Raw genomic sequence first — 115,343 nt, 5'->3', positions numbered from 1 at the left:
TTACGAGCGGGTTGGCGTGAAGGAAGCGAGCATAGAAGCGTTACGGTAAGGGCAGCGAGTATAAATGCGACGGATCCCAGGACGGAGTTCGATAGGGCATGTGCAAGTTGCAACGTTGATGGTTGATCCGAGCCGACGCCCGCATCGAATACGGTAACGAGAGCAGCTAGACCGAACGAGGAGCCGCTTTGATGCGCGACATTAATCAGACCCGAAGCTGCGCCGGCATCGCGAGCCTCCACATCGGCGAGCCCAAGCGCGGTAAGCGGCTGGAAGACCATGCCGGAACCAACCCCCATAATCGAGAGCAGGATGAACATATGCGGGAAGAATGCTTCTTGGGCGAGTATGATTTTGCTCAGCCAAAGCGTGCCGAGAGAGGCCAGCAGCAAACCGGCGGTCATCACTTTGATCATACCGAATCGGTGCACCAAGCCTTGAATCAGGTACATCATCCCGAATTGGGCGCCCGTGAATGGCAGGAAAGCCAAGCCTGCTTCGAAGGAGCTGTAACCGAGGACGTTCTGCAAGTATTGCGGGACGAAGAAGAAGAGCGAGAAATTCCCGCATACGATGAGGAATCTGCCGAGATAAGCCCCGGAACGCTGACGGCTCTTGAATAATCGAAGCGGGACGATCGGCTCGGCCGCTCGAGCTTCAATGAGAACGAAAAGCCCTAACAACAGCAGGCCGGATGCAAGCGGAATCCATGACGCAGGATTCGCCCAGCCACTATCCGCTGCTTGGACTAAGCCGTAGACCAGCGAAGTCATGCCCGTTACGGATGTTATCGCACCCATTAGATCAAACCGTCCCGTCCTTGTATCCGTCCTCTCTATATGTCTCTGAACCAAGTACAGCAGCACCATGCCAATGGGGACATTGATGAACATTCCGGCGCGCCATGTAATAAAATCGGTGAAAAATCCGCCAAGGATGAGACCGATACTTCCGCCCGCAGCCGAAACCGCGCTGTACATCGCAATCGCTCTCGTACGCTCCTTGGCTTCAACGAAGTTCGCCGATAACAGTGCCAACGCAGCAGGCGTTGCCATTGCCGCCGCCAATCCTTGGCATGCACGGGACACAAGCAGGAATTCGGCCGTCGGTGCCAATCCGGCCAGCAGCGAGGTGAGCGAGAACAAGCCAATGCCCGCGCTCAGTATTCTTTTTCGCCCCCACAGATCGCCTGCCCGGGCACCGAGCAGCAAGAAACCGCCAAATGCCAAAATATAGCTGTTATGGACCCAGGTTAAGCTGGTAGTCGACATATGAAGGGTACGGCCGATTTCAGGCACAGCCGTTACCATAATCGACGCGTCGAGTACGACGATCAACTGACAGGCGATGATAATGGTGAGCAAAATCCACTTTGATTGATGCATAGTCACATTCCTTCCTTGGTAACCAAGATTCTGTTCCTTAAGACGTATTATGAATGGAATCCATGGGAGGAAGTAGACCGTTCCTGCATGAATATTGCCTAAAACTGCAAGGATGTTCAAATTTGTCTTATCCGGTACTTTGCAATCCGATCCAAAGTTAATATAATTTCGTTAAGGATTGGAATGGTGAGATGAATGAGGATCAAGGGAGCGGTGACTGCGCAATGACTGGAGCCAATACGCCTCATCACAGGATAGATCTGGAGAAACTCGTAGCCATGACGGAACGGATTCCCCTGACGGATGGACGGACATCGACCAGAGTTCCGTTTCTTTCCGTTATTCGGCACCGTCGAGATACGGTGCGAAGCCCCGGCGTGCTGACTCCGTCTTTTTGTCTGATTCTTCAAGGGACGAAGAGACTCTACCTGGGCCAAGAGATATTTGACTATGGTGCGGGGGATTATTTGGCCTCGCTGATCGATATGCCGGCTTCCGCCCAAGTCACCGGAGCTATGGAGCAATCGCCTTATCTGGGGCTGCGCATCGATTTTACGACGGAAGAAATCGCGTCTGTGGTTATGGAGGCAGGCATCAATCCGGCTTCGAGAGAGAAAGGTCTGAGTGCCGGTGCGTTCATCGGCAAATCGGATGGCGAACTACTGGATATCTTTGTTCGATTATTAAAGCTCATCGATAAGCCTGAGGATGTGCGATTTTTATCCGAGTTGATGAAGAAGGAAATGATTTTCAACTTGCTGTCGGGCGAATTCGGGCACTTGTTTTTCCAAAAGGCGCTATTCGATCAACAATCGGACGGAATCGGCAAGGCGATCCAATGGATCAAAGAAAACTACGCGCGTGCGTTCACCGTCGAAGAGCTCGCTAAGTCCTGCAACATGAGCACCTCCGGACTGCATCACAAATTCAAGGCGATCACGACGATGGGGCCTTTGCAGTATCAGAAACAGCTTCGTCTTCAGGAAGCGCGGCGCCTGCTGTTGAGCGGCCCGATGGGCGTAACGACCGCGGCACTAGCTGTCGGCTATGAAAGTCCATCGCAATTCAATCGGGAATACCGAAGGCTCTTCGGTCTGCCTCCGCTGCAAGATATGAAGACGATGCGAAGAACTGCGGGCACTTGGGGATTCGAGGATAGTTAATGGAATCTAGCTGAATGAGGGGGACTAAGATCTTGCAGAGCGATGGGGAAAATGTGACCGGGCCTATGCCCCATGCTGGGAGCGGTAAAATCATTGCTGTCTACAGAGGCGGAACCGTAACAGAGGAGGAGTTCTCCAAATATATCGGTTTTATGAGTCTGATGAACCAGGAATACATGAATGTCGAACAATATTCCCCCTACCAAAAGACGGTTCTCAAGCCATACATCGGCCACAAGGTGTTAGCTTCCCGCTTAGGCGAGATGTCGGATGAGGCGAAGAAGATATTGGATACGCAAGTGGACACGTTCTATGCGTATGTGAAGCAGGCGGCTGAGGTGGACACCGCGCTGAATAAGCGGATGGAGGAAGCGGGGCTATCCGATTCGGATATTAAGTACTTCTTCCGTCTAATTACCGCGGTTGGCGATGCTGAAGTCAACAAAATTACGGATGATGCGGTAATGGCGATTTTCGAAGAGACCAGGATGGATTACTACATCGTCACGCTGCGCCATATCCTTGTCGGTACAACGGACATGTCGGCAGGAGAAGTGCTTCGTACCGAGGAAGCAGCACTTCATCGTATTCAGGAAGTGAAGACGAAGCTGGAGGCAGGCGGCGATTGGCATGTGCTTGCGAAAGCCTATTCCGACGATCCCGGTTCCAGTGACAATGGAGGTCTCTATGAATGGCAAACTGCGGGCGGCTTCATAACGGAGTTCAAGCATGCCGTCAACGAGCAGGCGGTCGGTGAGATCGGCGTTCCAGTGAAGACGCCATATGGCTACCATGTCATCCAGGTCGAGCAGCGCGAAGAGATTTCGTTCGAGAAGTTGACTGAAGATCACAAGGCAGCAATCAGGCAGATGCTCGCTTCCGAAGCGATGGAGAGGTTCATGTCAAATGAGTTGGAAGATCTCATTACGGAGATCGATCTATCGGCCTCTAACGAAGAAGGTTAGCTGAAAATACAAACAAAAGCGAGGCTGCCGACAATATCGGTCGCCTCGTTCAATTATCGGACAAGCTAATTACGAATCTTTATCGTCCGATTGTTTGGACTGATGCTCGGTAAATACGGCCAAATAGCGAACTTCTTCCGAGATCGGGATAACGGTATGTTCCTGGAGCGAATTAAAATACAAGCTATCTCCTGCGTTAAGCTCGTATTCTTTTCCGCCTACTCGATATTGCATCTTACCGGATAACACATATATGAATTCTTCGCCTTCATGGGAGAAAGTGTGTTCATTGACTTCTCCTTGTCGTGCCACAAACATATACGGCTGCATGATCTTGTTATGCCGATTGGAAGCAAAAGCAAAGAACGAATACCCTTTGTTCGTTTTAATCCATTTCTCAACGTCCTCGTATTGCCCCGCTGTAACCATGACCGTGTCGTTGCTGGATTGCTCTTCAAGCAAGTCGGAGACCTTGACCCCAAGAGCATTGGCGATTTTCATCAAGGTCGACACGGCCGGCATGGCACCGCCGCTCTCGATCTTAGACAGCATGCTTTTGGTGAAGCCGCATGCTTCGGCAATTTCCTCCTGAGTCCTCTTCTGCTCTCTGCGTATAAGACGGATGCGTCTTCCTAGGTCCATGGTTACCTCTTTCTAATCTAAGATTTGTATTTATGTATAATATACTTCAACCTAGTTGAATTATCAACGCTTCTGCTCATTAAGTTACCAATAATTTATGCGAAAAATGGCGGATATTCACGAAAATAGTCTATCTTCAAAAGATAAAAAAAGATAAAAGAAAGCGCTTGCGGATAGGGGTTTCATGTTGTATGATGATCTCAATTCAACTAGGTTGAAGAAATGTTAATCGAGTAAACCGGAATTACATCGAGTTGATCGCATTTGAAGGAGGGCATTGCAAAGGAGGGGTTGCGTGAAGCGAATCATCGGCATGATCGGCGCAATGGATACCAAGGGAACTGAATTTGCCTTTCTGAAGAACGAGATTGAGCGCCGGGGGTTCGGAGTGTATGTGTTCGATACGGGTGTTATCGGTGAACCGGGCTTGCATCCAGATATTCCACGTGAACGAATCGCTGCTGAGGGAGGAATATCGCTAGAGGAATTAGTCGCTCTCAACGATCGAGGGAAGGCAATGGGGATCATGGCTGCAGGCGCTGCCAAAGTCGTCGCGCAGGCTGCTTCGTCTGGCGCCATCCATGGCCTAATCGGCATGGGCGGAACCGCAGGGACCGCGGTAGCGAGCAGCGCTATGCGGGCGCTCCCGATTGGGTTCCCGAAGCTGATCGTCTCCACGGTTGCAGCCGGCAATACGAGGGACTATGTAGGGACGAAGGATATCGTCATGCTGCCCGCCGTGGTTGATGTGTCCGGCATTAACCGAATCAGCAGAGCCATCTTTACGCGGGCATCCGGTGCGATTTGCGGCATGACGGAATCCGAAATCATGTCCGGAAGCGATCGGAAGCTGATTGCCGCAAGCATGTTCGGCAATACGACTACTTGCGTCGAACGGGCCAAGGCGCAACTGGAGGCCGAGAATCTGGAAGTGTTGGTCTTTCACTGCACGGGCATCGGCGGGCAGACGATGGAAAGTCTGGCTGATGCCGGCTTACTCGGCGGCATCCTAGACATAACGACGACGGAGTGGGCCGATGAAATCGCGGGCGGTGTGTTTGCGGCAGGTAGCGATAGGGGAGATGCAGCGGCTAAGCGAGGCATTCCCCAGGTCATCGCTCCTGGTTGCGTGGATATGGTGAATTTCCATGCCAGGGCCACTGTACCTGCCAAGTACGCGGGTCGGAATCTGGTTGAGTGGAATCCGAATATTACGCTCATGCGAACGACGCCGGAAGAGAATGCGCAGATCGGACGAATTCTCGCCGAGAAAGCCAACGCCAGTTCAGGTCCGGTTGCCTTCCTGCTTCCAATGAGGGGCGTATCGATCCTCGACAGCCCCGGACAGCCATTCTGGGATCCGGCCGCTGACCAAGCCTGCTTCGATGCGATCCGGCAACATGTGAAGGACAATATTCCCGTTTATGAAATGGATGTCAATATCAATGATCCAGCGTTTGCGGACCGAGCAGCTGACCTGCTGAAGGAAATGCTCGCCGATCGTCCGCAAGCGGAGCAACAGGCCTAATAACGCTCATTCATTTAAAGGAGGAGAACGGTAAATGAAAACGTATAAAGTGGGTCTTGTCGGTGCGGGCGGCGTTACGGAGCTTCATCTGGAGGGCTATAAAAACCAGAAGGACCGGATCGAGGTCGTTGCCATATGCGACCCGAATGTTGAGATTCTTACCCGCAAAGCGGAGCAATACGGCATTCCGCATCAATTTACCGCTCTGGATGACTTTATACAGAACAGCGGCATCGACGTTGCGATCGTCTGTACCCCGACCTCGATCCGCAAGCAGGTCGTGTTCCCTTTGCTGGAGGCAGGCCTCCCGCTCTTCGTCGAGAAGCCATTCTCCGATACGTTGATCGATGCTATAGAGGTTACGAACAAAGCCGCGATGCTTGGGGTGCCAATCTCGGTCAATCAGAACTTCCGCCGGCATTTCACCTTCGACGTCGTGAAGGATATTGTGTCCCAGGATACCATCGGCAAGGTAACGTCGATCGTGTTCAACAATATGTTCTTCCGCCAAGACACCGGCTGGCGTCTCCAGTGCGAGCGCCATGCCTTGTCCGTTATGGGCATCCATTGGTTTGACGGTTTCCGTCAGATTCTGGGTTCGGAGGCCGTTTCCGTCAGCAGTTTGATGCGCTCCTCCTCGGCGATCGAATGCGCGGGCGAGACGGACGCAACGGTTCAGGTTGCCTTCGAGAACGGCGCGATCGCTACATATGTTCAAAGTTTCTCGTCTCCATTCCCGAGAACGGAGATGATCGTCATCGGCGAGACGGGCACCCTGTATTGCACGCATAACAGCGTGGAGCTGTACCGGAATGGCTCCAGGACGCCAATCCAAACATGGGATAACGATGTCTCCCGCGAAACGGCTACGTTCGAAGGCTTGAATCAACTGTTGTCATCGCTAGAAACCGGAGGCGAAGCTCCGAATAGCGCCCAAGATAATCTGAAGACAGTGGCAATGCTGGATGCAGCCTACCGTTCCGCTATTGAGCAGCGTCCCATTCTACTGAATCAAGGAGTACTGGTATGAACGTCAAATTTGCATTCTCTCGGCCGACGCAATCGGATGAGGAACGGGACCTTCTATTCAGAGGGTACCGTTCCGCCGGATATGCGGGCCTTCAACTAAAGCATGGCCAGTACGCCTCCTATATCGATGAGCCGGCACGCTTCCTGGAGGAATGGGGGGCGTTGCCCGGTGCGGCTTCGGCCTTGATTGCAGGCGGAGCCGTTGATGATGAGGTTCGCTCGCGCCTGGCCCCGCTGCTTGATTTCGGCGCAAGCGTCGGCATCGAACGCATCGTATTCTGTCACGGTCTCTCCCGAAAGCAGGTAACGGCCGACGATATCCGCCGATTCGCCCGTCAGTTGTCAGAGCTCGGCAAGGAGACGCAACAGCGAGGGATTCAGCTATCGCTGCACCACCATTACGACCAACCGGTAATGTACCGCGAGGACTTCGATGTCTTTTTCGATCAAATTCAGGAAGGGACTGTTGGCCTAACGGTCGACACGGCGCATTTGGTGAAATCGGGGATCACGGACGTGGCTGAGATCATTACCAGCTTCGCACCGTTCATCGACAACTTCCATATGAAGGATTTTGCGGATGGCGACTGGCGGGTGTTGGGAGAAGGAGACATCGACTTCAAGCCGATTTTCCGCGCGATCCACGCGATCCGATATGAGGGCTGGGTGTCGGCTGACGAAGAAAGCGGCGGAGGCATCCAAGAGGGAATGCGTCAATGTCTCGAATATATGCGGCAAGGCATCCAAGAGGCGCAGGATAAAGCCAGCCGGAGGTGATCGTCCGTGAACTCCAATATCGCTAAGCTCGGCAGGAAGTCCCGCACGCAAGAAAAAGCCCGAAGCCGCGGGCTCTGGCCGGATATAAGGCGCGACCGATACCTCTATTTGCTGGCTTTGCCGGGTATCCTGTACTTCCTTGTGTTCAAGTATGTGCCGATGTGGGGAGTGGTGATCGCCTTCCAGGATTATTCCCCCTATCTAGGCATCCTTCACAGCAAATGGGTGGGCTTCGAGCACTTTATCCGCTTTTTTTCGAATCCCGACTTTATCATTTTGTTCCGTAACACGATGATGATTAGCTTCTTGAATTTACTCTTCTTCTTTCCGTTGCCGATCCTACTATCCTTGCTGCTCAACGAAGTGACTCATCATGCCTTCAAGCGGACGATTCAATCGATTGTTTATCTGCCCCACTTCCTGTCCTGGGTCATCATTGTGGGCATCTCGTTCCTGCTCCTATCGCAGTCGTCCGGCATCATCAACATGATGCTGCAGTGGGCGGGCTTTGCCAGCTACGATTTTCTGACCAACAAGGACACCTTCTGGGCGCTGCTGACCATCCAGAACATCTGGAAGGAGACGGGATGGGGAACGATCATCATTCTGGCGGCCATTACATCAGTCGATACGCAGCTGTACGAGGCGGCCAAGATCGACGGCGCGAGCCGGCTTCGTCAAACCTGGCATATTACGCTTCCGGCGATCCGCAATGTCATCATCGTGCTCCTGATCTTGCGCCTGGGGCACATCATGGATGTCGGCTTCGAGCAAATTTTCCTCATGATGAACGGGGCCGTGACCGATGTAGCGGACGTGTTCGAAACGTATGTCTACCGTAACGGCATCCAGAACGGGCAATTCGGCTACAGTACGGCGGTCGGCCTGTTCAAATCCATCGTCGGGCTGATTCTGGTCATCATCGCCAATAAGCTGGCCAAGAAGTTCGGCGAGGAAGGGGTCTATTAAAACCAGCCGTACCGGAAAGGAGGGGCTCGTATGAAACTAAGCATAGGAAGCCGTCTGTTCAATGCAGCCAACTATGCGGTGCTTTCACTGATTGGCATCGTCACGCTGTTCCCGCTTTATTATGTACTCGTCGTATCTTTCACCGATTCGCACGAGTTCGCGGAGAAAAACGGATTTATTCTCTTCCCGACGAATTGGTCGCTTGCGGCCTATGAATATCTGTTCTCCACCTCGGCTTTTATCAATGCGGCGGCTGTGAGCACCTTTCTGGCGACGGTTGGCACGGCCCTCAGCCTCATCGTCACTGCAGCCATGGCTTTCAGCTTGTCCCGCAAGCGGCTGCGCGGCAGACAGTTCATGCTCGTCGCAATCGTCATCACGCTGTTATTCAATCCCGGTATTATCCCGCCCTATCTCGTCGTCAAAGAGCTCGGCTTGATCAATAGCGTCTGGTCGCTGATCATTCCGGTGCTAACCAGCGGCTGGTACGTCATCTTAATGAAGAGCTTCTTCGACAGCATCCCGGTGGAGCTCGAGGAAGCGGCCATGATCGACGGCAGTACCGACCTGGGCACGTTTTTCCGAATTGTCCTGCCGCTATCGGCGCCGGCTCTTGCGGCATTCGGCCTGTTCTACGCCGTTGCCTATTGGAACACGTTCTTCTCGGCCGTTCTTTATATCAACGATTTTGCGAAGGTTCCGCTCCAAATCGTGCTGCGCAATATGCTCGTCGACTCCTCGACCTCCACCGGAGGTAGCGCCGCAGTCGAGATGATCTCGGAACAGCAGATCCCGACGCAAACGATTAAGATGGCTGCGGTCGTCATTTCCACGCTGCCCATTGTGTGCATTTATCCGTTTTTGCAGAAGCATTTTACGAAAGGCGTCATGCTTGGTTCCGTTAAGGGTTAAGCACCGGGCGTGTGGCGCTAGCGCGATTCAAGCATTCGTTCAAAATCGGAGGTCGTCGACGATGAAAATGTTCGAAACACGAAAAAGGAAAAGCACCATGGCTGCCATGGCACTGATCATTGCGCTCGGCTCGAGCCTAACGGCTTGCTCGGGAAATGCGAATAATGCCGGCACCGGCTCGACAGGTGAAGGCAATGCTGCCGGCGACAACGACTCGGTGAAGCAGGAGGCGCCGGTCACCATCAAGATCATGTCGGATTTCACGATCGCCCAGCCGCCTTCCGCGGATAACCCGATTGTGAAGGAATTCGAGAAGAACACCAATACGAAGCTGGATATCACGTGGGTATCCGGAGCCAACTGGACCGATTATGTCGACCGGATTAATGTGGTGCTGAGCTCAGGCGACCTGCCAGATCTGCTGAAGCTGAACGACGTCACCAACCCGCTCTTCCAGCAGATGGTCTACCAAGGCGTGTTCTGGGATTTGACGCCGTACTTGAAATCCTATCCGAACTTGATGACGTATCCGGAATCGGTCTGGAACAATACGTCGATCGACGGCAAGAACTATGTCATTCCCGTAGCGCGGCCGCTGAATGGCTTCGTGTTCACCAACATTCGCAAAGATTGGCTCGATAAGCTGGGGCTTGAGGTGCCGAAGACGATAGACGATTTCTACAACATGCTCAAAGCGTTCAAGGAACAGAAGCCCGACGGCAAAGCCGATACGTACGGCTACACGATGCGGGGACACGAGGTATTGGACGGCGTGTTCACCAATTCGAATGGTCGCTGGAAAGATATTGGCGGGGAATTAATCGACGCTAACTTTGATCCCGGCATGCGTGAAGCCATTTTGTTCAAGAAGAAGCTGTTCGACGAGGGGCTCATTCCGCCAGACTTCTCCGTCATGAAGGACAGTCAGTTCTGGGATCTCGCCACGACGGGAAGAGCAGGGGCCACCGCGGAGACGATTGAGGCACAGTTCCGCTGGACGTACGATCAATGGAAGCGCGATCCTCAGGTCGATTGGCTGCCGATGTCCACGCTTACTTATAAAGATGGTCCATACGCGCCTGAGTATAGAGGCTATATTGGCGTTCTCGCCATTCCGAAGAAAGTCTCGGAGGAGAAGATGAAGAAGATACTGTCCCTGCTGGACTTCGGGGCTTCGGAAGAAGGGGGCACCTTGTCCCTGTACGGCATCAAGGGCGTTCACTATAACGAAGAGAACGGCATGAAGGTAGCAACGGAGCAGGCCGTCGTGGACAGCGTTGGCGTCGGCGCATTCGGCAAGCTTTTCATGCGGTACGATCCGTACATGTATGCATACGCGCCAGGCATGACGAAGGAAATTTTCGACCGCAACAAACAGGTAATCGACGAGCGCGCCAAGGTCGCGAAACCGGATGTTGCCATCGGACTCGTATCGGAGACGGACATTAAGCTCGGCGCCGACTACACGAAGAAGATGGCCGATATGAAAACGCAGGTCATCATGGGCAAAGCCAAGATTGAAGATTGGGATAAGTTGATTCAAGATATCCAGAATGATGCCAATTACAAGAAGATCACGGAAGAAATCAACCGGGCGTACAAGGAACGGCTAGCTCTGACCCAATAATGCCTATTGAAGTTCAATAGAAAAATAAGTTTAAAAAAGGAGAGAGACTATGGCTACAATTACAAGTTTGAGCAAGCAAGAGGAGCACCGTCTGTTGGATATGGGGTGGGGAAAAATCCAGTGGCTGTGCGGCAAGGAGATCGATCCCGAAGCGGAAATGACGTTCGGAATGGTCTACATTGAAGCGGGCAAAGAGAATAATCGGCATATTCACCCCAATTGCGAAGAGGTTATTTTCATCCTCTCCGGCGAGTGCGATCATACGCTGGGGGAGGAAACGTTCCATCTCGAGCCCGGGATGATGCTGCGGATTCCCCGCGGCGTACCGCATAATGCCAAGGTGACGAGCTGGGAGCCTTGCAGAATGATCATTGCCTATTCTTCCGCAGACCGCCAAACGGTCGGCGAATAAGGAGAGGGACCATGGCCATATCGCGAGAAGCAGCAATACAGCGCTTAAGAAGTCAGGTCGCGCAAGGGACGACGCTGGTCGGAGCCGGGGCGGGTACGGGATTATCGGCGAAGTGCGCCGAAGCGGGCGGAGCAGACCTCATCATTATTTATAATTCCGGCCGTTACCGTATGGCGGGACGGGGTTCGCTCGCAGGGTTAATGCCTTACGGGGATGCCAACAAGATCGTGGTGGAGATGGCGTCCGAAGTACTCCCTATTGTGAAAGACACGCCGGTGCTGGCCGGCGTATGCGGCACGGATCCGTTCCGCGTCATGGAGGTGTACCTGAAGCAGCTGCAAGAGATGGGATTCACCGGCGTACAGAACTTCCCGACGGTCGGCCTATGCGACGGAGTCTTCCGGCAAAATCTCGAGGAGACGGGTATGGGATACGATCTCGAGGTGGAGATGATCAGGCAAGCGCATAAGCTAGGTCTTCTAACAACGCCATACGTGTTCAATGAAGACGAGGCGAGGAAGATGACCGAAGCCGGCGCGGATGTCTTGGTCGCCCACGTCGGACTTACGACGAAGGGCTCGATCGGGGCGTCAACGGCGCTGACGCTGGATGAAGCCGTCGATGTGGTGCAACGGATCTGCGATGCGGGGAAATCGGTTAATCCCGACGTGCTGGTCATCTGTCACGGAGGGCCGATCTCCGAGCCCGAGGACGCCGCTTATGTACTTAGCCGTACGACAGGAGTCGCTGGTTTCTTCGGGGCTTCCAGCGTGGAGCGTCTGCCGACGGAGATCGCCATCACCTCGCAGGTCCAACGATTCAAAAGCATCGGCTCTTAACGTAAACGATGGGTGAGTTAACGGTTCTGCAGCTCATCATCGTGATCATCGCCGGGTTCGGATGCGGCTTCGCCAAGACCGGAATCGCGACGCTCGGCGTGTTCAACGCCGTGCTCATGATGCAAGTGTTCCCCGCCAAAGCGTCGGTCGGCTTGCTATTGCCCATGCTGATTGCAGCCGATATCGCGGCTGTGATCGTCTATCGCAGGCATGTCGTCTGGAAGCATCTTTTCGCGCTGCTTCCTTGGGTACTTGTCGGTCTTGCAGGCGGTTATCTGTTATTATCGGTCATCGACGATACCAGGCTCCGACCTTTGCTCGGCTGCATGCTGCTTGTGCTGATCGGCGTGCAGCTGCTGAAGGATTATGCCGGGAGCGCGATGAAGCTGTTGATTCCCGAGTCAGCCTGGTTTACGACGATTATGGGGTCCCTGGCCGGGTTTGCGACCATGGTGGGGAACGTATCCGGCGTCGTGATGTCGATGTATTTGCTGGGGAAGAAACTGCCGAAAGAAGTATTCGTCGGAACAGGCGCATGGTTCTATCTCACCGTCAACCTGATCAAGCTGCCGCTTTTCATCCATTTAGACATGATTACAGCTGACTCCGTACAGATCAATCTGTGGCTGATTCCGGCTATTGCCGCCGGCATATGCGCAGGGATTTACGTCATTCCGCGGATCAAACAGTCTCAGTTCCAGTTCATCGTGCTGCTGCTTGGGATGTGCGGCGCGATTATGCTCACGGTTCAATAATACGGCCGATTTCCATCCAGCCTGCCTTGCCGGGCTGGATTTTTTTATTGCCTCAAACACTGATTTTTGAATAACATCTCTGATTTTTACGGTTACATCACCGGCCGCTTCCATTAAACTGTCATTGTCTCCTGCGAGAGCGCTTTCTTCTGAAGAGATCGCATGTGCTTGATGTCCAATGTTCTTGAGGGATGGAAGAAGCAGCATACAAACTGAAGGAGGTATGGGATTTGCGGGTCGACAAATGGCGGAAGAAATTGATGCCGGCGCTGGTCAGCGGGACGATGATCTTCTCGCTGCTGCCTGGGTACTCGGGCGTGCAAGCAGAGGAAGCGGCGGTGCAGCCGCTGAAATTTGATTTTGGCACGGCGGGCAGTCCAGTCCAGGAAGGGTATACGGGCGTTAATCACGCAACCGTCTATTCGCCGGAACTCGGATATGGGCTTAGCAAAAGCATCGCTTCCCGTGATCGGGGAGCCGGGGTAAGCGATATGCTTCGGGATTTCGTGCTGGATACGTCTTCGGCGAAGAGCTATACGTTCCGTGTGGACGTGCCGAATGGCAGCTACGGCGTTCGCGTCTATGCCGGCGACAGTATTGCCTCGAACAAGACGGCGGTAACCGCGGAGGACATCACCCTTGGTCAACTGACGACGTCAAGCGGTCAGTTCGGCGAGCTTACCGGCACGGTGGAAGTGAGCGACGGCAATCTCGTATTCGCGATCAGCGGCAACGATACCAGGCTGAACGGCATCGAGATTACGCCGATCGGCCAGTCAGGCGAAATTGCCGTCTCGGGAATAGCCGTAACGGGCGAAGGTGGGGCTGACAGCTTAACGACCGGCGGCAAACTTCAAATGCAGGCAGATGTATCGCCCGGTAATGCCACCGTTCCTTGGGTAACATGGGATGTTGTTAATCCAGATGGCAGCGCAACCGTATTAGCCTCGATCGATAGCAAAGGCGTGCTTACCGGTATACATCCTGGTACGGTAAAGATCGTGGCGGCGGCCAGCGACTCATCCGGCGTGAAGGGCGAGAAGCTCATTACGATTGCTCCATCCAATACCGCGCCGCTGAAGTTCGACTTCGGCACGACGGGCAGTCCGGTGGCCGACGGTTACGTTCGGGTCGCAGACAATACGCTCTATACGGAGAAGCTGGGATACGGTCTTAACCAAGCGGTCAATTCGCGCAACCGGAGCGGCTCCAGCGATGCGCTGCTGAGCGATTTTGTACTGCTGCAAGGAACGGCGGATTACACGTTCGAGAATGATCTGCCGAACGGTACTTATGACGTCAAAGTAACGGCTGGCGACTATGATGCTTCCAATGAGACATCCGTAACGGTGGAAGGGGTCAACTTGGGCAGGGTGTCAACGAGCAGCAGGCAGTTCGGCGATCTGTCCGGTACGGTTGAAGTGACTGACCGCAAAATGACCTTCACCTTCGGCGGACATGACCGGCGCGTGAATGCGGTCGAGATTACGCCTAAGTCGGTGAACGATACCGGCGTTAGCGTAAAGACCCTTACCGTGAGCGGTGCTGGCGGAGCCGATAAGGTCGCCGAGAACAGCCAGCTTCAGATGCTGGCGGAGGTGCTGCCGGTATTCGCCAACAACCGTTCCGTCAGCTGGGTGGTTAAGACCCCGGATGGAGGGGATACGACGTTGGCGACGATTAACGCCAATGGGATGCTGAAGGCATTGCACTGGGGCAACGTTAAGGTTGTAGCGGCCGCCTCGGACGGCAGCGGCGTAATCGGAGAGAAGCTGATCACGATCGAGACGAGCCGGGCGATCGCGGTGCCGGAAGGACTGAAGCTGACGGAGCGGAAGCTGTTCCCAAGCGCGTCGGTGGAGCTTGCTTGGAATGACGCTCAGGATGCGATCGGGTACAACATCTACCGGACACAGGCGGGCGTCGAAGAAGCGGTCAAAATCGGCAGCGCGCAATCGACCTCTTTTACCGATACGACGGCATTGCCGGGATTGACCTATTCGTATGCCGTAACGACCATCATCGAAGGCGTCGGCGGCGTTGAATCGGCGAAGAGCGAACCGCTGACGGTGCAGATGTTCGATGAAGGCGAAGATAAGCCGGCGAAGCCGGACGGACTTGAAGTGACCGGTACTTCCCGTTATTCCATCAGCCTGGCTTGGAATGGGGCTGAAGGGGCAAAGGGTTATTATATGTATCGCTCTAAGTCCGAAGCGGGGCCGTTCGCTTTCGTCGGTGCTGCGGCCGCGGGCAGTACGTCCTACACGGACAATGATGTGCTCACCGACGTGCCGTATTACTATCAGGTAGAGGCGGTCAATGAGGGTGGCTTGTCGGAGCGCTCGGATGTGTTGACCGTGCCGATTGCGACCATCTACGAACGGCAGATGGAATATTTGAACCGCGGCCTTGTTGCCGTTCCGATCGAAGAAGGCGTCTATGTCGGTTGGCGGATGCTCGGCACGGACGCGGAAGACGTCTCGTTCAACCTCTATCGGGATGGTCGGAAGCTGAACGATTCGCCGATCGTGGGCAGCACGAACTATCTTGATGCAGACGGAACGGCAGACGCGCAATATACGGTCCGGGCGATCGTAGGTGGCAAGGAGCAATCCGGCGAGAGCGCGCGCGTATGGAGCGACAGCCATCTCAATATTCCGCTCCAGAAACCGGCCGATGGCGTGACGCCGAGCGGCGGAGCGTACACGTACCGGGCGAATGATGCGAGCGCAGCCGATCTGGACGGCGACGGGGAGCTCGAGCTTGTCCTGAAGTGGGATCCGTCGAACTCGAAGGATAACTCCAACACGGGTTATACGGGCAATGTCTACATCGACGCGTATGAGCTTGACGGGACGCAGCTGTGGCGGATCGATATGGGCAAGAATATCCGCGCCGGCGCGCACTATACGCAGTTCATGGTGTACGACCTCGACGGCGACGGCCGGGCGGAAGTGGCGATGCGGACGGCAGACGGCACGGTGGACGGGGAAGGGAACGTCATCGGCGACGCGGATGTCGACCACCGCGATACGGCAGGCCGGATTTACAAAGGGCCGGAGTACCTGGTTATCTTCGACGGCATGACCGGAAAGCTGCTGGCCAAGACCGACTATGAGCCGGCAAGGGGCAGATCGGCTGACTGGGGCGACGACAGCGGCAACCGGTCGGAACGCCATCTGGCCGCTGTCGCCTATCTGGATGCAGAGCGCCCAAGCCTAATTATGGGTCGCGGTTATTATACGCGCACCGCCGTCGCTGCTTATAATTGGCGAGACGGTGAACTGACGAAGTTATGGAAATTCGATACGAACGACGGCAATTCGGAGTATCGCGGCCAAGGTAATCATAACTTGAGCATTGCGGACGTGGACGGCGACTCGCGCGATGAGATCGTCTACGGTTCGATGACGCTCGATCATGACGGCAGCCCGCTCTATACGACGGGGCTCGGTCATGGCGATGCGATGCATCTGGGCGATCTCGATCCGAACCGTCCGGGACTCGAAGTGTTCGGCGTTCATGAGTATACGACCTCGCCGTACGGGCTGGCGCTCAAGGATGCGGCCACCGGCGAGATTATTTGGGGCCAGCATACCGGCATCGATACGGGCCGCGGGCTGTCGGCCAATATTGATCCTCGATACCCCGGAGAGCAGATGTGGGCGATCGGCGGCGAATGGAATGCGGTGACCGGGTGGCTGTTCTCGGCTGACGGTCAGCTCATCACGAACAATATTCCGTCCACGAACTTCGCCATCTGGTGGGACGGCGATCTGGTGCGAGAACTGCTCGACCACAACTGGGACGGCACCAACGGCGTCGGTACGATTGGCAAGTGGGACTACGAGAAGGAAGAGGTCGACAACCTGCTGACGGCGGAGGGGACGTATTCGAACAACTCGACGAAGGGCAATGCCGTGCTCCAGGCCGACCTGCTCGGCGATTGGCGAGAGGAAGCCATCTGGCGGACGGAGGATAGCACCGCGCTCCGCTTGTACACGACGACCGATGTAACCGAGCACCGCATCTATACGCTGATGCATGATCCCATCTATCGGCTGGGCATCGCATGGCAGAACACGGCTTATAACCAACCGCCGCATACGAGTTTCTATCTCGGAGTCGGCATGGAGCAGCCGCCGATGCCGCGCATCCGGGTGAACGAGCCGATCCCAGCGGAAGGCGCCGTGCTGACCGGTCCGGCCAACGTGCAGACGGGCGATACGTTCTCGGTCGTATATGGACTGAACGGCATTGAAGGCCCAGTGGCCGCGCAGGATGTGACGATCCGCTATGACGAAGAGCAGCTCGATTTCGTCGGCTTCAGCGACGAAGCGTTGAAGGATGAAGTCCACGTACTCGATTACGAGGAAAGCCCGGGCGTGGTCCGCTTCCTGTTCGTCGATCTCGGTGCAGACGGGCAGCAGTCAAATAGACAGCTTGTAGCGTTGAAGTTCAAGGCGCTAGGAGAAGGGCAGACGTCTGTTGCTGTGGCACAAGCCATGACGGCAGATAGCACCGGGTCGGAGCAGACGATTGCCGGCAGTTCCTACACCGTGACGATTCAAGCAGCCGATCGGTCGGGACTTCGTGCCTTGATTGCCGAGGCGCAATCGGCCCATGAAGCTGCGGTAGAAGGGAATGCGGTCGGCCAGTATCCGTCAGGTACGAAGGCTGCGCTTCTGACGGCGATCGGAGTCGCGCAATCGGTGGCTAACGATTCCGGCGCAAGCCAGTCGCGGATTGAGCAGGCAGCGACGGATCTGGCTGCGGCGCTGCAGACATTCCGCGGCAGCGTGAACAAGCCGAAGCCGGGCGATGTGAACGAGGATGGTCAGTTCACAATCGGCGACCTGGCGCGCGTGGCAGCCGTTTATGGCGCAGCGAGCGGCGACGAAGGTTGGGAGCAGCTGAAAGAGCTAGACTTTGTCGCTGACGGGAAGATCGATATTCAAGATCTTGCCTTCGTGGCGAGCCGGATTTTGGGCTTGACGGAATAACGAGAGATTGACGTTTTCGTTCTGAACGGAGTCGGCGGAGGGCAATTGCTCTCCGCTGAATTGGCTTCATTAGCACTTTTTCACAGTCAAATGTGTTAGAATTTATAGTGACCCTTTGGATGCAGAGAAATCAATCAGACAACATAGGCCCTCGGGAGAATTCATACTAACCACTTTAGCTCCGGGGGATGATTCTATGCTTTTTTGGAAGCAGGCATGGCGTAGAAACAAAGGAAATGAACGCCGATCCCATTATCCCACCGGGATATTGGACATTAAACTTTATATGGACCATCATCCGCACGCGATAATCATCATGAGTAAGGATGGTACGATCTTGCGCGTGAATAGAATGTTCGAGTCTATATTGGGGTTCGAATCGCGGGAGGTCGTAAACCGTCCTATTTTTGATGCCCCTTTCGTTCCTGCGGGAGAGTTCAATCATTTAGCGGACCATCGGAATAAAATTATTGGCGGCGGGTCCATCATGACGGTCAACATTGTACGCATCACCAAGTCTGGCAAACCAGTAAGGTTTATTGCAACGGTGTATCCTCTACTCGAAGACAAAGGCGGAAATGAAACCTTTATCGTTGAATATAGAGATATTTCATGGCTTTCGATGGATGAGCAGCTGTTAAGCTAGTCGAGAAGGAAAGCTCCATGCCCCGAATGGGCAGCCGGCCAGATGGTCGGTTGCCTATTTGCGTAGGGAAATGAAGACAACATGGAGTTGTTCAGGTGAGCGCAGTGCCAGCTCCGAAGAGAAGCAGTAGGCATCAATCCCCCGATGATGATTACCCAAGCCAACGTTCGAGCTAGGGAATAGCTTAGTATGGAAGTCACCTACAAAGGAGAGACGCTCACTTGTCGAATAAAAAAAATCATCGGGGTATGGTTCCAGGCGGGGCGATGGGGTTTACGACCACAAACGAAGTAGGCAAATTCGTTGGATTATGGGGGATATTCACGGTTAATGGACAACGGATCGTTGCATTCGTCCAGAGCGTTGATCCTGCTAATAAATCGATGCAGATTCTATATCCGAACGGTTCGCAATCGTTCCTTGATGTCACGCAAATCAGTCAAGCGCAAGGGCCTTTCCCGGTCATGCCTAATATTGGCGGAGGCCAAGGCGGCAACTGGGGCGGAGGCCAAGGCGGTAACTGGGGCGGAGGTCAAGGCGGTAACTGGGGCGGAGGCCAAGGCGGTAACTGGGGCGGAGGCCAAGGCGGTAACTGGGGCGGAGGCCAAGGCGGTAACTGGGGCGGAGGTCAAGGCGGTAACTGGGGCGGAGGCCAAGGCGGCAACTGGGGCGGAGGCCAAGGCGGCAACTGGGGCGGAGGCCAAGGCGGCAACTGGGGCGGAGGCCAAGGCGGTAACCTGGGCAATATTTTCTTCCCGGGAAACAACCGCAGCAAAAAAAGCAAGTAATCCCTATCGCAAACCGATATGACAAAGGGCCTTCGAGGAAGGTCCTTTTTTACGTCTCACGGACACATACGCATTATGGAGTAGAACCAACGTGGAGGTGAGGCAAGATTCGAGGTATCAACTGGTCTTCTCAAGTGGTAAAATATGACATAATCGAGATCAAGCTGCAATCGCCGCCATGTTGTAAGACGCAATCGTTTATAAATTGTTTAAATGTTCTTTTGGTCCCGTTTAACTCTATCCGCTATTCTATTAATAGCCAATACCAAGAGGGGAACGAGTACCATGCTGAAGTGGCTGGTTATGTTGCTAGGATGTATGTTCATTCTTCAGGGATGTATGTTCGGCGGGCAAGAAGAAATGACAACAACGGAGGGGAAATTAGTGAACCAACAATTGCTGCAAGCTGCTGAACGTCAAGACGCAGACACGGTCATTCAATTACTGAATGAGGGCGCCGATGTGAATGTCCAAGACGCCAAGGGAAGGACAGCGGCGATGATTGCGACTTACAACAACGATGTTAACACGGTCAAAGCGCTCATAGACGCCGGTGCGGACGTCAACAAGCAAGATGATCTCAAAAATACCCCTTTCCTATACGCAGGAGCAGAAGGGTATATCGAAATTTTGAAGCTAACCATCGATGCGGGGGCAGATCCGACGATCACGAACCGTTTTGGAGGAACCGCATTAATTCCCGCTTCCGAACATGGCTATCTCGATGTCATCCAAGAACTGCTCATCAGAACGTCCATTGCTATCAATCACGTCAACAACCTGGGTTGGACGGCGCTGATGGAAGCGATCATCCTGAACGATGGCGGTCAACGGCAGCAGCAAGTCGTTCAAGTGTTAATCGAACACGGGGCAGATGTGAATATTCCCGACCATGATCGCGTTACGCCATTACAGCATGCAAGGAACAAAGGGTTCAAAGAAATCGAACGGATATTGGTCGCGGCAGGGGCCAAATAGAGGGTGTCTTATGTCGCATAAAATCTACCAAAAGGTGTATAGTAATAGACAAGCAGTAGCTGCTGGAAGTACGATGCACAAGGAGATACGCATGAAGAATAAGCAGGATGACAACGAGAAAGAGCTCGCCTTCCTCAAAGAAGTGCTCGGCATCGAGAACCCTTCGCCGGAGGATTTAAGGCAGGCGTTGAAAGATCTCGAGAAAAGCAAAGTCATTTCGAAGTACACGATTAAGAGCGACAAGGTGTAGAGCCTTGCCGCCCAATCACAAATTAGGCTATCCGGTCGATGGACTCGGGTAGCTTTTATTTGTTTAGCCTTGTATTTCGATATTCGTCTGGCTCAGCCAGCGGCGTGCTCTCCATCTTTTCAACAGAACGAGCCCGCGAAGCCATTCATCGATTACGTATGAAATCCATATCCCAAGTAGACCAAGGTCCAAAGTGATTGCTAGTAGATATGAGAGGGCCACGCTAATTCCCCACATGGAGATGATACCTAAGTATAAGGCATATTGAATATCCCCTAATGCGCGTAACGCTCCAAGGATGACTAGATTGATCGATCGCCCTGGTTCTAGCAGGATCGTCATTAACAGAAGCAAACTGCCGGTATGGATGATCGAGGCGTCGTCAGTGAATATCGTTAATAGTCGGGGCGAAAAGAGGTATAGGATGACTCCCATCCCGAGTGAAATCGCAAAGGAAATTCGCGTGCTAACGATGCAGCGTTCGTAAACCTGTTGGAATTGGTTAGCTCCTGACTGATGCCCGATCAGGATTTGAGTGCCTTGACTGATTGCCATGCTAAACAGGTAGATGAACATCATGAGATTCTCGGTATAGACTTTGGTTGTCAGCGCTTGGGTCCCCAAGAATGCTGCGATATAGGTTATGGCAAGCTGGGAGGTATGGTAGGATAATAATTCGCATGCGGAGGGTACCCCGATTTTGAGCAGTTGTCTCAAGTGGTCGAATGGAAACCGAATCAGGGTATGGAATGGGAGTGGATTCTCAACTCGTCTTAGCAAGAATGCGACGAGGAAGACTAACCCCATGGCTTTGCTGATCGTCGTTGTCATGGCTACCCCGAATACACCGAGCACAGGTATTCCGAAAGGTCCGAAGATGAACAGGTAGTTACCGATGACATCAACGATATTCATGCCGATCGTGACCAACATCACATCCTTCGCGAATCCGTGACATCGGAGTACCGCGCTAATCGTAAGAGCGACGGCGGGAAAAAATGAAAATCCTCCAACGATGACAATGTACTGCATCGCTTCTCGGAGCAGTTCCTCTGGCAGTCCCATTACCCGAAGCAGTTGATCTCCAGTCACATACATCGTTCCGCTTAAAGCGAGTCCGATAACTAGATTAGCGCCAATAGAAACTACCGCTATTTCTGACGCTCTTCGATCCTCTTTGGCGCCGAGCGCCTTGGCAACTAATACGGACGCGCCAGTAGCAATGACGCCGTAAATCAGAATGAGGATATAAATGATTCGATTGGCGACACCAACCGAGGCGACCGCATTGTCGGAATAATAGCTTAACATCAACGTGTCCGCGTTCCCCATTACCATCTGCAGCAGTAATTCGATGAATATTGGCCATGTTAATCCGAATAGGCTTAAGTTCCTTACTGATTGTTGTGTCATCGCAATGCCTCGCTTTATGGGGAGTTCGTCTCTAGACATCATGATAGGATAGAACGCACAACAAAAAAATAGACGGTTACTGATCGAACCATTCAGTTTGGCTGAACGCAAAAACAGAAGAACACCTTCCTTAGCCTGACGGAAAGTGTCCTTCGAATAAATCGGCTAGTTTGTCTTTCAGAATCGCGTGGAGAGCTGCGACAGCATCTCCTACCCGTTTTTCTTTCCTGATCAATCCAATGGTTAAGTGAAGCTCGGCATCCTCCATTTCACGAAAAACCGTATTAGGCGGCAGTGCCTGAACCAAGGAAACAGGCAACAAGGCGACCCCGATCCCTCCTTGTACGAACTTGATAATGGTATCGCTATCGCCAAGCTCTACCTTGGGTTTCAAATGAAAGCCCAGTTCTGCGAAACGCTGCTCCAGTGCTGCGCGATAGGCATTCAAAGGTTCGGAAAGGATGAACGCGCAGTTCTCCAACGCGGAAAGCGTAAGCGGTTGAGCTTGAGCAAGCCAGTGGGTGTCAGGGATGAGCAAGCCAACTTTCTCGACAAACAAACTTTCCTTGCGCAAACCCGTGGTTTCGTTGGGGAGAACCGGGCCGATTCCGATATCCAACTCGTCATGCAATACGCGATCACATAAGGTATTGGTCCCTATGTATTCCATCGATATCGTCACGTGGGGATGATCTCTCAAGAATGGGATGAGAATCGAAGGGAGATGTGTCTTGCCAACGGATGCAATGGAGCCGATCCGAATATGTCCTTGAATGCGCTGAGATAGATCCGCATGCGTATGTTCTTTCAGCATCAGGAACTGATCCAGCAGTGTACGAGCATGGTCCCAGAATACCCGGCCTTCGTGAGTCAGTACCATTCTTCGACCGTTTTTCTCGAAGAGGGAAATCCCTAAATGCTCTTCCAGTTGTTGAATATGTAGAGAGATCGTGGAAGGGGCGTAACCGAGGGTCTCTGCTGCTTTTAAGAAGCTGCCTTGCTGCAGGATGGATTGGATGGTTAATAACTGCTTAATCTCTATAATGATCCCTCCAGGGCGACCGCTCTCTAACTAGAGAGACGATCGCTGAAGATCTTTCGTTACACTTCAATATTCGCCGCAATGCTGTCTTCACGGCCGTATTCGCGGATGAGCGCCGCTACCGCCTGGTGGTTCGGGTTCGGGCCGTATGCTTCAAGCGCCGCCTGATCTTCGAAGCGGACGCGCAGCACCAGTTGATAGCCTTTGTTGTTGTCCGAGAAATTAATGCCTGCATTCACTTCAATGACACCGGTGAGATGCTCCTTCAGTGCCTTGAAGCGCTCCACGATTTCTTGAAGTTGCTCTTGCGTGGTTTGTTCCCCGAATTTGACGAGAATCGTGCGATCGATCATTCGAAATTCCCCGCTTTCCTAATTGTCCATATCATCTAGCACTATAGCATGAAACGATAATAAGCTGAACTATTTCTTCTTCCTTGTCTTCTCTTGATTCGACCAGAAATCCGGAGGCTCGTAATTAATGAGCGAGTAATCAAGCTCATCCCCGTTTGGCGTTGCGAGTTGAATAAGCAATAATTGATTGCGATCAGAAGGACGGAGATCGCCTGTTTTGATGGTGATGACTTCAGCGCCGTATCGTTTGGGATTGCCGACCAGTACAATTTGATTTCCTCGCGTATAAACAGCCGTAATTGCCGTTTGAAAAACGACAAGATACAGATCCAGGTCGGTACTATTTTGAAACATCGGAAAATCGATGCCGACATTTTGTTTGAAATTCAACTCATTCGAAATGCCGATGTCATATGTAGTGAATAGGCGATGGAGCGCGTATTGTATTCTTGCAGGCATATAACTCCACCTGCCTCCCCAGTATGTGCTGTGCCAATTCTCTTGATAGACAGGGCGTTTATAGTTTGGGTCGCTATAGATTGATTTGAATTGTATTGGAGATCCGCTTGTAATGACAGAAGGAATAGGTACCGTCCCAGATGGGTAACCGTTCTCCGCTTCCAGTTCTTCGGGAGATTTAATGATTGTCGTCGGTTCAGGCGGTTCGAGCCGGTTTAATCGTTTCTCTAATTCTTGTACACGTTGGTCTACCTCTTCACTCTTAGAATCAGGAAGCTCATGCGCAGAGGAAGTTGTGAACGAGATCAAGCAACATATCGCGGTCATTATACAAATTGCATAGCCCTTGTATAGTTTGGACAATCTCAACACCTCATGGTTAGTTTGTTACGCTGGGGGCATGATTATGTAAGATATTTCCTTTCAGGATTTCAATAGAAGATGAAAGTCAGTGATATGGAGTGGTGAAGCGTGTGAAAAAAATCGTTTGGCTAGGTGCGATAATAATTTTTGAGCTGCTCGCTGCCAGTGATTCACAGGTACAAGCAACGAGTGCTCCCTCCATATCGCGATCAGATGTTCCCCACATTTTCATCGACGAGAGCAAATATAGCGGGGATAGCCTAGAAATCGTCAAGCTAATCAATATGCGTACCCGATATATAAATAAAGAGAATCTGTCGGCATATATGAACTTGCTGCATCCCCAAAGTCCGCTTTATCATTCCTACGATACCAAACCTAAAGAACTCCCTTACTATAAGATTAGTAAGGTTGAACTCATTAGCAGCATCAAGATTGCTGAGCAGAGGAGGCTTTTCGAAGCCATGGTGTTAGTAGAAGAGCATAGCATCATCGACACAGAAGTTAGCGATTCTATTCGCTGTGGAAGGAGAAGAATCCCGAGGATAAATGGCTTATTGTCGACATTGACTAAGGCCGCAACGAGGGCAACAACTACAACAACTTAACCGCCTCTACCCAAGGCGGTTTTTCATTTGCCTTCAAACGGCTTCCGTTAAGCGAGAAAATACCGTAGCCGTCCAAGCGGAAAATCCGTATAATGGGGTTTACCTAATTGCGAAAGCGCTTACTCTAGCGTTTGACCCCATATTCTTTAGCTACATCGCTTGTACTATCACCTTGAAAGTGAGTGCTGATGCGCATGCCCTGGTCCCGGACTTTCCTACATTCGTTAACCTTCAAATTGTTCGCCTGCTTCTTCCTCATCATCGTGCCGCTCGTCTCCATACTCGTTATCAGCAACCATTATTCCGTCCAAGTTGTCCGTAACCAGGTCGCGCAATCCAATCAGAATCTGCTGAGTCTATACATGGGCCAGATCGACCGCAATCTGGAGGATGTCGACAACTATCTGTTCGACCTCTCGGAACGCAATACCGACATGACGACGATGAATTTCCCGGAATCGGACGATGACAACAATTATTTGCTGGCGCGCCTCAGGCTGTTCGATACGCTCAATAGCGCGCTCAGCTATAACGATGTGGTCGATCTGCTGTTCGTCTATTCGAAGCCGAACCATGATCTGATCATGGCGCAGGATTTCGGCGAGAGCTATGAGGAGCGGGAACAAGTCCGTACCGAAGTCATTCGGATGCTGGAGGAGCAAGCGGATGAAGTCGATTATGCCCAATGGAACATTTGGCAAGGGAACGGGACGTACTACCTGTTCCATCTCGTGAAGACGGGGAATGCCTATGCCGGTGCGTGGTTCAATATTCAGAGGCTCATGCTGCCGCTCAAATACATCGATCTCGGCAACGATGGCACGGCATTGTTCGCGACCAATGAACTGGTACCGATGAGCAACGCGTCATGGCTGGAGAAGGAAGGGATCAAGCTCGCGCTGAACCCGAACACGTACTCGATCTCCGGCAACGCCGACTCCTATCTCATGATGGGCGAGGCTTCGAGCCGCGGCGATTTCTTCTTGGTCGCGCTCGTCCCGGACAGCGCCATTCTCGAGAAACTGCCGAATCTGCAGCGGTTGTTCTGGGCCATCTCCGCGGCGGCGGCCGTATTCCTGCTCTTCTTTCTGTTCGTGATGCGCAGGGTATTCCTGCTCCCGGTGAAGCGAATGATCAAGGCGATGCGCAAACTGCGAGACGGCAATCTGGACATCCGAATACCGCAGGTGCGCACCTCGCTCGAGTTCGAACTGATGAACGACACGTTCAACCGGATGATCGGGGAGATCCGTGACCTGAAGATCCACGTCTACGAAGAGCAGCTGAGCCATCAGCGGGCGGAGCTGAAACATTTGCAGCTGCAGATCAAGCCGCATTTTTTCCTCAATTCGCTTAATATCGTCTATAACCTGGCCACCGTACAGGATTACAAGTTAATCCAGGAGATGACCAAGTGTCTAGTGGCTTACTTCCGGTTCATGTTCAAAAGCAATTCCTACTTCGTTCCGCTGCATGAGGAACTGAAGCATACGGCCAACTACTTGCGCATTCAAGAGTTGCGTTTCCCCGGCGTGCTCAGCTACCGGGTCGAGGCGCCGGATTCGCTGACCGAGGCGGGGATCCCGCCGCTCTCGATTCAGACGCTCGTGGAGAATGCGATTCAGCATGCGGTGAACATGGATCGTCCGATCGAAATAACCGTTCGCGTTCAAACGTCGGAGGGAACGATCGTCCCCTCCTATGACGTCCATATCGAAGACACGGGCGAAGGTTTCCCCGAGCACGTCCTGCAAGAACTGCAACAGCAGCGCTGGGATGGCGAGAACGGAGAGCATGTCGGCATATGGAACGTCGATCGCCGGTTGAAGCTGCTGTATAAAGGCAAGGCAGGTTTGGCGTTCGCGAATATTCCGGGCAAAGGAGCGGGTATCCGGTTGACGATCCCGGTACATCCGCCAGAACAAGGTGAATCTTGATACGCTGTCCTCTGTTATTACATTTAATATTTCGAGAAAGGGGCAAATTACGATGGGCTATGAAGCATTGATCATTGATGACGAGGTGCATGCGGTTCGCGGCCTGCAGGCAGGCATTCGATGGGAACAGCTCCGCATCCATAAACTCCATACCGCGCACAGCGCGAAGCAAGCGAGGGAGATTTTTGCCAACCATACGATAGACGTGATGGTCTGCGATATCGAGATGCCGCAGGAGACCGGGTTGGAATTGCTGGCTTGGGTGAGGGAGCATTCGCCGAAGACGCAGACGGTCTTCTTAACCTGCCATTCGGATTTCTCCTATGCCAGACAAGCGATTCATCTGGGCAGCTTCGATTATATGCTGAAGCCCGTCGATTACGAGGAGATGGAGGAGACATTGGCGAAGGTGCTCGATAAGATTCAGAAGGATCGCGAACTCGAAGGGGCCGAAGCCGGCTACAAACGGTATGTGCAGCTCTGGGAATCCCAGCGTCCTGTGATGCTGGAGCGATTCTGGCAGGAGCTGGTGACGCAGTCGGTCCCGTCGACGCATGAAGCCATCCGCTCCCATATGCAAGCCCGAGGCGTCCATTATCCGGTCAACGCCATGTTCCTTCCCGTGCTCGTTCATGTGCAGCAGAGGCATAAGACGCTGTCCCCGCGAGAGGAGAAATTGATGGAGTACGCGCTGCGCAATGCGGTGGAGGAGAAGCTGCTTCATCAAGTGCGCCATGCCGCGGTCGTTTCGCTCCCGCAGACGGATCAACTGCTTGCCATCATTCCTCTGTCCCCGGAACAATTAGCCTGCCGCCCCGAACAAGCCCATACGGATTGCGAATTCCTCATCCCGCAATGCCGGCAGTTCTTCTACAGCGACCTGTGCTGCTATATCGGCGAGCCGGTCGCGATCACATCCGTCGCGAGGCAAGTGCAGCATCTGCAGCGGTTGGATCGGAATAACGTGACGCGCACGAACGCGGTGTTGCTGCTAAGCGATGAGCGGGAACAAGCGACCGCTGCGGAGCTGCCGCCGTTGCCGGTCAAGGATTGGGCGGAATGGATGAAGCAAGGGGAGAAAGAACGGCTGATCGCGGATGCCAAACGCTATATGGGCAGCTGCCGGGAACAGGCGATACCGATTGACGCGCGCACGCTGCACCGCTTGTATCAGGATTTCATGCAGCTGCTCTTCTTCGTGCTGCATTTCAAGGGCTTCCAAGCACATGACGTCTTCGCGACGAACCTGCTGACCGACCAGCCGCCTAAGGTTCTGAAGTCGCTCCATGCCATGGAGGAATGGATGCTCTACGTTATCGACGTGGCGATGAACCGGATGCATGCCGAAGAGGGGAGCATGTCCGTGGTCGATAAGGTGAAGCGTTATGTGGAAGAGAAGATCGGCGAGCTCGAACTCGGACGGGACGAGATCGCAAGCGTCGTCTATTTGAACCCGGACTATTTGACACGCTTATTCAAGAAGGAGACGGGCATGTCGCTGTCGGACTACATTCAGCAGCAGCGGATAGCGTATGCGAAGCGGCTGCTCCGGACGACGAGCCGGCAGGTGAGCGATATTGCGACGATGGCGGGGTACTCGAACCTGTCTTATTTCTCCACCTTGTTCAAAAAGTCGGTGCAATTGACGCCGGCAGAATACCGCAAGCAGTGTTCGTGCCTGATGCAGGGTTCGATCGAGAAGTCGGAATAACGAAACTGCAAAGTCGGATTCGTGGTAAGCGGCGCTCGGCTCCTCCGGCTACAATGAGTGCATAACAAGCAGAAAGCGAGGGGGAGCTGAGCGTGAAGCACACGGCTGGGCAGCGAGCGTGGAAGCAGATCAAACGATACCGGGCACTATTCTTCATGGTACTGCCGGCGCTTACGTATCTCGTCATCAACAACTATTTGCCGATGTTCGGAGTCGTGATCGCCTTCAAGGATTACAACTACCGGGAGGGCATACTCGGCAGCGACTGGATCGGGTTCAAGAACTTCGAGTACTTGTTCAAGACGACGGACGCGTACATCATTACGCGCAACACGATTCTGTACAACGGATTCTTCATCCTGCTGAACACGGTACTGGCCGTAACGGTCGCGATCTTGCTGAACGAGATCAAGCATAAGTTTTTCTCCCGATTGTACCAAAGCGTCATCTTGCTCCCTTACTTAATCTCCATGGTCATCGTCGGCTACCTGGGTCTCTCGATGCTCAATGTGGAGAACGGATTCATCAATCATCATATTCTGCCGATGCTCGGGATCGATCCGATCTCCTGGTACAGCGAGTCGAAGTATTGGCCGTATATCCTAACGATCGTCAACGTATGGAAAAATATCGGCTACCTGTGCATTATCTTCTTGGCGGCGATTATCGGCATCGATCACGAATACTACGAAGCGGCGACGATCGACGGTGCCAGCCGGTGGATGCAAGTCCGCAAGATCACGATCCCGCTCATCATGCCGACGATTACGATCATGTCCTTGCTCGCGATCGGCCGGATCTTCTACTCCGACTTCGGCTTGTTCTATCAGGTCCCGCTCAACTCCGGTCCGCTCCAGCCGACTACGGATGTCATCGATACGTACGTGTATCGCGGCTTGGTCACCTTAGGCGACATCGGCATGTCCTCGGCTGCGGGGCTCTACCAATCGCTGGTCGGATTCATCCTCGTCATCGTGGCGAACTATGCCGTGGCAAGGCGCAATCGCGATCAGGCACTATTCTAACGCGGAAAGGGGAAGCGCAATATGAAAGCAAGTCCAATCCAGCAAGCCCTCATTCATCTGTTCTTCGTCCTGGCGGCGTGCGCGTGCCTGTTCCCGTTCCTGCTGCTGTTCATGGCATCGCTAACCGATCAGAACGTGATCGTGCGGGACGGATACTCCTTGCTCCCGAGCAAGTTCTCCTTGGAAGCTTACACGTATCTGCTGAACGACTCGAGCACGCTCGTTCGCTCGTACGGCATCACGATTCTGGTCACGATCATCGGGACTGCGGCCGGCCTTGCGATCTCTTCCTTGATCGCTTACCCGCTCTCCCGCAAGGACATGCCGCTGCGAGGCGTGCTCTCCTTCATCGTCTTCTTCACCTTGCTGTTCAATGGCGGACTCGTGCCGACCTATCTGCTCTACACCGAGGTCTTTCATCTGAAGAATACGCTGCTCGCGCTGATCGTACCCGGTCTGCTCACCAATGGCTTCTTCATCCTGCTCATTCGAACGTTCTTCAGCACCTCCATTCCCGTCCCGGTTATCGAATCCGCTTTCATCGACGGGGCGTCGGAGTTCAAAATTTTCTACCGCATCGTGCTTCCGCTCTCGCTGCCCATCATGGCGACCATCGGCCTTATGCTCATGATCGCCTACTGGAACGACTGGTATAACGGGCTCATCTACGTGACGGACACGAAACTGTTCAGCTTGCAAAATGTCCTCAACCGGATGCTGAGCGATATCCAGTTCCTGCAGACGAACAGCTTCGGCAGTAACCAATCCGAGACGACGGCGAATATTCCGCTCGATACGATTCGGATGGCGATGGCGGCGATCGGCATCATTCCGATCATGATCGCGTACCCGTTCTTCCAGAAGTATTTTGTCAAAGGGCTGACGATCGGCGCGGTGAAAGGGTAAGGACGAATGCAAGTAGGAAGGCAGCAGCAGGGCAGCAGCAGGGCAGGGAAACCTAATTGCTATTACAGGGGGAATATGGAGATGAAGAATGCGAAGCGGGTTACGCTAACCGTATTGGTCTTGATGTTGACGTGGGTGCTGGCGGCATGCGGCGATAACAGCGGTTCGAACAATGGCGGAGCGGCGAATAACGGCGGCGGCGAAGACAAGGGCGATCCGACGGAACTGACGATGGCGTTCATCAGCTTCGGCAATATGCCGGACTTGGAACTGGTGCAGAACGAGATGAACAAGATTACGACGGCCAAGATCAACGCCACCGTCAAGCTGATGCCGATCAGCATCTCCGCTTGGACGCAGCAGATGAACTTGCTCATGGCCGGCAGCGAGCAGCTGGACCTGATCGTCACGTCTACGCTAATGAACTACAGCTCGCAGGTGGCAAAGGGTCAGCTGCTCCCGATGAACGACCTGTTAGAGCAATATGGCGAAGGAATCAAATCGGTGCTCTCGCCGGAAATTCTGAACGCGACGAAGATCGATGGCGAGGTGTACGGCATCCCGAGTACCCGTGACATGGCAGCGGACTATGGGGTCGTTATCCGGAAGGATCTCATCGACAAATACAAAGTCGACGTCACGCAGATCAAGACGTTCGCGGATCTGGAGCCGGTCCTCAAACTGATCAAGGACGGAGAGCCGGGCGTCGCTCCGCTCGTGCAGCAGAATCAGACGCAGACGGTTACCGAAGTAATGGTCGGAGCGGACTATGATGTCCTTGGCGACAAGTTCGGCGTATTGGAAGATGCGGGTCAAGGCGAGCTGAAGGTCGTGAACTATTTTGAATCGGCCAAATATAAGGAAGCGCTCGCGGTTGTACGCCGTTGGTTCGAAGCCGGCTATATCATGAAAGACATCTCGACCTCGCAAGAAACCGGACCAAGCCTCGTGAAGGCCGGCAAAGCGGCAGGCTATGTCGCCAACATGAAACCTGGGTTCGAGGTGCAGGAATCGCGCAACAGCGGCAGAGAGATGGTCGGCATCCGTCTGACCGAACCGATGACTTCTACCACTAACATCACGTCGTTCATGCTGTCGATCGCCAAGAATACGATCGATGAGAATAAGGCGATGCAGCTGCTCGACCTGCTCTATTCCGACGCCGATCTGATGAATCTGCTCACGAACGGAATCGAAGGCAAACACTACGTGAAACAGGACGATGGTCTGATCGCGAAGCCGGAAGGCGTGACGGATACCGGTTACATGCTCAACCAATGGGAAGTGGGCAACAACTTCCTCGGCCATGTCTGGGCAGGCGAGGACCCGCAGATTTGGGATAAAATGAAAGCTTTCAACGAAGCCTCAATCAAATCCAAGGCGCTTGGTTTTACCTTCAATGCGGACTCGGTTAAGACGGAGATCGCGGCCGTGACGAACGTGCTCAACCAGTATCGCGTCGGCTTGGAGACCGGGACGCTCGATCCGGAGAAGAATCTGACCGACTTCAACGCGAAGTTGAAAGCGGCGGGGCTTACGAAGATTATCGAAGAGAAGCAGAAACAGCTCGACGAATGGGCGAAGTCGAACTAAAACCGAATGAAGGGAGACATTCGAGAAGATGGCGGAACAACTGACATATAGCGAGCTGCTCGCACGGCTTCAAGTACGGCAGGTTGAGGAGGCGCAGCATGAACGGATGACCTTCGTGCGTAAAGCGATTCCGGATCTCGATGGCGCCGGCATACTCGATCCGAGAGTCCGCGAGCAGAAGCAGAAGGAGCTGGAGGCGGCGGCTAGCCGCCCTTCCGGCCCGCCAGTGGACTCAACGGCGATTCCGATTGAAGATCTGCGCGCCATGATGGGCTGGCCGAATCATGATTTATCCGGGGGTACGATACGAACTGCGTTAGCGGAGATCGAAGGAAGCAACGGAACGATACAGGTCCGCATCTATACGCCTGTAGGAGATCGGGTTCGGCCGGCAGTCCTCTTCTTCCACGGCGGCGGATTCATCGGCGGTTCGGTCGACACGGTGGAGAATCCATGCAAGAGCCTGGCGCAGAAGGCGGATGCGGTCGTCATCAATGTCGATTACAGACTCGCGCCGGAGCATCCATGGCCGGCGGGCTTGACCGATTGTTACGATACGGTTCGCTGGGCATTCGACCATGCCGACGAACTCGGGGTTGACCGAACGCGGATCACCGTAGCCGGGGACAGTGCTGGCGGCAATCTTGCGGCATGCTGTTCGATTATGGATCGCGATGCAGGTAACGGCTATATCCGTTACCAAGCGTTGATCTATCCGGTCGTCGTCATTGCGCAGCCAGAGCAGTTTCATTGGCAACCGGAGGAATACGCGATCGGTGCAGATGAGGCATTGATCCATTTCAGTCTGGATGGTCTGCGCAATGCGGGATCTATGCTCAATGCCTTGTATCTGCAAGGGGCCGGCAGCGACAACCCGCTGGTTTCGCCGCTTCTGATCGAGGATGCTGCGGGTCTTCCGGAACTGCTCGTCGTCACGGCCGAGTACGATTATCTCCGGTTGGAAGGCGAGGCCTATGGCCAGTTGTTGGCCGAAGCCGGCGTGCGAACGCGGGTCATCCGATACGAGGGCATGGATCATGCTTTCCTCGACAAATACGGCGAGTATCCGCAGGCCGAAGACTGCATGGACGAACTGGCGAGAGGAATATGGGGATTGCCCGCAGACGAATAGGAATTAGGTATTAAGAATCAAAGCCGCTGAACGCGATAGTCGACAGCGGCTTTTTTGTGTTATGGTTGGGATATTCAGGAAATGAGCAGCCCCATATACGTAGAAAAAGAGGGGGACATCAAATGTATTGGCTGCGGCTTAATCTGGCATCGTGTTTCTATGGCGGCTTGTTCTTCGTTGTGATGGAACTGATGTTGAACAGCTACCGCATTAATCGAGTGATGGGCATTGAACTCGACGTCGTGATGAATGGGATTACTTGGTTCAGCATTGCGAGTTATGTCATGCTGACGATTCTTTCCCCGATCTTGCTGAAGCGGTTGCTCGGTCGAAGAGGAGCGAATTACTTGTCCACCGTGCTATGGGTCCCGTATTTTATCGGCATGATCGCTTGGTTCAGAGACCGGTTCCCGATCACCAACGCATACGATGATCCTGCACCGGTTCTAGGGCTTGTTCTAATTGGAGCCATGTCGCTGTATCCGGTATATCTGGCGGCGATTCAGTTCATGGCACATGAGCTTGCAGATCGAGGCAGTAATCATGAAGAGGTCGTGCTTGCGGGTCATCAGGCGAAGTGATTTGGTCGGCAAGTAAAAAGGCGAACCGAAGGGAGCTTAAGAGCCGTTCCCGAGGTTCGCCTAATCGGCGTTCATTAGTGGAGGCTGCATGCCGTTTCGTGCAGGTTCTTCGTCTCGATCTGAATCGTCGAATGCGTGATTTTGAACACGTCCTCGATTCGTTTGATCGCTTGCTTGAGTATGTCTTGCGTATCCGCCTGCTCCTCGACAACGAGGTGGCAGGTCAACGAGTCGCGACCGGATGTGATCGACCAAATATGCAAGTCGTGCACATCCTTCACGCCGGGAATCGCGATCAACGTTTGTTTGACCTTCTCGGCGTCGATGGCGAGCGGGGTACCTTCCATCAGAATATGAATGGCCCAACGGATGACGCCCCATGCGCTTTTCAGGATGAGTACGGCGACAATGACGCTAATGATCGGATCTGCCGCGTACCAGGAGAACCAGTACATGAGCAGCCCGGCTGCAATTGCGCCGACCGAGCCGAGGGCATCGCCCAAAATATGCAGATAAGCGCTTCGGACATTGATGTTATCTTTCACATCGCCTTTACGCATGAGGAAGTAAGCGCTGATCAGGTTGGCCAGCAAGCCGATAACTGCGATGAGAATCATTGATCCGCTCTGTACGGCAGGCGGGTCGAAGAATCGCTGGCTTGCTTCCCAGACGATGATCGCGGCAATGACGAAGAGGGCGGCGCCATTAAGCAGGGCGGCGAGAATCTCGAACCGGTAGAAGCCGAACGATTTATTCGGTGAAGCCGGTCTCGCGGCAAACCACAATGCGCCAAGGCTAAGCGCAAGCGCGGCCGTATCGCTGAGCATGTGGCCGGCATCCGACAAGAGGGCCAAGCTCCCGGTGAACAGGCCGCCGAAAAATTCGAGCAGCATAATGCCGGCTGTAATGGAGAACGCAATGAGCAGGCCGGCTTTATTATTCGGTCCATGATGATGGTGGCCAGGCCCGTGCGAATGGTCGTGATGTCCATGGCCGTGATGATGACCATGATGGGAATGGTTATGGCCATGATCGTGGTCGTGATCATGTTCGTGTTCATGGTTGTGATCGTGATCGTGGGTATGAGTGAGAACATGATCAGATTCATGATCAGGTTCATGATTATGTTGATGATCATGATCATGTTGATGTTCGTGATCATGCTGATGATCATGCGTACATTTCTGCTGCTGCTCAAGCTGAGACTTCTTTTCCTGCCCGTGGGAATGGGTGTGGGTATGGTCGGAAGGCTTAGTCATAGGTTAACCCCCAATTCAACTATACAGTAATATATGAATACATGTTCATATGTATTATAAATCTGCTTAATCATCTTGGCAAGGCAATCCTGCCCAAGCCGCAAAGGATTAATTTCCAGTTATTCTCTGGTTAGACGCGTCATCCTATACGAACAGGCGAGAAACGACGTATGAATACAGCATATTCAGCATCGGCGTTATTGCGTATTCGATTTCGAAGCTACCGGCATCCGGCATGAGGTCGAATATATAACGCAGATCGGCGCCGTGATTATAGAGGAGGGGAAAGTGGTCGAGCATCGGACGTTCAATTCTTATGTCCAATCGCCCAAGCCGATCCCGGAGCCGGTCGAACGTTTCACCGGCGTGTACAATTCGTATTTGGTGGATGCGCCCGTGCTTGCCGATATTTACGAACAGTTCGTTCAATTCACGGAAGGCTGCGTACTGGTCACGCACGCCGGCTACGAGTTTGATCTGCCGCTGCTGCGGATGGAGTGCGAGCGCAACAACTTGAAGATGCTGTCGAATCGTTGTCTCGACACTAAGGCACTCTTCACTTATTTATATCCCGACAATCCTAATATTCTGACAACAAATTACTTGGTTCACCATTACGGCATCGATGATTCCTCTCTGAAACGACACGATGCGCTAGACGACAGCAAGCTGATCGCCAAGCTATTTTTGCGGCTGCTCGAAGAATTCAAGGCCCGTAACATTAACGACTTTATCCTCGACAAACCGATTCAAGTCAGAAGGTTCGAGATTATCCCGATGGTGTAATGCTCCAGAGGTGTAAATAGTAAGCGTGTCCACAAAGTGGACGTCAAGCGAGGATCAGCACGTAAACTGACTAACGCTCAAACCCGCCAGGTCACCTCCCCAAGGCAAAAAGGTTCGAACGAAGCTCGAACCCAGAGCTTTGTCCAAACGGATGGCTGCATGCAATGCCTGCATGCTAGCCATTCCGTGAGGACAAAAGCGAGCTCTCCGCAAAAGGACACATCGAAGACGGCCGCGTTCCGAGTCACGCTAGTTATCGGAGTCAAGAGGGTGATGACCCTCTTGTTCCCCTCCAATGGAGGGGGAAGGGGCGAGGTGAAGTGAAGGTAGTTGGAAAGTACGAAGTGAAGTAAAAGTAGAGGTGGCACTAAACGGCGAAGTTAATATCAATGGAAGGGAAGTCTAGAAGGCGAAGCCTTTTAAACCCTTGCCTTTATGGCACCTATTATGACATGCTTAACCTAGCAATGTCATAGGAGGTCATGCGCATGACGATAGCGAAAGTGTCAGAAATCGCCAAGGAAAAAGTAAGATTGGCCCGAAAATATCCGATTCTCGTCGAAGATACGATCGGCGTGGACAGCGGCTATCAGCGGCTGCATTGGCATGACGTGCTCGAGATCAACCATATCAAGGCCGGCAGCGGTTATTACATCATCAACGGCAAACGCTTCGAATTCCAACAGGGCGATATTCTGCTCATTAACTCCAACGATTTGCACTGCGCTTACGAGACGAAAGACCTGATCATGCAGGTCGTCACCTTCGACGGCAACTGGCTGATCAGCAGCCTGAGACTCGACCCCGAAATTCTCAACCCTTTCCGCGAAATGAACGTCCACTTCACGAATCTGCTCGAACGGGAGCATCCGCAGATCGACAAGCTGCGCGGCTTGCTGCTCGCGCTTCAGACCGAGCATGAGCATCATGAGCGTTCGTACACCTCCATGGTTTATGCCTACCTGCTTCAATTCCTAGCCCTCGTCAACCGGGATTTTCGCACGCCTTGCGGTGCCGATCAACATGCGATCAGCGAACGCCAACTGGAGAAAATCCGCCACGTCCTGCATGAGATGGAGCAGAACTTCGCCTATGGCTGGACGCTGGAAGAGCTGGCTGCGCTCGTCTTCTTAAGTCCGTCCCGGTTCAGCGAAATCTTCAAACGGGCGGTGGGGATGCCGCCGCTCCTATACCTCATTCATCTGAGGCTCGAACATGCCGTATTGCTGCTCGAGGCCAATGAGATGAAGATCACGGACATCGCGCTGGAGTGCGGATTCCGGACGTTGACCAATTTTAACCGGCTGTTCAAGAAGCATATCGGCGTCACCCCCATGACCTCCCGCAAGCATTAATTCACAAGATTCCGTAAGATAGTGCTGGTTCTTAATCGTATTGGTAAAGAAACGGTAAACCAAGTACGCTACAATAAGAAGTAAGAAGTGGCACAACAATGTAATAAAGAATGACATGAATATGCCTTCTAAGGATAGAAAAGGGGGAAGTCTATGGTGCATTCCGACAGCGAACCAGCAGATAAGCCGACGCATGAATCGGTCCGTAAGCCACTGCTGATCATCCGGATGTTCCGCCAATGGGACGTACAGCTCATGGTGCTGCCAGCCATTTTGTTCATCTTCGTATTCAGCTACATACCGATGTACGGCGTCCTGATGGCGTTCCAGGATTACAGTTTGTTCAAAGGGTTCTCGGGCAGTCCATGGGTCGGGTTCAAGCACTTCGAGATGTTCTTCCACGCGCCGGAATTCTGGACGGTGATGCGCAATACGCTCGTCATCAGCGTGCTGAAGCTGTGTATCGGCTTCCCGGCACCGATCGTGCTGGCGCTGATGCTGAACGAAGTGGGCAGCCGGATGTTCAAGCGCTCCGTACAGACGATCAGCTACTTGCCTCACTTTCTCTCTTGGGTCATCGTGTCCGGCTTCATCGTCTCGATTCTGTCGACCGATAACGGAAGCTTGAACATCCTGCTCGAGAAGCTGCATTTAATTGATGAACCAATCAACTTTATGTCGGAACCGAATTATTTCTGGGGCATTCTGGTCGCCACCAATGTATGGAAAGAGATCGGCTTCACGTCGATCGTCTACCTTGCGGCGATCGCCGGCATTAATCCGCAGCTGTATGAGGCCGCCTCGATGGACGGCGCAAGCCGTTTGAGACAGATGTTCTCGATTACGCTGCCTTCGATTACTCCGGTTATCGTCGTCTTCTCCATCTTGGCGATCGGCAATCTGCTCAATGCGGGCTTCGAAGACATCCTACTGCTTGCCAGCAACCCGGTGCTCAAGGACGTAAGCGACGTGCTGGACACGTATGTATACCGGGTCGGCATTCAGAACAACCGCTATTCGTACGCGACCGCAGCCGGATTGTTCAAAGCATTGATCAGCATCGCGCTCCTTGCCTTCGCGAACTATGCGGCAAGACGTTCGGGGAACAGCCTATGGTGAGGAAGGGAAGGTGCAGCGCATGTATTTGACACGTGGAGACCGGACATTCATCGGCTTCAATTATCTCGTATTGTTCGTGCTTGCCTTCGTCGCATTCTATCCGTTCTGGAACGCCGCGGTCATCTCGTTCAATCTGGGCAGCGATACGTCGCTCGGCGGCGTCACGTTCTGGCCGCGTGAATTCACCCTGCAGAACTACGATGTGGTCTTCAAGGATGACCGGCTCATCGACGGGTTTATCATATCCGTGCTGCGTACGGCAGTCGGCACGTTCGCCTCGATCGTCGCCACCGCGATTTTTGCCTACGGGATGACGAAGCGGGAGCTGATCGGCCGTAAATTCTATATGGTGGCCAGCATCTTCACGATGTACTTCGGCGGAGGACTAATCCCGACCTACCTGCTCATCCGCGAGCTTCACCTGATGAATACGTTCTGGGTCATGGTCGTGCCGGGGATCATCAGCGTGTGGAACATGATCATCTTCCGAACATTCTTCAAGGGCATGCCATACGAGCTGGAGGAATCGGCGCAGATCGACGGGGCATCGAATTGGGGTGTCCTGATGCGCATCATTTTGCCGCTTTCGGGGCCGGTCATTGCAACGCTCTCGCTATTCACGGCCGTCTACCATTGGAACGATTGGTTCGCGCCGAGTATCTATATCTCCAATGTCGACCTGCTGCCGATTCAGACGAAGCTGCAGCAAATCCTGAACTCGAACATCATGCTCGACCAGATGCAGAATATGGACTCCGCTGCGCAAGGACGCTTGAACAAAATGCGCGCCGTGACGACCAAGTCGCTGTCCATGGCGACGATGATGGTGGCGACCGTTCCGATCCTATGCGTGTATCCGTTCGTGCAGAAGTATTTCGTCAAAGGCGTATTGATCGGTTCGCTGAAAGAATAGAGGCGGGTTTAAGGCAATTGCTTTGACCATAGATGATGGTGGGGAAGGGAGTTAAGGCGATGAGAACAAGAAAATCCAATTTGCTTGTAGCCCTGTCAGTCATGCTCATGCTGGTACTGGTCCTGTCGGCCTGTACAGGCTCGAATGGAGAGAATGCGCCTAACAACAGCAGCAACGGTGAACCTGCCAACGAGACGGCGAAGAACGAAGGGGACAGCGGCAGCGTCTATGAACTGGGCAAAGAACCGCTCGAGTTCTCCTTCTACGGGCACTATGACTGGTACACGATGCCGGAGTGGGGCGCTGATCTGGCGACCAAATGGATTAAAGAGAACAAGAAAGTGAACGTCGTTCCGGTCAGTTCCGGCGGGGCGGCCAAGAACAAAATGTCGACGATGATCGTATCTGGCGAGCTTCCGGACGTGATCTGGATGGAGCGCGGCCCGGATGTGGAGCAGCTGCGCGCGGAAGGCATGCTCGTGCCGTTCGACGACTACCTCGACAAGTATCCGAATTTGAAAAAATGGGCCGGCGAGTCTACCTTGGATATGCTGCGTTCACCGGACGGCAAGCTGTATCAATTCCCGAACTGGTACACGACGCAGCCGAACGGCAATGCCGGTTACCTCGTGAATAAGAAAATTTACGAAGAGCTTGGCAGTCCTAGCCTCGAGACGACAGACGATCTGTACAACTATCTGAAGCTGGTCAAAGAAAAATATCCGAACGTCGTGCCGCTTGAACTCGGCCAAACGGGTGCAGGACTCGACGTCATGGTATCCGCCTTCGCCGAGAACCGGCCTTATACGTTCAATACGATGATGGCCGTGCCCAGCGGCGATCAACTGACATCGCTGTTCACCGATCCGGTCTATCGCGAGCTGCTCCAATATATTAGCAAGCTGTACCGCGAGAAGCTGATCTCGCAAGACACGTTCACCCAGAAGCTGGAACAAGTCGAGCAGAAGATCGTGACCGGCAACGTCGCCGTCTACGTCGCTTCGAGTCCGACCGAATTCGGCGCGAAAGGCAATGCGGCGCTGACGCAGCAGGATCCTAATGCCGGCTACATCATGGTCTGGCCGGTTCATAAGCAAGGCCTCGACAAGAACAAGATTTTCCCGGGCGATTACAAGCAGCTCGGCTGGAACGTCAGCGTCATTACGAAGTCCGCGAAGGATCCCGAAGCGATCTTTGCTTTCCTCGACTGGTTCACGGGTCCGGAAGGACAGCGCACCATTATGTGGGGACCGGAAGGTTTGTATTGGGATGGCGTGGATGAAGAAGACAAACCGCTCTTCACCGATGCGTTCACCAGCGACACGAAGGGCCGCGACGAACTGATGAACTCGACCGTCAATTTCCAATGGAACGGCAACACCGTCTACGTCGACAACGCGAAGATGAAATTCGAATCGTCGCTGCCGGCGGAGAAGAAGAACTGGGAGACCAGATGGCAATCGGAGATTACGTGGAAAACGCAATTCAATACGACCGAATACGTCAATCTTGATCCGGCCGGCGATACGGAAGAAGGCATTGCGGCTCAGCAAATCCTCGAAATCTATGAGAAGGCGCGTGCCAAGGCGGTTCAGAATGCGGGAAGCGATGAAGAAGTCAGCGCCATTCTCGATCAGGCGGAAGCCGACGCGAAGAAGGCCGGCTACGAGAAGCTGCTTGCCTTCAAGACGGCGAAGTGGCAGGAGAACCGGCAGAAGCTGGGTACCCAGTAAGCCATTAGATGACAACGGATAACGGAAATTAGCTCTCATTCAGAGGCCGGCCGCCTTTCGCATCTTCGATCTTAAGGATCGAAGAATCCCGCGAGTGGCGCGTCGGCTTCATCATCCTCATTCTGCAAATAGGAGCGATCAGACTTGAACTATTACTTAGGCGTAGACGGCGGGGGAAGCAAGACAATAGCGGTTGTCGCCGATCAGCAGGGACGAATTATCGGCAGGGGGCGCAGCGGTTGCGGCAATCATCAGATTGGCGTGGAGGTAGCGGAGCGCAGCATACGCGAAGCGGTCCAAGAAGCGATGCAGGAAGCTAACGTGACCATTGCCGACATCGACTTTGCCATGTTCGGATTGGCGGGTGCCGACCGGGAGGCGGATTTCACGATTCTGCGTCCGCTCGTAGCCAACCTCGGATTCCCTCGTCATGACGTGGTGTGCGATACGGTCATCGGGCTTCGGGCCGGAACGAGGCAGCCGGACGGCGTTGTCGTCATCTGCGGCAGCGGCACCAATTGCTTCGGAGTCAATGCCCGGGGCCAAAGCTTGCAGGTCGGCGGATTCGGCTATCAATTCGGCGACTTCGGCGGCGGAGGCGAGCTGGCCGTGGAAGTGTTCCGCACCGTCATTCGCGCTTGGGAGGGACGCGAGGAACCGACCCGGCTGACCCAGCTCACGCTCAGCGAGTTAGGCTATCCGGACGTTCAGGCGATGTTCGACCACTATCTGGACGAAGGCAAGCGCGTTCCCCACACGCTCGCGAAGATTCTGTTCGAAGCGGGGGACGAAGACGCGCCGGCTAGACAGATACTGGAGCGGCAAGGACGCGAGCTGGGATTGGCGGCCAGCGCGGTCATACGCAAGCTGAACATGGGCGCGGACACGTTCGATTTGGTCATGGTCGGCAGCGTGCTGACGCGAAGCGACAATCGGCATATCGCCGCCGTGTTGGAACCGATCGTGCAAGCTGAGGCGCCGGGATGCTCGCTGCGCGTGCTGGATATGGAACCGGTTGCAGGCGCCATCCTGCTGGCCATGGAGCGCAGCGGCACGCATGCCGATTCCCCGATCTATGCGCAGCTGTGTCAAGATTTGGCAGTAAAGGAGCTTACGACCGAATGGATAACCGATTGAAGATCGCCGTCATCGGGGGAGGCTCGTCATACACGCCCGAGCTGATCGAAGGTTTTATCCGCAATTACGAAACGTTCCCTGTCCGCGAGATCGTGCTTATCGATATTCAGCAAGGGAAGCACAAGTTGTCGATCGTCGGTCAGCTTGCCGAGCGGATGATTGAAGCCTCTGGCCTTCCGATCGATTTGAAATTGACCTTGAACCGTCGCTCGGCTCTGAAAGGCGCTTCCTTCGTTCTGACGCAACTTCGGGTCGGATTACTGGAAGCGCGCGGTTGGGATGAGACGATTCCGCTCCGATACGATTTCCTCGGGCAGGAGACGACGGGAGCAGGCGGGATGATGAAGGCGCTTCGGACGATCCCCGCGCTGCTCGACATCTGCAAGGATATGGAGGAACTCTGCCCGGATGCGTGGCTGCTCAACTTCACGAATCCGGCCGGCATGGTAACCGAGGCGATCTTGAAGCATACGAAGATCCGCTCGATCGGCTTGTGCAATTCGCCGCTAGCGGCATACAAGTGGCTGTCTTCGTTGTATCGCGCGGGGCAGGATCGGATCGAATGCGAGTTCGTCGGACTGAATCATCTGCATTGGATCAGCCGCATTACGATCGACGGCGAATCGAAGTTGGAAGAACTGTTGGGCGGCGGAGCGAGCTATTCGGCCAGCAATGTTCCCCAGTTAGGGTGGAACGAGGAGCTCATTCGCTCCCTTGGCGCGATCCCGTCCTATTACTTGAAGTATTTCTATCTGCACCGCGAGATGCTGGCCGACCAGAAAGCGGCGGCCGCCAAAGGCGAAAGCCGCGCGGAGACGGTAAAACGGCTGGAGGATGAATTGTTCGAGCTGTATAAGGATCCTGAGCTGAAGGAGAAGCCCAAGCAATTGGAACAGCGGGGAGGGGCCTATTACTCGGAGGCAGCCGTTAATCTGATGAACGCCTTGTACAACGATACCGGCGATATTCAGACGCTTAACGTCCGCAATGATGGCGCGCTTCCTTTCCTGCCGGATGACGCATGTATCGAGGTGAACTGCAAGGTAACGAAAGACGGACCTATCGTGCAGCCGGTCACGACCATTCCGCATGCGGCCGTCGGTTTGATCCAGGCGGTCAAAGCCTATGAGCAGCTGGCCATCGAAGCCGCGGTGACGGGCAGCCGGCAGACGGCGCTCCTCGCTCTTGCGAATCACCCGTTGATCGATTCGGTCAATGCCGCTTCTGCCATGCTTGACGAGATGCTGGATCGGAACAAGGCGTATTTGCCGCAATTTTTCTGAATCGATTAGAGGTTATTGTTTAGCAAGGCCTGCTTTCGCGATGACCCTCGCGCGCAGGCCTTTTTGACATGCGGCCGATTAACGTAACTGCCGTCCATTCCAGGCCGGATCTGTGATACGATAAAGGGAACATCCAAGTTCAATCCAGCATTCAATCCAATATTCAATCAAACATTCAATCCATCATTCGGGAGGACTCTGCCTTGACGCTGCAGCAGTTGAAATACATTATCGAGGTAGCCAATCGGGGCTCCATTAACGAAGCGGCCAAAAGGCTCTTCATCTCGCAGCCGAGCCTCTCCAATGCGATACGCGAGTTGGAGGAGGAGATGCAGATTACGATCTTCGAGCGCTCCAACAAAGGCATTACGCTCTCGAAGGAGGGCGTCGAATTCTTGAGCTATGCGCGGCAAGTGGTCGAGCAGGCCGAGCTGCTCGAGAGCCGGTACCGGAACGCGAAGCCGTCGCCGCAGCATTTTTCCGTATCGACCCAGCATTATGCGTTCGCGGTTAACGCCTTCGTCAGTCTGGTGAAGGAATACGGCCAGGACGAATACGAACTGGCGCTGCGCGAGACGAAGACATACGAAATTATCGAGGACGTCAGGCACATGCGGTCGGAGATCGGCATCTTGTATTTGAACGAGTTCAACGGCAAAGTGATCAACAAGCTGCTGCAGACGGCAGGGCTCCAGTTCACGAGCCTGTTCGTGGCAAAGCCGCATGTCTTCATCAGCGTCCATAATCCGCTGGCCAAGCAATCCATCGTGACGATCGAAGATTTGGAACCGTATCCGTATCTGTCCTTCGACCAAGGCGAATACAATTCGTTCCACTTCGCGGAGGAAATCCTGAGCACGCTCACGCATCCGAAGAGCATCCGCGTCAATGACCGGGCCACGCTGTTCAATCTGCTGATCGGACTTAACGGCTATACGATCTCGACGGGCGTGCTCAGTTCGGATCTGAACGGCAACGAGATTATCCCCGTCCCGCTCGAGAGCGATGACACCATCAATGTCGGTTGGATCAGCCACCGCAATGTAACGTTGTCCAAGCTAGGGCTAGCGTACATCGAGGCGTTGGAAACGGCGATTCAGACCCGTTAGCGCTGCCCTATAGTTTTTGGCTATGACTGGCAATAGGAATTCGGCGTTACGCTATATCAAGCATGCCATGCTATCTTTTCCTTAACGCGAAGGAGCGGGAGACATATCCCGCCAAAGTCGAGAGGAGAATGGCATTATGGTACAAAGCAGCGTATTGGGTTATCCGCGTATTGGGGAGAATCGGGAATGGAAGAAGGCGCTGGAGGCTTTCTGGGCCGGCAAGATCGAAGAAGCGGAGCTTCAAGAGACATTGAAGCAAATTCGTCTGACGCATCTGCGCAAACAGCAAGCCATCGGAATCGATCTTATTCCGGTGAACGATTTCAGTTATTACGATCAGATTCTGGATACGGCTGCGATGTTCGGGATCGTACCGAAGCGGTTCGATTATGCCGGCGGTCCGGTACCGCTGTCCGTCTACTATGGGATGGCGCGCGGCACGGCAGAAGCGACGGCGTGCGAAATGACCAAATGGTTCAATACGAACTATCATTATATAGTTCCGGAACTTGGCGACGCCGCTCCAGTATTGACCGAGAACAAGGCCCTGGCTGCTTACCGCGAGGCGAAAGAAGAGCTTGGTATCGAAGGCAAGCCGGTCATCGTCGGTCCGCTAACCTTCCTCAAGCTGTCCAAAGGTTACCAGGCTGAAGAAGCTCAAGCTTGGCTGAACAAACTGGTGCCGCTGTACGCGCAGCTGCTGCAAGAACTTGGCGCAGAAGGAGTCCAATGGGTGCAGGTGGACGAGCCGATCTTGGTCACGAAGCTGAGCAAAGGCGAATTGGAACAGCTTCAAGGCGTCTACGCGACATTGGCGGCGGCAGCGCCGAACGTGAATCTGATCGTCCAGACTTATTTTGAAGCCGTCGACCAGTATGAGGCGCTTACGTCGCTTCCGGTCAAAGGCATCGGCCTGGATTTCGTTCACGGCTTGGCGGGCAACCTGGCAGCGATTCGGAAGTACGGATTCCCGCAAGACAAAGTATTGGGTGCCGGCGTCATCGACGGCCGCGGTATCTGGAAAGCCGATCTGGCAGGCAAGCTCGACCTATTGAACGAATTGGCGGCAATCGTGCCTGCTGACCGGCTAATCGTTCAATCCTCGTGCAGCTTGCTTCATGTGCCGGTATCGACGCGTCAAGAGACGAAGCTTGAGCCGGTACTGCTTCATGCACTCGCCTTCGCCGACGAGAAACTGGCGGAAGTGGAACTGCTGGCGCGCGGCCTGTCTTCCGGCACTAGCGCGATCGCGGAAGACCTTACAGCGAGCAAGCTCGCGATTGAAGCGCTGGAGCAATCCGAAGCGCGCAGCCGCCTTGATATCCAAGCCGCTGCCGCGCAGATCGCAGCCGTACCTGCGGAGCGCAACCAGCCATTCGCAGCGCGTCACGCCGCCCAAGAAGCGCATTGGCATCTTCCGTTCTTGCCGACGACGACGATCGGCAGCTTCCCGCAGACCGCCGAGGTGCGGAAGGCCCGCCAAGCATGGCGCAAAGGGGAATGGAACGAAGAGCAGTATGCGGCATTCATTCATGAACAGATCGATTACTGGATGAAACTGCAGGAGGAGATCGGGCTGGACGTGCTCGTGCATGGCGAGTTCGAGCGGACGGACATGGTCGAATTCTTCGGCGAGAAGCTGGCCGGGTTCGCCTTCACGTCGAACGGCTGGGTGCAATCCTACGGTTCCCGCTGCGTGAAGCCGCCGGTTATCTATGGGGACGTCGCTTTCGTAGAACCGATGACCGTGAAAGAAACGCAATATGCGCAGTCCAAGACGAACCGTCCGGTGAAGGGCATGCTGACCGGCCCGATCACGATCTTGAACTGGTCGTTCGTTCGCGAAGATCTTACGCGCGAGCAGATCGCGTATCAGCTGGCCTACGCGCTGCGACAAGAAGTCGAGGCGCTGGAGCAAGCGGGCATCGGCATGATCCAGGTCGACGAACCGGCGGTACGCGAAGGATTGCCGCTCAAGGCGGAAGAGCATGCCGGTTATCTGGCATGGGCGGTTAAAGCATTCCGTGCCGCGACCTGCACCGTTGCGGATACGACGCAGATCCATACGCATATGTGCTATTGCGAATTCCACGATATGATCGACTCCATCGAAGCGATGGATGCGGACGTCATCTCGATCGAGACTTCACGCAGCCACGGCGAGTTGATCGAAAGTTTCGAGCACCATACGTATCCGCTCGGCATCGGGCTCGGCGTTTACGATATCCACAGCCCGCGCGTTCCGTCGATAGACGAGATGACCGCGATGATCGAGCGTGCGCTCCGCGTGTTGGATCCGAAGCTGTTCTGGATCAATCCGGACTGCGGATTGAAGACGCGCGGCATTGCCGAGACGGCTGCATCGTTGCGCAACATGGTCGCTGCGACCAAGGCGGCAAGAGCGAAGCATGCAGGTTCAGAAGTAACCGTGTAACGATTTCGAGACAAAACGAAGACCGGCCCTCATCGTGAGGATCCGGTCTTCTTATCGTTCATCGGGTCGATGCATAAACGACACCAATTTGTAAATATAAACCAAATAAAGCGCTTTAACCCATGTTATAATCGTGCTGAAAACAACGTAAAGGGGTGGAGAAGATCGAGTATTTTAACGTCGTCTCGTTCATTTATGCTATTTTTGTTTTCGGTATTTTGTATGGGCTGCTGAACCGGTTTTGTTTTAAGCCATTGTTCGCCGTCATGGAGCAGCGCAAGCGGTTGGTAGAAGACAAGCAAGCACAGGCCAGGAGCAGCCAGCAGGAAGTGCGCCGTCTCATCCAAGAGCAGGAACAGACGCTCAAGAACGCCAAGCGCGAAGCGCAATCTCTCTTGAACCAGACTGTAACGGCAAGCCGCCACACGGCCGAACAGATCCTGGCAAGCGCCAAGCACGAAGCGGCAATCGTGAAGCATGACGCAATCGAAGCGCTAGAGGCCGAGAGAAGGGAAGCCGCAGAGAAGCTTCGGGAAGATGCCTATGAGATGGCAAGGACGATTGCCGCCAAGATTACCGAGCATGGTAAGGGGCAGTAACGGAAGACGAGCAAGCGCAGCAGTTTCAATAGATGATTGACCCGGGAACAGCCTTGCGAGGGGCTGTTTTTTGCGTGTAAGGCGCGAATACCCTAGAGCGGTATCATGGCGGATTTCTTTTTAACAGATAGGGAGGTGATGACGTTCTCATTAAAACCTTTCGCAATGAGCCACACGGCCAGTATCATTTCGTTCGCCGCCACGGGAACTGCCAGAATGCCGCCCCAAGTCGAAATTTGCTCGATAACGCCGAACATGACGAGCAGGGCGCATACGAAGACCGATACCGCTCCGGTCATGCCGAGTATTGGGATGAATCGGGGAACGAGCTTGGTGCGATAGAAGATGTAGCTGTACATGATCGTATTGATGCCCAGCATGAACAGGGGACCGAGCATGAACGTCCAGTCATGAATGGCGAGCATCAACGTACCGGCTGGTTGAAATACGGAGCCATCCGCAGCGCCATTCGCGACGAACTCGCGGCTTAACGTCAACAACGATAAGACGCTGACGACGCCGATCGTAATGACGATGGCTTCCAAGAATCGGAAACAGAGATGCCAGAGCGCGATCGTTTCGTTATATCGCCTCAGAATGGGGAACATCGTGGTTGCCGTACCGATCGCCGACACGACGAGCAGCAGCTCCATGACCGCGCCAAGCACGATCCTGTTGCCATGCTCGGCACCATGGATCAGATAATCGGGACCGTTCAAGATCGGATCGTACAAGGCAAGACCCATTACCGCCGTTACGGCAGCAACGATAAAAAACACGCCAACTAGCTTCGCAGTTCTCTGATTCGAATTCATTCGGCTATCCCCTTTGTATGGAATGCATGAGTGGTTACTATTGGCCTCTTCATCTTGCTGACCTATCTGACGGATCGCCGTAGAAGAACACCTCTTCAATCGTTAAATCGAATACGAGCGCGATACGAAATGCAAGCTCCAGCGAGGGCGAATAGTTCCCTTTCTCCAGCGCCACGATCGTTTGTCTCGTTACGCCCGCCTTGTCAGCCAACTGCTGCTGGGTCATCTCGTTATGTTCGAATCGTAATCTGCGGATGTGATTGCCGACAAGATTGTTGCCCATCTTATACTCCTCTCCGGTAGTGATACAGCTTGCTGATCGAGCCCGTCAGATCGGATAAGAATCCGGCGGCGATCAAGATGATGAACATAATGTCCGATGGCTGTTCGAGAACAAGCGCCCCCATCGCCAGCACGAATCCGAGGATGAACACGAAGAAGGAGTTGCGGTGCGACTTCAGCTCGATGAGTCGATCCAGTTCGTCGGCGAATCCCGGTTCCTTCTCCTTGGTCGTGATGCGGAAAATAATCGTGAACCCGATGCTGATGACGATGTGCGCGAGAATCGACACGATCGTGAGAACGAGCACGAACGAGCCCCAATAACGGAAAGTATCGGTCGAATCGAGACCGAATTCCGGTCGCTGCGGATATCTGTACAAGCAATAGATCAGGAAGATGAGAACGGTGCTGACCACCGATACGATGCTTTTCTTCTCCTGATACGTCATCGTTAACACCTCCTTCCGTAATAGGGAGTAGTCAAAAGTAAAATACTGTATACTAAATGTAATTCAAACCATTCATGGTGTCAAGTCAACTTTACATTGTGGGTAAATCCACGGTTAAGAATCCAATGATCTTACCCTTTTCTAACGAAAATCTCCGATTCGTGCATTCCAAGTGCCGCCCGAACCTTTTACAATATAGGGAAAGGGTAGATGTCGATAAACATCTAGGGGGTTCGAGCATGGCAACAGATCCCATTGAAATATTGATCGTGGACGATGAGCCGAAGCAGCGACGCGGTTTGGCCGCTATGGTAAGAATGCTGCGTCCGGATTATCGCGTACATGAAGCGAAGAACGGCAAGGAAGCGCTGGAGCTTGCCCATCGCAAGCCGCCCGATATCGTCTTTACGGACATCCAGATGCCGATTGTGAATGGCATCGAGTTTGTGGAGCATCTTCATCAAGATGGCTCGAAATTGCCGAAAGTTGTTTTTGTAAGCGTATACCATGAGTTCGGGTATGCCCAACAGGCGGTGCGGCTCGGCGCGAAGGACTATCTGGTGAAGCCGGTGAGTCCCGACCATCTGGAGCCGATTCTCGTTCAGCTCGAGCGTCAGATCAGCAAAGAAAGCATGGAGCAGTCAGCCGCGGACAGCTTGTCCCAACAGCTGGCCCAATCGAAGACGGTCTACATCGATCATCTGCTGTACCGGTGGATGACAGAGGAGCTGCAGCCCGCGGAGTATAGCGAGGTGCAAGCCGCCTTCGACTCGTCTGGACCGGGCAATGTAATCATCTTGGAGACTTGGCCGACAGCAGCCTCTCAAGACGAGCACGAATGGAGACAAATGCTGAAGCGGGCAGTCCAACAGACGCTGGGACCGTACGCCGATGCGGTCGTTCTGTCGCCTGAACACGAGAAGGAGCATATGTACGTCATCGCCAAGTGGAAGTTCGGCGCTGCCGAAGCCCAGGGACTAGAGAAGCTGCGTAACGCCCTCGCACAACTCGGGCAGATGTACAATCGAGTCATCGGAGCGGGCATCGGCGCCGAGAGCGCATGCTTGGAGGCGGATATCCGCACATGCTGCAGCACGGCCAGGCAGGCGCTGCTCTACCTGTTCTACTATCATGAGGGCATGTGGCTGGCGCATTCCGCACATGCGGGTCAGCTGTCGCTTGCCGATCCGTCGGCTACCGCCGCCAAAGAGTCGCTTCCTCTTGAAGAAGCGGTGACGAGCGGCAATACGGAGCTTGCTTTGTTGACGCTCGCGGATATACTGGAACGTCTCGCGGCAGGCTACGGGCTGCCATTCCGACTCAAGTGCAGCGTCATCCAGCTGCTGCTTGCCTGCCTGAAGCGCGCGGAGCTTGTCATCGACGATGCGGGTTACCGGCAGCTGACGGAGCGGATCGATCAAGAGATCTTAGCTGCCCGCAGGGCGAAGGACATGAAGGCGGCGGCCGCGCGGCTGCTGACCGACATCATTCAGCAGATGAAGAAGGATAAGGGAGCGCGAAGCGAATGGATCATGACCAAGTGCAAGGAGTACATGGAAGAGCATCTGCACGAAGATATCGGGCTCGATCTGGTGGCCCAGCGTTTTTATTACAATGCCTCGTACTTCAGCATCCTGTTCAAAAATCATTTCGGTGTTTCGTTCACCGATTATCTGGTGAAGACGCGCATGCAGCGCGCCCGGCATCTTCTGCTTCAGTCCGACCAGAAGGTCGCCGACATCGCGAAGGCGGTCGGCTACAAAGATATTAAGTATTTCAACAAGGTGTTCAAAAAGATGTTCCTGCATTCGCCGGACGAATTCCGCCGTACTTTCACGTCATAATTGCCGAGGACCAACATGCGCATACTTCGCACAACGCTCAATCTCGCAGCGAATGCCAAATTCCGGATCAAACTGATCGTCTCGTATTGTTTGCTCGTCACGTTCATCATCCTTATTCTCGGTTTTGCCTATTACCAGATCAGCGCGCGCAATATGCTGCAGAACGTGCAGGAAAGTTTAGGCAACATCGTGCTGAACAACAACCAACTGCTGGACGAGAAACTGCTCGATATTCAAGCCAAAAGCGAGGTGCTGCCGATCGATAATGAGCTGTATCAGGTGATCATGTCGGTCGATCAGCGCGATAACGAATCCAAGGTGAAGGCGGACCGCCGGATCACGTCGATCCTGTTCCAATATTTCGGCGGCGATTCGGATATCTACTCTTCCTTCATCCTGACCCCCGAATACGCGTACGGCAACGCGGCCCGCATGTACGTGCCGCCTGACGGCTTCTTCCAGTCCGATCTGTACCGCATGTCGATCATGAACCAGGGGGATCTCGTCTGGGTGCCGACCTATTCGTTCGCCGACACGTTCGGCGAGCAGAAGATGAAAGGTTTTACTTACGAATACGAGAAGCTGATATCCGGGGTGAAGGAGCTGAATCTCACCTATATCGATGAGCAGGGCGTGTTTCATGCGCTCCCGGCGGATATGCGCAGACCTGTTCTCATGCTGAGCTTCAGGACGGAATATGTGGAGAAGCTGTTCGCGGATTATGTACGCAAGAGCAAGCTGCAGCATCTGACCTATGGAGTCGTCGATGCGTACGGTTCGGTCATCGTCGCTTCGGATGAGCAGCTGGCGGGAACCAGGCAGGCGCCTTCGTGGATTAAGGAAGCGTTCGAGCTGGGGACGGGCAGCTTCGAGAAGGTCATCGACGGCCGTAAACGATTGATCAGCTTCCACCGAATGGAAAGTACCGGGTGGATGTCCTACATCGAAATTCCCGTGGAGGACGCACTGTCGGATTTGAAGTCGCTGCGGTATTACTCCATTCTATTCCTGGCCGCGATGCTATTCGTCTCCGTGCTGCTCGCGTATCTGTTGTCGATCTATATCACGAAGCCGATTATTCGGATCAAAAAAGCGATCAAGATGATGGAGCTCGGCAATTTCCGCGTGCGCATCCCCGAACATGGACGCGACGAGCTTGGCGAGCTGATCCGCATGTTCAATCAGATGAACGGGCAAATCCATACGCTGATCGAGGAGAATTACGCCTCGAGACTGCGGGAGAAGGAAGCCGAGCTGATGGCGCTGAACCTGCAGCTGAACCCGCATTTTCTCTATAACACGTTAACGACGCTGTACTGGATCGCGGTCGAGAACAACCAGCAGGAGATGAGCAAGATTATGCTCAATCTGGCGGAGATGCTGCAGACCTCGACGCGCAACAAGAATGAAACCTGGCCGCTAGCGACCGATCTGGACTGGCTGAACAAGTATATCTACATTATGTCGAGCCGCTTCGAGAATGTGATCGAGACCCGGATCGACGTGGATGAAGAGCTGCTGGACCTCGACGTGCCGAAGCTGTTCCTGCAGCCTTTCGTCGAGAATGCGATCATCCATGGGCTCGCCGAGTTCGAAGAAGGCGGGAGCATCGTGATCCGCGGCTGGAGCGGACCGGACGCGATCTATTTTACCGTGGAGGATAACGGTTGCGGCATTCCGAAGGACCGGCTGGAGAAGCTGAGGAGAGGCGAGGTACGATCGACCGGCATGGCGAACGTCGAGAAACGCATTAAGCTGCTCTACGGCGCAAGTTATGGGGTGGATATTCAGGCCGGCAAAGAGCAAGGAACGAGAATCGTCATACGGCTGGGACGCCGCCAAGGTCCTGGCGAAGCGACTCGAATCTCGTGAAGCGAGCGGCCAGAGGAGGCGAGCAGACCGCCATGAAGCGATTAGTTGCACTAGTTATATTGGCTCTTGCGCTGATAACTGCCGGCTGCCGGCAGGAAGCGGCCGAACCGGTAACGGACGGCGGATACGCCATCACAGGCGGCAGCCAACAGCCGGTCACCTTGACCTACGCGTTCTGGGGCTCGGTGAATGAACGGAAAGCGCAAGAAGCCATGATCGCCAAGTTCATGGAGAAATATCCATGGATTACGGTGAAGTATGTCTATGCGCCAGGCGATTACGTGACGAAGCTGACGACCATGTATGCGAGCAATCGGGCGCCTGACGTGTTCATGCTATACAAGCATACCGCCCTTCAGTGGGCGGAGCAGGGCAAGCTGTACAATCTGAACGAGTTCCTTGCGACAGACCCGGACATTAACGAAAGCTCGCTTATTCCCAATGCCATTATGTCTTGGGATCAAGGCAAAGTGGCCGGCGTGAAAGTCGCGGAAGAAGCTTTTGCCCTCTATTACAACGCCGATCTGTTCGAGGAAGCCGGCATTGCGCCGCCGCCGGTGAAGGCAGAGGAAGCCTGGACATGGGACGAATTCGTCGAGACGGCGAAGAAACTGACGATCGACCGGAACGGCAACGATGCGCGAAGTCCGAACTTCGATCCTGATCATATCGAACAATACGGCGTCCGGTTCAACACGTGGATGTGGCATCTGTTCGTGCCTTCCAACGAGACGAGCATCATCGCGAAGGACGGGAGCCGGATGAATCTGCAGGATCCTGCCGTTATCGAAGCCGTGCAGAAACTGGCCGACTTAATCTATGTGCACCATGTGGCGCCTTCCCCATTGCAGGAGAAGAATTTGCCCCAACCGATGCTGGCGCTGCAGAGCAAGAAGGTCGCGATGGATCTCGACGGCCAATGGATTCAGCTTGACCTTGGCACCGCGAACGTCAATTATGGCGTCGGCGTGTTGCCGAAGCTGAAGCGAAGCACCACCGTCCAATTCGGCGAACCGATCGTCATGTCCGCCACGACGAAGCATCCGCTGGAAGCATGGCTGTTCTTCAAGTGGCTGATCGATGCGGAACATGCGATCGAGATGCATGCGAGCGGATTATGGATGCCGCTCTTAAAGGACTATTATACGGAGCCGGATCTGATCGCCAAATGGGCGGAAGAACGGCCCGGACATCCGAAAGGCTACGAAGATGCCGTCATGCGCCAGACGCTGCTGAACGGCGTCAACTCGTACGACTATTATTTGAAGAATATCGAGGCCATCAATGCCATTCTGAATCCAGCGCTCGATCAGGTGTTCCTCGGGAAGAAAAGCGTCAAGCAAGCGTTCGCGGATGTGGAGGATGCGATCGATGACGTGTTCAAGGGGACTTATCCGTGAGCCTCTGACGCACGAGGCTGCGCTGTCATTCCATCACCGTCGACAGACGCGTAATAATACTTGCTTGACAAGAAAACGGCTAACATGTTAAATTCATACCACAGTAAACGGGTAGGAATTGTAAACTAAATGTTGGGTCTACCATTTGGATGGAGGCTTTCGATATCGATATCGGAAGCCTCTTTTTCATGCGGTGATGAAGGCGAAGCGCTCGTCATGTGGAAATAAAATCGTGCTTCCGTACAAACGGAGACATTCTCGTGCTAAGGGAATGTCTTTTTTATTTCCGCATGCCAAGCGCGCAAGCAGGTTCGAAATCGGGAGGGATTCGAGATGAGCGGAGTTGCGAAAACGGGTGCGGTCTATCTCACGGCGGATGTTCTGATCATCGGCGGGGGACCTGCAGGAACATGGGCGGCGCTCAGCGCTGCCGCGAAAGGGGCCAAGGTGGTGCTCGTCGACAAGGGCTATTGCGGCTCCAGCGGAGCGACGGCGCCATCAGGGACAGGTGTGTGGTATGTAAAGCCGGATCAGCATCTGCGCGAGGAGGCCAAGCAAAGCCGGTTTCATCTCGGCGGCCAATTAGCGGAAGACAGATGGATGAACCGGGTGCTCGACCGTACCTATGACAATATGAACAAACTCGGCTCTTGGGGCTATCCATTCCCGCTCGACGATAGCGGAACTCCGTTCCGCCGCGGTCTTCAAGGGCCGGAATATATGCGTCTGATGCGCAAGCTTGTGCAGAAAGCGGGCGTCGCCATTCTCGATCACAGCCCGGCGCTGGAGCTGCTAGCCGACGAACACGGAGTTGGAGGCGCGGCAGGGGTGAGGACGCAGACCGGCCAGACATGGAGCGTTCAAGCAGGGGCCGTCGTTATCGCGACAGGCGGATGCGCCTTCCTCAGCAAGGCGCTTGGCTGCAACGTGCTGACCGGCGACGGCTATTTGTTCGCAGCGGAAGCGGGAGCGGAACTATCGGGCATGGAGTTCTCGAACGCGTACGCGATTTCGCCTACGTTCTCTTCCGTGACGAAGACGGCTTACTACAAGTACGCCAGCTTCTACTATGAGGACGGTACGGAGGTTGAAGGAGCCGGTTCTCAGCGCGGCCGCTCCATCATCGCGCGGAACTTACTGGAAGGCCGCCAGGTATATGCCGTTTTGGATCAGGCGACCGCGGATCTGGAGCCATTGCTGCGCGTGGGGCAGACGAACTTCTTCCTGCCGTTCGATCGTCTCGGGATCGACCCGTTCAGAGACAAGTTTCCGATCACGCTGCGGCTTGAAGGCACGGTTCGCGGTACGGGCGGCATTCACATCGTGGATGAGACGTGCGCTACGATGATCCCCGGTCTCTATGCGGCAGGCGACGCGGCGACGCGCGAGTTGATTTGCGGCGGCTTCACCGGGGGAGGAAGCCATAATGCGGCTTGGGCGATGTCGTCGGGCTCCTTTGCCGGAGAAGGAGCGGCAGTCTATGCGCAGCGCCTGGGGTCGCATGCAGCCGATCGCCTCCTGAGAGGTTTGTCTTCCCAGACGCTTGACGATCATGGCAAGCAAGATGCGAAAGCGGCGAACCATGTGCAGGAGGTCGTTGGCGCGGTGCAAAATGAGGTGCGGCCTTACGATAAAAACCTTTTCCGCACCGAAAAAGGGCTGCAGGGTTCACTCGAACGTCTCGACGATATATGGAACGAGTTGCGCAGCCACGCCGTCAATCGCCACGATGCCGTCAAAACCCGCGAAGCGGCGGCGATGACCGCTACCGCGCGCTGGATGTATCGCTCGGCCCTAGCGCGGACGGAAACAAGAGGCATGCACAAGCGCGAGGACTTCCCGCAGCAAGATAATGAGCAGCATTACCGCCTCATCAGCGGCGGACTCGATCGCGTGTATGTGAAGACCGAATCCGTCGGCAAGGAGGTTGTCACCCATTGATCGAGGTCTTGAGTGAAACGAAATGCGTCGGCTGCAACCAGTGCGTCAACGTCTGCCCGACGAACGTGTTCGAGCGTGTCCAAGACGGAATACCGGTCATTGCCAGACAAAGCGACTGCCAGACTTGCTTCATGTGCGAGCTGTACTGCCCGGTCGATGCGCTCTATGTGGCGCCGGATGCCGAAGGCCTTACGCTGATCTCGGAGGAAGAGGCCGAGCGGCAGGGGCTGCTCGGCGGTTATCGGGAGAAGGTCGGCTGGGGCAAAGGGCGCAAGCCGGTGTCGAGCCACGCCTTCATGGTCGAATTATCGAAACGAACCAATTTCTAACGCCAAATTACGTAAATAAGGTGGTCATATCCATGAGTCAATCCTTCCATGCAGTCGCATCCGTCACTGATGCCTATGAACAAGAAGTCGCGGAGAACCGAAACCCCGAGTTCCCGGTGCATCCGCTGATTCTGAACCGCTGGTCTCCGCGTGCCTACACGAACAAACCCGTAACGGACGAGGCGTTATTCACGATATTGGAAGCCGCGCGCTGGGCGCCTTCATCGAGCAATGAGCAGCCGTGGCGCTTTTATGTCGCCCGCAGCGAAGAAGAACATGAGACGTTCCGCACTTTCATCAAGCCGAATAACCGGCTTTGGACGGACCATGCGCCGGTGCTCGTTCTCCTCGCCTCGGCCAAAGAGCGGGCAAACGGCGATCCGAATGGCGCTCATGCCTTCGATACGGGGGCCGCATGGGGAATTCTGGCGCTTCAAGCCAGGCTGCTAGGATTATCGACCCGTGCCGTCGGCGGCTACGACCGGATCAAGGCGCGCGAGACGCTCCAAGTGCCGGACAATATCGAACTTCACGCCATTATCGCACTCGGATACAGGGGAGAAGCGGAACAGTTGGATGCAGCGCTGCAAGAGCGGGAGAAGCCGAATTCCCGCCGTCCGCTGGCGGAAAGCTTAATCGCCATTCCGGCCACGAAGCCGAGTATCGAAGAGTAACCCTTGTAACGACAGCCAACCATTCCTACCGGGCAGCCGGAGGCCTTGTAATCCCGTTTCGCGGGTGAACAAGGCCTTTTTTATTCCGAAGCGCGAATCGGCAGCGCAGCAGAACGTAACGGCTATCCGCCGGACTTGGATTCGAATCAGACTGTACATATGCCTATGAAACGGTGGGGGAAGCGAAGAATGGCGATCAACCGGGAGAACGTATCATCGCTGCATGCAGCCGTTCCCCTTTGATACATCCAACATATGGTATCTAGCAGAGTTTGATAGATTCGGGTTGCGCATCTATCTTTTCTGTTAGGCTTCAGATGAAGGAGGGATCAAGAATGGGATACTCCACCAGCATTATTACGAACACCCGGGCAACGGGAACGGCGGCTTCCACGATCGTGGTCAATACGCGCAATTGGAACACTTCGGCACCTACGACGATAACGATCCAAATCTTCGCTTCGGTCGACGGCGTGACGTTCTACACCGCGTATGCGTCTTCTTATGTCGTCGCCACGGATTCGTTTGACGTGAGAGAATTCTTCATTGCCGGGAACGTCGCTTACGAGGTTCAAGTCAATTCGTCTTCCTCGGAAGTGTTGTTTTCCGTATTCGGCCTGGACGAGTTCGGCAACCTGGTCACCAGCCAAGGCAAGACGCAAGCCGAGCTCAGCTTCGTCGGTTCATCCGACGGGTTTTAACGGAATACAAATCAATTAAATAACACTATTACTTAAACCGCCAATGCGTAATTGGCGGTTTTTCTTATGAGGTAATTTTTTTGGTAGAAACAGTTGTGATTTAGAGTAAAGCGTGTCCGCACGTTGATCTGCTAGTGCTTGCGATAGGAAGCACAGCATTCATCAAGGAAGCGGACGAAAGCGGGGAATAGCTAGCAGTATGCACGAAGGCATGAATATACAGGTCTGCTCCCCAAGGCAACCCGTTGCGTACGAAGCTCGAACAAGAGCTTTGTCCCACTTAGCGGAATGCTGCAAGTCTAACTGACTTGCAAACCAATCCGCTGGACAACGCGAGCCAACGTCGAAAGGAAACATCGAAGACGGCCGCGTCACGAGTCACGCTAATTATGGGTGTGCTAAGAGTTTTCCGAAGGAAAACTGGCATCGGAAGCATAAGCTTGCATCCCCTCCGTTGGAGGGGTGGGGGAGGCGAACTAAAAGGGTTTAGAAGGGCGCAGCCCTTTTCCCCCTCATCCAATCATATTCCCCCAAATCCAATCATTTTCCGAATTGCCGCAACTTGTAAGCGCTTGCTAACATGAAGGTGTCAAACGGCGCAGCGGTAACGCCTAGCCGACAGACAACAGACTCATCCGAATAAACGCACAGCATGATCGACCGGCATAGCACGGAATGACGTGGATTGGAAGCGATCACATTACCTTAAAAAAAGGGGATTGACCAATGAAAAAAGCGTTAACGCTGGCTCTGGCCGCTAGTCTCTCCGCCGCAGCTCTGGCCGGCTGCAGCAGCAACAATGGGAACACGCCTGAAGGCAATACGGGGACGAATTCAACCACGAACACGACCACGAACACCAGCCAGCCTAGTGGTGAAGTGGTCAAATTAACGGCCCTCATTACGAAGCACCCGCTTACGCAGGAGCTGGCCAAGATGGAATGGCTGCAGCAGGCAGAAGAACGTGCCGGCGTCGATATCCAATGGCAGGAAGTAACGGCGGACTGGGATCAGAAGAAAGGGGCGCTGCTGGCAGGCGGCGACGTGCCTGACCTTATCATCGGGCCGAACGCGATTACGGATGCGGATTATGCGCAATTCCAGGGACTATTCCAAGATATGAGCGAACTGATCGCAAGCGATGCGCCGAATGTGCGGAAGATGTTCGAAGAGAAGCCGGAGACGAAGGTCATCGCTTCCCAGACGGACGGCAAAATCTTCGGTCTGCCGAAATATCAGCGCTTCTGGCCGGCGACCGTAACCAGGCAGTACATCAACCAACAATGGCTCGACAACCTTGGGCTTGCGATGCCGACGAACTGGGATGAGCTGTACGACGTGCTGCTAGCCTTCAAGGAGAAAGACGCGAATGGCGACGGCGACGCGAACGACGAGATCCCGATGGATTTTGCGCCAGTGGGCACAGGGGGCTTCGGCTTCTTCCATCCGACCGTGCTGCTCGGTTCCGAGGGCATTACGCTGACGAACAGCAGCGGGCAAGGCTACTTCCTCGAAGACGGCCAAGTGAAGAACTTCTTCGTCGACGAGCGGTACAAGAATCTGGTCTCCTTCTTGAACAAGTGCTTCGAGGCTGGGCTGATCAGCAAGGAAGTATTCACGCAAGACTACACGAAGTTCCAGTCCGTTGCCCGCGGTACCGGGGACAAAGCGAAGGTCGGCTTCACATGGGGCTGGGAAGTTACGGACCGCTTCGGCAACACGCTCGCTCCGCAGTACGCGTCGATGTCGCCGCTGAAATCGTCCGCAGATTCGACGGCCCAAGTATCGTGGGATTACGACTACGATACGCTTAATTACGGCGTGAATATGGTAACGATGTCCGCCAAGACGAAAGACAAATCAGCCGCGATGCGCTTCATCAACGAGCTGTACGATCCGAATGTGAGCATGCAAGTGCTGTTCGGTTCCCTCGGCACGAACATTAAGGACAACGGCGACGGCAGCTACGCTGTGTTGCCGCCGACGGATGCCGCAATGGATCCGGGGACGTGGAAATGGACGTCCACTTGGGCGGATAACGGACCGATGTACATCTCGGATTCGCTCAACCTGACGCTTGGCTCGGATATGCAATCGGTCGGCAAGCAAACGGAACCGCTGATGCCGACGGTTGACGCGATCGACAAAGAGAATGACGTGCTTCCAAGCATGTTCATCAAATACAGCGCTGCGGATAACAGCACGATGGGCCTCAACAATACGAACCTGATGAACCTGGCGATGGCCAAATTCTCGCAGTGGGTCACCAAGGGCGGCATCGACAAAGAATGGGATGGCTATGTGAAGAACGCGACGAAGACGGGCCTTCCGCAGAATCTTGAAATTATGCAGAAGTATTATGACGACTACAAGGCTAGCACGAAGTAACGAACAAGCGAAGGGAAGCAAGCGGGGATGCTGGATCTGCTCTCCATAGCAGGCATGGCATCCCTCCTTCTTCGCCTTTTCGCAACCTTCTTGGTGCTGAATTGTCGGCTTGTTGAACTTGCACTTAAAAGGAGTGAAACGAATGTCTACGCGATCCGCTAGCGGAACCGGCAAGCGTCCTGAGCTTGCGCTCGCCCGCAAGCAAACGGTGTTCAATACATTTACGCGCGACTATCAGCTGTGGGTGATGGTGCTGCCGGCGATTATTGTCATCGCCTTGTTCAATTATGTGCCGATGTACGGCATTCAGCTGGCCTTCCGGGATTATGATTTCGCCAAGGGATTGACCGGCGGCGAATGGCGAGGCTTGTTTTACTTCAAGCAATTCATCGACAACTACATGTTCGTCGATATTCTGAAGAATACGGTCACGGTCAGTCTGGCTACGATCCTGATCGGATTCCCGGCTCCGATCATTCTGGCGCTGGTTATCAACCAATTGCGCTGGAAGCGGGCCAAGAAAGTGCTGCAGACGACCGTTTATTTGCCCCATTTTATCTCGATCGTCGTCATGGTCGGCTTGCTGAACGTGCTGTTGTCGCCGAATACGGGAATCGGCGGCTATATTATGGCTTCGCTTGGCTTCGAGGACATTAACCTGCTGGCCGACGTGAATACGTTCGTGCCTGTCTATGTGCTCTCTGATATCTGGCAGCATTGCGGCTGGAACAGCATTATCTTCCTGGCGGCCTTGTCCAGCGTCGATCCGCAGTTGTATGATTCATCCAAAATCGACGGCGCGAGCCGATGGCAGACGATCAAACATATTGATCTTCCGGCGCTTGTGCCTACGATCATCATCTTGTTTATTTTGACGATGGGCAATGTGCTCGGGACCGGATTCGAGAAAATCTTCCTCATGCAGAACACGCTGAACCTGCCGGTGTCCGAGGTTATTGCGACGTATGTGTACAAGATCGGCATCATCTCGAATCAGATCAGCTACTCGTCGGCGATCGGTCTGTTCAACACGGTCATCAACTTTATATTCCTCTTCGCGACCAATGCGATCTCGAAGAGAGTATCCAACACGAGCCTGTGGTAGGCCGATAAGGGGGTGAAAAAGATGGACGCAATCCGCGTTAAGCATAAATCCTGGAATGATCTTTTATTCGATGCGGTCATTATCGTTTTATGTTTGTTCGCTTTTCTGATCGTCGCGTATCCGCTCTATTTCGTTATTATCGCCTCGGTCAGCGACTCGACCTTGGTGTCGACGGGGAAGGTGACCCTGTTCCCGCGCGGCTTCAGCTTGTTCGGGTACAAAGAAATCCTGAACGACTCCCGGATCTGGACGGGATACGGCAATACGATTCTGTATACGTTCCTCGGCACCTTCGTGAACCTGCTATTCACGGTGCCGGCTGCCTATGCGCTCTCGCGGCCCGAATTCAGGGCGAGAAGGTTTATCATGTTCGCTTTTGTCATCACGATGTTCTTCAACGGCGGTCTGATTCCGACCTACCTGCTCATCAAAGGTCTCCATATGACGAATACGATGTGGGTGTTCATCTTCCCGTTCTGCGTGAACGTCTTCAACTTGATCATTACGCGCACGTTCTTCGATAATTCCATTCCGAAGGAGCTGTACGAGGCGGCATCGATCGACGGCTGCAGCCATTTCCGCTTCTTCTGGAGCATCGTGATGCCCTTGTCCAAGGCGATTATCTCCGTCGTCGGCCTCTATTATCTGGTCGCCCATTGGAATGACTTCTTCACGGCGCTCGTCTATGTGCGCGACAACCATCTTCAACCGTTACAGATCGTGCTGCGCGATATCCTGCTCTCGAACCAGGTATTCTCCGGCGGCGCGGGATCGGGCGGATCATCCGCAGGCGCTTCCGGCGGTTATGCGCAGCGTTACGCGGATCAGATCAAATACGGCGTCATCATCGTCTCGACGCTGCCGATCCTGGTCGTGTATCCGTTCATCCAGAAATATTTCGAAAAAGGCGTCATGATCGGTTCGGTGAAAGGGTAAGCATTCATCCGCGGTGGAAGTCAATCAAGGTCAGGGGGAATCCCTGGCCTTCTTGCGATTGCTGCTAGATCCTCTTGAAAGTTGCGGATGAACTTGCTAGTATGAAGTCTTGGCACAAGCGCACTTTCATTGGCAAAGAGGAGAATCGGTACATGCATCCTGAGATGATTTTGAAGCAATTCCAGTGTCTGTCCCAGCATTATATGGAAGAGATGAAGAAGTATACGTGGGAAGATTTCAACCGTAAGCCATCTGCCGCGTCCTGGTCGCTGGGCGAAATGTACACGCACGTCATCGAGACGGGATATCTCCAGATGAAGTCGCTCTTGGCATGCCTGGAAGTGCCCGAGAACCATGCGCTTAAGAAAACATTCGCCGGCAAAGTGGTGTACTTCATCGGCGGCATCCCGCCCATCAAAGCGAAAGTTCCGCCTTCTGCGGAAGGAACGGCTTATCCGCCGTCGAGCCGAGAAGAACTGATCAAGAAAATGAACGTTCTCGAACAGCAGATGGAGCAAGCGCTGCCGATCGTGATGGGGGCATCGCCGGACCGCAAGATCGAACATCCTTATTTTGGCTATATTAATGCGCGAGAGTGGTACTACCATATCCTCATGCATGTGAAGCATCATCTCAGACAGAAGAAACGGATTGACTCGTTTTTGAACAATAGATAAGCATTCACCTGACCGCTGTTCCGACGAACGGCGGTCTTTTTTATGTTTCAAGAGGAGAAATGACCCGTTTATTGGAATTCAAAAGGGTTTTCGACAAAGATGAAGAAATGTACATAGACGCATTTCGAGGAACGAACCCATACTCGTACCAGAGGTGAACGTATTGGAAGCGATATTATCCGCCGCAAGAGAGGTCGCAATAGACGCAGTCAAGCAAGCCGGCCAGCTGGCCAAGCAATATTTTGACCAAGAGAAAGAGATTGTCGAGAAGGATGAGTTCGGCGACTTGGTTACGATCGTCGATCATAAGGCGGAAGCGATTATTCTGCAAGCGATCCTGTCCCGATTCCCGGACCACCAGATCCGCAGCGAAGAGACGGGGTGGACCGGCGATGAAGGAGACTGGCTGTGGCTTGTCGATCCGCTGGACGGTACGAACAATTACGCGATTGGGCTGCCTGTCTATGGCGTATCGGTGACGTTGATTTATCGGAAGGAGCCCGTGCTCGGCGTTGTCTATGAATCGCATCTGGACAACTTGTACGTAGCGGAGAAGGGCAACGGAGCAACCTGTAACGGCGTACCGTTGTCGATGAGGAAAGGTTCGACCCTTCGCAAAATGACCGCTGGCTGGATTCAAGGCCATCAGGTGCAGAAGGAATCCGGGGCTATGGCGCTCAAGCATAGGCTGGACCAATCATTCAAGCGCGTCCTGCGGTTGTGGGCGCCTTCCATCCAATGGTGCATGCTCGCCCGCGGCGATCTGGACGGCATGGTATTGTACAATTCCGAGGGCGACGATCTGTACGCAGGACTCCTGATGGCTCGCGAAGCAGGCGCCGTCATCCTCGACTTCCAAGGTGAGCCGTTCGAAGGCATGAGCCCGGAGCCGTACATCATTGCTTGCCATCCGGAGCACGCGGAAGCATTCGTGGAGATTGTCCGACAGGGGGTGGCGGAAGGTTGAGGAGAGAACTTTGCCTCTCCTCAACTCGTTAAATGATTAGCAAAGCGAGATTAACAACAGATGGGGGGCATTGCGATGATGTTGGAGACCGAACGGCTGCTGCTGCGGGATTTCGTGATGGAAGACTGGCAACACGTCCATGTCTATGCGTCGGATCCGGCCGTGGCCGTGCATATGCTCTGGGGACCGAATACGGAAGCAGACACGCGCGGCTATTTGGAGCTAATGGCGGATCAACAGTCCGAGTCACCGCGTAAAGCCTTCGAACTCGCGGTCGTCCTGAAAGCGACGAATACGCTGATCGGCGGGTGCGGACTTCATATTGCGGCTCCTCATCAAGGCGAGATCGGCTATTGCTTTAACCCGCAATACTGGGGGAACGGCTTTGCATCCGAAGCGGCGAGCGCGCTGTTGGCCTTCGGTTTCGATACGCTTGATTTGAATCGGATCTATGCGACCTGCCGCCCGGCGAATACCGCCTCGGCTAATGTAATGAAGCGGCTAGGGATGACCTATGAAGGCCATCTTCGCGAGCATCTGTGGGCGAAGGGCAAGTGGCACGACTCCTATCTGCATTCGATTCTCAAGAAGGAATATCAATAAGCGGATTGCAAGCCAGTCGTAAGCCGCAATTCGCTATGATGAGGTGGTTGATTTGAAAACGAAAGGGCGTCCCGACTTTCTGCTCTTTACGCTGACGCTCGTGCTCGTATTCTTCGGTTTGCTTATGATCTATAGCGCGAGCTCCAAGGTAACCATTATGGACAGCAGATACAATTATGATTCGCTCTACTTCTTCAAGAAGCAGATGACCTGGATCCTCGCGGGCGTTGCCGTCATGTTCACGGCCATGAAGATGAATTACCATTTCTTCCGCAAAATGATCGTGCCTTTGATGCTCTTATCGATTACCTTCCTTGTACTGGTACTGTTCATCGGGTCAACGATCAACGGCGCTCAAAGCTGGATCAATCTTGGTCCGATGAGTTTCCAACCTACGGAATTCGCTAAGATTGTCGTACTGATCTATCTGGCCAATATTATCAGCAAGAAGGAAGAGAAGTTCCTTAATTTCAAGGTCGGCTTATTGCCTGTCCTGCTCGTGATCGCATTCTACACGTTCCTGATCTACAAGCAGCCGGATCTTGGCGCTTGTCTCATTCTGCTGCTTGCTTCGGCGATCATCATTTTCGTCGGCGGGGCAAGCTTCAAACATGTCATTACGCTCGGCGGGATCGGTGTGATCGGCGCCGTCGCCATTGCCATGTATTTCTTAGGCGGACAAGGCGGTTACCGGTCATCGCGTTTCACTGCATTCTTGAACCCGTTGGGCGATCCGACGAATACGGGTTATCAGCTTCTCAACTCATATTACGCGCTCGGTCATGGCGGCGTCTTCGGCACCGGCTTCGGCGATGGCGTTCAGAAGATCGTGCTCCCTTTCTCGTATAACGACTTCATTCTTGCCGTCGTCGGCGAAGAATTCGGTTTCGTCGGAATTACGGTATTCCTTCTCGTTTACTTTGCGTTCATCTTACGAGGCATTCAAGTGTCGCTGCGCAGCAAGAGTAACTTCGGCATGCTGCTCGGCATCGGCATCTCTAGCTTGATCGCCGTCCAGGCGGTGATCAATATCGGCGGCGTTGTCGGACTAATGCCGATCACGGGCGTCACGCTTCCCCTCATTAGCTACGGGGGTACGTCTTTGCTCATCACCATGTTCAGTCTCGGCATCCTGCTCAGCATCTCCAGAGATCGGGACAAAGAGGTGAAGGAGACCAAGAAAACGACTCGCACCAAGAAGACGACCCAACCGGCTGAACGCGTACCGCGGATCAATCGGGCTTATTAAGCGCTTCATGGCATAGAATGTTGCGAGTGTTGAGGTGAAGGAGGCGGGCGATGAAATTGCGATCGCGATTCATCCTGATAACCGGCTTATCGGTCATTGTTGTGCTGGCGGCCGTTGCTTACTTCGCGTTAAGGATACCTTATGACCAGGTGGTCATCGTTCGCATGGCGAAGTTCGGTGAAGCTATACCGGATTCGGAGCGGGTTATCCACGACCAAGCTTCGGTTCAAGCCTTCACTTATGCGGTTCGATATGCCGACAAGCAACCGGGGCAAGTCGATATCGCCGATCCGAATTACCGGTTTACGCTTGGCAAGAAAGACTATTATCTATGGGTAAGCGAGCAATACCGCACGGGAACGTTGATGAAACTGCCGGATAGCGGAACGATTTATAGGATCGGCGAATCCAGGGCGCGCGAGCTGCTGAAGATCATTCAGCAAGCGATGGGCGGAGCCGAATAGGAATTGCATAGCGTGAAATAAATAGAACCAAGTTCTTGTCTTGAGCATTTGACAAGAGCTTGCTTTTTTATGAATTGAAGATTATGTGAATTGCATGTCAGCCTAATTTACAGAATATTCAATAAATCTAATCAAATCTATTACAATTTATGTACTAATATAATAGAGACCCTTGAAAAAGAGGGGAATTTAGAGGATGAGTGGAGGAATCATTAATGACTTTGCGTTACCTCGGTCTGCGTAAAACGTGGACAAGCGTTACGATCGCCGCAACGCTGGCAGCCGCCCTGTTAGTGCCGTTCCAGCATATTCAAGCAGAAGGTCCGGCAGATCCGGCTCCAAGTATCACGCCAAGCTCGGCCAATGGGAAGAAGGTTCTGTTCGACAATACGCATGGTCAGACGGCAGGCGCAGCGGACTGGGTCATCGATGGGGGCTTTTCGGATTTTGGCAACGGACTCGCGAGCGCAGGCTATTACGTGAAAGAGCTACGCAAGAGCACGGCCATCACGTTATCGGACTTGAGCGGATATGATGTATTCGTCATCCCGGAAGCCAATATTCCGTACAAATCCTCCGAGCAAGCCGCGATGCTGCAATACGTGCAGAATGGCGGAAGCATCTTCTTCATCAGCGACCATTACAATGCGGATCGGAATAAGAACCGCTGGGACGCTTCGGAGGTGTTCAATGGGTATCGCCGCGGCGCCTGGACGAATCCGGCCAAAGGAATGAGCACGGAAGAAGCAGCTTCGGCAGCGATGTCCGGCGTGACTAGCTCGGATTGGCTCGCGACCAATTTCGGGGTTCGGTTCCGCTATAATGCGATCGGTGACGTGAACGCAACGAATATCGTTGCACCGGCGCAAGCATTCAATATTACTAGCGGCGTTAGCAGCGTAGCCATGCATGCAGGCTCAACGATTGCGATCACGAATCCGAGCAAGGCCAAAGGCATTGTCTATCTGCCATCCACGACGGCCAAATGGTCAAGCGCAGTGGATCAAGGCGTATACAATGGCGGGGGCGTAGCGGAGGGTGCGTACGTAGCCGTATCGAAGGTGGGTCTTGGCAAAGCAGGCTTCATCGGCGATTCATCGCCCGTAGAGGATGTTTCGCCGAAATACAAACGGGAAGAAACAGGCGGCACGAAAACGACTTATGACGGTTACAAAGAAGTCAATGATGCGAAACTGCTGGTGAACATGATTAATTGGCTGTCTACAAAAGAAAGCTACACGAGCCTCTCGCAAGTATCAGGTCTGACCTTGGATACGGCAACGGCGCTGTATAGCTGGGAGACGCCGGCCAATTCCACAGAGCCTGCAGCCGAGCCATGGGCAACGCCTGCGGCAGGTTACAAATGGTGGGATCCAACAACATTTAAGGCTGGCTCCTACGGCGTAACTTTGTCGACAACCAACCCATCGTCCGGCTTTGCCTTCAATCATCAATCCATATTGCCGAACCAATACGAGTTCCCGGTAGAAGTTGTCGTTACGGGACTGACCGCGAATTCGACGACAAGCGGCTATAGCCTGGGGATCTACACCAGCTCCGGCACGCAGGTGGCGAAGGTCAAGAACAGCGACGGCACCTGGCCTTCCGCGTATGGCTACAGCGCAACTTTCTCGTTGACTGCGGATTCCACCGGTAAGGCTTCCAAAATAGTGACGGTGAAGATTAATCCAAGCATTACCGGTGCGGCCAGCATGCGGCTTCGCCTGAACAGCACAGCGAAGTATACGGAAAGCGTAACGATCGCGAACGTAGCGGTGGAGTAAGCTAAATGGAGTAAGCTAGAATGGAGTAAGTACGCGCGCAATTATTCAGCGGCTGCGCTTGGACAAGCTATCGGGTCCAAGTCGGCCGCTGATTTTTTTACCCTCCTAAGTTTTCCAAATTAGGGGTTTACGATCTAAGCGAGCTTGCGGTATAGTAATCATCCTGTGTACATTTTCCGCCGGAGGATGAATCGATGAACAAGATCATACTGATTGGGTCGCCGGGATCCGGTAAGTCGACGCTTGCCCGCAAGCTAGGTGAGAAATTAGCGTTAGAGGTGTACCATCTGGATGCGCTGATGTGGAAGCCGGGCTGGGTGATGACCGCAAGGGAGGAACATCGCCATTCAACAGGAACTCGTCGCTCGGGAACGATGGATTATCGACGGCCATTACAAAAGCACGCTGGACGTACGCTTGCAAGCCGCAGACACGATCGTGCTCCTCGATCTTCCGAGGTGGGTATGTCTATTCCAAGTCCTGAAACGTATCGCGCAATATCGTAACGAGCGCCGCTCGGATATGGCGATCGGCTGCAACGAACGGTTGGATCTGTCCTTCTTAAAGTTCGTGTGGGAATTCCCTGCTAAACAAAGGCCGACGATTAAGGAGAAATTAAGCAAGCTGCCAGCGGACAAGAAGATAATCGTGCTCAGGTCGAGGAAGGAAGCGGAGGCGTTTCTGGAGGGTATACATATCGCTTCGCAGAGAATACTTGCAAAAATCAGTTGGTTAACGCCGGAAACGGGAGGTAAAAAGAAACTGCCCCGAGATTCTTACTCCACTGCAGCGTTTTTTGAATGCAGTCCGTCGAATGAAGGATGGAGTCTTGTATTAAAGCCAGTATCTTGGATCGATGATCATACTTCAATTTGCGAATTCTCGTTCCTCTTCCCAGTTCAGGCGCCTCGATCTTTAGTCTATATTGGCAATAAGTTCGTATTGTATGAATCAAGCGTTGTAGCATATGGCGAAATCATAGAGATACAATGCTTATAGCGGCTTCCGTCAAGGGAAGCCGCTATTTTTTGTTTAATGATTTAATTTTCTTATCTAAAACGTGAAGCGTGTCCACGAAAGTGGACGTCAAGTGAAAGTCATCTCGTACTATGGAAATTTGCATGAACGTAACAGGTCTCCTCCCGAGGCATCAAAGCCGCGAACGAAGCTCGAAGTTAAGCTTTGTCCGTTATAAAAAATGCCGCATGCCAACCGGCATGCAGCATATTTATCGGACAAAAGCGAGTCACGTTCGAAAGGACAGATCGAAGACGGCCGCGTGACGTATCTCGTCCCTTACGGGTATCCAGTAGGGCCGTGGCCCTCTGGTTCCCCTCGGCGGAGGGGGAAGGGGGAGGCGAAATAATGGTGTGATCCTTTAAGAAAAATGGGTTCTAAGGGGTACCCCCTTACGGCAGCGCCGCCAGGAACGGCTTCACCGTATTCGCTAACGCAAAGTTGCTCGAACCATCCCAGTTGATGGACCAGGTCATCGCGCCGCGAATATCCGGATATTTGGCAACCGGTTTGTAAGAGCCGCAGTTCGTGCCCGAAGCCAGGCAGCCGAGCGAATTGTTCACGACCGTAGGGCTGACATAACCGCCGCCTGCAGCGGACGTAGTCGCGGGAACGCCGATGCCGAGCTGGGATGGCGCAACCCATTGCAGCGTCAGATCCGTCAGGGCAGTCAGGAAGTCGATCGTGCCTTGGGAATAGCATTTGCCGTCGCGGCCGAGCATACAGCCGGAATTGTAGTATTGCACGTTAATGACCGATGTAATGTCTTTCAAGTTTTTATACAGCTGCATGTAGGAGGTATTCTCATTCTGCATATCGATCGTCTGCGGAGCCATCGTCAAGATGAAGCTCGAACCGACCTTCTGCTGCAGCTGGCGAACCGCGGTCGTCAGGTTGGCGACATTCATGCCGTTCTCCAGGTCGATGTCGATGCCGTCGAAACCGAATTGCGTAATGAGGCCGTACATGCTGTTAACGAAGTTCGTTACGTTCGGCGAAGCGGCATTCAGGTTGATATTGCCCTTTTCGCCGCCGATGGAGAGGATGACCTTCTTGCCGAGCGCCTTCTTCGCGGCGATATCGCTGATCAGATTCGCGTTCGTATAGCCGCCGAGCGCGGTGGAAAGCGAAGAGTCGACGCCGAACGTCACGCCGCCCGGATTGGCTGCATCCATCTCGGCGAAGGACACGACGATGATATCGTATTGGTTCGGCACTGCGCTCAGCTTCAGATTCGTCGCGCCGTTGACGAAATTCTGCCAGTAACCGGTCAGCGTATGCTTCGGCAGCGTGCCGCTGCCAGTAGTCGCCGATGTGGTGACGCTCAGCGCCGCGCTTGCGGCAGACAGATTGCCGGCGGCGTCTTTGGCTTTGACCGTGAAGGAATAAGCGGTACTGGCTGCAAGACCTGTAACTGTCGCGGATGTGGTCGTTACATTAGCCGCAACGGCCGAACCGTTGTAGACGACATAACCGGTAACGGCGACATTGTCCGTCGATCCGCTCCAGGAGAGGGAGACGCTGGACGATGTTTTACCAGTTAAAGCCAGATTCGTCGGAGTCGTTGGCACTTGCGTATCGCCGGTAGCGGCGGAAGTGGAGGCTGTTAAGGTGCTGCTGGCTGCAGAAACATTGCCGGCGGCGTCTTTGGCTTTGATAGAATACGAGTAGGAAGTAGAGGCAGTAAGTCCGGTATTCGTATAAGCAAGCGTAGATCCGGATACGGTCGTAAGCAAGGTGGCGCCGCGGTAAACATCATAGCCGGTGACGGCCACATTGTCGGTCGAGGCATTCCAGGCGATCGCGATGCTGGTCGAAGTCGTGGCGGTTACGCGCAGATTCGTCGGAGCAGATGGAGCGGCCGTGTCGGCAGGGCTGCCGCTTACCGCTTTCCACAGCGCAGGAACATTAGGCGGCTCCCAGCCGGTGAGCGACGTATGGCCTTGCAGACATTGGTACGTTTGGCCGCTGTAAGTGACGGTATCGTTGGTGGCGTAAGCCGTGTTGGGGGTCCAAGCGCCCCTGTCGGCTGCGGAGACTAATGAGGGGATGAGGGTGATGAGCAGTGCCGCGATGAGTAGGAGCGCGATGACCTTATGTACCTTCCTGTTGCGGTTGGCAGGTTGTTTCATAACGAATACCTCCTCTACAAAACTGGAATGAAGCATGTGCCGTTCCATCGGGTATGCAACTGTTCGTCGAAGCGGGGCAGGTATTATTCACCTCCAGATCATTCTCTTTATTGGGCGGGTTGATGCTGTCCCTTTCTTAATTGTTGATCAATTCGCGGCGGCGCTCCAGTGGAAAATCGTATGATCGAGGGAGAATTTCGTTTGGATTCCAGCGCGCACGCCGACAAGTCACAACCGGGACTAGGCGAGAAACGAATACGCATGTACCAGTTGCGCTTGTTCGTCAATGCGTCAATTTCCTATGGCTAGCCTCAAATCTGCTTGCAATTGTTCCCACTCCATCGTAAAAACGGATATCTCCGGTTCGCCATGATCTTGCTGTTCCGCTACGCAGGACATGAGCACGGAGGGCCAGATCTCGGTCGGTTCGGAGTACGTCCAGCCGTTCATCGCGCAGCTCACGGGCTGAAGCGGCACTTCGATCTGATTGGGCTCTCGCGTGAAACCGGTGCCGGCCGCCTTAATGACAGCCTCCTTGCGTGTCCATAGCTCATAGAATGTGCGTACTTCCCGCTCCGGGTTGCGGCGTATGAGATTCAACTCATCCCCGGTGCAGATATGGCCGGCAAGCTGAAGATTGGCAGGATCCATAGATTCGATATCCAGGCCGACGGCCCGATCGCGGGCGAAAGCGCAGGCGACCATGCCTTGCGAATGAGAGAGGTTGAACTGCCACGCGCCCGGATACGAAGGCTTCCCGTAACGTCCCTTAATAAGCTCGATGCTGCGAGGAGAGACGCTATACTTGTTGCTTAATGTGAGCTTGATCAGCATGCGGCCGGCAAGAAATTCCCGCCGCTTCTGCTCAGGCCTATAGGCATAATAGGTGCGGCGCTCTTGTTCGTCGAGGATAAGCTCAACCCAAGCAGCGTCATCAGCCGTCGATAACGAGGCGGGGGGGATGACTATAATTTCAATCATGGTGATTTCACCTCTTCCAATAATTCGTACGCGTCGTGTAATATCTCTCATTCTAGGGCAATTCCAGGCAGGAAGGAAGAGTCTGGGATGGTAGGGGCCTTCCCATCGCGTGCAAAAAGAAATTTGACGCGCTCCAGCTATTCGTGCTAACATCTTCCTCAATTAAAGATGACAGGTGCGATGAGAAGGAAGAGTAATGAACAACCCCGCTTCCAGAGAGCTCATGAAGGTGGAACATGGGCAGCGGGGATTCATGAAGGAAGCCTTGGAGCAGCAGATGGAAAGGTTCGAGTACATCTGCCGGGTTCTCCCGTTAACGAGGAAGCGCCGAACGCGGCGCTCACAAGCGGATTGCTGCGGCAATCAATGAAGGTGGTACCACGGAAGTTAACCTTTCGTCCTTTTGGAGGACGAAAGGTTTTTTTGTATTCCAAGTGATGCATGGCCCCATTACGACGAGAGAGGATGAGGAAGTATGAAAGATTGGATTGAGCTAGCTGACAGATTGTTCCCCCGCATTACGAGCACGCCCGATGAGCTGGTTCATCAATATCCGCCGCGCAGCTTGCAGAGCGCAGCTTGCAGAGCGGCGCTTGCGTCACGCGTTTCGCGCCAAGCCCGACGGGATTCGTGACGATCGGCTCCTTGTATGCGACCTTTATCTCCGAACGGCTGGCGCATCAGAGCGGCGGCGTATTCTACCTGCGCATCGAGGATACCGATAAGAAACGCGAGGTGGAGGGCAGCCTTGCGGATATGCTGCGCACGATGCGCGAATTCGGAATCGTCATCGACGAAGGTCCCTCCTCGCCTGAGGAAGAGATTGGCGCTTACGGTCCTTACACGCAAAGCAAGCGGGTAGCGATCTATCAGACGTTCATTAAAGATCTGGTTGCAAGAGGGCTTGCTTATCCCTGTTTCTGCGACGCCGAGGAACTGCAGCGGATTCGGGATCGGCAGCAGGAGCAAGGCGTGAACACCGGCTACTACGGGAAGTGGGCGATTCATCGTCGGATGCCGCTTGACCAAGTGAACGAAGCGCTTGATCAAGGCAGACCCTATGTGATCCGCTTCCAATCGCCGGGCCAAGCTGGAAGGCAATGCGCGTATACCGACTTGGTTAAGGGCGAGATCCATATGCCGGAGAACGAGCAGGATGTCGTCATCATGAAGTCCGACGGGATCCCGACATACCATTTTGCCCACGTCATCGACGACTATCTGATGGGCACGACGCATGTTATCCGCGGAGACGAATGGCTATCTTCCGTGCCGATTCACCATCAGCTGTTCGAAGTGCTTGGATTTCCGAAGCCGGCGTATGGCCATATCGCCCCGATCATGAAAATGGACGGCCAATCGAAGCGCAAATTCAGCAAGCGCAAGGACCCGGATGCGGCGGCTAGCTACTATCAGCTGGCCGGCTATCCGAGCGAGGCGATACGCGAATATTTCATGACTTTGATCAACGCCGGCTTCGACGGGTGGCGAATTGCGCAGCCGAACGAGCTTTACAGCAGCTTCCCGATCGATATTCGCAAAATGAGCGTCAGCGGAGCATTATTCGATCTGAATAAGCTAAACGACATCAGCAAGGACGTCATTGCTCGCATGGAGGCCAGGGAAGCGTTAGACCAGCTGACCGCTTGGGCCGCGCAGTATGACCAACCGTTGGCATCCCTGCTCGCGGAGCAGGACAACTATGCGATAAGCATTCTGAATTTGGGCCGCGCCAGCGGCAAGCCGCGCAAGGACGTGAAGACGTGGTCGGATTTCAAGCCTGGTTACGGGTACTTGTTCGATGAGCTGTTCGTGCCGACTACGGCAATGGCAGAGTTGCTTCCGGCGCATGTTCCGGCGGCTGAAGCTAGAGCGCTTGTGCACGACTTCCTGCATGACTTCGACGCTGCAGATGATCGGGACACCTGGTTCGGCAAAATCAAGGCGCTAGCAGCCGCGCGCGGATATGCGGCCGAGATGAAGCAGTATAAGAAACAGCCGGACGCCTATCGCGGCCATGTCGGGGATGTCGCGGCCGTACTGCGGGTTGCGCTGACCGGGAAGGTTCATACGCCAGACCTGTACGATATGCTGCAGATTATGGGAAGAGAGCGGATAGCGCGCAGGCTGGCGGCATTCTAGAGAGGAGACAACAAGATGGAGCTTACTTACTTAAGGACATTCCGCGAAGTAGCCAAATCTGGTAGCTTCACACGGGCTGCGGAACAGCTCGGTTATGCCCAATCCAGCGTCACCACGCAGATTCAGAAGCTGGAGGACGCGTACGGAGCCGTGCTCGTCGAGCGGTTCGGGCGACGGATGAGGCTGACGGTTGCGGGAGAAGCCCTGCTCCATTACGCGAATGACATCATCAAGCTGCACGACGAGTCCAGGGAAGCGGTCGCCTCGCAGTCGAAAGGGACGCTGTCGATCGGTACGATCGAGACGATGGCCGCGTATTATTTGCCGCCGTATATCCAGCGGTATCGGCAACTATTTCCGGACATGAAGGTACTCATTCAGCCAGGGAACGAGCCTGCTATCATCGAAGCGGTCAAGGATGGTGCGCTCGACGTCGGGATCATCCTCGATACGGCTTTCGACGATCCGGAGTTGGATGTGATCCGGATTCGGGAAGAAGAGTTGATCATCATTGCGCCGCCCGGCCATCGCATCAGCGGGATGGAGGAAGTGACGGTGGAGGAACTCGCCGAAGAATCGCTCATTCTAACCGAGGATGGCTGCACGTATCGGGCGATGCTGCTCCGCGAACTGAAACGGCAGCAGATCAACTACATGCTGACCTATGAATTCGGCAATCTGGAGGCGATCAAGCAAAGCGTCATCTACGGACTCGGCATTGCGCTATTACCGAGGATCGTCGTTCAATCCGAGCTTGCCCAGGGAAAACTTGCCGCAGCCAAGTTCAACGACCCGGCTTGCCGCTTCTATACGCAGCTGATCGTGGCGAAGAAGAAATGGAGGTCCCATGCCCTTCAGGGCTTCCGGCAGCTGATTACCGGGGCCACATAAAGAAGCATCGGACCGACCTTGTACGTAAGGTCGGTCCGATGCTTTTTCTGCGTCTACATGCCAGTCGTCTTAAGGTTCCCGTTGTTCTGGATGATGGCCTTAATCGTGAGCTGCAGCTCCGCCTTGGGCAAATACACGCTCCTCCAATGGGAGAGCTCGCTGCGGGACAGGTCCGTTCGGAAGTATTGGCCGACCCCGAGGATATCCGCTTCCTTGAGCTGCATCTTCTTGAACAGCTTGGCGAAGCGCTTCGCCTCTATCTCCTCGAGCTCCTGCCGAATCGAGGCCATCGTCGGATCGCCCCTTGTCTCCAGAACGGACACTTTCAGACGGATCGTGCTTCGCAGGAGAGGTTTGCTATTCACGATCTTGCCGTGATGCGACACGGTGTTGTTCACGATCAGGACGCTGGCATGATCGAGCACCTCGATCTTCCCTTGCGTGCTCGCTCCTTTGAACGCATAGTAGAGCAGCGTTTCGTTCGGATTGATCCGATCGACCATCTTCCCGTTCTTGATGATGGCTGAGCCGACGTTCTCGATGATGGTGTCTTTGCCTGTCTGGATGATCGGCGCGATGACATCCCGCGTGTAAGAATGAATACTGCGGAACGTTTCCCAGATATGCGTCTGCGCGATGGAGGGATTCCAACCGGCGTTCTTATCGAAGAAATCGCACAGGATGGTCTGGTTGCCGGCGATGGCGGTTTTCATGTTCTCGAAAAAACGCTCCAGACTCTCGTTGCAAATCACGAGCTTGGCTTTCGGTGATATATCGCGGGCGCGAATAAAACCTTCAATGATATCTGCCATCCCTTCCTGCGCGAAATGCTTCTCGACCAGGATCACCTTCAGGTGCAACAGATCCACTTGGCTCTCCATATTCATGCTGATCCGGTCGACGGCTTCCGTAACGGTGCGGCCGCTCTCGGCGACGACTTTCATTTGCGGATTCTGCGGATCGCTGCTCGGAATTTGCAAGTAGATCCGATATTTGTCTTGCTGCTTGGCAATCCCCATCACTAGCGGAAGCGACCGATGATTAATATCTTTATTGTCCCAGCAGCCATGCAGCAGCGGAACCGCCGCCAGAAGCAATAGGATGCGGCACAGTCTTCGCATAACCTTGATCATGGAGACACCTGCAGCTTCCTGGCCTTCATGACGCCGAATAGATAGGTGGCAAGGGGGATCACCGAAAAGGCATAGATCCGGAATATCGAATTCCACCAGAATAACCGATGAACGGATCCCCAGTCTCGGACGAACAGGCTGGCGGCGAATATGACCATCCCGAGCATGAGGGTAATCCATTCCGGACGGACCCGTGGCATGCAGCGGTGGATAAGCCGATTCGTCGCCCACATGACCAGCCCGACGAACAACATGACGAAGGTGACCATCCCCAGCAGGAAGAAGCCGGTGATCCGGTCAAACATAAGCCATGTGATATCGATCGTATCGACGGCCAGAATGAACGGGAACTGCAGCATGGAAGCCGTATCCTGGCCGAAGGTGAGCAAGGGGATGTAGACGGAGAGCAGGACGAGCGGCAGCAGGATCCAGCTAGCGATCAGAATCCTTCTTCTGTTGTAGGTTACGGTCGGCCTGACGAAGCCAAGGAACAAGAAGCTGCCGGTGAAGATGAACAGGCTTTTCAGGAAAGGACGCTCGGTTATGAAGTTGAAGGAGTCCCTCTCCAGGAGCGGGAACAGGTAATGCCAGTCCGTGTTGTGGAACGACACGCAGATCACGAACAAGACGATCGGCAGGAACAAGATGGCCAGCAGCATTCCCGTGCGAAAAATGGATTCAATGCCCGTCATGGCGATGTACGTCGGAATCGTGAGCAGCAAGGCCATAATCGCCCACAACGGCGTGTTGGACAAGAACACGATCGTGATGATTTCGGAATAGGCCCGGACCGTAATGATATTGACCATGATGAAATAGACCGCGAGCGGCAGCAGAAGAAGAACCGCTATCGTTCGGCCGCCTGTCAGGAAGATGTCGATGAGATCGTGCCGGTCATAATAGGCCAGTCCCTTCGTATACAAGGCAACAAAGGCAAAATGCAGCAAATAGCCGACCAGAATAGGGAGCCAATGTCCGACGTCGACCGTCTCCATTACGTCTGACGGGAACAAAAAGAACATGAGCCCCAGATGGGTGACGATGCACATGACGATAACCTGTAACGTTTTGTCCATCGCGATCATCCTCGTGATTTTCTGGCAAGCTGAGCATAAGGAATGCCGAAAGTCGTTACGCTCGACACATAGGCGCACACCAGCACCATTCCGGATAACAGACCCAGAATGCCGTAGAAAGCCGCCAAGAGCAGAATGACATACTTGAATAATCGGATGGAGATCGAATTGACGAATCCGCTGATGGTGAAGTTGGCGATCGTGGCGGCGGCAAGGATGATAATAAGCAGATTGCTTACGAGCTTAGCCGAGACGACCGCTTGACCGAGAATGATGCCCCCGACCATCGTAATAGTCGGCCCGATGCTCTTGGGCAGGCGCACGCTCGCTTCCATGACCATCTCGAGCACGAAGAGCAAGATTAAGGTCTCCACTAACGCCGGGTAAGGGACGCCGAGGCGGCTCTGGGCTACGGTCAGCGCCATCTCGATGCGCAGGATCTCCGGATTCACGGATACGACCGCCACATATAAACCTGGCGCAAGAATATGGCAGAGTACGCCGGCTAGCCGGAGCAACCGGAACGACAACGTGAACAATCGCGGGTAGTTGAGATCGTTCTGAACCGCCAGCATGCTCCACAGATCGTTCGGCAGCACCAAGGCGCAGGGGAACCGGTCTAGCAGTAGAACGGCCTTCCCGCGCATCAAGTAATGAACCGTATCCTGCGGGAGCTCCGTCCGGATGTAAGGGGAGATGGCTGCCCAAGAAGGTAAGCCCAGCATACGGCTAAGCTGCTGAAGATTACATACGTCGAGCTCCTTATTCGATTCGAACCGGCCGATAATGGCGGTTAGCAATGCGGGTTCCACCTGATTCTCAAGATAGAGAAGATTGATCCGCGTGCGGGAATTGGCGCCTACGGCATAGCTTTTGACGGCAAGCTTATCCGAGTTCAACTGCCTCTTCACCATGCCAAGATTGGTATCGATATCTTCGTTAAAGGCGCTTCTCGGCCCATGAATGACGCTTTCGTCCGACGGCTCTTCGACCGATCGGGTCAATGGCTTCGATGCGGCTTCTACGGCGATAAAAGTTTCCGACGGTTTATGGAAGACAATCATTTTTCCGCTGAGCAGGGACGTGACGGCGGACCGAAGATCCCCCGTATCGATCGATTCCCCGAGTTGACGCAGTAAGCCGGCATCATCTGCCGCCAGTCCCTGTTTCGCGAACGCATCCTTCGTCAGCCTTTCTTTGGTCTGGATGAGGTCGAGCAGGGAAGTCAGGCCGATGAACACGACGGGGATATGCAGAATATGATCAGGCTGAAAAAAGATATCGTCATCTGAGGCGAATCGAAGCTTCAATTCGTGCAGCAGCGGCATTAGGGTCACAACTTCCTATCGTATGGGTTTACTCAATTTTTCCATTAAGCTGCCTGAATTATTCGAGATTCTGACCGTTTTGTCCGGACATTGTTGGCTCAGTAACATGGAAGTATCAAAAACATTGATGATTCCGATAGAAAACGATCGATAACTCCGTGAACTGTCCCTATGTTACATTGAGTGCAGCAAGATGACAGGCATCCATAAGGAGGAAATCGTAATGGAACAAAAGATACAACGCTCGCTCGTCCTGGAGACGCCACCTGCCGCGCCGGGGGATATACACCGCTTCTACATGCTTAAGTTGGCCATGGAGACGGACGCCTCTGACGTGAACAACGACCGCCAGCACGGTACCGACAATTTCGTATTGGTGGATGTAAGGAGCGCCAAAGCTTATGAAGAGTGCCATATTACAGGCGCGATTAACCTGCCGGCTAACCAGATCGATGCGCTCGTGACGGCTTCATGGCCTAAAGATAAAATGATTGTCGCTTATTGCTGGGGACCTGCTTGTAACGGAGCGACCAAAGCGTCCGCCAAGCTGTCCGCGCTTGGCTTCCAAGTGAAGGAGATGCTCGGCGGGATCGAGTATTGGCGCCGCGAAGGCTATGACGTGGAAGGCGCCAAGGTGAATGAAGCTCCTCTTGTCGGATAGGGGAACTGAGCCAAGTTGAACTTCCTATAACCTCGACTGTGATGAGGCCGGGCAGAGCTGACGCTTTGTCCGGCTTATTTTTCTGGGAAAATCGACCACAAATCTATTGACGTACTTACACCTGTAAGTTATTGTTTACACATGAAACATGAACACGTATCTAGCAACGGAGATCAGTTATTGGCAATATTGGCGGCGCTATCTAATCCTCATAGGCTGCGAATCATTGCCGCGCTGACATCCGGTGGGCGCAATTATGTCAGTCAACTCTCGCGCGAGCTTGGCATCAGTCGTCCATTATTGCACCTGCACCTGCAGAAGCTAGCAGAAGCAGGCCTCGTCACCAGCCAGCTCGAGCTCTCCCACGACGGCAAAGCCCTTAATTTTTTTGAAGTCACCGACTTTGGCTTCGAACTAACGCCATCGCTTATCGCCGAAGCGGCGAAGTCGCTGACTACCAATCCTGACAAGTAGAGAGGTAATCATGTCCGAAAAAGTGTATCTTCTAACGATCTGCCTGCCGCTTGCAACGATTCTAATCATCTTCGGCATGCGGTATTTCTCGGCCGTGCAACAGGCCAAGTACCGTTCCGCCAATGATGAAGCCTATCGCCAGATCGCGGAGAAAGCCGTTGCCTCACAGACGGAGGCAGCCGCCGCGCTTACTTCCATCGACGCAGCGCTAACGGATGTCCGGACGCGATTGACGGCCGTGGAGAAAGTTCTGAAACAAATCGATTAACAGCCAGTCGCCAATGCAGCCAGATCCGGCAAACAGGAAACAGAACAACCTTTGGAGGTGCCCCTTGAACGAGGTATCGTTGTTTCGCCTGTATGTGCTAAGAGCCGCTTATCTGTTGATCGCTGTAGGCCTATGTGTTCAGGTATGGCCGGGAGTCATCTCGACCGCCATCCATCCGGATCAAGGATGGGAGCTCATGGAAGGCGTCGTGCAATGCATGCTCGCGGCTTTTGCGGTCTTGTGTCTCTTGGGCGTACGCTATCCGTTGCAGATGCTGCCTATTCTTCTATGGGAATTGTTGTGGAAGTCGCTTTGGTTGTTGATTGTCGCTCTCCCGGCATGGGCGAACGGCCAGATGGACGAATCCGTTTGGGCGACGACATTCGCTTGTCTGTTAGTCGTCATTGTTCCGATCGCCATGCCATGGCGTTATTTCGTAGACAAGTACATGCTGAGATCAGGCGACCGGTGGCGTAAGGAAGCGTAAATTCGAACGGGACTCATCTATACAGTTTGCCTGCTTGGCCGCAAGGCCGGGCAGGCATTTTTCATTTTATCCATACGCTCAAGTGGGGGATGTTCAACACTCTCTTACGTGCGGTGATTCGATAGACTATGGTAGAATTGGTTATTATTGCTATCTATATTGAGGTGGCTATCGAACGGAGGAGTGAAATTGTGAAACAGTCGAATCGGATATGGATCGCGGCTACGACGATTGCTCTCCTAGCGGGGTGCACGAATCATGTACCGGCTGAGCCGATTCCGCAACCGGTGAAGCTGGTTGAGACCCCGGTTGCAGAGCCAGTGACCGAGCGTCCGTACACAACGGATACGGAGCCATCGAACAAAACATCGATGGAGAGGTTCTCCTACCTAGAGCAGCTGCCGCAAGATAAGCAGGCGGTCGTTGATCGGTTCCGCTTGTATAGCGAAATCGAACCTTTGCAAGCTTTTACGCCGGAAGAGATGGTGTTGGTCTATCTCTACCTTACCTCGATTGGAGACCCTGATGCTTGGAAACTTGATCTGTACGGCTACTTGACAAATCTTAACAACCGGGCAAGTGCGGAGGAATCTTAAATTGGTATAGACTGGGGAGTTAGCAGATGGACGACATGAAGGACCGGTTACTATTCTATGGAGGTCTCAAAGAGAAGGTCCAACGCACGGAGGAAGATCACCGCGATTACATACAGGAGGGAATGGAGGTCGATAACCATTTCAGCTTCGGACTTTATGAGTTTCGCGGACTGCTGGAACCGCTCTATGCGCGCGGGGACACCAGCAAGCTTGCCGATTATTTTGAAATATGGGGTACGACCAATCGCAGCTTGTATCGGGATCACGAAAAGAAGTTCTGGTGGATCTATCCATCGCTCGTATGGTTGTTATGCAGTTCGTTCTATCATTATCGCAGCGGAAGATTCGTTCATGCAGCGAATTTGGCACGGCTGAATTATGCCTATATGGAAGAGTTAAGGGGCGGATTCACCCATGGTTTCACTAGCACGCCGATCGGGGACACGGAGCGAGGCATGTTCGAGGAGTTGATGGGTTACTTCTCCTTGCTTTTCGATCCATCACGGTTCGAGAGCCATATGAGCGAGGCCAAACGAATGATCGAAGAACACACGAAGCGTTGCAAGGATCTATACGCGCAAGCAACGGAAGACGATGAGGAATTTCTTGATTCACTTGGAATCGATGAGCAAACGATCACAAGCGAATTTACATATGATGAGGCGCACCAACCCTTCGATATTTCGCTCATCCTCTGTTTCGACATTAATGTTCGGACCTATAGGTTCGCTGAACGCGAACTGATCTTTGACAGATTGAAAACCTTATTCACTACGCCGCCGAACTGGGACGACATGAGGAAGCCCTCATTCCGTTTCGATCATATGCATTTGGATCCTTATCAATAGGGGGGCACAGAATTGAAGCCTAGCTTAAATGAACAATTGAATGGACTTTACCAGCATCTGCAACATCCCAGAGACCGCCAGCTTCCCATGCTCTTCTACAGTTTATTGAAAAAAATCGAACGCCTCGATAAAGAGGGCAGCGATGAAGAGAAGCAGCTTGCAGCGGGATTAGTACGCCTATTGCATGAACATACGGAAACCGTGAACGACCATCGCTTGCAGAGGGAAGCGCAGCAAACCCATGTTCATATCGTCTTCAGTCTCTCGGATGCCGGTTCGATGAAAGTAACGATCGGCGATATCGGCAAACGGGAGCAGAGCCAGGTACTGGCCTTTAATGATGTCTTTTCCGTCGGACCGATAACTGAACTGGATACGGAAGCGGGACAGCAGCGAAGAATGCTTTGGCTAATGGAATATGACGGCGGAGAATACAAATATGACATGCATATGAATAAAGAACACCGGCTTGCGAATATGATTCAGACGATCCAGAATATTCCTGCGGACAAAACGATCGTAATCTGGTGCGCGGACAACGCCCATGACCAGACTGGGCTGCGCTTCGCATTGCATCTGCTGCGGAGTCGCGAAGCGCCGGTTCATTTGGTGAATCTGACGAAGCTCTTCCATGCCTCCGGTGAATATGGGAAAGCACTTTACGCAGCAGGACTTATCGATCGGGAGCATTTCCGTAAGCTAGTCAACGATAATTACGAGGGCAATCCGCTTGATTCAAGCCAGCGAAAACGGTATGAAGAAGAATGGAGTACACTCGCAAGGCAAAATCATCTACTCCGTCTGTGGGAGAACGATACCGTCATAAGTTGCGATGAGCACGCGATGGACGAATGGATTATGCAGTCCGTTATCAACCTGAAGAATGAACAAGACGACCGTGGTTATATCCGGGCAGGAAGCGTAGTCGGCAACGTATTGGAACGATCACAGCAGCTCGTAAGCTATTCCTTCCTATTATATCGAATATGGAGCTTAGTGAATCAAAGCAAGTTGAGCTTTAGAGGACTGCCGTGGGCGATGCATCAGTTCTCGATAAAGTTGGGGGAAATTTCCGCAATGGATTGAATAAAATTTCATTAAATTGTATAATTATTCATTATACTTTACGGGGGCATGTAGGATGAACGTATTCGTAGACGGCCAATATGGGACGACGGGATTACTCATACACGAGCGACTGCAAGCACGTAGCGACGTGCAACTTCTATCCATTCCCGAGGAACTGAAGAAGGACCCCGAGATCCGGGCCAATGTGATGAATGAGGCCGACCTCGTATTCTTATGTCTGCCGGACGAGGCTGCGCGAGAAGCGGTAACGCTGATCCGCAATCTTAATACCCGCGTCATTGATAGCAGCACGGCTTTTCGAACCGACGAAGCGTGGACGTATGGCTTGCCGGAATTGTCGGCGGGACAGCGGGACAAGATCGCCGGCGCTGCGCGCGTGTCCGTGCCGGGATGCCATGCAACTGCGTTCATATTAGCGATCAATCCGCTGATTCAACTGGGAATCCTCCCGCGTGACTATCCCGTTGATTGCAGTTCGCTAACCGGCTACAGCGGCGGGGGCAAGGGGCTCATCGCTCAATATGAGAACGGATCCGGCCAGCAGGGAAAATCCATTTCGACGCCGCCTCTCCACTATCGGCTAGACCTGCACCATAAACATTTGCCGGAGATGACGAAATTCGCCGGTCTTGCGTATAAGCCCCTGTTCCTGCCGACGGTCTGCGATTTTTATAACGGGATGGTCGCCACGATCCCTATGGCTACCCGACTGCTTCATCATCAGCCTAAATTGAGCGAGATTCATGCTGCCCTCGCCGATTATTACGATGGAGAGCGATTCGTCCGTGTCCTTCCTTTAGAAGATACGGAACTGCTATCTTCCAATGCGCTTGATCCGACACGGTGCAACGGCACGAACCAAGCCGAGATCCTGGTCTTCGGCAATGACGATCAAGTCGTGGTCGCCTGCAGGCTGGACAATCTGGGCAAAGGATCATCGGGAGCAGCTATTCAATGCATGAACCTGATGATGGGGCTTGACGAGGGCCTGGGGCTATAACTCTGCGGATGGCGATATGAAGATCGGTCTGATCAGGCATTTCAAAGTCCGGATGAAATTCCCGTTATTCCTCTCCGGAGACCAATTACGTAGATGTTACCAGGCTATAATGAAGCGGAAGTCGAAATTCGACCCGTCGACTTAGGCGTCACGACATGGGATCGGTGCATAACCAGCGACTTGCCCCGAGCATGGAAGACGGCCGTATCTCTGCATGAAGTCGAAGTCACGACAAGAGCGGAGCTTCGCGAAGTCTCGCCGCGGCTCTACGGCGGGAGAATTGTTCTGCCTTTCTTTATGTGGGCGGTGCTCGTCCAATTATCGAAGACGATGAGACCCCGGAGCCAGCCGGAAAGCAAGGCGGACATCGAACAGCGCATTAAGCGTCTGCTGGATGAGTTATTAGAAGCGAGCGAAGGCAATCTCCTTATCGTAAGCCACGGCTGGATCATGTTGGAATTGAAGAAAGAGCTCATCCGTAGAGGTTTTCGCGGCGGAGAGGGTCTATGGCGCCTGAAGAACGGGGAGCTGTATCTGTTCGAGAGGCCGTAGAGGAATAGCAGCAACCGGTCATGGAGATCGTTGACCGTTAGACGAGAAGACCACTATCCCAGTTACGGGACAGTGGTCTTCTGTCTGTAAGACAGGGTAGGCAAAGTAATCAGGAAGGATCAACCGGTAGCGTTAGGCAAGCGTGCCTTGGCAACATTTCAGGCAATGGCGCATGCAAAGACGCTTCGGTTCGATCCTTCTTTTTTGTCGCAATAATCGGCCCGAGCAGGTGTCCGTCCAAACCGCTATCCGTCTAGCAGCATAGTATATTAAAAAATGGGAGGTAAGAGAATCATGGCCATATTCTTGGATTCCAAGACATCTCAGAATGCTAGTTACGCCAACTCGATTGCAATTCCAATCAATGCGATCAACGCACCTGAGTTGGTCGCGCAACAAACCTTGAACTTGTCCGGAGGCACGGCTGGACTGACGCGTGTTTCTTTCTCCGGGACAATCGCCCTTCAGCTCGGCTTGCTGCCAGTGCTCACGAACGTAACATTGTCGGTATATCGAGGATTGGATACGTCCGGCGTCTCGGTGTTCACTGCAAGCGAAAACTTGAACGTCAACTTGCTCGGCCCTCAGATCATTTCGTTCTCGGGTTCGGACTTCAACGCACCGAACATCGCGAACCAAGCGTACACGGTATTCGTAACCGTATCCGCACTTGGAACCGTACGCGTTGGCCCGGAAAGCTTTAACTTCATTGCGGTTTCCGAAGTATAAGCGTAAGAATACGACAGCAGTATAATAATTTCGTTAGCCCGGACCTTATGCGTTCGGGCTTTTTATATCGCCTAAGGCTATCGAAAGGTGTGCAACACTCTTACATAACGCAATGATCATGATACTTATGAGGGTTGAATTTAACCAAACGATACTGTATATTGTTTATATTAATGACAAACGTGAAAATGGAGTGTTTGGTTCATGGAGATAAATGAACTGTTCTGGTCTGCCGAGCTTGCTGATCTGAAGCTAGGCTATGCATACGAAGCACAGACGGAATCTTACCGCTGCCTCATCTGCGGCGAATCGTTCGAAGACGGTGTCGTTTACCGCGTTCCCGGGTTGGAGGATCGGTTATACGAAGCCCGTAAATTCGCGGGTTATCATGTCAGCTCGACGCATGGTTCGGTGCTGTCCTATCTATTAAGCTTGGATAAGAAAGCGACGGGACTCACGGATCTGCAGAAGGAATTGATCCGGGATTTCGCCGCGGGCTTGTCTGACGCCGAGATCGTGAAGAAGGCAGGATCGGGAAGCGCATCGACGATCCGCAACCACCGGTTCGTCATGAAGGAGAAGGCCAAGCAGGCGAAGCTTATGCTCGCCATCATGGACCTGATGGACAGAGGCGCATCGGTCGACGCGCCTCGCTTCCTGCCGATTCACCGCACGGCGACGCAGGTGGACGAACGTTATGCGATAACGGAGGACGAGAATGCAGCTCTGATGGAGCAGTATTTTCCGGATGGACCGCAAGGGCGTCTCGCTTCGTTCCCGCGCAAAGAGAAACGAAAAATCGTCATTCTGCGTCATATCGCTTCCTTCTTCGCAGTCGGGCAAGAGTATTCCGAGAAGGAAATCAATGAGCGGCTGAAGGTGTTCTGGGAAGAAGATTATGTAACGCTTCGTCGTTATCTGATCGAATACGGCTATCTGGACCGGACGGACGACGGCAGCAGGTACTGGTTGAAAGTTTAAGGGACCGAGGTGGATAGGCATGGATAAACAACAACGGAAGCAGCTTGTGCAGAGCTATCAGGAGCGGGAGCGCGAAATGGGCGTATACGCGATAACGAATAAGATCAACGGCAAGCAGATGATCGGCGCCTCGGCGAATCTGGAAGGTTCTTGGAACCGTGACAAGTTCGGGCTGCAGATGGGCTCGCATGAGAACAAAGAGCTGCAGGCCGACTGGAATCGTTATGGGGCTGACGCCTTCGTATTCGAGGTGCTGGAGAAGTTCAAGACCGATGAGAAGCTGACCTTTGCGTACGATGATGTCCTGCATCCCGATGTTGCGGCACAAGGCGCGGCGAAGATGCGGGGCTACCGGAAGGCGGCCGCCAAGCAAGCGGAGATCTGGATCGAAAAGATGAACAGCTATTCGCCGAATGGATACAACGAACGCTAATTTATTCGGTATGGATGAGGTATAAGCCGAGAGCTGAGAAATCGAGCTCTCGGCTTTTTGGCATGGATATAATATGGGTTTAAAAACATCATAACATATGTTATTATTAACACATGTTACTTAAGGAGTGGTCTTAAATGTCCATTAACCATGTGCTGCTCGGCGTCTTGAGCGGCCAGTCTTGTACGGGTTATGAGCTGAAGAAAATCATGCAAGATTCCCCATTGATGCCTTGGTCGGGCAATAACAATCAAATTTATAAGTCGTTGGTGGAGTTGCATGACCGGGGGCTTGTCACCAGCGAGATTCAGCATCAGGAGAGCTCGCCGACGAAGAAACGATATACGATTACCGTATCGGGCTTGGCCGAATTGAAGCAATGGGTGCTGGGTGAATGCGAAGCGCCAACATTCCGGAAGCTCACGCTGCTGCAGCTTCAGTTCTCCGACCAGCTATCGGACGACGAGCTGGAATCGTTGTTGCGGCGTTATGAGGATGAGCTTGAAGCGGAGTTGCACCTGCACCAAGAGAAATCGCGGCGTGCGCCGATTGCGGCCGAACTACACCCGCGTTCCCGAGTTATTCACCAGCTGATCCACGAGAACGTCGCGTCTTTTTATATCCAAGAGCGTCAGTGGGTGCAGCGGTTGCGCCTTGAATTGAGTGCCTATAAGGAGGAGAACAACATGAACGACAATAATCACATTGTGGAGAAAGACGGGGTCACTTATCTCGACGGAGGGTCTGCAGGGTTACAGATCAGAAGCGAGCAAGATCTGCTTGATATCATAGCTGTCTGCTGGGAGCATGGTGTGGAGCGCGTGTTGCTTCACGCGGACGGCTTGGCGGAAGACTTCTACAAGTTGCGGACTGGCCTGGCGGGGGCCGTCTTGCAGAAGCTAATCAACTATCGGCTCAAGACGGCATTCGTGCTGCCGCAGGAGCTGGTCATTCAAGGACGCGCGAGCGAGATGCTCACCGAACTGAACCGAGGTGCTTCGATTCGCGCCTTTGCCGAGCGTGCAGAGGCTGAACAATGGCTGCTTGGATAGATGTAACGGACAACAGAAGTATATGTAGTGCGCCCGATAGGTTGTCCCATTCATCCTGGATGAGTGGGACAGCCTTTGTGTATTAGCGTAATTGCAGCCGTTTTTTTGGTGCGCATGGATAAATGGCATCCTTGATGCACAAGAGAAGATGGACGCCCTCGGATTTGCCGAAGTCCAAATAACACGGGTGGCGCAATACGAGTCCATTCTGGATCCGACCCCGAACCTAGTCGCATGGGAGGATTAAGCAGCCTTTCATCGTTCGTTCGAGCTACCATGCAAGAATGGCGTATCGCGTCAGAGCCGGCTGTATTCGCAGCCGGCTTTCTTGTTGTCCCTTGCAGTTCCGACGCGGACCATTGATCTCTATCAATTATCCGTCAATAGTATCAGGAATGCTGCAATCCCAGTCGTAGCAACGCTTTCGCGTTTCGATGGCGTGGCGGATTCGGGTGAATTTTATCCCATATCCGAGCAAATTTATCCCTTCAAGTTTCAGTGGCCAGCCCGCATGATAATAGTGTCTTCATGTAAAAAAAGTAAAGGCTGGTGAAAAAAGTCGAAATGACGCAGAGAAGCATATCGGCAGAGGGGCTCAGGCATACGTAATACGCGAACTGAAACGGCCGACCCGTTTTTGCGGCGGCGAGACACGTTTCAGGCAACCTAAGTTATTCGCACGGCAGTCGTCTACCTCACAATAGTCACACGTCGTCTCCTAATCCAATGATTCTAAACGAGGTGAAAAACGTTGACACCGTATTCACAGAAGATAACGTCGAAATGGGTGGCCGTCTTCCTGATTCTCTCCCTCATCCTCAGCACCTTCATCAGCGCCGCCCCCGCATTCGCCGACACGCCGGCGAAGCCGCAAGCACCTCAGAACCTCAGAATTGCAGATCCATCCGATGTCACGCATAACAAAGCGACCTTCACCTGGGACATGATCGGCAACGATACCGATCCGCAAGACGCCAACGATATTCAAGTGTATAACGCCGACACCGGCGGCTGGCTTGCTTGGGGCAATCGCTGGACGAGAGCGGTTACCGGCCTCGACCCGAACAAGACCTACCGCATCTACATTACGTGGAACGGGTCCTCGCCGAGCGATGTCAACAACCGCAGTAATGTAGTGGAATTTACGACAACGGCAGATACGAGCGAGTATAAGGATGCTCCGCTTGCACCGCCAAGCTACTTGAAGGTGACGGCTCTTTCAGACAACTCGGTTACTCTCAGCTGGGGCGCAAGTCCGAATGCCACCGGTTACGACGTTTACATGAACGGCGGCTGGATGGGCGGCACGTGGTCGAACGATTCGACGACATTCATGTACACGCTTCCAGGGGAGTCGAAATTCGAAGCGGGCAAAACGTATAAATTCGAAGTCGGCGCGCAGAATCCCCCGAATCCCGTATCCAAGAACAGCAACCCCGTCATTCTGACGTGGGGTGAACTTCCAGCGCCGCAAGGGCTGCAGGTCGTCTCCGCAACGCGGAATACGGCTTCGCTCGGCTGGGCTCCTGTGCCAGGCGCATTGGGATACGAAGTGTATCGGGATGGCAAGAAAGCAGGCGATACCGTTACGAATCATTACGTAGCCGAAGAATTGGAAGAAGGGACAACGTATTCCTTCGCTGTAGTGGCGCTGAACAACCTGTGGACTTCGGCAGCGAGCGAATCGGTGCAAGTCGTCCCGGGCGCGAACTACAACAACGTTACTTACTATATGTCTTGGGCGATCGGTGCCCGGCAGTACCAGCCTTCGGATATGCCGGTAGCGGATCTGACCCATATCCTCTATGCGTTCGCCGATGTGTGCTGGAAAAAGTTCGGCTCGGACGGCAAAGCGTGTCAGACCGACCAAGTGCCGCTTCAGAACCGGTACGTCTATGACGGCGAGGTCGTCATCGGCGATCAGGAGAACGATCTGAAGACGATGGCGGAAGTGACGGCTATCCGCGATGCGAACCCGCATCTGAAGGTATTGACGTCTGTTGGCGGCTGGTCGTGGTCCAATAACTTCTCGAATGTGGCCAAAACCGAAGTGACACGCCGTACATTCGCCAACTCCATTGTCGATTACATCCGTACGTACAAGATGGACGGCATTGATATCGACTGGGAATATCCGGTCGAGGGAGGGGAAGAGAGCAATTCCCGCGATCCGGAAGATACCGTCAATTTCCCGAAACTAATGAAGACCGTCCGTGAGGCGCTTGACGCTGCCGGTTCGGTCGACGGCAAGTATTACCTGCTGACGATCGCTTCGGGCCAAGGCGATAATTTCGTCCGCAATGCGGATCTGGGCCATGCGAGCCAGTATCTCGATTTCATCAACATCATGACCTACGACTATGCGGGAAGCTGGGAGACGCTGGCCAACCATAATGCGCCGCTTTACTTCGACCCGGCTCACCCGAGAGCAGCGACGTCCGCGCCGCGCAACAACGTCAACGGCGGCGTGCTCGGCCATCTGCAAGGCGGCGTGCCGAACTACAAGCTGGTCGTCGGCGTTCCGTTCTACGGCAAAGGCTGGCAAGGCTGCCCGTCGGGCGAATACGCAACCTGCGAACGGGGCTCAGAGATTGGCACGTGGGAAGCGGGGATCTTCGATTTCACGGATGTCGAAGAGAATTATCTCACCGATGCGAAATATGTTCATACCTGGAATGAAGCGGCGAAGGTATCGTCCCTCTACAGCGAGGAAGACGGAATCTTCATCACGTATAACGATGAGACGACGATGAAATATATGGCTTCCATGGTCAGAAAGCTCGATATTGCCGGCACGATGTCCTGGGATATTAGCGCTGACCGTAACTTGAAGCTCAATTCGGAACTTGCGAAAGGGCTGCCGATCGACGGCCATGTCAACGCTGACGCGCTTTCCTGCTCCAACGAACGTCGAGGCGGAGGCGGTAAGCAGCTCGAAGCTGAAAGTCGCCTGGAACGCTTCGGACGGAGCAACCGCTTACGAAGTTTTCGCCAATAACGTCTATCGAGGAACGACGACTGACACCGAGCTTACGATCAATGGCTTGAAAGCAAACACCGGCTATACGATCTTCGTCCTGGCCATCACGAAGACCGGAGATGCGATCAATGAGGTATCTGCGGCCAGCGACGACGCAGAAGCAACGACGGCTGCTCCGACGGGGGCTGTGCTGACAGGCGCTGAGTTCGCTGGGCCTGGCGAGAACCTCGTCCTCACTTATGGTTTGAATGGCGTGAGCGACGATGTATTTGGCGAAGATATCACGTTCACCTACGATGCCGAGAAGCTTGAATTCATCGGTGTCGAGACGAAGGACGAGAGCAAGTTCCAAGTTGCAGGTTATGACGGCGATACGCCAGGCAAGGTACGCGTTATCGGGGCGCACTTCGGTTCCGCGCAATCCGAGCCGAATGGCCAGCTGCTGCAGCTGACCTTCAAGGTGAAGGCGGATGCCAACGCAACGACAATGGTTACCGTTACGGACTTGATCGTCGCTGATGGCGATTCGACGGAACGAACGCTGGATGGCGCGAGCTTCCAAGTGACGATCTCTACGGTCGACCGTACGGCCTTGAACAACTTGATTGCGGAAGCCAAAGGCGTGCATGACGCAGCAGTCGAAGGAACGGCGATCGGCAAGTATCCGGTCGGTTCCAAAGCCGTTTTGCTCGCAGCAATCCAAGCGGCAGAGGCCGTTGCAAGCAAAGCGGGCGCGACGCAAGATGAGCTTGAAACTGCGGTTACAGCGCTGAATGAAGCCTTGACCGCATTCCGCAATGCGATCATTAAGCCAGCGCCAGGCGACCATAACAGCGACGATCGCATCAGCATCGGCGATCTCGCCTTGATGGCGAAACACTATGGCGTGAAGATAGGCGATGAAGGCTGGCAAGCGGCGCAGCCGTTCGACCTCGTGGCTGATGACGAGATTAATATCCTTGACCTGGCCGCATTGGCTCGCAAAATTCTGGATTGGCAGTAAACGAGAACGCGTAACAACGGAATACCGTTTGACCGTGACAAGGGGGAGGCTGTTTGCAGCCTTCCTCTTTTTGAAATATAAGTATTTATAAGTTTTACGCTTATAAATCATCTTCTATTTCTCTGGAATGAAACGCGCTTACGCTGCCAGAGGACGGCACCAGCCGTTTCACCTTGTCCTTATATTACAAAAATGCGTCATGTACAGTTCCGGATGATGGAAGTATTCTACGAGTATCTCTAACAAGGAGCTGTTAACCGATGCAACCATTCAATGGACTAGATATGGGACTTGGCAATCTGGCACGCTTGTCTGCCGCGAAGAGCCGTTCGATCAGCGCGGAGAATTTCACCGGCGAGAAGGGGAAAGGCGGTATGGCGACGAATGGGACCGGCGCGAACAGCGCTCGCGATCTCGGCCTTGGATGGAAAGTGTCTCCATCCGTGGAGATCGAGCCTGGCGCAACCTTCATGATGGCGGACATTACAGGGCCGGGCGCCATCCAGCATATTTGGCTCACGTGTTTTCCGACTTTGTGGCGCAATCTGATATTGCGATTTTACTGGGATGACGAAGTGCTGCCTTCGGTTGAAGTGCCGGTAGGCGACTTCTTCTGCAATGGCTGGCAGGAACGCTGCAACGTGAATTCCTTCCCGATCGCGGTCAACCCTGCGGGAGGCATGAACAGCTATTGGATGATGCCGTTCCGGGAACGGGCGCGGATGACGATGGAGAATACGTCCAAGGAGAAAGCGGTGTTGTATTACCAAGTTGACTATACGCTGACCGATGTGCCCGAGGACATGGCTTATTTCCACGCGCAGTGGCGCAGAAGCAATCCGGTTCCGTACAAGGACGTGCACACGCTGCTGGATGGCGTAAGCGGACAGGGGCATTTTGTCGGGACGTATTGCGCATGGCAGGTGAATAATACCGGCTGGTGGGGCGAAGGGGAAATCAAGTTTTTCCTGGATGGCGATGGCGAGTTCCCGACGATCTGCGGGACGGGGACGGAGGATTACTTCGGCGGCGCATGGAATTGGGAACAGCCAGCTGGGCAATACGGCACGTATTCGACCGCTTTCCTCGGTATGCATCAGCTCATTAAGCCGGACGGGCTCTACCGCAGCCAACAGCGTTTCGGCATGTATCGTTGGCATGTGATGGACCCGATCCGGTTCGAGCGGGATCTGAAGGTGACGATTCAAGATCTCGGCTGGCGGTCAGGAGGAAGGTATTTGCCGCAGCAAAGCGATATCGCTTCGACCTCGTTCTGGTACCAGAGCGAGCCGCATGCCCCGTTCCCTGTGCTTCCGGGGAATGACGAGCGTGAAGTCATTTAGCGTCGCGAACAGGAGCTAGGCAGACTAAGTATCGGCGAGAATCCATTGGAGGAACGGTTCTGATGGATTCTTTTTATCGGGCGAGATAGCCATTCGCTGCCAATTTTATCAAGGGACCCTCTAGTATTTTGCCGGGAATCCATCTACAATGAAAATCATCACCGAGAAGAAAGCGCTTTTATGACGAGGGATAGAGTGGTGAACGGAAGGAGGATGTTTAGTAACTAAAAATGTAATCCATTACATTTTGGACAAAATTAACTTTGGAGGAGTGAAAATGATAGTGAATATGCGAAGAAGAATGGCGATGCTCGGCGTAAGTTTGTCCTTAGTCGTTGGCGCGAGCAGCACCCCGTATCTCCCGAAGGCCTCTGCAGCCGGGGAAGCGGTCGAGGTATGGATGTCGACTTCCGATCCGGGACAGACGGATTCGGGATTAAGCACGTCATCGCGCCTGTCGAGGAAGGCGGATGTTGCATTCGGGGCGGATAGCGGAACGGCTAACTACAGCATTCGGGTGGATGAAGATGTCACGAGGCAGCAGATGGACGGTTTCGGGGTATCGATGACGGATGCTTCCGCATGGCTCATGAATTACAAGCTGGATGCGTCCAAGCGGGCAGAGGTGATGGAGAAACTGTTCGGACCGTCGGGAATCGGGATGAGCATCATGCGGCAGCCGATCGGCGCCTCGGATTTCAACTGGGAAGCGTACACGTACGACGATACGTGGAACGACACGAGCTTGAACAGCTTCTCGATCAGCCGCGATTCGGCGTATATCATCCCGATGGTGAAGCAGGCGATCGCGAAGAATCCGAGTATGAAGGTGTTCGCCACAACCTGGAGTGCGCCAGCCTGGATGAAGGATGCGCCATCCGGTTCGACGAGCCAGACGCTGAACGGCGGCAAACTGAAGGCGGAGCATTACCAGACATTCGCGAACTATTTGAAAAAATATATCCAAGCCTATACCGCGCAAGGCATTCCGATCTACGCGATTACGCCGCAGAACGAGCCGAAGTACGAAACATCCAGCTATCCGTCGATGGGGATGAACGAACAGGACCAGATCGGTTTTATCGGGGATTACCTGGGACCGACGCTGCAGTCGGCAGGGCTCGCGACCAAAATCATCGCTTTCGACCATAATTATCTCGACTGGAATTACCCGAACACGGTCATCACAAGTCTGAAGAATGCCGGCAAAGGCAATTACGTCGCAGGCGGCGCTTTCCATCATTATGACAGCGGCGACGGTTCGCAGATGACCAGCCTGCATAACGCCCATCCGGACAAAGACGTATGGTTCACGGAAGGCGGATTCGGGACATGGAACGATCCGCAGAACGGCACGCACAGCGGGTTCGATAATATGATGAACGAATTCATTACCATCACGCGCAACTGGTCCAAATCGATTGTTTTGTGGAATGCGGCGCTTGACCAGAAGAGCGGGCCGACGCTGCTGGCAGCGGGTAACAGTAACCGCGGGATGATTACGATTCAGAATTCCGACAACAGCCATACGCCGGAGAACGGTGTCACGTATCACAAGCAATACTATTTGCTCGGCCACTTCAGCAAATTCGTCGTCCCCGGCGCGTATCGGGTAGAATCGAATACGTTCTCGGATATGAAGAGCGTCGCGTTCAAGAACCCTGACGGATCTAAGGTCGCCGTCGTCTATAATCCTCAGACAGCGTCAAAATCAGTTAAGCTGCAATGGGGCAAGCAGGCAATCACGTATACGATCCCGGCCAAATCGGTCATTACGTTCAAGTGGAACGGAACGCCGACATGGGATAAAGTATCGATCAAGGCGAACGCCAACAATTTGTTCGTGACAGCCGAGAATGGCGGCAAGTCTGCGCTGATTGCCAATCGCACGACAATAGGCGGCGCATGGGAGCTGTTCAATCGGGTCGAGTTGAGCAATGGCCGCACGGCATTCAAAGCATTGGCAAACAATAAGTACGTGACGGCGGAGAACGGCGGAGCCAATCCGTTGATTGCCAGAAGCAGCAGTATCGGGACATGGGAGATGTTCCAGGTGAGCAGCGTCAGCGGAGGCGTGTCGATCAGAGCCGATGCGAACAACAATTACGTAAGCGCGGACAACACGGGCGCAAGTCCCTTAATAGCGAACAAGACGGCAGTAGGGACATGGGAAACGTTCCAGCTGGCGGTTACGAATTGATTATTTTGAAATCGATTACAACACATTGGTTTGCGTGTGGAGATAGACACGCAGCATTGTGTTAAGACAGCGCATTGGTTTGCGTGTTCGACCGTGAGGTTGAACATGCAGCATTGCGCAACACACATTGGTTTGCGTGTAGAGATAGACACGCAGCATTGTGTTAAGAAGGCGCATTGGTTTGCGTGTTCGACCGTGAGGTTGAACATGCAGCATTGCGCAACACACATTGGTTTGCGTGTGGTGATAGACACGCAGCATTGTGTTAAGAAGGCGCATTGGTTTGCGTGTTCGACCGTGAGGTTGAACATGCAGCATTGCGCAAACGCATTGGTTTGCGTGTGGTGATAGACACGCAGCATTGTGTTAAGACAGCGCATTGGTTTGCGTGTTCGACCGTGAGGTTGAACATGCAAACCAATGCGCAACACACATTGGTTTGCGTGTAGAGATAGACACGCAGCATTGCGCAACACACATTGGTTTGCGTATAGAGATAGACACGCAGCATTGCGCTGCAAAGCAATCGTTTGTTAACTTTCAAACGGATGGGAATTAGTGTTATATTTGAGAATGGATAGAAGGTTGGTCAGCCAGGTTGATTACATAAGAGTGCATACTTTATCCAAAAACTCGAGTCGGAGGTTGTTCCCATGTCCAAATTGAATATCGGTATTATTCTAGGCAGTACGCGCCAAGGCCGGGTAAGCCCACAGGTTGGCGAATGGGTGAAGAAAATCGCTGATGGCCGCGGCGACGCCAATTATGAAATCGTCGATATCGCCGATTACAAGCTGCCGATGTTCGGCGAAGTGGATGCATCCGAGCAAGCGAAGGCATGGAACTTGAAGCTGAACGAGCTCGACGGTTTCGTCTTCATCGTGCAGGAGTACAACCACAGCATTACCGCATCCTTGAAGAATGCGCTGGATTATGCGCGTGAAGCATGGAACAACAAAGCAGCCGGCATCGTGAGCTACGGTTCCGTCGGCGGCGCGCGTGCGGCTGAGCATTTGAGAGGCATCCTCGGCGAGCTGTCCGTTGCGGACGTTCGGGTTCACCCGGCGCTGTCGTTGTTCACGGACTTCGAGAACGGCAGCGTGTTCAAGCCGGCCGATCTGCATCTGACGAACGTGAACGGCATGCTCGACCAAGTGCTGGCGTGGAGCGGCGCGCTTAAGACGCTGCGTTAAGGCAACCGAACTTCAGGAATATTCCAATGAGGCATCTTCCAAGTCATCAGCGATGGCGAGGGGAGATGCCTTTTTTGCGTGGCAATGAATCGATGGATCTCGGCGCTAGCAGAGGGTAGTCCAGTCACGCCACTGCTCAGGGTCATTCCGTTCGTAGATGTCATGATGCCGATTAACGAATCTGTGGATATACAGCTCCCTGCGAATGGTTGCAAAGTCTTCATTCAACGGCTTGATGAAGGCATTCATCTCGATTTCGGTATATGTTCGGCAAGGGTCGAGCTGCGAAGCCAGATGCTCGAGGACGATTAACCGTTTCTTCAACTGCGAAGGAAGCTGCTTGATGAGACCTTGCTCGGTGATGAAATTCCGCAGAACTGCGTTCTTTAGCTTTTCATTTTTGGTGCGAGCAAGTGGTTCCTGTTCAGTCATGGTATACCTCCTAAAAATTAATTTGATGAATATCTAATTAGAAAGTAGTCGAATTAAGTTGAATTGTCAAGAAATGTTTACGCCCAAAGTCATTACTAAACGCTTGGATAGGCAACCTTTTAACCAATAGGCTCGTCTAATTGGTAAAAACAGGAGTTGAAACCAGTCCGATGCCGTTTACGTTCGCACATCCCGCCTTCGCATTCCCCTTGAAATTCATCCGGCCTCGATGGTTCAGCGTGACCGGCCTTGTTCTGGGAAGCATGTCGCCCGACTTTGAGTATTTTCTTGCTCTGGAGCCTCATCAGACGATCGGCCACTCGTTCTCAGGCCTGCTGATCCAAGCGATTCCGCTAAGCATCTTATTCGCGTTCCTTTTTCATGTTGTCGTGAAGAGAACGATGGTGCTTCATCTGCCTTCGGTTTTAGACTTGAACCGAAGAGCGTACGGTCTGTTGTCTGGCTGGGGACTTGGCACCGCTCGTGAATGGCTCATCTTCCTCATGTCCGTGATCATCGGCTTCCTCACCCATGTCGGGTTGGATTCCTTCACGCATGAAGGGGGATATATGGTGAAGCAGCTGCCGTGGCTTCAATCGAACGCGATCTTCGATCTGCCCGTGTATAAACTAATGCAGCACGGCCTGTCTCTCCTTGGCCTGTCTGCCATCCTGATTACGCTAGCGGCGGCGCTGTGGCAAAGCGAACCATCCGCGAAGAGGATGCCGCATATTGCAGGACGTCGCAAATGGTTGTTCTGGTGCTTTTCGTTTCTCTTTGCGCTATTCGTAATGGGTATTAAGATACTTGTTAACGATAGCGGAAATTACATCGGTATTACGGTGGTAGCGACACTAACAGGGTTTTGCGCAGGCTTGTTGATCGCTTCACTCATTTGGCGTGCGCCATAATCGATGCCAGATAGGAAGAAGACCTTGCAGCGGCAAGGTCTTTTGGTCATTAGATTAACATTCGAATAAATTATTAAACAAAAATAATAACAAATTCCAATGTGTTCCTGGTCAATTTGAGTTACACTTAGCTGGCAGTTAAATGTAAGCGCATCCATTTCGCGAAGGAGGTGTAAGTTAACTCTAGGTCAAAGGGCGTCATGGTCAGTCCAGCAAGCCCGATTATTGCCAATATGATCGATAGATCGCCAAGGAGGTTATAATGATGAAAAACCGTCGTTCTCGGTTCCTATCCATGATGCTTGCCATCACGCTTATGTTGACGGCTATTCCGATGTACGCCAACGCAGCATCGACAACGTTTATTAACCCGGTTGCGCCTTATTCATCGGCCGATCCCTTCGTTATGAAGCATACCGACGGCTATTACTATTTCGTTCACACATCGCAGAATTGGGATAAAATCGATATCTCGCGCGCCTCTTCGCTTACAGGGATTGGCAACGGCACGAGGAAGACCGTCTTCACGCAATCGTCCACCGCTTGCACCGGCTCGAATTGTTACTCCGATAACGTATGGGCGCCGGAGCTGCATTATATCAGCGGCGCATGGTATCTGTATTTCAGCGCTGGCAGCAACGAGGCGAACACGCCGAATCAGCGGATGTGGGTGACCAAGAATACGAGCGCGAACCCGCTCGAGGGAAGTTGGTCGGCTCCGGTTAAATTGAAGGATACCGCGGACTATTGGTCGATCGACCATACGGTGGCGACGATTAACGGCCAGCTCTATATTGCCTGGTCGGAGATTGCGCCGAATCAGCCGCAGCGGATCATGATCGCGAAGATGAGCAGCCCAACGGCCATCTCCGGCCGCGGGACGGTTATCTCGACGCCGACGAATTCGTGGGAAACGTCGGGATCGCCTGTTAATGAAGCGCCTGCCTTCATTACGCATGGCTCCAAGGTCCACCTGGCTTTCTCGGCAAGCGGTTGTTGGACGGACGACTATAAGCTGGGCCTCTTGAGCGCCAATATTACGGCGGATCTGACAGTAGCCGGCAACTGGACGAAGAACGCCTCGCCTGTATTCCAGAAGACGAGCACTGTCTTCGGTCCGGGTCATAACAGCTTCGTGAAGTCGCCGGACGGGACGGAGGATTGGATCGTCTATCATGCCAATGACGGATCGGGGCAGGGCTGCGCGGATCAGCGGACGACTCGTATTCAGAAGATTACATGGAGCGGAGATACGCCGGTGTTCGGCACGCCGGTCAATCCGGCGACAGCCATTACCCGACCTTCCGGCGAAGGAACGGGGGATATCTACTACCGAATCGTGAATCGGAACAGCGGTAAAGTAATGGCCATCGATACGGCATCCACGGCCGATGGCGCCAACATTCTGCAGTGGACCTATGACGGTTCCGGCGATCAACGGTGGGCGCTCGATCCGGTCTCCGGCGGGTATTTCAAGCTTCGCGCAAGCCACAGCGGGAAGCTCGCCGAAGTGTACGAGAAGTCGCTATTGGATGGCGGCAATGTCGTGCAATGGGCAGATAACGGCGGCCTTAATCAAATGTGGAGCTTCATCCCGACGGGAAATCAATACTTCGAGATTAAGAACCGCAACAGCGGCAAGCTGCTGGATGTGACGAACGGAGGTCTGACGGATGGCGTGAACATCGGTCAGTGGTCGGATCTGAACAACACGATTCAGCAGTGGAAGTTCGAACGCGTGAATTAATAAACAAGCCTCAAGCGCCTTGGCAAAGGCATGCTTGAGGCTTGTTTACGCTCCAAGAGCGATTTAACTGACCTTGTGACGAGTTAACGTTTAACGTTCGATCAAGGCGTCCACACTTGAGGCTTGTCCTGTCCGTCGATGTAACGAATTTCGGATGCCTTAATGTCGAGAATGACGTAATTCGGATCTTCCGGCCCGTCGAACCAGCGCTTCATCTCGTCGTTCCACAGTTTGCTGCGCAGCGAATCGTCCTTCGTAATGTCGGCTTGTCCCTCGACTTCTACGACTTGAAGCGGGGAGGAAGGCTCATAACCAAGCAGCAGGGAGATATTCGGATTGCGCTTGAGTTCTTCGATCTTGTGCGTCTTCCGGTCAGTGGCGAGATAGATGTTCATCCCGTCATGGAAGACCGCCATGTATCTGACCTTCGGCTTGTTATCCTCAACCGTCGCGAACGCCGCTGTCCGGTGCTTGCTCAGCGCCTCTGTTATTTTGGATTCCAGCTGTTGTTTTTCGATGACTAACATCTTGTACCGCTCCTTTCCTGCTTACATTGGAATTTAATATGGAGAATGGTGCTTGTTAGGCTACGCTTTATATTACCCAGGAATAGAAAATGCATAGCAGAAGAAGCGGAATTTGTGGTATAAAAGGTCTGGGAGGTGGTACTGGTGGCAATACGGGATTGCCTGGTTACATCAACTCATGCAAAGCCATTTGAAGAAGGCGATACTTTGCGTGGGGTTTATCGGATATCATTTTTCGCCTAACTTAAACTATCGTTTCTAATAATGGCTTTGCACCTAATTGGCGGAATGAAGCAACTACAACCCAATTAAGGAGCGTGCATGAGCAAATGCAACCATTCATTAGGAACCACCATTATAATTTTATCGCGAGACAAACCGAACTGCTGCAGCAGGCCTGCCGGACAGTCGCGGACTTGAAGGTCGTCGATACGGTCAGATCCAGTTCGCTTGCCAAGATCGCCGAGCAGTTCCCGGAAACAACCGAGCCGCGGAAGCAGCTTCTCGAACAGTTGGCGTACGCCAAGACGGCCGAAGAGTTCCAGGCCTATCTGCGTTCCTTGGAACTATACCGCTCGGAATTCGGCCCCGTGACGGAACAGCAGATGAAGAAGCTGTTCCCGAAGGCGAAGAAGCTGAAGGTGCCGAACCTGGCATTGATGGATCTGAGGCATGTCACCTATATCGGATGGAACGATATCGGCGCGGGCAAAATGTTCCTCGTCTACAACTTAAACGGGCAGTTGGTCGGGATCGAAGGCAGATTTACGCCTTCTTATAAGAAGGGCTATTGTTTCGTCTGCAACAAGCAAAGCGAAGTCGGCCTGTTCTCCGCGATCTCCAAGTCGCGGCCTGCGCACGCATCCTCTGACTATTACAAGGCAGTCGGCAACTATATGTGCAAGGATTCGGTTAGCTGCAACCGTCAGCTGACGGATGTTGCGAACCTGGAGCGATTCATTCAGAACGTGATCCAAGTCGAAGAATAAGCAGAACGGTTGACCTGGGCTCCGCCATACGTGGCGGGGCTCTTGGCGTTACCTGCGGCATACACCTTATTCGAGGAATCTATCCACGCCGTGGGAAAATGTTTATAATACGATCAATGACGAGGAGGGGGCACGTTGTGAATCAATTCAAGAATGGGCGTCTGCAGATTGCGGTCATCGCGCTTGCCGCCGGGATCGGATCCGAAATCAAAATCTACCCGTTCACCGGCGATTCCTTCCGCATCGGTCTTGGCGTCAGCGTCTTCCTGCTCTTCCTGTTGTTCATGCGCCAGCTGAACTATTGGTGGACGGGCATAGCGACCGGACTTGTCAGCATTCTCTTCCAGGGCGTGGAATGGATGATCCGGACCGGCTCATGGTCGGTAACGGACGCGCTGCAGCACAATATTCCAGCGGGCATCTACTACGTGGTGTATGCCTATGGTATGATGCATATTTTACGGCGAACGGAGAAGGTGCATCCGCTTCTGCTCGGCGGTTTCATAACGATCGTGGATTTCGTCTCGAACGAGGCCGAGCTGCTGCTGCGGGGATTGTTCATCGGCGCCGAAGCCTTTTACTTGGAGGAATGGTTCAATCTGCTAGCGATCGCCTTCGTGCGAAGTTACTTCGTGATCGGCTTATACAGCAGCATCTCGTTCAGCCAGATCCGGGCGCTGCATGCCGAGCAGGAGAAACGGATGGAGCAGATGCTTCATATCGGCTCTGGACTCTACGGGGAAACCTTCTATTTGAAAAAATCGATGGAGGAGATCGAGCAGATCACGGCCAGCAGCTTCCAATTGTACCGCGGGCTGAAGGAGGCCGATGAAGTCGGCTTCAGCCGGCAGGCGCTTGGCATCGCGCAGCAGATTCATGAGGTGAAGAAGGATTCGCAGCGGATATTGGCTGGACTGACCAAACTCTATGACAGCGAGATCGCCGTCGATATGAGCATTCAGGAGCTGCTGTCTCACGTCGCGAAGGCGAATCAGAAGTACGGGGAGATGCTCGGGAAGACGATCGACATCCACCAGCAGCTGAACGTCCGCCTCGTGACGCCTTATTATGTGCCGCTGCTGACGGTGCTGAATAATCTGACGGCGAACGCGGTGGAGGCGATCGGGCGCAGCGGATCGGTAACGATTCATGCATACGAATCGGGCAAGATGATCGTCTTTTCGGTGGTCGACACGGGACAAGGCATACCGGAAGCCGATTGGGACATTATTTTCGAACCGGGATATACGACCAAATTCGATGAGGCAGGTATGGCTGCAACGGGGATCGGCCTGTCTCACGTACGCGATATTATCCTTTCGTTCGGCGGCAGGATTCATGTCGAGGGAGGCCAAGGCGGCATGGGGAGCAATTTCATTCTGCAGGTACCGAAGGATGCACTAGTCTAGCAAGGGGGAGTCAGATGGCATTATCGTTCGTAATCGTCGATGACGATGCAGTCAGCAGGAGGATGCTGGAAGGTATTATTGAACAATGCGGTCTGGGCGAAGTCGCGGGCACGGCCGATGGCGGCATCCAAGGGGAACAGACCGTGCTCTCGCTTAAGCCGGATATCGTGCTCATTGATCTGCTTATGCCGGATCAAGACGGGATAGAGACGATCAGTCAGCTTCGGAATCAAGGATTCGCGGGCCAGTTCGTGATGATCTCGCAGGTCGTGAATAAGGACATGGTCGGCTCGGCTTACCATTCCGGCGTTGAATTCTTCATTCATAAACCGATTAACCGGGTTGAAGTCGAAGCGGTCCTATCGAAGGTGAGGGACCGGCTCGCCTACGAGCGCCATATTCAGGAGATCAAGCGATCGCTTGCCAAAATCGATCTGTTCGAGTCGACCCCGGCACCGAAGGAACGCCATCCGCGCGATGTCGTGAAGCCCATTCTGATGGAACTGGGCATCATGGGGGAGAGCGGCAGCAAAGATATCATGACGATTATGGAGCTGCTATCCAGACAACCCGATCCGACTGCTTTCCCGGCGCTCAAAGAGTTATATGAAGCGGCGGCACGGACGAACAACAAGGGAGATCAGGAGATCGACAAGGAAAGCAAAGCAATCGAGCAGCGCCTGAGACGCACGGTGATGGCGGCTCTGTCGCACATGGCTTCCATCGGATTAACCGATTACAGCAATCCCAAGTTCGAACATTACGCGCCGCTCTACTTCGATTTTCAGGATGTGCGCCTTAAGATGAAGGCGATCGAGGAAGAGCTGCCTGCCGACAAAGGTAAAGTGAACGTCAAGAAGTTCCTGCAGGTGATGCATGCCGAGATGCTGGAAAAATTAAAGATTTAGCAAAGAGCCGTTCGATGTAAGGTGAATCACCTTCGTTGGACGGTTCTTTTGTGTTAGGTTATATAACCTTCGCTAAACCGAAATCAGCAAATATTAACGAATCCATTATGATTCTATTTAAAAATACGTTGATTTCAAATTAAATGTGACCTTTAATATCATCTCCTGTTATTTAATCTGTAGGATTGAGTAGGTTTTCGTAGGGGACGAATTAACATAATCAACAAGGCAAATCAAGAAAGCACATGCGGCTTCAATATTCGAACAAAGGTGGGGTTTTATCGTGAAGAAGAAAATCGGAATGATCGCAGCGGCTGCGATGATGGCATTCACGCTGAGCGCTTGCGGCAGCAACAATACTGGTGACGAAGCGGCGTCGGGTAACGGCGGCGAAGCGGTGAAGAAGTACGTGTTCGGTACGGACGCAACGTACCCGCCGTTCGAGTTCGAGAAGGACGGCAAATATGTCGGCATCGATATCGACTTGCTGAATGCGATCGGCGAGGTTCAAGGTTTCGAGGTCGAAATTAAGCCGATGGACTTCAAAGGCATTATTCCTGCCATTACAGCCGGCCAGCTGGACGGCGCGATCGCGGGCATCAGCATTACGGACGAGCGCAAGCAGGTCGTTGATTTCTCGGAGGCTTATTATGAAGCAGGCCTTTCCTTGATCGTCCATAAGGACAATACCGAGATTGACAGCCCGGAAGATCTGGCAGGCAAGGTCATCGCAATTAAGAAGGGTACCTCCGGAGCGGTGAAGGCCGAGGAGCTTGCGAAGCAATACGGCGCGGAAGTGAAGTACTTCGATGACAGCCCGGCCATGTACCAAGAAGTAGCGAACAAGAACGCGGATGTGACGATCGAGGACTTCCCGGTTATCTCCTACAAAATCGCCGTAGATCCGAATGCTAATCTGAAAATCGTCGGCGACCGTCTGAACGGCGACTTCTACGGCATTGCCGTGGACAAAGGGAACAGTGAGCTGGTCCAGAAGCTGAACGACGGCTTAAAGACGCTGAAGGAAAACGGCAAGTACGATGAAATCGTGGGCACCTACCTAGGAACAACAGCTGAGTAATTGACCGTGTAAGGAGTTGGGAATTCATGCCGTCTACGTTTCAAATCATAGCGGATGCGCTGCCGGTACTCTTCCAAGGTTTGCTCATCACGCTTAAGATCGTCGTCATCTCGCTGGCGATCGCCTTCGTGATCGGACTGATCGCAGGGTTGATGAGCACCGCCAGCAGTAAGATCGTGCGCGGGATCGCAGGCCTCTATGTGGACATTATCCGCGGAACGCCGCTGCTCGTCCAAGTGTTCTTTATCTACTTCGGCTTGCCGGCCTTCCTCGATATTCGGATCGGACCTGAAGTGGCGGGCATTGCCGCAGTCAGCTTGAACGCAGGCGCCTATATCGCCGAGGTGGTGCGAGCAGGCATCAACTCGGTCGACAAAGGCCAGGTGGAAGCGGCGCGCTCTCTGGGAATGAGTCGCTATTACACGATGCGGCTGATCGTGCTGCCGCAGGCGCTGCGCCGGATGATTCCGGCCTTCGTCAATCAGTTCATCATCAGCATCAAAGATACGTCGCTGCTGTCGGTTATCGGGATCCGGGAGCTGACGCAGAGCGGGGAAATTATCATCTCGACCAATTTCCGTTCGTTCGAAATTTGGGGGATGGTCGGCGTCTTCTACTTCGTCATCATCTTCGCGCTTACCCGATTGTCACGTCTATACGAGAGGAGGCTGACTGCACGATGATCGTCGTCCAGAATTTGAAGAAGAAATTCGGTGCCAATGAGGTGCTGAAGGATATTTCGACCACGATTCGCGAGAAGGAGGTCGTCTGCGTCATCGGGCCTTCCGGCTCGGGCAAAAGCACCTTCTTGCGCTGCCTCAATCTGCTGGAGGACGTAACGAGCGGTACGGTCGTTATCGGCGACGTCGAGGTCACTTCGCCTAAGACGAACATCGACAAGCTGCGGGAGAATGTGGGCATGGTGTTCCAACGCTTCAACCTGTTCCCGCATTTGACCGTGCTGCAGAATATCATGCTCGCGCCGAAATTCATCAAGAAGCTGGATAAGCTCGCGAACGAGAAGAAGGCAATGGAGCTGCTTGCCAAGGTCGGTCTGGCGGACAAAAGAGACGAGTATCCGGACCGCTTATCCGGCGGTCAGCAGCAGCGCGTCGCGATCGCGCGCGCGCTTGCCATGAATCCGCGCGTGATGCTGTTCGATGAGCCGACCTCAGCGCTCGACCCTGAGATGGTCGGCGAAGTGCTGCAGGTCATGAAGGATCTGGCGAGCGAAGGCATTACGATGATCGTCGTCACGCATGAGATGGGCTTCGCCCGCGAGGTAGCCGATCGCGTCTTGTTCATGGACGGCGGCTACATCGTGGAAGAAGGCGTACCGAGCGAGATTTTCGATCATCCCAAGCATGAGCGCACGCAGGCTTTCCTGAGCAAGGTTCTAAAATAAGCGCATAGTATGGCAGACGCACCCCCAGTACTTGGTACTGGGGGTGTTTGTCATTCGAATAAGTTCAAGCCGTCCCTTCATATAATGCCAGACACACACCTATCGTCGAATGTTGTCCCTTAACCGCCTGCATGGAAGTTGGCCATCAAGAGCTTGAACGGGGGTGGACGCCGGTGCGATTTCAGTTAACAGACGAAATGCAAATGACCAGGGATGTCGTTCGTGATTTTGCCGAGCGAGAGGTTCGTTCGGGGGCGAATCGACGTGACGAAGAGGGGCGGCTGGATCGCGAACTGCTGCGGAAGATAGGGGAGCTCGGCTTGCTGGGCGTGCCCCTGCCGGAACAATGGGGCGGGGGCGGCAGCGATTGGGTCACTTATGCGGTCTTCCTCGAGGAACTCGCGCGCGCGTGCGGGTCGACGGCCCGAAGCGCGGCCGCGCATACGGGCCAAGTCGCTTGGACGGTTTATAGCTATGGAAGCCCGGTGCAACAGCGGCAGTTGCTGCAGCAGCTGGCGACCGGGACGAAACTCGGCGGTAGCGGCAAGTCAATGACTAGCGAGGAACTATCCGGCAAGCCTGCGAATTCGCTTACGGTCGTCGCAGAGGCAGGAGGCTACCGATTGAATGGCGTCTGCCGACTCGACGCGAATGCCGGCGCGGCGGAACTGTATCTCATATACGCTGAGCTCCCTGGAAGGAGGAAGCCGGAGCTGGCCGCGTTCCTGATCGATGCTGGAACTGCGGGAACGGCATACCATCCCGAGTCGATGCCATTAGGGCTACGGGCTTCGCAGCCTGGCAAGATGGTCTTCGCCGATTGTTTTATACCGGCTTCCAATGTGATTCATCCTCTAGGCGAAGGCGCGGAGAAGACGGAATCCGCCGTGTCGATCGCGAATATCGGACTTGCGGCGCAGGCCGTCGGGATTGCGCAGGGGGCGTTAGAAGCAGCGACTGCGTATGCCAAACAACGTTACCAGTTCGGCCAGCTTATCGGCAGGCAGCAGGCGATTTCGTTCAAGCTCGCGGATATGGCTGCCCGGATCGAGGCTGCGCGGCTGCTCCTCTATCAGGCTGCGTGGCGGCTCGATGCGGGATTGCCCGGAAGCCGGGAAGCGTCAATCGCCGGCATTTTCGCGGCGGACGCAGCTGCGGCAGTGACGGTCGAAGCCGTTCAGGTGTTCGGCGGCTACGGCTACATGCGCGAGTTTGACGTGGAGCGATATATGCGAGACGCCAAATATTTGCAGGCCCAGCTCGGAGCGGGAAGTGAACGTAAGGACATTATCCTTCGCATCCTCGGGGGAAGGGGGAGGAGACAATCGAACTTGACCAATCGATAGCCGTCATCGGAGCGGGCCAGATGGGCCTCGGGATTGCGCAGACGGCGGCGAGCAGCGGATACGCCGTCATCATGATTGACGTTGACCTTGAGGCGGCTGTGAAGGGAATTGCCAAGATCGACGGGCAATTATCTCGGCTGGCCGCGAAAGGACGCATAAACGAAGAGCAGCGGCTCGAAACCCTAGGTAAACTTCGGCCTGCTGCCGGTCTGAAGGAGGCCGGCGATGCGGCAGTCGTCATCGAAGCTGCGCCGGAGCATAAAGCATTGAAGCTTCAACTGTTCCGCGAGCTGGATCAGATCTGCGATCGGAAGGCCGTTCTGGCCTCCAACACATCGTCCATTCCGATTACGGAGATTGCCGCGGCAGCGAAGCACGATGACCGCGTGATCGGCATGCATTTTATGAATCCGGTTCCCGTCATGCCTCTGGTAGAGGTGATTCGCGGGCTGGCGACTTCGGATGAGGCAGCGGGCCGAATCATGAGCCTTGCGCAGGCAATGGGCAAAACACCAGTTGAAGTCCGGGACGTGCCGGGCTTCGCGGCCAACCGTATTCTGATGCCGATGATCAACGAGGCGATCTATACCGTGTATGAGGGCGTTGCTTCGCCTGCTGCGGTCGATCAGGTCATGATGCTCGGCATGCGCCATCCGATGGGGCCAATAACGCTGGCCGATTTCATCGGGCTCGATACTTGCCTATCGATTATGGAAACGCTTCATCAAGGATTCGGCGATCCGAAATACCGCCCTTGCCCGCTGCTAAGATCCTACGTGGCCGCCGGTTGGTTGGGGAGAAAAACAGGGCGCGGCTTCTATGTCTACGAGGAGCAGGAGCGATAAAGAAAGGAGCGTGGCGAGCATGGAGCTTAGGTTTACCGAGGAGCAGCTTGAGCTTCAGCGAATCGTCAGGCAGTTCGCCAGAGATGAGGTTGCGCCGGCCGTCGGCGAGATGGAAGCGGCGGATGCTTTCCCCTACGCGCTGGTCCGGAAGATGGCCGCCAGCGGACTGATGGGCATCCCGATCCCGAAGGAACAGGGAGGCAGAGGGGGAGACTTTATCTCGTACATCCTCGCCATTAACGAGCTTTCCCGTGTAAGCGCCGCAGTCGGCGTCATCCTGTCCGTCCACACTTCCGTCGGCACGCTTCCGATTCAGACGTACGGTTCGACCGAGCAACGCGAACGCTTCGTGAAGAAGCTGGCGACAGGGGAATGGATCGGCGCATTCGCGCTGACCGAGCCGCATGCGGGTTCGGATGCAGGCGCGATCCGCACGACCGCAGTGAAGCAGGGCGATCATTACGTCGTGAACGGCTCGAAGCTGTTCATTACGAATGCGGAGGCGGCGGAACTCTTCGTGCTGTTCGCCGTCACGGACCGGTCCAAAGGCGCTCGAGGCATAACGGCATTCCTCGTCGAGCGAGGATTGACCGGATTTCAGATCGGGCGGAAGGAGAAGAAGATGGGGCTGCATGGCTCGAGCACATGCGAGCTCGTTCTCGATGGCGTCCGCGTTCACGAGAGCAAGCGGTTAGGCGCCGAAGGAGAAGGGTTCGCCATTGCTAAAGGGACGCTCGACGGCGGGCGGATCGGGATAGGTGCCCAAGCGTTGGGAATTGCCGAGGCCGCACTGCAGCTGATGCAGGAGCGGCTCTTGACCGCTAAGGGCGAAATCGCGATTAAGCGGGGGAAGGTCGCCCATGAGTTCGTGACGTTGGCGAATCTGACCGCCCAAGTCGAGGCCGCCCGCCTGCTCGTCTATCATGCCGCCTACTTGAGACAATCCGGCATCCCATGTACGAAAGAAGCTTCGATGGCGAAGATGTACGCTTCCGATACGGCGATGTTAACCGCGGGGGAAGCAGTACGGCTTCTGAGCCGCAGCGGTCAAAGCAGCGCGCAGGCTGAACGGCTGTTCCGCGATGCGAAGGTCACCCAAATCTATGAAGGAACGAATGAAATTCACCGGATCGTCATCGGCAATCAGCTGCTGAAGTCCTAAGCTTACGCGAGGAGGCGATGATTCCCATGAGACCATCACCGGGCAAGCTCTTTCGGGAAGCGGTCGCAGCAGAACGGCCGCTCCAAGTCGTCGGTACGGTCAATGCCTACGCGGCCATGCTTGCCGAGCAGGTCGGCTACCGCGCCGTCTATCTGTCGGGAGCCGGCGTCGCAAACGCTTCTTTCGGCTTGCCGGATCTAGGCATCACGTCGCGGGAAGATGTGCTCGATGACGTCCGGCGCATAACCGGAGCAACCGCGCTGCCGCTCCTCGTCGATGCGGATACCGGATTCGGCGGCGCGTTCCAGATCGGACGGACGGTGAAGGAGATGAACCGCGCCGGGGCAGCGGGCATCCATATCGAGGACCAGGTCGCCGCGAAGCGGTGCGGGCATCGGCCGAACAAGCAAATCGTGGCGCAGTCCGAGATGAAGGACCGAATAAAGGCGGCGGTGGATGCGCGGGAAGATGCGCAGTTCGTCATCATGGCCCGCACCGACGCGCTTGCGGTTGAAGGGCTGGATGCGGCGATTGAACGCGCCTGTGCTTGCGTGGATGCGGGTGCGGATATGATTTTTCCCGAGGCGGTTACGACGCTGGCCGACTACAAGCGGTTCGCGGAGGCGGTCAAGGTGCCGATTCTGGCGAACATTACCGAGTTCGGCCGGACGCCGCTGTTCACGCTGGAGGAGCTGGGATCAGCGAACGTGGCCATGGCCTTGTATCCGTTGTCGGCATTCCGGGCGATGAGCGCGGCTGCCCTGAGCGTCTATCGGGCGATACGGGCGGATGGCACGCAACAACAGGTGATCGGGCAGATGCAGACTCGCATGGAATTGTACGAGGTGCTGCAATATTTGGCCTATGAACAGAAGCTGGATCGGTTGTTCGAGGCAAGAGATGAAGGGGAGGAGTCCTCATGACGGCGAAGAAGAGCGGCGGGCTGGCGGATGTCATCGCGGGAGAGACGGCAATCTCCACTGTAGGCAAGGAAGGCAAGGGGCTGACCTATCGGGGGTACTCGATCCATGATCTGGCCGCACATGCTTCGTTCGAGGAGACGGCTTACCTGTTGTTGTACGGCAAGCTCCCGAATGCGGAGGAACTGGCAGCCTATCGCTTGAAGCTCGCCGGTCTTCGAGGCTTGCCGGATCGGCTTCGCCGCATTCTCGAACAGCTTCCGTCGAGCACGCATCCGATGGACGTTCTGCGCACGGGATACTCCGCTCTAGCGGCATACGAACCGGAGACGGACGGCGGCAATCCGCTCGATCTGGCCGATCGTCTACTGGCCTGCTGCGCTTCGATTCTGCTGTATTGGTATCGCTTCCACGCCGATGGATCCCGCATTGACGTTGAAAAGGATGCCCTTGGCACGGCTGCGCATTTTCTTCGCTTGCTGCACGGCAAGACGCCAGACGCGCTCCACGAGCGGGCCATGGATGTCTCCCTCATCCTCTATGCCGAACACGAATTCAATGCCTCGACCTTCGCGGCACGGGTAACGGCCTCGACGCGCTCGGATCTGTACGCTTCGGTGACTACCGGCATCGGGACGCTGCGCGGACCGCTGCATGGCGGGGCCAACGAAGCGGCGATGGAGCTGATCGAGCGCTACGGGACGCCGGACGAAGCGGAACAAGGCATCATGCATCTGCTGGCTGCCCGGGAGCTTATCATGGGTTTCGGCCACCGCGTCTATACCGTATCCGACCCGAGAAGCGATATCATCAAGTCTTGGTCGCTGAAGTTGTCCGAGGCAGCCGGCAATCGGCGGCTATACGACGTCTCGGAACGGATCGAGCAGATCATGCGGCGGGAGAAGAAGCTGTTCCCGAATCTCGATTTCTACAGTGCGTCGGCATACCGTCTGATGGGAATTCCGACGTCCTTGTTCACGCCGGTCTTCGTGATGTCGCGGCTTAGCGGCTGGTGCGCGCATGTGATGGAGCAGCGGCAGAATAACCGCATCATCCGGCCGACTGCCGCATATACCGGTTCGGAGCCGCAGACTTGGTTAGCGATGGAACAGCGTGATTAGCTACTGCGGAAGAATGAGGGAGAACCTTGTTGCGTCAGGGCTTTCAACCTCAGCGGAGGTGAAGAAATCATGTCCACCTATTTGACGAATGAACGTCCGGAGCCGGATCAGATCATCGTTGACATGGCTCGTTACGCGGCTTCGGCTGCCATCGACAGTCCGCTCGCTTACGATACGGCCCTCTATTGCCTGATGGACACCCTTGGCTGCGGTTTCCTGGCTTTGCGCTATCCGGAATGCGCGAAGCTGCTCGGGCCGATCGTGCCGGGAACCGTCGTTCCCAACGGGGCGAGGGTGCCTGGCACGTCATTCGAGACCGATCCGGTGACGGCCGCCTTCAATATCGGATGCATGATTCGGTGGCTGGATTACAACGATACGTGGCTGGCGGCCGAGTGGGGCCATCCTTCGGATAACCTCGGCGGCATCCTGGCCGCGGCGGATTACCGCAGCCGTCAACTTGCCGCGGCGGGTCAAGCGCCATTAACGATGCACGATGTGCTTACGGCGATGATTAAGGCGCACGAAATCCAAGGCGTTCTAGCGCTGGAGAATAGTTTCAACCGCGTCGGACTGGATCATGTCGTGCTCGTGAAGGTCGCCTCGACGGCAGTCGTGACGCAGCTGCTCGGCGGGACGGAGGACGAGATCGTGAACGCGTTGTCCCTAGCTTGGGTCGACGGCCAATCGCTCCGTACTTACCGCCATATGCCGAATACCGGCTCACGGAAGTCCTGGGCGGCAGGCGACGCGACAAGCCGCGCCGTCCGGTTATCGCTCATGGCATTACGCGGCGAAATGGGTTATCCATCGGCGCTCACGGCATCCAGATGGGGATTCTACGATACAAGTTTCGGCGGCAAGCCCTTCTCGGTCTCGCGTCCGTATGGCTCGTACGTGATGGAGAATATTCTGTTCAAAATCTCGTTCCCGGCCGAATTTCACGCCCAGACGGCCGTGGAATGCGCCATTGCGCTCCATCCGCAAGCGGCGGGCAGGCTGGATGACATCGCCGCGATCAAGCTGACCACCCACGAGTCGGCGATCCGCATTATCGACAAGACGGGACCGCTGCATAATCCCGCGGACCGGGATCATTGCTTGCAGTATATGGTCGCTGCCGGGTTGCTGCATGGTACGCTCACGGCGGACCATTACGAGGATGAAGCGGCAGCCGATCCGCGAATCGATGCGCTCCGCGCGCTCATGCAGGTTAGCGAAGACAAGCGGTATTCGGCGGACTATCTCGATCCGGCCAAACGTTCCATCGCCAATTCCGTTCAGATTATGTTCAAAGATGGAACGGCGACAGAGAAGATCGAGATCGAGTACCCGATCGGTCATCGCCGCCGGCGCGAGGAAGGCATTCCGCTATTGGTGCGCAAATTCGAACAGAACGTGGCCACCCGATTCCCGCGCAAGCAAGCGCAGGCCATCCATGATTTGTTCGCAGACCGCGAACGGTTGCTGGCGATGCCGGTGCAGCAGTTCGTCGAGTTTTTCGTCATCTGACACAAGCGTGGCTCGTTGACGTAAAGGCGGTGATGACCGTGACGATTACGATCAGGACAGAGGCAGAGATGAACGGCATTGTCAGCTTGCATGAACAGGTGAAGGAAGCGTTCTGCCGCAAGGAAGGGATCCGTCTGACCTATATGCCGTTCTTCTTGCATGCGGTCGTGAACAGTCTGAAAGAATGTCCCGAGATGAATGCGGGCATGAAGAACGGCCAGTTGGTCGTCAGCAAAAATATCCATCTGGCCATCGCGGCCCCGAATGGGGATTGGCCGGTGGTCAGGCATGCGGATCGGCGCAGCATCGCGGGATTCGCGATCGAGCTCGATCGGCTGTTCCAGCCCGCCAAGGACGGGCAAGCCCGGGCATCGGATGCGGAAGCGGGAAGCTTCACCGTTCGCGCAGCCGCTGCGTTCAGCTATGCGATCCATGAGCCGGAGCTGCCGAAGACGCTGGCGCCGATGCTCACCTTCGAGATGCTGCCGGCAAGGCCAGCGGCTGTGAGCAATGTCATAGCCGTCCGCCATCTGATCGGTTTACACTTGAAGGCAGACGCACGGGTTCAGAATGAGGATGCGTGCAGCCGGTTTGTATCCCTTGTGAAGCAGCACGTGGAACGAATAGGACCGAAGACCTTGCTGTATTGAGGCGAGGCGATCGGGTATTCTTTTGCACGCGGCAAGGGTTGTACGTTACAATGGGCATAGTTGATGTTCACAGATGAAACTGCTCGGTTCACGCAATAACGAATGAACGCGTAGGGCAAAGACCGAAATCCTTCAGGCGGGCTAGCGGCCTTAAGGATCGAAGGTCTTTTTTTGAGAGCAAGTCAGGATGGGAGGAAGACAGATGAAGACAGTCGTGGTCATTGGCGGGGGTATTACGGGTTTATCGACGGTCTATTATTTGGAGAAAGCGCTGCGGGAACGGCAGAAATCGGCACGCTTGGTGCTTATCGAAGCAACGGATGCCCTGGGCGGCAAGATCCGCACGGTGCATGAGGGCGAGTTCGCGATGGAGACCGGAGCGGATTCGATCGTGGCCCGCAAGACGAATGTGGCTCCGCTCATCGAGGAACTGGGGCTTCAGGAGGAGGTGGCCTATAATGCAACGGGCATCTCGTATATCTACTCGGACGGTCAGCTGAAGCCGATTCCAAGAGACGCCTTGTTCGGCATCCCGCTTAGCATCGAGTCGTTGGCTACCTCCGAGCTGGTCTCGGCGGATGGGAAGGTCGAGGCGCTGAAGGATTTGTACACGCCGAATACTACGTTCACGCGGGAGGATTCCATCGGGGCGTTCCTGACGCATTTCCTCGGACAAGAGCTGGTCGAGAAGCAGATTGCGCCCGTGCTCTCCGGGGTCTACTCCGGCGACTTGAACGAGCTGACGCTTGCTTCGACGCTGCCGTACTTGCTCGATTACAAGAATGAACACGGGAGCCTGATCCGCGGACTCGAAGCGAACCGCGAACGGCTGCAGCGCGGAGGCGATCGCAAGTTCCTCTCGTTCCGCGGCGGCATGTCCGCGCTGGTCGATCGGATGGAAGAACGGCTGCAACAGACGGATATCTACAAAGGGGTCGCCGCTGAACGGCTCGAACGTACAGAGAAGGACGGGTCGGTACGCTATCAGCTGTCGCTGTCGAATGGCGAGGAGCTGGAAGCGGACGTCGTCGTGCTCAGCACGCTTCATCCCGTGACGGATCGGCTTCTTCACGATGAGCGGCTGCATGACGAATTCGCCCAGATGCGGAACAATTCGTTAATCAGCGTCTATCTTGGCTTCGACATTCCGGACGAACAGCTGCCTAAGGATGGGACAGGCTTCATCAATGCGGACGAGGGAGACCTCGTATGCAACGCATGCACGTGGAGCAGCCGCAAGTGGTCGCATACGTCGAAGCATCAGCGTCTGCTCGTGCGCATGTTCTACAAGAGCTCCGGCAAGCAGTATGACCGTCTGCTCAAGCTGTCGGACGAAGAACTGCAGCAGGTTGCGCTGCAGGATATGCGCTTAAGTCTCGGCATTGATAGTACGCCTGTCAGCTGCGAGGTGACCAAATGGCATGAGACGATGCCGAACTACCATCTGAAGCATCCGCAGCTCGTCCGGTCGCTCGAAAGCCAGTTGGCCGAACGTTATCCGAACGTTTTGTTGGCAGGGTGTTCGTATTACGGGGTCGGTATTCCGGATTGCATCTTGAACGGGGAGCGGACGGCGGCGAAGATTGCGGAAGCATTGTAGCGGTTGGAAGCGAGAACGAGATATGGAGACACGAAGAAGGGCTGCCGGCTGGCAGCCCTTCAGATTGTAGAGAAACCCCACGTTTTTTCAAACGTCGGGTTTCTCTTTTGCTTTCTCGAGTTGTTTTTGAGGTGGTTTAGGAAGGCTCACGCCTCCTTCGCCTTCCTATCCAGGTGGAAGGCGATCTTCTT

105 protein-coding genes, 1 pseudogene and 1 other annotated feature (1 of these 107 running past the window's edge) are annotated in these 115,343 nt (G+C 54.0%); of the genes and pseudogenes, 88 read left to right on the top strand and 18 right to left on the bottom strand.

What is annotated here, in order from left to right; genetic code table 11:
• Nucleotides 1–1,385: the 5' portion of an MFS transporter gene (locus FHS18_RS10750; protein WP_183599886.1), read on the bottom strand. It extends 22 nt beyond the left edge of the window; only the first 1,385 of its 1,407 coding nucleotides appear in the window; its start codon is at nucleotides 1,383–1,385; its stop codon lies beyond the left edge, outside the window.
• 224 nt (nucleotides 1,386–1,609) lie between these two features.
• Here FHS18_RS10750 and FHS18_RS10745 point away from each other — a divergent pair, with 224 nt between their 5' ends.
• Nucleotides 1,610–2,548, top strand: coding sequence for an AraC family transcriptional regulator (locus FHS18_RS10745; RefSeq protein WP_183599883.1), 939 nt, complete (start codon nucleotides 1,610–1,612; stop codon nucleotides 2,546–2,548).
• Nucleotides 2,549–2,580: 32 nt separating this feature from the next.
• Nucleotides 2,581–3,513: a peptidylprolyl isomerase gene (locus FHS18_RS10740; protein ID WP_183599881.1), complete on the top strand. Its 933-nt coding sequence runs from the start codon at nucleotides 2,581–2,583 to the stop codon at nucleotides 3,511–3,513.
• Nucleotides 3,514–3,582: 69 nt separating this feature from the next.
• On the opposite strand, the gene FHS18_RS10735 is transcribed toward FHS18_RS10740, so the two are convergent.
• Complete coding sequence (locus FHS18_RS10735) at nucleotides 3,583–4,155, bottom strand: helix-turn-helix domain-containing protein (protein ID WP_183599879.1); 573 nt, start codon at nucleotides 4,153–4,155, stop codon at nucleotides 3,583–3,585.
• A gap of 295 nt (nucleotides 4,156–4,450) precedes the next feature.
• On the opposite strand from FHS18_RS10735, the gene FHS18_RS10730 reads away from it, so the two are divergent.
• The 14 genes from FHS18_RS10730 to FHS18_RS10665 all read left to right on the top strand — a co-directional run bounded on the left by FHS18_RS10730 (nucleotide 4,451) and on the right by FHS18_RS10665 (nucleotide 20,668).
• On the top strand, nucleotides 4,451–5,683 hold the full coding sequence (locus tag FHS18_RS10730; RefSeq protein ID WP_183599877.1) for a Tm-1-like ATP-binding domain-containing protein: 1,233 nt from the start codon (nucleotides 4,451–4,453) through the stop codon (nucleotides 5,681–5,683).
• A 34-nt stretch (nucleotides 5,684–5,717) separates the two neighbouring features.
• Nucleotides 5,718–6,713 (top strand): Gfo/Idh/MocA family protein, encoded by a 996-nt coding sequence (locus tag FHS18_RS10725; RefSeq protein ID WP_183599875.1) that lies wholly within the window; start codon nucleotides 5,718–5,720, stop codon nucleotides 6,711–6,713.
• The gene (locus FHS18_RS10720; protein ID WP_183599873.1) at nucleotides 6,710–7,489 is read left to right on the top strand and encodes a sugar phosphate isomerase/epimerase family protein; all 780 of its coding nucleotides are present in this window, start codon (nucleotides 6,710–6,712) and stop codon (nucleotides 7,487–7,489) included. Before FHS18_RS10725 ends, FHS18_RS10720 begins: the two co-directional genes overlap by 4 nt.
• Before the next feature lie 6 nt (nucleotides 7,490–7,495).
• On the top strand, nucleotides 7,496–8,458 hold the full coding sequence (locus FHS18_RS10715; protein WP_343060493.1) for an ABC transporter permease: 963 nt from the start codon (nucleotides 7,496–7,498) through the stop codon (nucleotides 8,456–8,458).
• A 30-nt stretch (nucleotides 8,459–8,488) separates the two neighbouring features.
• Nucleotides 8,489–9,370, top strand: coding sequence for a carbohydrate ABC transporter permease (locus FHS18_RS10710; protein WP_183599871.1), 882 nt, complete (start codon nucleotides 8,489–8,491; stop codon nucleotides 9,368–9,370).
• A gap of 97 nt (nucleotides 9,371–9,467) precedes the next feature.
• Nucleotides 9,468–10,997: a type 2 periplasmic-binding domain-containing protein gene (locus FHS18_RS10705; RefSeq protein ID WP_183599869.1), complete on the top strand. Its 1,530-nt coding sequence runs from the start codon at nucleotides 9,468–9,470 to the stop codon at nucleotides 10,995–10,997.
• Nucleotides 10,998–11,046: 49 nt separating this feature from the next.
• A complete protein-coding gene (locus FHS18_RS10700; protein WP_183599867.1) occupies nucleotides 11,047–11,409 on the top strand; it encodes a cupin domain-containing protein in 363 nt (120 codons plus the stop codon).
• Nucleotides 11,410–11,420: 11 nt separating this feature from the next.
• Nucleotides 11,421–12,248, top strand: a complete 828-nt coding sequence (locus FHS18_RS10695; protein ID WP_183599865.1) for a phosphoenolpyruvate hydrolase family protein — start codon at nucleotides 11,421–11,423, stop codon at nucleotides 12,246–12,248.
• Nucleotides 12,249–12,256: 8 nt separating this feature from the next.
• Nucleotides 12,257–13,003, top strand: a complete 747-nt coding sequence (locus FHS18_RS10690; RefSeq protein ID WP_183599863.1) for a sulfite exporter TauE/SafE family protein — start codon at nucleotides 12,257–12,259, stop codon at nucleotides 13,001–13,003.
• A 230-nt stretch (nucleotides 13,004–13,233) separates the two neighbouring features.
• Entirely contained in the window at nucleotides 13,234–18,006 is a 4,773-nt protein-coding gene (locus FHS18_RS34895; protein ID WP_183599861.1) for a rhamnogalacturonan lyase family protein, read from the top strand.
• A gap of 196 nt (nucleotides 18,007–18,202) precedes the next feature.
• Nucleotides 18,203–18,652, top strand: coding sequence for a PAS domain-containing protein (locus tag FHS18_RS10680; RefSeq protein WP_183599859.1), 450 nt, complete (start codon nucleotides 18,203–18,205; stop codon nucleotides 18,650–18,652).
• 221 nt (nucleotides 18,653–18,873) lie between these two features.
• On the top strand, nucleotides 18,874–19,440 hold the full coding sequence (locus FHS18_RS10675; protein ID WP_183599857.1) for a hypothetical protein: 567 nt from the start codon (nucleotides 18,874–18,876) through the stop codon (nucleotides 19,438–19,440).
• A 285-nt stretch (nucleotides 19,441–19,725) separates the two neighbouring features.
• On the top strand, nucleotides 19,726–20,418 hold the full coding sequence (locus FHS18_RS10670; protein WP_183599855.1) for an ankyrin repeat domain-containing protein: 693 nt from the start codon (nucleotides 19,726–19,728) through the stop codon (nucleotides 20,416–20,418).
• A gap of 91 nt (nucleotides 20,419–20,509) precedes the next feature.
• On the top strand, nucleotides 20,510–20,668 hold the full coding sequence (locus FHS18_RS10665; RefSeq protein WP_183599853.1) for a hypothetical protein: 159 nt from the start codon (nucleotides 20,510–20,512) through the stop codon (nucleotides 20,666–20,668).
• Nucleotides 20,669–20,731: 63 nt separating this feature from the next.
• On the opposite strand, the gene FHS18_RS10660 is transcribed toward FHS18_RS10665, so the two are convergent.
• The 5 genes and pseudogenes from FHS18_RS10660 to FHS18_RS10640 form a co-directional block, all read right to left on the bottom strand.
• Nucleotides 20,732–22,081, bottom strand: a complete 1,350-nt coding sequence (locus tag FHS18_RS10660) for an MATE family efflux transporter (RefSeq protein WP_183599851.1) — start codon at nucleotides 22,079–22,081, stop codon at nucleotides 20,732–20,734.
• A 130-nt stretch (nucleotides 22,082–22,211) separates the two neighbouring features.
• Nucleotides 22,212–22,895: a LysR family transcriptional regulator substrate-binding protein gene (locus FHS18_RS10655; RefSeq protein WP_183599849.1), complete on the bottom strand. Its 684-nt coding sequence runs from the start codon at nucleotides 22,893–22,895 to the stop codon at nucleotides 22,212–22,214.
• A gap of 54 nt (nucleotides 22,896–22,949) precedes the next feature.
• A pseudogene (locus FHS18_RS35370) lies at nucleotides 22,950–23,117 on the bottom strand (LysR family transcriptional regulator); the annotation flags it as partial.
• Between the two features lie 65 nt (nucleotides 23,118–23,182).
• On the bottom strand, nucleotides 23,183–23,476 hold the full coding sequence (locus FHS18_RS10645) for a Dabb family protein (RefSeq protein WP_183599847.1): 294 nt from the start codon (nucleotides 23,474–23,476) through the stop codon (nucleotides 23,183–23,185).
• 69 nt (nucleotides 23,477–23,545) lie between these two features.
• Nucleotides 23,546–24,298, bottom strand: coding sequence for a hypothetical protein (locus FHS18_RS10640; RefSeq protein WP_246427584.1), 753 nt, complete (start codon nucleotides 24,296–24,298; stop codon nucleotides 23,546–23,548).
• A 110-nt stretch (nucleotides 24,299–24,408) separates the two neighbouring features.
• Between FHS18_RS10640 and FHS18_RS10635 the strand changes: the two genes are divergently transcribed.
• The 8 genes from FHS18_RS10635 to FHS18_RS10600 all read left to right on the top strand — a co-directional run bounded on the left by FHS18_RS10635 (nucleotide 24,409) and on the right by FHS18_RS10600 (nucleotide 33,791).
• Nucleotides 24,409–24,906 carry a hypothetical protein gene (locus FHS18_RS10635; protein WP_183599845.1) on the top strand — a complete coding sequence of 166 codons (498 nt, stop codon included), beginning with the start codon at nucleotides 24,409–24,411 and terminating at the stop codon, nucleotides 24,904–24,906.
• Between the two features lie 188 nt (nucleotides 24,907–25,094).
• Nucleotides 25,095–26,843: a sensor histidine kinase gene (locus tag FHS18_RS10630; protein WP_183599843.1), complete on the top strand. Its 1,749-nt coding sequence runs from the start codon at nucleotides 25,095–25,097 to the stop codon at nucleotides 26,841–26,843.
• 52 nt (nucleotides 26,844–26,895) lie between these two features.
• Nucleotides 26,896–28,554: a response regulator transcription factor gene (locus tag FHS18_RS10625; RefSeq protein ID WP_183599841.1), complete on the top strand. Its 1,659-nt coding sequence runs from the start codon at nucleotides 26,896–26,898 to the stop codon at nucleotides 28,552–28,554.
• 155 nt (nucleotides 28,555–28,709) lie between these two features.
• Nucleotides 28,710–29,579: an ABC transporter permease gene (locus tag FHS18_RS10620; protein WP_183600372.1), complete on the top strand. Its 870-nt coding sequence runs from the start codon at nucleotides 28,710–28,712 to the stop codon at nucleotides 29,577–29,579.
• Between the two features lie 21 nt (nucleotides 29,580–29,600).
• On the top strand, nucleotides 29,601–30,485 hold the full coding sequence (locus FHS18_RS10615; RefSeq protein WP_183599839.1) for a carbohydrate ABC transporter permease: 885 nt from the start codon (nucleotides 29,601–29,603) through the stop codon (nucleotides 30,483–30,485).
• Nucleotides 30,486–30,566: 81 nt separating this feature from the next.
• Entirely contained in the window at nucleotides 30,567–32,078 is a 1,512-nt protein-coding gene (locus tag FHS18_RS10610; protein WP_183599838.1) for an ABC transporter substrate-binding protein, read from the top strand.
• A gap of 28 nt (nucleotides 32,079–32,106) precedes the next feature.
• Nucleotides 32,107–33,210: an alpha/beta hydrolase gene (locus FHS18_RS10605; protein ID WP_183599836.1), complete on the top strand. Its 1,104-nt coding sequence runs from the start codon at nucleotides 32,107–32,109 to the stop codon at nucleotides 33,208–33,210.
• A 122-nt stretch (nucleotides 33,211–33,332) separates the two neighbouring features.
• Nucleotides 33,333–33,791, top strand: a complete 459-nt coding sequence (locus FHS18_RS10600) for a hypothetical protein (protein ID WP_183599834.1) — start codon at nucleotides 33,333–33,335, stop codon at nucleotides 33,789–33,791.
• Nucleotides 33,792–33,865: 74 nt separating this feature from the next.
• Here the strand turns inward: FHS18_RS10600 and FHS18_RS10595 are convergent, their stop codons facing one another.
• Nucleotides 33,866–35,050: a cation diffusion facilitator family transporter gene (locus FHS18_RS10595; protein ID WP_183599832.1), complete on the bottom strand. Its 1,185-nt coding sequence runs from the start codon at nucleotides 35,048–35,050 to the stop codon at nucleotides 33,866–33,868.
• A 174-nt stretch (nucleotides 35,051–35,224) separates the two neighbouring features.
• Here FHS18_RS10595 and FHS18_RS10590 point away from each other — a divergent pair, with 174 nt between their 5' ends.
• The 10 genes from FHS18_RS10590 (at nucleotide 35,225) to FHS18_RS10545 (ending at nucleotide 47,518) form a co-directional block, all read left to right on the top strand.
• A complete protein-coding gene (locus FHS18_RS10590) occupies nucleotides 35,225–35,836 on the top strand; it encodes an exonuclease domain-containing protein (protein WP_183600371.1) in 612 nt (203 codons plus the stop codon).
• 488 nt (nucleotides 35,837–36,324) lie between these two features.
• Nucleotides 36,325–37,191 (top strand): AraC family transcriptional regulator, encoded by an 867-nt coding sequence (locus FHS18_RS10585; RefSeq protein WP_183599830.1) that lies wholly within the window; start codon nucleotides 36,325–36,327, stop codon nucleotides 37,189–37,191.
• 228 nt (nucleotides 37,192–37,419) lie between these two features.
• Nucleotides 37,420–38,310 carry an ABC transporter permease gene (locus FHS18_RS10580; protein ID WP_246427607.1) on the top strand — a complete coding sequence of 297 codons (891 nt, stop codon included), beginning with the start codon at nucleotides 37,420–37,422 and terminating at the stop codon, nucleotides 38,308–38,310.
• Between the two features lie 19 nt (nucleotides 38,311–38,329).
• Nucleotides 38,330–39,223, top strand: a complete 894-nt coding sequence (locus FHS18_RS10575) for a carbohydrate ABC transporter permease (RefSeq protein ID WP_183599827.1) — start codon at nucleotides 38,330–38,332, stop codon at nucleotides 39,221–39,223.
• A gap of 59 nt (nucleotides 39,224–39,282) precedes the next feature.
• On the top strand, nucleotides 39,283–40,956 hold the full coding sequence (locus FHS18_RS10570) for an extracellular solute-binding protein (RefSeq protein WP_183599825.1): 1,674 nt from the start codon (nucleotides 39,283–39,285) through the stop codon (nucleotides 40,954–40,956).
• Nucleotides 40,957–41,100: 144 nt separating this feature from the next.
• Nucleotides 41,101–42,093: an N-acetylglucosamine kinase gene (locus FHS18_RS10565; protein ID WP_183599823.1), complete on the top strand. Its 993-nt coding sequence runs from the start codon at nucleotides 41,101–41,103 to the stop codon at nucleotides 42,091–42,093.
• Nucleotides 42,078–43,376 carry a 6-phospho-beta-glucosidase gene (locus FHS18_RS10560; protein WP_183599821.1) on the top strand — a complete coding sequence of 433 codons (1,299 nt, stop codon included), beginning with the start codon at nucleotides 42,078–42,080 and terminating at the stop codon, nucleotides 43,374–43,376. The genes FHS18_RS10565 and FHS18_RS10560 overlap by 16 nt, the downstream gene beginning before the upstream one ends.
• A 203-nt stretch (nucleotides 43,377–43,579) precedes the next feature.
• Nucleotides 43,580–44,485, top strand: a complete 906-nt coding sequence (locus FHS18_RS10555; protein WP_183599819.1) for a LysR family transcriptional regulator — start codon at nucleotides 43,580–43,582, stop codon at nucleotides 44,483–44,485.
• Nucleotides 44,486–44,621: 136 nt separating this feature from the next.
• The gene (gene metE, locus FHS18_RS10550) at nucleotides 44,622–46,919 is read left to right on the top strand and encodes a 5-methyltetrahydropteroyltriglutamate--homocysteine S-methyltransferase (RefSeq protein ID WP_221401278.1); all 2,298 of its coding nucleotides are present in this window, start codon (nucleotides 44,622–44,624) and stop codon (nucleotides 46,917–46,919) included.
• A 155-nt stretch (nucleotides 46,920–47,074) separates the two neighbouring features.
• The gene (locus tag FHS18_RS10545) at nucleotides 47,075–47,518 is read left to right on the top strand and encodes a F0F1 ATP synthase subunit B family protein (RefSeq protein ID WP_183599817.1); all 444 of its coding nucleotides are present in this window, start codon (nucleotides 47,075–47,077) and stop codon (nucleotides 47,516–47,518) included.
• 92 nt (nucleotides 47,519–47,610) lie between these two features.
• Here the strand turns inward: FHS18_RS10545 and FHS18_RS10540 are convergent, their stop codons facing one another.
• Genes FHS18_RS10540 through FHS18_RS10530 form a run of 3 tightly spaced genes read right to left on the bottom strand, consistent with a single transcriptional unit; the run spans nucleotide 47,611 to nucleotide 49,064 of the window.
• Nucleotides 47,611–48,333, bottom strand: coding sequence for a DUF4386 domain-containing protein (locus FHS18_RS10540; protein ID WP_183599815.1), 723 nt, complete (start codon nucleotides 48,331–48,333; stop codon nucleotides 47,611–47,613).
• Between the two features lie 49 nt (nucleotides 48,334–48,382).
• Entirely contained in the window at nucleotides 48,383–48,616 is a 234-nt protein-coding gene (locus tag FHS18_RS10535) for a helix-turn-helix transcriptional regulator (RefSeq protein WP_183599813.1), read from the bottom strand.
• A gap of 1 nt (nucleotide 48,617) precedes the next feature.
• Complete coding sequence (locus FHS18_RS10530; protein ID WP_183599811.1) at nucleotides 48,618–49,064, bottom strand: hypothetical protein; 447 nt, start codon at nucleotides 49,062–49,064, stop codon at nucleotides 48,618–48,620.
• A 239-nt stretch (nucleotides 49,065–49,303) separates the two neighbouring features.
• On the opposite strand from FHS18_RS10530, the gene FHS18_RS10525 reads away from it, so the two are divergent.
• From FHS18_RS10525 to FHS18_RS35365, 17 genes are all read left to right on the top strand, one after another.
• A complete protein-coding gene (locus tag FHS18_RS10525; protein ID WP_183599809.1) occupies nucleotides 49,304–50,908 on the top strand; it encodes a response regulator in 1,605 nt (534 codons plus the stop codon).
• Between the two features lie 15 nt (nucleotides 50,909–50,923).
• Nucleotides 50,924–52,780 carry a sensor histidine kinase gene (locus tag FHS18_RS10520; protein WP_183599807.1) on the top strand — a complete coding sequence of 619 codons (1,857 nt, stop codon included), beginning with the start codon at nucleotides 50,924–50,926 and terminating at the stop codon, nucleotides 52,778–52,780.
• A 32-nt stretch (nucleotides 52,781–52,812) separates the two neighbouring features.
• Nucleotides 52,813–54,180: an ABC transporter substrate-binding protein gene (locus tag FHS18_RS10515; RefSeq protein ID WP_183599805.1), complete on the top strand. Its 1,368-nt coding sequence runs from the start codon at nucleotides 52,813–52,815 to the stop codon at nucleotides 54,178–54,180.
• A gap of 333 nt (nucleotides 54,181–54,513) precedes the next feature.
• Nucleotides 54,514–56,121, top strand: coding sequence for an FAD-dependent oxidoreductase (locus tag FHS18_RS10510; protein WP_183599803.1), 1,608 nt, complete (start codon nucleotides 54,514–54,516; stop codon nucleotides 56,119–56,121).
• Nucleotides 56,118–56,450 (top strand): 4Fe-4S dicluster domain-containing protein, encoded by a 333-nt coding sequence (locus FHS18_RS10505; protein WP_183599801.1) that lies wholly within the window; start codon nucleotides 56,118–56,120, stop codon nucleotides 56,448–56,450. The genes FHS18_RS10510 and FHS18_RS10505 overlap by 4 nt, the downstream gene beginning before the upstream one ends.
• A 32-nt stretch (nucleotides 56,451–56,482) precedes the next feature.
• A complete protein-coding gene (locus FHS18_RS10500; RefSeq protein ID WP_183599799.1) occupies nucleotides 56,483–57,124 on the top strand; it encodes a nitroreductase family protein in 642 nt (213 codons plus the stop codon).
• Nucleotides 57,125–57,459: 335 nt separating this feature from the next.
• Entirely contained in the window at nucleotides 57,460–57,825 is a 366-nt protein-coding gene (locus FHS18_RS10495; protein WP_183599797.1) for a hypothetical protein, read from the top strand.
• 726 nt (nucleotides 57,826–58,551) lie between these two features.
• On the top strand, nucleotides 58,552–60,213 hold the full coding sequence (locus FHS18_RS10490) for a type 2 periplasmic-binding domain-containing protein (RefSeq protein ID WP_183599795.1): 1,662 nt from the start codon (nucleotides 58,552–58,554) through the stop codon (nucleotides 60,211–60,213).
• A 247-nt stretch (nucleotides 60,214–60,460) separates the two neighbouring features.
• A complete protein-coding gene (locus FHS18_RS10485; RefSeq protein ID WP_246427605.1) occupies nucleotides 60,461–61,318 on the top strand; it encodes an ABC transporter permease in 858 nt (285 codons plus the stop codon).
• A 21-nt stretch (nucleotides 61,319–61,339) separates the two neighbouring features.
• Nucleotides 61,340–62,254, top strand: coding sequence for a carbohydrate ABC transporter permease (locus FHS18_RS10480; RefSeq protein ID WP_183599790.1), 915 nt, complete (start codon nucleotides 61,340–61,342; stop codon nucleotides 62,252–62,254).
• Nucleotides 62,255–62,406: 152 nt separating this feature from the next.
• Nucleotides 62,407–62,931 carry a DinB family protein gene (locus tag FHS18_RS10475; RefSeq protein WP_183599788.1) on the top strand — a complete coding sequence of 175 codons (525 nt, stop codon included), beginning with the start codon at nucleotides 62,407–62,409 and terminating at the stop codon, nucleotides 62,929–62,931.
• 163 nt (nucleotides 62,932–63,094) lie between these two features.
• Nucleotides 63,095–63,898, top strand: a complete 804-nt coding sequence (locus FHS18_RS10470) for an inositol monophosphatase family protein (protein WP_183599786.1) — start codon at nucleotides 63,095–63,097, stop codon at nucleotides 63,896–63,898.
• A 75-nt stretch (nucleotides 63,899–63,973) separates the two neighbouring features.
• Nucleotides 63,974–64,501, top strand: coding sequence for a GNAT family N-acetyltransferase (locus tag FHS18_RS10465; protein WP_183599784.1), 528 nt, complete (start codon nucleotides 63,974–63,976; stop codon nucleotides 64,499–64,501).
• Nucleotides 64,502–64,544: 43 nt separating this feature from the next.
• Nucleotides 64,545–65,750, top strand: a complete 1,206-nt coding sequence (gene ftsW / locus FHS18_RS10460) for a putative lipid II flippase FtsW (protein ID WP_183599782.1) — start codon at nucleotides 64,545–64,547, stop codon at nucleotides 65,748–65,750.
• A 50-nt stretch (nucleotides 65,751–65,800) separates the two neighbouring features.
• Nucleotides 65,801–66,214: a YhfM domain-containing protein gene (locus tag FHS18_RS10455; RefSeq protein WP_183599780.1), complete on the top strand. Its 414-nt coding sequence runs from the start codon at nucleotides 65,801–65,803 to the stop codon at nucleotides 66,212–66,214.
• Between the two features lie 215 nt (nucleotides 66,215–66,429).
• A complete protein-coding gene (locus FHS18_RS10450) occupies nucleotides 66,430–67,998 on the top strand; it encodes a DNA-binding protein (protein WP_183599778.1) in 1,569 nt (522 codons plus the stop codon).
• A gap of 194 nt (nucleotides 67,999–68,192) precedes the next feature.
• Nucleotides 68,193–68,504 carry an AAA family ATPase gene (locus FHS18_RS35365; RefSeq protein ID WP_409348545.1) on the top strand — a complete coding sequence of 104 codons (312 nt, stop codon included), beginning with the start codon at nucleotides 68,193–68,195 and terminating at the stop codon, nucleotides 68,502–68,504.
• Between the two features lie 903 nt (nucleotides 68,505–69,407).
• Here FHS18_RS35365 and FHS18_RS10440 read toward each other — a convergent pair.
• Nucleotides 69,408–71,147 carry a fibronectin type III domain-containing protein gene (locus tag FHS18_RS10440; protein ID WP_183599776.1) on the bottom strand — a complete coding sequence of 580 codons (1,740 nt, stop codon included), beginning with the start codon at nucleotides 71,145–71,147 and terminating at the stop codon, nucleotides 69,408–69,410.
• 291 nt (nucleotides 71,148–71,438) lie between these two features.
• Nucleotides 71,439–72,128 carry a 4'-phosphopantetheinyl transferase family protein gene (locus tag FHS18_RS10435; protein ID WP_183599774.1) on the bottom strand — a complete coding sequence of 230 codons (690 nt, stop codon included), beginning with the start codon at nucleotides 72,126–72,128 and terminating at the stop codon, nucleotides 71,439–71,441.
• Between the two features lie 171 nt (nucleotides 72,129–72,299).
• Nucleotides 72,300–72,534: a binding site (T-box leader), on the top strand.
• Between the two features lie 173 nt (nucleotides 72,535–72,707).
• On the opposite strand from FHS18_RS10435, the gene FHS18_RS10430 reads away from it, so the two are divergent.
• Together FHS18_RS10430 and FHS18_RS10425 are read left to right on the top strand one after the other, a co-directional pair.
• Nucleotides 72,708–74,270, top strand: a complete 1,563-nt coding sequence (locus tag FHS18_RS10430; RefSeq protein ID WP_221401276.1) for a glutamate--tRNA ligase — start codon at nucleotides 72,708–72,710, stop codon at nucleotides 74,268–74,270.
• Nucleotides 74,271–74,285: 15 nt separating this feature from the next.
• Nucleotides 74,286–75,161, top strand: coding sequence for a LysR family transcriptional regulator (locus FHS18_RS10425; protein WP_183599772.1), 876 nt, complete (start codon nucleotides 74,286–74,288; stop codon nucleotides 75,159–75,161).
• Between the two features lie 53 nt (nucleotides 75,162–75,214).
• Here FHS18_RS10425 and FHS18_RS10420 read toward each other — a convergent pair whose 3' ends face one another.
• The 3 genes from FHS18_RS10420 to FHS18_RS10410 are packed head-to-tail and all read right to left on the bottom strand — an operon-like array spanning nucleotide 75,215 to nucleotide 78,698.
• Nucleotides 75,215–76,294 (bottom strand): Ger(x)C family spore germination protein, encoded by a 1,080-nt coding sequence (locus FHS18_RS10420; protein ID WP_183599770.1) that lies wholly within the window; start codon nucleotides 76,292–76,294, stop codon nucleotides 75,215–75,217.
• Nucleotides 76,291–77,370 (bottom strand): GerAB/ArcD/ProY family transporter, encoded by a 1,080-nt coding sequence (locus FHS18_RS10415; protein WP_183599768.1) that lies wholly within the window; start codon nucleotides 77,368–77,370, stop codon nucleotides 76,291–76,293. Before FHS18_RS10415 ends, FHS18_RS10420 begins: the two co-directional genes overlap by 4 nt.
• A 5-nt stretch (nucleotides 77,371–77,375) precedes the next feature.
• Nucleotides 77,376–78,698 (bottom strand): spore germination protein, encoded by a 1,323-nt coding sequence (locus FHS18_RS10410; RefSeq protein ID WP_183599766.1) that lies wholly within the window; start codon nucleotides 78,696–78,698, stop codon nucleotides 77,376–77,378.
• 223 nt (nucleotides 78,699–78,921) lie between these two features.
• Between FHS18_RS10410 and FHS18_RS10405 the strand changes: the two genes are divergently transcribed.
• From FHS18_RS10405 to FHS18_RS10325, 18 genes are all read left to right on the top strand, one after another.
• Entirely contained in the window at nucleotides 78,922–79,359 is a 438-nt protein-coding gene (locus tag FHS18_RS10405) for a rhodanese-like domain-containing protein (RefSeq protein ID WP_183599764.1), read from the top strand.
• Nucleotides 79,360–79,539: 180 nt separating this feature from the next.
• Complete coding sequence (locus tag FHS18_RS10400) at nucleotides 79,540–79,833, top strand: ArsR/SmtB family transcription factor (protein ID WP_246427583.1); 294 nt, start codon at nucleotides 79,540–79,542, stop codon at nucleotides 79,831–79,833.
• Nucleotides 79,834–79,843: 10 nt separating this feature from the next.
• Nucleotides 79,844–80,101: a hypothetical protein gene (locus FHS18_RS10395; RefSeq protein ID WP_183599760.1), complete on the top strand. Its 258-nt coding sequence runs from the start codon at nucleotides 79,844–79,846 to the stop codon at nucleotides 80,099–80,101.
• A gap of 64 nt (nucleotides 80,102–80,165) precedes the next feature.
• Nucleotides 80,166–80,588, top strand: a complete 423-nt coding sequence (locus FHS18_RS10390) for a hypothetical protein (protein WP_183599758.1) — start codon at nucleotides 80,166–80,168, stop codon at nucleotides 80,586–80,588.
• Nucleotides 80,589–80,779: 191 nt separating this feature from the next.
• On the top strand, nucleotides 80,780–81,184 hold the full coding sequence (locus FHS18_RS10385; protein WP_183599756.1) for a hypothetical protein: 405 nt from the start codon (nucleotides 80,780–80,782) through the stop codon (nucleotides 81,182–81,184).
• A gap of 26 nt (nucleotides 81,185–81,210) precedes the next feature.
• Entirely contained in the window at nucleotides 81,211–82,032 is an 822-nt protein-coding gene (locus FHS18_RS10380; RefSeq protein ID WP_183599754.1) for a hypothetical protein, read from the top strand.
• A gap of 12 nt (nucleotides 82,033–82,044) precedes the next feature.
• Complete coding sequence (locus FHS18_RS10375; protein ID WP_246427582.1) at nucleotides 82,045–83,118, top strand: DUF1835 domain-containing protein; 1,074 nt, start codon at nucleotides 82,045–82,047, stop codon at nucleotides 83,116–83,118.
• A 55-nt stretch (nucleotides 83,119–83,173) separates the two neighbouring features.
• Nucleotides 83,174–84,121, top strand: coding sequence for an N-acetyl-gamma-glutamyl-phosphate reductase (argC, locus tag FHS18_RS10370; protein WP_183599752.1), 948 nt, complete (start codon nucleotides 83,174–83,176; stop codon nucleotides 84,119–84,121).
• A 93-nt stretch (nucleotides 84,122–84,214) separates the two neighbouring features.
• A complete protein-coding gene (locus FHS18_RS10365; protein ID WP_183599750.1) occupies nucleotides 84,215–84,673 on the top strand; it encodes a histidine phosphatase family protein in 459 nt (152 codons plus the stop codon).
• A gap of 294 nt (nucleotides 84,674–84,967) precedes the next feature.
• Nucleotides 84,968–85,402 (top strand): hypothetical protein, encoded by a 435-nt coding sequence (locus tag FHS18_RS10360; RefSeq protein ID WP_183599748.1) that lies wholly within the window; start codon nucleotides 84,968–84,970, stop codon nucleotides 85,400–85,402.
• 204 nt (nucleotides 85,403–85,606) lie between these two features.
• Nucleotides 85,607–86,383: a DUF2087 domain-containing protein gene (locus FHS18_RS10355; RefSeq protein ID WP_183599746.1), complete on the top strand. Its 777-nt coding sequence runs from the start codon at nucleotides 85,607–85,609 to the stop codon at nucleotides 86,381–86,383.
• A gap of 19 nt (nucleotides 86,384–86,402) precedes the next feature.
• On the top strand, nucleotides 86,403–86,816 hold the full coding sequence (locus FHS18_RS10350) for a GIY-YIG nuclease family protein (protein ID WP_183599744.1): 414 nt from the start codon (nucleotides 86,403–86,405) through the stop codon (nucleotides 86,814–86,816).
• Between the two features lie 137 nt (nucleotides 86,817–86,953).
• Entirely contained in the window at nucleotides 86,954–87,868 is a 915-nt protein-coding gene (locus tag FHS18_RS10345) for a PadR family transcriptional regulator (RefSeq protein WP_183599742.1), read from the top strand.
• Nucleotides 87,869–88,619: 751 nt separating this feature from the next.
• Entirely contained in the window at nucleotides 88,620–90,866 is a 2,247-nt protein-coding gene (locus FHS18_RS10340) for a glycosyl hydrolase family 18 protein (RefSeq protein ID WP_183599740.1), read from the top strand.
• Entirely contained in the window at nucleotides 90,751–91,851 is a 1,101-nt protein-coding gene (locus tag FHS18_RS34305) for a cohesin domain-containing protein (protein ID WP_246427603.1), read from the top strand. The genes FHS18_RS10340 and FHS18_RS34305 overlap by 116 nt, the downstream gene beginning before the upstream one ends.
• Before the next feature lie 260 nt (nucleotides 91,852–92,111).
• Complete coding sequence (locus FHS18_RS10335; RefSeq protein WP_183599738.1) at nucleotides 92,112–93,194, top strand: glycoside hydrolase family 172 protein; 1,083 nt, start codon at nucleotides 92,112–92,114, stop codon at nucleotides 93,192–93,194.
• 277 nt (nucleotides 93,195–93,471) lie between these two features.
• Nucleotides 93,472–95,394, top strand: a complete 1,923-nt coding sequence (locus FHS18_RS10330) for a glycoside hydrolase family 30 beta sandwich domain-containing protein (RefSeq protein WP_246427581.1) — start codon at nucleotides 93,472–93,474, stop codon at nucleotides 95,392–95,394.
• A gap of 653 nt (nucleotides 95,395–96,047) precedes the next feature.
• Nucleotides 96,048–96,587: an NADPH-dependent FMN reductase gene (locus tag FHS18_RS10325; RefSeq protein WP_183599736.1), complete on the top strand. Its 540-nt coding sequence runs from the start codon at nucleotides 96,048–96,050 to the stop codon at nucleotides 96,585–96,587.
• Between the two features lie 105 nt (nucleotides 96,588–96,692).
• Here FHS18_RS10325 and FHS18_RS10320 read toward each other — a convergent pair whose 3' ends face one another.
• The gene (locus tag FHS18_RS10320) at nucleotides 96,693–97,019 is read right to left on the bottom strand and encodes a DUF2087 domain-containing protein (RefSeq protein ID WP_183599735.1); all 327 of its coding nucleotides are present in this window, start codon (nucleotides 97,017–97,019) and stop codon (nucleotides 96,693–96,695) included.
• A gap of 170 nt (nucleotides 97,020–97,189) precedes the next feature.
• On the opposite strand from FHS18_RS10320, the gene FHS18_RS10315 reads away from it, so the two are divergent.
• On the top strand, nucleotides 97,190–97,930 hold the full coding sequence (locus tag FHS18_RS10315; RefSeq protein WP_183599734.1) for a DUF4184 family protein: 741 nt from the start codon (nucleotides 97,190–97,192) through the stop codon (nucleotides 97,928–97,930).
• Between the two features lie 262 nt (nucleotides 97,931–98,192).
• Nucleotides 98,193–99,677, top strand: coding sequence for a family 43 glycosylhydrolase (locus FHS18_RS10310; protein WP_183599733.1), 1,485 nt, complete (start codon nucleotides 98,193–98,195; stop codon nucleotides 99,675–99,677).
• A 101-nt stretch (nucleotides 99,678–99,778) separates the two neighbouring features.
• On the opposite strand, the gene FHS18_RS10305 is transcribed toward FHS18_RS10310, so the two are convergent.
• A complete protein-coding gene (locus tag FHS18_RS10305) occupies nucleotides 99,779–100,204 on the bottom strand; it encodes a pyridoxamine 5'-phosphate oxidase family protein (RefSeq protein ID WP_183599732.1) in 426 nt (141 codons plus the stop codon).
• A 329-nt stretch (nucleotides 100,205–100,533) separates the two neighbouring features.
• On the opposite strand from FHS18_RS10305, the gene FHS18_RS10300 reads away from it, so the two are divergent.
• From FHS18_RS10300 to FHS18_RS34030, 15 genes are all read left to right on the top strand, one after another.
• Nucleotides 100,534–101,193 (top strand): FusB/FusC family EF-G-binding protein, encoded by a 660-nt coding sequence (locus FHS18_RS10300; protein ID WP_183599730.1) that lies wholly within the window; start codon nucleotides 100,534–100,536, stop codon nucleotides 101,191–101,193.
• Nucleotides 101,194–101,330: 137 nt separating this feature from the next.
• Nucleotides 101,331–102,602: an ATP-binding protein gene (locus FHS18_RS10295; RefSeq protein WP_343060489.1), complete on the top strand. Its 1,272-nt coding sequence runs from the start codon at nucleotides 101,331–101,333 to the stop codon at nucleotides 102,600–102,602.
• A gap of 14 nt (nucleotides 102,603–102,616) precedes the next feature.
• The gene (locus tag FHS18_RS10290) at nucleotides 102,617–103,510 is read left to right on the top strand and encodes a response regulator (protein ID WP_183599726.1); all 894 of its coding nucleotides are present in this window, start codon (nucleotides 102,617–102,619) and stop codon (nucleotides 103,508–103,510) included.
• 301 nt (nucleotides 103,511–103,811) lie between these two features.
• The gene (locus FHS18_RS10285) at nucleotides 103,812–104,591 is read left to right on the top strand and encodes a transporter substrate-binding domain-containing protein (RefSeq protein ID WP_183600367.1); all 780 of its coding nucleotides are present in this window, start codon (nucleotides 103,812–103,814) and stop codon (nucleotides 104,589–104,591) included.
• A gap of 26 nt (nucleotides 104,592–104,617) precedes the next feature.
• Nucleotides 104,618–105,274 (top strand): amino acid ABC transporter permease, encoded by a 657-nt coding sequence (locus FHS18_RS10280; RefSeq protein WP_183599724.1) that lies wholly within the window; start codon nucleotides 104,618–104,620, stop codon nucleotides 105,272–105,274.
• A complete protein-coding gene (locus FHS18_RS10275) occupies nucleotides 105,271–105,996 on the top strand; it encodes an amino acid ABC transporter ATP-binding protein (RefSeq protein ID WP_183599722.1) in 726 nt (241 codons plus the stop codon). Before FHS18_RS10280 ends, FHS18_RS10275 begins: the two co-directional genes overlap by 4 nt.
• A 173-nt stretch (nucleotides 105,997–106,169) precedes the next feature.
• A complete protein-coding gene (locus FHS18_RS10270) occupies nucleotides 106,170–107,342 on the top strand; it encodes an acyl-CoA dehydrogenase family protein (protein WP_183599720.1) in 1,173 nt (390 codons plus the stop codon).
• Between the two features lie 20 nt (nucleotides 107,343–107,362).
• Complete coding sequence (locus tag FHS18_RS10265) at nucleotides 107,363–108,187, top strand: 3-hydroxyacyl-CoA dehydrogenase NAD-binding domain-containing protein (RefSeq protein WP_221401275.1); 825 nt, start codon at nucleotides 107,363–107,365, stop codon at nucleotides 108,185–108,187.
• Nucleotides 108,188–108,206: 19 nt separating this feature from the next.
• Nucleotides 108,207–109,349: an acyl-CoA dehydrogenase family protein gene (locus FHS18_RS10260; protein ID WP_183599718.1), complete on the top strand. Its 1,143-nt coding sequence runs from the start codon at nucleotides 108,207–108,209 to the stop codon at nucleotides 109,347–109,349.
• A gap of 26 nt (nucleotides 109,350–109,375) precedes the next feature.
• Nucleotides 109,376–110,272, top strand: a complete 897-nt coding sequence (gene prpB, locus FHS18_RS10255) for a methylisocitrate lyase (protein WP_183599716.1) — start codon at nucleotides 109,376–109,378, stop codon at nucleotides 110,270–110,272.
• On the top strand, nucleotides 110,269–111,390 hold the full coding sequence (prpC, locus tag FHS18_RS10250; protein WP_183599714.1) for a bifunctional 2-methylcitrate synthase/citrate synthase: 1,122 nt from the start codon (nucleotides 110,269–110,271) through the stop codon (nucleotides 111,388–111,390). The genes prpB and prpC overlap by 4 nt, the downstream gene beginning before the upstream one ends.
• A 69-nt stretch (nucleotides 111,391–111,459) precedes the next feature.
• Nucleotides 111,460–112,902, top strand: coding sequence for a bifunctional 2-methylcitrate dehydratase/aconitate hydratase (locus tag FHS18_RS10245; protein ID WP_183599712.1), 1,443 nt, complete (start codon nucleotides 111,460–111,462; stop codon nucleotides 112,900–112,902).
• 38 nt (nucleotides 112,903–112,940) lie between these two features.
• Nucleotides 112,941–113,552: a 2-oxo acid dehydrogenase subunit E2 gene (locus tag FHS18_RS10240; RefSeq protein ID WP_183599710.1), complete on the top strand. Its 612-nt coding sequence runs from the start codon at nucleotides 112,941–112,943 to the stop codon at nucleotides 113,550–113,552.
• Nucleotides 113,553–113,754: 202 nt separating this feature from the next.
• A complete protein-coding gene (locus FHS18_RS10235; protein WP_183599708.1) occupies nucleotides 113,755–115,152 on the top strand; it encodes a protoporphyrinogen oxidase in 1,398 nt (465 codons plus the stop codon).
• 3 nt (nucleotides 115,153–115,155) lie between these two features.
• A partial coding sequence (locus tag FHS18_RS34030; RefSeq protein ID WP_221401274.1) for a hypothetical protein occupies nucleotides 115,156–115,343 on the top strand: 188 nt, incomplete at its 3' end.

Origin of the sequence: Paenibacillus phyllosphaerae (genome assembly GCF_014192105.1) — a bacterium.
GTDB lineage: Bacteria > Bacillota > Bacilli > Paenibacillales > Paenibacillaceae > Paenibacillus_Z > Paenibacillus_Z phyllosphaerae.
The sequence above is the reverse complement of the archived record's forward strand: the minus strand, read 5'-3'. Positions and strand labels throughout refer to the sequence as shown.

Coding starts and splice junctions, on each gene's coding strand:
- FHS18_RS10745 (WP_183599883.1), top strand. CDS start 1,610: ATGACTGGAGCCAATACGCCTCATCACAGGATAGATCTGGAGAAACTC.
- FHS18_RS10735 (WP_183599879.1), bottom strand. CDS start 4,155: ATGGACCTAGGAAGACGCATCCGTCTTATACGCAGAGAGCAGAAGAGG.
- FHS18_RS10725 (WP_183599875.1), top strand. CDS start 5,718: ATGAAAACGTATAAAGTGGGTCTTGTCGGTGCGGGCGGCGTTACGGAG.
- FHS18_RS10720 (WP_183599873.1), top strand. CDS start 6,710: ATGAACGTCAAATTTGCATTCTCTCGGCCGACGCAATCGGATGAGGAA.
- FHS18_RS10710 (WP_183599871.1), top strand. CDS start 8,489: ATGAAACTAAGCATAGGAAGCCGTCTGTTCAATGCAGCCAACTATGCG.
- FHS18_RS10705 (WP_183599869.1), top strand. CDS start 9,468: ATGGCTGCCATGGCACTGATCATTGCGCTCGGCTCGAGCCTAACGGCT.
- FHS18_RS10700 (WP_183599867.1), top strand. CDS start 11,047: ATGGCTACAATTACAAGTTTGAGCAAGCAAGAGGAGCACCGTCTGTTG.
- FHS18_RS10695 (WP_183599865.1), top strand. CDS start 11,421: ATGGCCATATCGCGAGAAGCAGCAATACAGCGCTTAAGAAGTCAGGTC.
- FHS18_RS10690 (WP_183599863.1), top strand. CDS start 12,257: ATGGGTGAGTTAACGGTTCTGCAGCTCATCATCGTGATCATCGCCGGG.
- FHS18_RS10680 (WP_183599859.1), top strand. CDS start 18,203: ATGCTTTTTTGGAAGCAGGCATGGCGTAGAAACAAAGGAAATGAACGC.
- FHS18_RS10670 (WP_183599855.1), top strand. CDS start 19,726: ATGCTGAAGTGGCTGGTTATGTTGCTAGGATGTATGTTCATTCTTCAG.
- FHS18_RS10665 (WP_183599853.1), top strand. CDS start 20,510: ATGAAGAATAAGCAGGATGACAACGAGAAAGAGCTCGCCTTCCTCAAA.
- FHS18_RS10660 (WP_183599851.1), bottom strand. CDS start 22,081: ATGACACAACAATCAGTAAGGAACTTAAGCCTATTCGGATTAACATGG.
- FHS18_RS10655 (WP_183599849.1), bottom strand. CDS start 22,895: ATGCTGAAAGAACATACGCATGCGGATCTATCTCAGCGCATTCAAGGA.
- FHS18_RS10645 (WP_183599847.1), bottom strand. CDS start 23,476: ATGATCGATCGCACGATTCTCGTCAAATTCGGGGAACAAACCACGCAA.
- FHS18_RS10630 (WP_183599843.1), top strand. CDS start 25,095: ATGCGCATGCCCTGGTCCCGGACTTTCCTACATTCGTTAACCTTCAAA.
- FHS18_RS10625 (WP_183599841.1), top strand. CDS start 26,896: ATGGGCTATGAAGCATTGATCATTGATGACGAGGTGCATGCGGTTCGC.
- FHS18_RS10620 (WP_183600372.1), top strand. CDS start 28,710: ATGGTACTGCCGGCGCTTACGTATCTCGTCATCAACAACTATTTGCCG.
- FHS18_RS10615 (WP_183599839.1), top strand. CDS start 29,601: ATGAAAGCAAGTCCAATCCAGCAAGCCCTCATTCATCTGTTCTTCGTC.
- FHS18_RS10610 (WP_183599838.1), top strand. CDS start 30,567: ATGAAGAATGCGAAGCGGGTTACGCTAACCGTATTGGTCTTGATGTTG.
- FHS18_RS10605 (WP_183599836.1), top strand. CDS start 32,107: ATGGCGGAACAACTGACATATAGCGAGCTGCTCGCACGGCTTCAAGTA.
- FHS18_RS10600 (WP_183599834.1), top strand. CDS start 33,333: ATGTATTGGCTGCGGCTTAATCTGGCATCGTGTTTCTATGGCGGCTTG.
- FHS18_RS10595 (WP_183599832.1), bottom strand. CDS start 35,050: ATGACTAAGCCTTCCGACCATACCCACACCCATTCCCACGGGCAGGAA.
- FHS18_RS10585 (WP_183599830.1), top strand. CDS start 36,325: ATGACGATAGCGAAAGTGTCAGAAATCGCCAAGGAAAAAGTAAGATTG.
- FHS18_RS10580 (WP_246427607.1), top strand. CDS start 37,420: ATGTTCCGCCAATGGGACGTACAGCTCATGGTGCTGCCAGCCATTTTG.
- FHS18_RS10575 (WP_183599827.1), top strand. CDS start 38,330: ATGTATTTGACACGTGGAGACCGGACATTCATCGGCTTCAATTATCTC.
- FHS18_RS10570 (WP_183599825.1), top strand. CDS start 39,283: ATGAGAACAAGAAAATCCAATTTGCTTGTAGCCCTGTCAGTCATGCTC.
- FHS18_RS10560 (WP_183599821.1), top strand. CDS start 42,078: ATGGATAACCGATTGAAGATCGCCGTCATCGGGGGAGGCTCGTCATAC.
- metE (WP_221401278.1), top strand. CDS start 44,622: ATGGTACAAAGCAGCGTATTGGGTTATCCGCGTATTGGGGAGAATCGG.
- FHS18_RS10540 (WP_183599815.1), bottom strand. CDS start 48,333: ATGAATTCGAATCAGAGAACTGCGAAGCTAGTTGGCGTGTTTTTTATC.
- FHS18_RS10535 (WP_183599813.1), bottom strand. CDS start 48,616: ATGGGCAACAATCTTGTCGGCAATCACATCCGCAGATTACGATTCGAA.
- FHS18_RS10530 (WP_183599811.1), bottom strand. CDS start 49,064: ATGACGTATCAGGAGAAGAAAAGCATCGTATCGGTGGTCAGCACCGTT.
- FHS18_RS10525 (WP_183599809.1), top strand. CDS start 49,304: ATGGCAACAGATCCCATTGAAATATTGATCGTGGACGATGAGCCGAAG.
- FHS18_RS10520 (WP_183599807.1), top strand. CDS start 50,924: ATGCGCATACTTCGCACAACGCTCAATCTCGCAGCGAATGCCAAATTC.
- FHS18_RS10515 (WP_183599805.1), top strand. CDS start 52,813: ATGAAGCGATTAGTTGCACTAGTTATATTGGCTCTTGCGCTGATAACT.
- FHS18_RS10510 (WP_183599803.1), top strand. CDS start 54,514: ATGAGCGGAGTTGCGAAAACGGGTGCGGTCTATCTCACGGCGGATGTT.
- FHS18_RS10500 (WP_183599799.1), top strand. CDS start 56,483: ATGAGTCAATCCTTCCATGCAGTCGCATCCGTCACTGATGCCTATGAA.
- FHS18_RS10495 (WP_183599797.1), top strand. CDS start 57,460: ATGGGATACTCCACCAGCATTATTACGAACACCCGGGCAACGGGAACG.
- FHS18_RS10490 (WP_183599795.1), top strand. CDS start 58,552: ATGAAAAAAGCGTTAACGCTGGCTCTGGCCGCTAGTCTCTCCGCCGCA.
- FHS18_RS10485 (WP_246427605.1), top strand. CDS start 60,461: ATGGTGCTGCCGGCGATTATTGTCATCGCCTTGTTCAATTATGTGCCG.
- FHS18_RS10480 (WP_183599790.1), top strand. CDS start 61,340: ATGGACGCAATCCGCGTTAAGCATAAATCCTGGAATGATCTTTTATTC.
- FHS18_RS10475 (WP_183599788.1), top strand. CDS start 62,407: ATGCATCCTGAGATGATTTTGAAGCAATTCCAGTGTCTGTCCCAGCAT.
- FHS18_RS10465 (WP_183599784.1), top strand. CDS start 63,974: ATGATGTTGGAGACCGAACGGCTGCTGCTGCGGGATTTCGTGATGGAA.
- FHS18_RS10455 (WP_183599780.1), top strand. CDS start 65,801: ATGAAATTGCGATCGCGATTCATCCTGATAACCGGCTTATCGGTCATT.
- FHS18_RS10450 (WP_183599778.1), top strand. CDS start 66,430: ATGACTTTGCGTTACCTCGGTCTGCGTAAAACGTGGACAAGCGTTACG.
- FHS18_RS35365 (WP_409348545.1), top strand. CDS start 68,193: ATGAACAAGATCATACTGATTGGGTCGCCGGGATCCGGTAAGTCGACG.
- FHS18_RS10440 (WP_183599776.1), bottom strand. CDS start 71,147: ATGAAACAACCTGCCAACCGCAACAGGAAGGTACATAAGGTCATCGCG.
- FHS18_RS10435 (WP_183599774.1), bottom strand. CDS start 72,128: ATGATTGAAATTATAGTCATCCCCCCCGCCTCGTTATCGACGGCTGAT.
- FHS18_RS10425 (WP_183599772.1), top strand. CDS start 74,286: ATGGAGCTTACTTACTTAAGGACATTCCGCGAAGTAGCCAAATCTGGT.
- FHS18_RS10420 (WP_183599770.1), bottom strand. CDS start 76,294: ATGATCAAGGTTATGCGAAGACTGTGCCGCATCCTATTGCTTCTGGCG.
- FHS18_RS10415 (WP_183599768.1), bottom strand. CDS start 77,370: ATGGACAAAACGTTACAGGTTATCGTCATGTGCATCGTCACCCATCTG.
- FHS18_RS10410 (WP_183599766.1), bottom strand. CDS start 78,698: ATGCCGCTGCTGCACGAATTGAAGCTTCGATTCGCCTCAGATGACGAT.
- FHS18_RS10405 (WP_183599764.1), top strand. CDS start 78,922: ATGGAACAAAAGATACAACGCTCGCTCGTCCTGGAGACGCCACCTGCC.
- FHS18_RS10395 (WP_183599760.1), top strand. CDS start 79,844: ATGTCCGAAAAAGTGTATCTTCTAACGATCTGCCTGCCGCTTGCAACG.
- FHS18_RS10380 (WP_183599754.1), top strand. CDS start 81,211: ATGGACGACATGAAGGACCGGTTACTATTCTATGGAGGTCTCAAAGAG.
- argC (WP_183599752.1), top strand. CDS start 83,174: ATGAACGTATTCGTAGACGGCCAATATGGGACGACGGGATTACTCATA.
- FHS18_RS10365 (WP_183599750.1), top strand. CDS start 84,215: ATGTTACCAGGCTATAATGAAGCGGAAGTCGAAATTCGACCCGTCGAC.
- FHS18_RS10360 (WP_183599748.1), top strand. CDS start 84,968: ATGGCCATATTCTTGGATTCCAAGACATCTCAGAATGCTAGTTACGCC.
- FHS18_RS10355 (WP_183599746.1), top strand. CDS start 85,607: ATGGAGATAAATGAACTGTTCTGGTCTGCCGAGCTTGCTGATCTGAAG.
- FHS18_RS10350 (WP_183599744.1), top strand. CDS start 86,403: ATGGATAAACAACAACGGAAGCAGCTTGTGCAGAGCTATCAGGAGCGG.
- FHS18_RS10345 (WP_183599742.1), top strand. CDS start 86,954: ATGTCCATTAACCATGTGCTGCTCGGCGTCTTGAGCGGCCAGTCTTGT.
- FHS18_RS10335 (WP_183599738.1), top strand. CDS start 92,112: ATGCAACCATTCAATGGACTAGATATGGGACTTGGCAATCTGGCACGC.
- FHS18_RS10330 (WP_246427581.1), top strand. CDS start 93,472: ATGATAGTGAATATGCGAAGAAGAATGGCGATGCTCGGCGTAAGTTTG.
- FHS18_RS10325 (WP_183599736.1), top strand. CDS start 96,048: ATGTCCAAATTGAATATCGGTATTATTCTAGGCAGTACGCGCCAAGGC.
- FHS18_RS10320 (WP_183599735.1), bottom strand. CDS start 97,019: ATGACTGAACAGGAACCACTTGCTCGCACCAAAAATGAAAAGCTAAAG.
- FHS18_RS10315 (WP_183599734.1), top strand. CDS start 97,190: ATGCCGTTTACGTTCGCACATCCCGCCTTCGCATTCCCCTTGAAATTC.
- FHS18_RS10310 (WP_183599733.1), top strand. CDS start 98,193: ATGATGAAAAACCGTCGTTCTCGGTTCCTATCCATGATGCTTGCCATC.
- FHS18_RS10305 (WP_183599732.1), bottom strand. CDS start 100,204: ATGTTAGTCATCGAAAAACAACAGCTGGAATCCAAAATAACAGAGGCG.
- FHS18_RS10300 (WP_183599730.1), top strand. CDS start 100,534: ATGCAACCATTCATTAGGAACCACCATTATAATTTTATCGCGAGACAA.
- FHS18_RS10290 (WP_183599726.1), top strand. CDS start 102,617: ATGGCATTATCGTTCGTAATCGTCGATGACGATGCAGTCAGCAGGAGG.
- FHS18_RS10285 (WP_183600367.1), top strand. CDS start 103,812: ATGATCGCAGCGGCTGCGATGATGGCATTCACGCTGAGCGCTTGCGGC.
- FHS18_RS10280 (WP_183599724.1), top strand. CDS start 104,618: ATGCCGTCTACGTTTCAAATCATAGCGGATGCGCTGCCGGTACTCTTC.
- FHS18_RS10275 (WP_183599722.1), top strand. CDS start 105,271: ATGATCGTCGTCCAGAATTTGAAGAAGAAATTCGGTGCCAATGAGGTG.
- FHS18_RS10265 (WP_221401275.1), top strand. CDS start 107,363: ATGGGCCTCGGGATTGCGCAGACGGCGGCGAGCAGCGGATACGCCGTC.
- FHS18_RS10260 (WP_183599718.1), top strand. CDS start 108,207: ATGGAGCTTAGGTTTACCGAGGAGCAGCTTGAGCTTCAGCGAATCGTC.
- prpB (WP_183599716.1), top strand. CDS start 109,376: ATGAGACCATCACCGGGCAAGCTCTTTCGGGAAGCGGTCGCAGCAGAA.
- prpC (WP_183599714.1), top strand. CDS start 110,269: ATGACGGCGAAGAAGAGCGGCGGGCTGGCGGATGTCATCGCGGGAGAG.
- FHS18_RS10245 (WP_183599712.1), top strand. CDS start 111,460: ATGTCCACCTATTTGACGAATGAACGTCCGGAGCCGGATCAGATCATC.
- FHS18_RS10235 (WP_183599708.1), top strand. CDS start 113,755: ATGAAGACAGTCGTGGTCATTGGCGGGGGTATTACGGGTTTATCGACG.